This window comes from Paratissierella segnis (genome assembly GCF_014385195.1).
Classification (GTDB): Bacteria; Bacillota; Clostridia; order Tissierellales; family Tissierellaceae; genus Paratissierella; species Paratissierella segnis.
The window spans coordinates 115,343-208,306 of sequence record NZ_JACRTG010000008.1 but is presented as its reverse complement, the minus strand read 5'-3'; the positions used below and the strand labels follow the sequence as shown (position 1 = coordinate 208,306).

Annotated in this window: 84 protein-coding genes, 1 tRNA gene, 1 riboswitch and 1 other annotated feature (1 of these 87 running past the window's edge); of the genes, 11 read left to right on the top strand and 74 right to left on the bottom strand. The window is 34.5% G+C overall.

Going from position 1 to position 92,964, the window contains the following annotated elements:
- Positions 1–166 precede the first annotated feature (166 nt).
- Together H8707_RS03465 and metG are read right to left on the bottom strand one after the other, a co-directional pair.
- Positions 167–937, bottom strand: a complete 771-nt coding sequence (locus H8707_RS03465; RefSeq protein ID WP_262428763.1) for a TatD family hydrolase — start codon at positions 935–937, stop codon at positions 167–169.
- Between the two features lie 10 nt (positions 938–947).
- The gene (gene metG / locus H8707_RS03460; protein WP_262428762.1) at positions 948–2,912 is read right to left on the bottom strand and encodes a methionine--tRNA ligase; all 1,965 of its coding nucleotides are present in this window, start codon (positions 2,910–2,912) and stop codon (positions 948–950) included.
- A 363-nt stretch (positions 2,913–3,275) separates the two neighbouring features.
- Positions 3,276–3,505: a binding site (T-box leader), on the bottom strand.
- 821 nt (positions 3,506–4,326) lie between these two features.
- Between metG and H8707_RS03455 the strand changes: the two genes are divergently transcribed.
- The gene (locus H8707_RS03455; RefSeq protein WP_262428761.1) at positions 4,327–5,352 is read left to right on the top strand and encodes a 3D domain-containing protein; all 1,026 of its coding nucleotides are present in this window, start codon (positions 4,327–4,329) and stop codon (positions 5,350–5,352) included.
- Positions 5,353–5,387: 35 nt separating this feature from the next.
- Here H8707_RS03455 and pulA read toward each other — a convergent pair whose 3' ends face one another.
- The 8 genes from pulA to H8707_RS03415 all read right to left on the bottom strand — a co-directional run bounded on the left by pulA (position 5,388) and on the right by H8707_RS03415 (position 19,449).
- The gene (gene pulA, locus H8707_RS03450) at positions 5,388–7,325 is read right to left on the bottom strand and encodes a type I pullulanase (RefSeq protein WP_262428760.1); all 1,938 of its coding nucleotides are present in this window, start codon (positions 7,323–7,325) and stop codon (positions 5,388–5,390) included.
- Between the two features lie 506 nt (positions 7,326–7,831).
- Positions 7,832–10,255, bottom strand: coding sequence for a glycogen/starch/alpha-glucan phosphorylase (locus H8707_RS03445; protein WP_262428759.1), 2,424 nt, complete (start codon positions 10,253–10,255; stop codon positions 7,832–7,834).
- Between the two features lie 15 nt (positions 10,256–10,270).
- Complete coding sequence (gene glgA / locus H8707_RS03440; protein ID WP_262428758.1) at positions 10,271–11,701, bottom strand: glycogen synthase GlgA; 1,431 nt, start codon at positions 11,699–11,701, stop codon at positions 10,271–10,273.
- A gap of 5 nt (positions 11,702–11,706) precedes the next feature.
- Positions 11,707–12,828, bottom strand: a complete 1,122-nt coding sequence (glgD, locus tag H8707_RS03435; protein WP_262428757.1) for a glucose-1-phosphate adenylyltransferase subunit GlgD — start codon at positions 12,826–12,828, stop codon at positions 11,707–11,709.
- Between the two features lie 13 nt (positions 12,829–12,841).
- Complete coding sequence (locus H8707_RS03430; RefSeq protein ID WP_262428756.1) at positions 12,842–13,978, bottom strand: glucose-1-phosphate adenylyltransferase; 1,137 nt, start codon at positions 13,976–13,978, stop codon at positions 12,842–12,844.
- A complete protein-coding gene (glgB, locus tag H8707_RS03425; RefSeq protein ID WP_262428755.1) occupies positions 13,975–15,849 on the bottom strand; it encodes a 1,4-alpha-glucan branching protein GlgB in 1,875 nt (624 codons plus the stop codon). The genes H8707_RS03430 and glgB overlap by 4 nt, the downstream gene beginning before the upstream one ends.
- Before the next feature lie 335 nt (positions 15,850–16,184).
- Positions 16,185–18,023, bottom strand: a complete 1,839-nt coding sequence (locus H8707_RS03420; RefSeq protein ID WP_262428754.1) for an ATP-binding protein — start codon at positions 18,021–18,023, stop codon at positions 16,185–16,187.
- A 442-nt stretch (positions 18,024–18,465) separates the two neighbouring features.
- Positions 18,466–19,449, bottom strand: a complete 984-nt coding sequence (locus H8707_RS03415) for a DNA double-strand break repair nuclease NurA (protein ID WP_262428753.1) — start codon at positions 19,447–19,449, stop codon at positions 18,466–18,468.
- Between the two features lie 113 nt (positions 19,450–19,562).
- On the opposite strand from H8707_RS03415, the gene H8707_RS15160 reads away from it, so the two are divergent.
- A complete protein-coding gene (locus H8707_RS15160) occupies positions 19,563–19,802 on the top strand; it encodes an AbrB/MazE/SpoVT family DNA-binding domain-containing protein (protein ID WP_316699584.1) in 240 nt (79 codons plus the stop codon).
- A 50-nt stretch (positions 19,803–19,852) separates the two neighbouring features.
- On the opposite strand, the gene rsmI is transcribed toward H8707_RS15160, so the two are convergent.
- The 14 genes from rsmI to H8707_RS03340 form a co-directional block, all read right to left on the bottom strand.
- The gene (rsmI, locus tag H8707_RS03405; protein WP_262428752.1) at positions 19,853–20,671 is read right to left on the bottom strand and encodes a 16S rRNA (cytidine(1402)-2'-O)-methyltransferase; all 819 of its coding nucleotides are present in this window, start codon (positions 20,669–20,671) and stop codon (positions 19,853–19,855) included.
- A gap of 161 nt (positions 20,672–20,832) precedes the next feature.
- A complete protein-coding gene (locus H8707_RS03400; RefSeq protein ID WP_262428751.1) occupies positions 20,833–21,552 on the bottom strand; it encodes a tRNA1(Val) (adenine(37)-N6)-methyltransferase in 720 nt (239 codons plus the stop codon).
- 183 nt (positions 21,553–21,735) lie between these two features.
- Positions 21,736–21,903 (bottom strand): 4Fe-4S binding protein, encoded by a 168-nt coding sequence (locus tag H8707_RS03395; protein ID WP_262428750.1) that lies wholly within the window; start codon positions 21,901–21,903, stop codon positions 21,736–21,738.
- A 79-nt stretch (positions 21,904–21,982) separates the two neighbouring features.
- Positions 21,983–22,873, bottom strand: coding sequence for a PSP1 domain-containing protein (locus H8707_RS03390; RefSeq protein ID WP_262428749.1), 891 nt, complete (start codon positions 22,871–22,873; stop codon positions 21,983–21,985).
- Positions 22,874–22,878: 5 nt separating this feature from the next.
- Positions 22,879–23,853, bottom strand: coding sequence for a DNA polymerase III subunit delta' (gene holB, locus H8707_RS03385; RefSeq protein WP_262428748.1), 975 nt, complete (start codon positions 23,851–23,853; stop codon positions 22,879–22,881).
- A gap of 12 nt (positions 23,854–23,865) precedes the next feature.
- A complete protein-coding gene (locus tag H8707_RS03380) occupies positions 23,866–24,150 on the bottom strand; it encodes a cyclic-di-AMP receptor (RefSeq protein WP_262428747.1) in 285 nt (94 codons plus the stop codon).
- A gap of 88 nt (positions 24,151–24,238) precedes the next feature.
- Positions 24,239–24,565, bottom strand: a complete 327-nt coding sequence (locus H8707_RS03375; protein ID WP_262428746.1) for a cyclic-di-AMP receptor — start codon at positions 24,563–24,565, stop codon at positions 24,239–24,241.
- Positions 24,566–24,582: 17 nt separating this feature from the next.
- Positions 24,583–25,203, bottom strand: a complete 621-nt coding sequence (gene tmk, locus H8707_RS03370) for a dTMP kinase (RefSeq protein WP_262428745.1) — start codon at positions 25,201–25,203, stop codon at positions 24,583–24,585.
- 15 nt (positions 25,204–25,218) lie between these two features.
- Positions 25,219–26,631, bottom strand: coding sequence for an aminotransferase class I/II-fold pyridoxal phosphate-dependent enzyme (locus tag H8707_RS03365; RefSeq protein WP_262428744.1), 1,413 nt, complete (start codon positions 26,629–26,631; stop codon positions 25,219–25,221).
- A gap of 331 nt (positions 26,632–26,962) precedes the next feature.
- Positions 26,963–27,148: a sigma factor G inhibitor Gin gene (locus H8707_RS03360; protein ID WP_262428743.1), complete on the bottom strand. Its 186-nt coding sequence runs from the start codon at positions 27,146–27,148 to the stop codon at positions 26,963–26,965.
- Positions 27,149–27,254: 106 nt separating this feature from the next.
- Positions 27,255–27,893, bottom strand: a complete 639-nt coding sequence (locus H8707_RS03355; protein WP_262428742.1) for a 50S ribosomal protein L25 — start codon at positions 27,891–27,893, stop codon at positions 27,255–27,257.
- Between the two features lie 88 nt (positions 27,894–27,981).
- Complete coding sequence (locus H8707_RS03350) at positions 27,982–28,248, bottom strand: pro-sigmaK processing inhibitor BofA family protein (RefSeq protein WP_262428741.1); 267 nt, start codon at positions 28,246–28,248, stop codon at positions 27,982–27,984.
- Positions 28,249–28,404: 156 nt separating this feature from the next.
- Positions 28,405–29,214 carry a zinc transporter ZupT gene (gene zupT / locus H8707_RS03345; RefSeq protein WP_262428740.1) on the bottom strand — a complete coding sequence of 270 codons (810 nt, stop codon included), beginning with the start codon at positions 29,212–29,214 and terminating at the stop codon, positions 28,405–28,407.
- 53 nt (positions 29,215–29,267) lie between these two features.
- On the bottom strand, positions 29,268–29,954 hold the full coding sequence (locus H8707_RS03340; protein ID WP_262428739.1) for a hypothetical protein: 687 nt from the start codon (positions 29,952–29,954) through the stop codon (positions 29,268–29,270).
- 268 nt (positions 29,955–30,222) lie between these two features.
- On the opposite strand from H8707_RS03340, the gene H8707_RS03335 reads away from it, so the two are divergent.
- Positions 30,223–30,298 (top strand) — tRNA-Val (locus tag H8707_RS03335).
- Positions 30,299–30,333: 35 nt separating this feature from the next.
- Here the strand turns inward: H8707_RS03335 and H8707_RS03330 are convergent.
- Both H8707_RS03330 and H8707_RS03325 read right to left on the bottom strand, forming a co-directional pair.
- A complete protein-coding gene (locus H8707_RS03330; RefSeq protein ID WP_262428738.1) occupies positions 30,334–31,977 on the bottom strand; it encodes a cobalamin B12-binding domain-containing protein in 1,644 nt (547 codons plus the stop codon).
- Positions 31,978–33,111, bottom strand: a complete 1,134-nt coding sequence (locus H8707_RS03325; RefSeq protein ID WP_262428737.1) for an NAD/NADP-dependent octopine/nopaline dehydrogenase family protein — start codon at positions 33,109–33,111, stop codon at positions 31,978–31,980.
- 82 nt (positions 33,112–33,193) lie between these two features.
- Positions 33,194–33,324: riboswitch (cyclic di-AMP (ydaO/yuaA leader) on the bottom strand.
- Between the two features lie 224 nt (positions 33,325–33,548).
- Here H8707_RS03325 and H8707_RS03320 point away from each other — a divergent pair.
- Positions 33,549–36,002, top strand: coding sequence for a tyrosine-protein phosphatase (locus H8707_RS03320; RefSeq protein WP_262428736.1), 2,454 nt, complete (start codon positions 33,549–33,551; stop codon positions 36,000–36,002).
- A gap of 46 nt (positions 36,003–36,048) precedes the next feature.
- On the opposite strand, the gene H8707_RS03315 is transcribed toward H8707_RS03320, so the two are convergent.
- From H8707_RS03315 to H8707_RS03305, 3 genes are all read right to left on the bottom strand, one after another.
- Complete coding sequence (locus H8707_RS03315) at positions 36,049–37,293, bottom strand: aminopeptidase P family protein (RefSeq protein WP_262428735.1); 1,245 nt, start codon at positions 37,291–37,293, stop codon at positions 36,049–36,051.
- Between the two features lie 137 nt (positions 37,294–37,430).
- Positions 37,431–38,819, bottom strand: coding sequence for an MATE family efflux transporter (locus H8707_RS03310; RefSeq protein WP_262428734.1), 1,389 nt, complete (start codon positions 38,817–38,819; stop codon positions 37,431–37,433).
- 144 nt (positions 38,820–38,963) lie between these two features.
- Positions 38,964–40,937 (bottom strand): helix-turn-helix domain-containing protein, encoded by a 1,974-nt coding sequence (locus tag H8707_RS03305; protein ID WP_262428733.1) that lies wholly within the window; start codon positions 40,935–40,937, stop codon positions 38,964–38,966.
- Between the two features lie 426 nt (positions 40,938–41,363).
- Here H8707_RS03305 and H8707_RS03300 point away from each other — a divergent pair, with 426 nt between their 5' ends.
- The 3 genes from H8707_RS03300 to H8707_RS03290 all read left to right on the top strand — a co-directional run bounded on the left by H8707_RS03300 (position 41,364) and on the right by H8707_RS03290 (position 44,040).
- A complete protein-coding gene (locus H8707_RS03300; protein WP_262428732.1) occupies positions 41,364–42,065 on the top strand; it encodes a hydrolase in 702 nt (233 codons plus the stop codon).
- 129 nt (positions 42,066–42,194) lie between these two features.
- Positions 42,195–43,508 carry an aminotransferase class V-fold PLP-dependent enzyme gene (locus H8707_RS03295; protein ID WP_262428731.1) on the top strand — a complete coding sequence of 438 codons (1,314 nt, stop codon included), beginning with the start codon at positions 42,195–42,197 and terminating at the stop codon, positions 43,506–43,508.
- Positions 43,509–43,563: 55 nt separating this feature from the next.
- Complete coding sequence (locus H8707_RS03290; RefSeq protein ID WP_262428730.1) at positions 43,564–44,040, top strand: DsrE/DsrF/DrsH-like family protein; 477 nt, start codon at positions 43,564–43,566, stop codon at positions 44,038–44,040.
- Positions 44,041–44,438: 398 nt separating this feature from the next.
- Here H8707_RS03290 and H8707_RS03285 read toward each other — a convergent pair whose 3' ends face one another.
- Both H8707_RS03285 and H8707_RS03280 read right to left on the bottom strand, forming a co-directional pair.
- Entirely contained in the window at positions 44,439–44,990 is a 552-nt protein-coding gene (locus H8707_RS03285; protein ID WP_262428729.1) for an ABC transporter ATP-binding protein, read from the bottom strand.
- Positions 44,990–45,367 carry a GntR family transcriptional regulator gene (locus tag H8707_RS03280; protein WP_262428728.1) on the bottom strand — a complete coding sequence of 126 codons (378 nt, stop codon included), beginning with the start codon at positions 45,365–45,367 and terminating at the stop codon, positions 44,990–44,992. Before H8707_RS03280 ends, H8707_RS03285 begins: the two co-directional genes overlap by 1 nt.
- 150 nt (positions 45,368–45,517) lie before the next feature.
- Between H8707_RS03280 and H8707_RS03275 the strand changes: the two genes are divergently transcribed.
- A complete protein-coding gene (locus tag H8707_RS03275; RefSeq protein ID WP_262428727.1) occupies positions 45,518–46,540 on the top strand; it encodes a lysylphosphatidylglycerol synthase transmembrane domain-containing protein in 1,023 nt (340 codons plus the stop codon).
- Here the strand turns inward: H8707_RS03275 and H8707_RS03270 are convergent.
- On the bottom strand, positions 46,530–47,264 hold the full coding sequence (locus tag H8707_RS03270) for a biotin--[acetyl-CoA-carboxylase] ligase (RefSeq protein ID WP_262428726.1): 735 nt from the start codon (positions 47,262–47,264) through the stop codon (positions 46,530–46,532). The two genes, H8707_RS03275 and H8707_RS03270, sit on opposite strands and share 11 nt — an antisense overlap.
- A gap of 423 nt (positions 47,265–47,687) precedes the next feature.
- Here H8707_RS03270 and H8707_RS03265 point away from each other — a divergent pair, with 423 nt between their 5' ends.
- On the top strand, positions 47,688–49,472 hold the full coding sequence (locus H8707_RS03265) for a DUF2207 domain-containing protein (protein WP_262428725.1): 1,785 nt from the start codon (positions 47,688–47,690) through the stop codon (positions 49,470–49,472).
- Here the strand turns inward: H8707_RS03265 and H8707_RS03260 are convergent.
- The 10 genes from H8707_RS03260 to citG form a co-directional block, all read right to left on the bottom strand.
- Positions 49,469–50,395 (bottom strand): ATP-binding cassette domain-containing protein, encoded by a 927-nt coding sequence (locus tag H8707_RS03260; RefSeq protein WP_262428724.1) that lies wholly within the window; start codon positions 50,393–50,395, stop codon positions 49,469–49,471. The genes H8707_RS03265 and H8707_RS03260 overlap by 4 nt on opposite strands.
- Before the next feature lie 59 nt (positions 50,396–50,454).
- The gene (locus H8707_RS03255; protein WP_262428723.1) at positions 50,455–50,589 is read right to left on the bottom strand and encodes a hypothetical protein; all 135 of its coding nucleotides are present in this window, start codon (positions 50,587–50,589) and stop codon (positions 50,455–50,457) included.
- A 58-nt stretch (positions 50,590–50,647) separates the two neighbouring features.
- A complete protein-coding gene (gene fni / locus H8707_RS03250) occupies positions 50,648–51,658 on the bottom strand; it encodes a type 2 isopentenyl-diphosphate Delta-isomerase (protein WP_262428722.1) in 1,011 nt (336 codons plus the stop codon).
- Positions 51,659–51,794: 136 nt separating this feature from the next.
- Complete coding sequence (locus H8707_RS03245; protein ID WP_262428721.1) at positions 51,795–52,733, bottom strand: LCP family protein; 939 nt, start codon at positions 52,731–52,733, stop codon at positions 51,795–51,797.
- A 347-nt stretch (positions 52,734–53,080) separates the two neighbouring features.
- Positions 53,081–53,638 carry a DJ-1 family glyoxalase III gene (locus H8707_RS03240; RefSeq protein WP_262428720.1) on the bottom strand — a complete coding sequence of 186 codons (558 nt, stop codon included), beginning with the start codon at positions 53,636–53,638 and terminating at the stop codon, positions 53,081–53,083.
- Positions 53,639–53,653: 15 nt separating this feature from the next.
- The gene (locus H8707_RS03235) at positions 53,654–54,613 is read right to left on the bottom strand and encodes a hypothetical protein (protein ID WP_262428719.1); all 960 of its coding nucleotides are present in this window, start codon (positions 54,611–54,613) and stop codon (positions 53,654–53,656) included.
- A 115-nt stretch (positions 54,614–54,728) separates the two neighbouring features.
- The gene (locus H8707_RS03230; protein ID WP_262428718.1) at positions 54,729–56,351 is read right to left on the bottom strand and encodes a LysM peptidoglycan-binding domain-containing protein; all 1,623 of its coding nucleotides are present in this window, start codon (positions 56,349–56,351) and stop codon (positions 54,729–54,731) included.
- Between the two features lie 55 nt (positions 56,352–56,406).
- Positions 56,407–57,744 (bottom strand): Na+/H+ antiporter NhaC family protein, encoded by a 1,338-nt coding sequence (locus H8707_RS03225; protein ID WP_262428717.1) that lies wholly within the window; start codon positions 57,742–57,744, stop codon positions 56,407–56,409.
- A gap of 82 nt (positions 57,745–57,826) precedes the next feature.
- Positions 57,827–58,342: a citrate lyase holo-[acyl-carrier protein] synthase gene (gene citX, locus H8707_RS03220; protein WP_262428716.1), complete on the bottom strand. Its 516-nt coding sequence runs from the start codon at positions 58,340–58,342 to the stop codon at positions 57,827–57,829.
- Positions 58,339–59,226, bottom strand: a complete 888-nt coding sequence (citG, locus tag H8707_RS03215; RefSeq protein ID WP_262428715.1) for a triphosphoribosyl-dephospho-CoA synthase CitG — start codon at positions 59,224–59,226, stop codon at positions 58,339–58,341. The genes citX and citG overlap by 4 nt, the downstream gene beginning before the upstream one ends.
- Before the next feature lie 287 nt (positions 59,227–59,513).
- On the opposite strand from citG, the gene plsY reads away from it, so the two are divergent.
- Positions 59,514–60,167 (top strand): glycerol-3-phosphate 1-O-acyltransferase PlsY, encoded by a 654-nt coding sequence (gene plsY / locus H8707_RS03210; RefSeq protein WP_316699582.1) that lies wholly within the window; start codon positions 59,514–59,516, stop codon positions 60,165–60,167.
- A gap of 63 nt (positions 60,168–60,230) precedes the next feature.
- Here plsY and atpC read toward each other — a convergent pair whose 3' ends face one another.
- The 31 genes from atpC to H8707_RS03055 form a co-directional block, all read right to left on the bottom strand.
- On the bottom strand, positions 60,231–60,638 hold the full coding sequence (atpC, locus tag H8707_RS03205) for an ATP synthase F1 subunit epsilon (RefSeq protein WP_262428713.1): 408 nt from the start codon (positions 60,636–60,638) through the stop codon (positions 60,231–60,233).
- Between the two features lie 2 nt (positions 60,639–60,640).
- Positions 60,641–62,032, bottom strand: a complete 1,392-nt coding sequence (gene atpD, locus H8707_RS03200; protein ID WP_262428712.1) for a F0F1 ATP synthase subunit beta — start codon at positions 62,030–62,032, stop codon at positions 60,641–60,643.
- A 14-nt stretch (positions 62,033–62,046) separates the two neighbouring features.
- Positions 62,047–62,904, bottom strand: coding sequence for an ATP synthase F1 subunit gamma (gene atpG, locus H8707_RS03195; protein ID WP_262428711.1), 858 nt, complete (start codon positions 62,902–62,904; stop codon positions 62,047–62,049).
- Between the two features lie 17 nt (positions 62,905–62,921).
- Positions 62,922–64,433, bottom strand: coding sequence for a F0F1 ATP synthase subunit alpha (gene atpA / locus H8707_RS03190; protein ID WP_262428710.1), 1,512 nt, complete (start codon positions 64,431–64,433; stop codon positions 62,922–62,924).
- 17 nt (positions 64,434–64,450) lie between these two features.
- On the bottom strand, positions 64,451–64,951 hold the full coding sequence (locus tag H8707_RS03185; protein WP_262428709.1) for a F0F1 ATP synthase subunit delta: 501 nt from the start codon (positions 64,949–64,951) through the stop codon (positions 64,451–64,453).
- Positions 64,939–65,454, bottom strand: a complete 516-nt coding sequence (atpF, locus tag H8707_RS03180; RefSeq protein ID WP_262428708.1) for a F0F1 ATP synthase subunit B — start codon at positions 65,452–65,454, stop codon at positions 64,939–64,941. Before atpF ends, H8707_RS03185 begins: the two co-directional genes overlap by 13 nt.
- Before the next feature lie 54 nt (positions 65,455–65,508).
- Entirely contained in the window at positions 65,509–65,778 is a 270-nt protein-coding gene (gene atpE, locus H8707_RS03175) for an ATP synthase F0 subunit C (protein ID WP_262428707.1), read from the bottom strand.
- A gap of 21 nt (positions 65,779–65,799) precedes the next feature.
- Positions 65,800–66,465 carry a F0F1 ATP synthase subunit A gene (atpB, locus tag H8707_RS03170; RefSeq protein ID WP_262428706.1) on the bottom strand — a complete coding sequence of 222 codons (666 nt, stop codon included), beginning with the start codon at positions 66,463–66,465 and terminating at the stop codon, positions 65,800–65,802.
- Between the two features lie 43 nt (positions 66,466–66,508).
- On the bottom strand, positions 66,509–66,877 hold the full coding sequence (locus tag H8707_RS03165) for an ATP synthase subunit I (protein WP_262428705.1): 369 nt from the start codon (positions 66,875–66,877) through the stop codon (positions 66,509–66,511).
- A 96-nt stretch (positions 66,878–66,973) separates the two neighbouring features.
- The gene (locus H8707_RS03160) at positions 66,974–67,189 is read right to left on the bottom strand and encodes a type II toxin-antitoxin system Phd/YefM family antitoxin (RefSeq protein ID WP_262428704.1); all 216 of its coding nucleotides are present in this window, start codon (positions 67,187–67,189) and stop codon (positions 66,974–66,976) included.
- A 233-nt stretch (positions 67,190–67,422) separates the two neighbouring features.
- Positions 67,423–68,784 carry an APC family permease gene (locus H8707_RS03155; protein WP_262428703.1) on the bottom strand — a complete coding sequence of 454 codons (1,362 nt, stop codon included), beginning with the start codon at positions 68,782–68,784 and terminating at the stop codon, positions 67,423–67,425.
- Between the two features lie 221 nt (positions 68,785–69,005).
- On the bottom strand, positions 69,006–70,238 hold the full coding sequence (locus H8707_RS03150; protein WP_262428702.1) for a glycerate kinase type-2 family protein: 1,233 nt from the start codon (positions 70,236–70,238) through the stop codon (positions 69,006–69,008).
- Between the two features lie 36 nt (positions 70,239–70,274).
- The gene (locus H8707_RS03145) at positions 70,275–71,642 is read right to left on the bottom strand and encodes a GntP family permease (RefSeq protein WP_262428701.1); all 1,368 of its coding nucleotides are present in this window, start codon (positions 71,640–71,642) and stop codon (positions 70,275–70,277) included.
- Positions 71,643–71,752: 110 nt separating this feature from the next.
- Positions 71,753–73,009 (bottom strand): nickel-dependent lactate racemase, encoded by a 1,257-nt coding sequence (larA, locus tag H8707_RS03140; RefSeq protein ID WP_262428700.1) that lies wholly within the window; start codon positions 73,007–73,009, stop codon positions 71,753–71,755.
- Between the two features lie 14 nt (positions 73,010–73,023).
- Positions 73,024–74,043, bottom strand: coding sequence for an inositol 2-dehydrogenase (gene iolG, locus H8707_RS03135; RefSeq protein ID WP_262428699.1), 1,020 nt, complete (start codon positions 74,041–74,043; stop codon positions 73,024–73,026).
- A gap of 27 nt (positions 74,044–74,070) precedes the next feature.
- Positions 74,071–74,967, bottom strand: coding sequence for a myo-inosose-2 dehydratase (gene iolE, locus H8707_RS03130; RefSeq protein WP_262428698.1), 897 nt, complete (start codon positions 74,965–74,967; stop codon positions 74,071–74,073).
- A gap of 15 nt (positions 74,968–74,982) precedes the next feature.
- Positions 74,983–76,845, bottom strand: a complete 1,863-nt coding sequence (gene iolD / locus H8707_RS03125; RefSeq protein WP_262428697.1) for a 3D-(3,5/4)-trihydroxycyclohexane-1,2-dione acylhydrolase (decyclizing) — start codon at positions 76,843–76,845, stop codon at positions 74,983–74,985.
- 35 nt (positions 76,846–76,880) lie between these two features.
- Positions 76,881–77,681 carry a 5-deoxy-glucuronate isomerase gene (locus tag H8707_RS03120; RefSeq protein WP_262428696.1) on the bottom strand — a complete coding sequence of 267 codons (801 nt, stop codon included), beginning with the start codon at positions 77,679–77,681 and terminating at the stop codon, positions 76,881–76,883.
- The gene (locus H8707_RS03115; RefSeq protein ID WP_262428695.1) at positions 77,681–78,655 is read right to left on the bottom strand and encodes a transketolase family protein; all 975 of its coding nucleotides are present in this window, start codon (positions 78,653–78,655) and stop codon (positions 77,681–77,683) included. The genes H8707_RS03120 and H8707_RS03115 overlap by 1 nt, the downstream gene beginning before the upstream one ends.
- Entirely contained in the window at positions 78,655–79,500 is an 846-nt protein-coding gene (locus H8707_RS03110; RefSeq protein WP_262428694.1) for a transketolase, read from the bottom strand. Before H8707_RS03110 ends, H8707_RS03115 begins: the two co-directional genes overlap by 1 nt.
- Positions 79,501–79,536: 36 nt before the next feature.
- Entirely contained in the window at positions 79,537–80,802 is a 1,266-nt protein-coding gene (locus H8707_RS03105; protein WP_262428693.1) for a phosphoglycerate kinase, read from the bottom strand.
- A complete protein-coding gene (locus H8707_RS03100) occupies positions 80,793–81,818 on the bottom strand; it encodes a type II glyceraldehyde-3-phosphate dehydrogenase (protein ID WP_262428692.1) in 1,026 nt (341 codons plus the stop codon). The genes H8707_RS03105 and H8707_RS03100 overlap by 10 nt, the downstream gene beginning before the upstream one ends.
- Positions 81,819–81,883: 65 nt before the next feature.
- Positions 81,884–82,897 carry a Gfo/Idh/MocA family oxidoreductase gene (locus tag H8707_RS03095; RefSeq protein ID WP_262428691.1) on the bottom strand — a complete coding sequence of 338 codons (1,014 nt, stop codon included), beginning with the start codon at positions 82,895–82,897 and terminating at the stop codon, positions 81,884–81,886.
- Positions 82,898–82,914: 17 nt separating this feature from the next.
- Positions 82,915–83,961 (bottom strand): LacI family DNA-binding transcriptional regulator, encoded by a 1,047-nt coding sequence (locus H8707_RS03090; RefSeq protein ID WP_262428690.1) that lies wholly within the window; start codon positions 83,959–83,961, stop codon positions 82,915–82,917.
- 32 nt (positions 83,962–83,993) lie between these two features.
- Positions 83,994–85,004: an ABC transporter permease gene (locus H8707_RS03085; RefSeq protein WP_262428766.1), complete on the bottom strand. Its 1,011-nt coding sequence runs from the start codon at positions 85,002–85,004 to the stop codon at positions 83,994–83,996.
- A 24-nt stretch (positions 85,005–85,028) separates the two neighbouring features.
- Positions 85,029–86,546: a sugar ABC transporter ATP-binding protein gene (locus tag H8707_RS03080; protein WP_262428689.1), complete on the bottom strand. Its 1,518-nt coding sequence runs from the start codon at positions 86,544–86,546 to the stop codon at positions 85,029–85,031.
- 87 nt (positions 86,547–86,633) lie between these two features.
- A complete protein-coding gene (locus H8707_RS03075) occupies positions 86,634–87,593 on the bottom strand; it encodes a sugar ABC transporter substrate-binding protein (RefSeq protein WP_262428688.1) in 960 nt (319 codons plus the stop codon).
- A 211-nt stretch (positions 87,594–87,804) separates the two neighbouring features.
- Entirely contained in the window at positions 87,805–88,992 is a 1,188-nt protein-coding gene (locus H8707_RS03070) for an anaerobic nitric oxide reductase flavorubredoxin (protein ID WP_262428687.1), read from the bottom strand.
- 111 nt (positions 88,993–89,103) lie between these two features.
- On the bottom strand, positions 89,104–89,787 hold the full coding sequence (locus tag H8707_RS03065; RefSeq protein WP_262428686.1) for a Crp/Fnr family transcriptional regulator: 684 nt from the start codon (positions 89,785–89,787) through the stop codon (positions 89,104–89,106).
- Between the two features lie 320 nt (positions 89,788–90,107).
- Complete coding sequence (locus H8707_RS03060) at positions 90,108–91,994, bottom strand: heavy metal translocating P-type ATPase (RefSeq protein WP_262428685.1); 1,887 nt, start codon at positions 91,992–91,994, stop codon at positions 90,108–90,110.
- 23 nt (positions 91,995–92,017) lie between these two features.
- Positions 92,018–92,233 carry a heavy-metal-associated domain-containing protein gene (locus tag H8707_RS03055; protein WP_262428684.1) on the bottom strand — a complete coding sequence of 72 codons (216 nt, stop codon included), beginning with the start codon at positions 92,231–92,233 and terminating at the stop codon, positions 92,018–92,020.
- A 220-nt stretch (positions 92,234–92,453) separates the two neighbouring features.
- On the opposite strand from H8707_RS03055, the gene H8707_RS03050 reads away from it, so the two are divergent.
- Positions 92,454–92,705: a hypothetical protein gene (locus tag H8707_RS03050; protein WP_262428683.1), complete on the top strand. Its 252-nt coding sequence runs from the start codon at positions 92,454–92,456 to the stop codon at positions 92,703–92,705.
- 104 nt (positions 92,706–92,809) lie between these two features.
- Here H8707_RS03050 and H8707_RS03045 read toward each other — a convergent pair whose 3' ends face one another.
- Positions 92,810–92,964 carry the 3' portion of a dihydroorotate dehydrogenase gene (locus tag H8707_RS03045; protein WP_262428682.1) on the bottom strand. 748 nt of this gene lie beyond the right edge of the window, so only the last 155 of its 903 coding nucleotides appear in the window; its start codon lies beyond the right edge, outside the window; its stop codon occupies positions 92,810–92,812.

Here is a 92,964-nt window from a genome sequence, read left to right as displayed (position 1 = left end):
CCTGAGTGCAAACGAAGGATCTCTACTATCTCTTTAATACATACTAACATGGGATTCTTCACTAGCGTTCAGAATGACACAAGCAGGAATTATTCTGCATTCATTGACCCGAATTTACTACTGATGTCATCCTGAGTACAAACGAAGGATCTCTTATAGTGACCGTTTATTCAATATTAAAAAGTGCCTTTGCGTTCCTGCTGGTTGCCTCTGCTAATTGTTCTACCGTTATCTCTCTAAGTTTTGCTATCTCAAGTGCAGTATATTTTACAAACATGGGTTCATTTCTTTTTCCTCTATAAGGTTCCGGTGTGAGATAGGGACAGTCGGTTTCAATCAACAATTTGTCCAATGGAATGGACTTCACCACTTCTTTTACTATTCTGGAATTTTTAAAGGTAACAGGTCCACCTATAGAAATATAAAATCCCAATTTATTAATATATTCTTCCGCCATCTCCACACTGCCCGAGTAACAATGCATTACCCCCCTAAGTCTTACGTCCTGTGCCTCTTGTATGATGTCGAAGGTTTCCTGTGATGCTTCTCTGGAATGAATCACTACCGGTAAATTCACTTCTTTCGCCAATTCCAATTGCTGTTTAAAACATTCCCTTTGGATATCCCTTGGAGAATTATCATAGTAATAATCCAATCCTATTTCCCCAATGGCAACCACTTTTTCATTTTGAGCCAACTCTCTTATTTTTCTAAGTGTATTATCGTTCATCTCATCTGCAGAGTGGGGATGAATCCCCACTGATGCATAAATATTCTCATGCCGTTTTGATAGCTCTACAGAGTTTATACTACTCTCAAGGTCAGCTCCTATATTGACAACTATGTCTATCCCATTGGTCTTTAAATCTCTAATCAACAAATCTCTATCCGCATCAAATCTATTGTCATCTAAATGTGCATGACTATCTATAAACATATTTTCACTCCTAAGATATACTTGCTCCATCCTCAAGTTCTTCTAATGTCGTTAATAGGCTTAAGTTACCGGTGCTGTCTTGAGCGGCTAATATCATACCCTTTGATTCAATTCCCCTCAATTTAACAGGTTTAAGATTATATGCAACTACTACATTTTTGCCTATTAAATCCTCCGGATTGTACCATTTTCTAATCCCTGATACAACAGTACGAGTTTCTTCGCCGATTTTTATTTTAAGCACCAACAATTTATCAGCCTTTGGATGGTTTTCACAATCGATTATTTTACCAAGTTTTAACTGAATTTTTTCAAAATCATCAATAGTTATATATTCTTCCACATTATTAGTATTAGTTTGCTTTTCTTCCTCTTTTTCATCCTTCTTTTTCTTATTTGATCTTTCATCTATCAATTTTTGATTAGCATCATTTAGTTTTACCAATTCCTTGTCTATATCCAATCTAGGGAATATTATTTGCCCTTTTTCTGTCTTTGTTTCCGGTTTTAATAATCCCCAAGTTAAAGCGTCAGCCCATTTGACCTCGTCCTTTAGTCCCAATTGCCTGCGTATTTCAGATGAGGTTTTATCCATAAAAGGTTTAATGAGTATGGAAATGAGTCTCAATGATTCTGACAAATTATATAAAACTGTATTCAATCTCTCTGTATTTCCTTCTCTGGCTAAAATCCAAGGCATAGTTTCATCTACATATTTGTTGGACCTTCTGACAAGTTTCCAAATCTCCTCTATTGCTTGTGAGAAATTCAATTTGTCTACAAATGCTTCTACTTTGTCAGCCACACCGATTGCCAATTCTTTCAATGAATCGTCAATTTCCTCTTCAATTCCGGGTGCAGGTATGATGCCATCATTATATTTTTCTACCATGGATATTGTTCTGCTTACTAAATTTCCTAGGTCATTGGCTAAATCTGAATTTAGTCTTTGCAAAAACTTTTCTCTTGTAAATGTACCGTCTTGACCAAAGGAAAATTCTCTTAATAGAAAATACTTAAAGGCATCTATGCCATAGAGTTCAATAATTGGTTCCGGATATATTATATTGCCTTTTGATTTTGACATTTTGTCATCGTCAAATAGTATCCATCCATGCCCAAATACTTTTTTAGGTAGTTCTATATCCAATGCCATCAATAGTGCAGGCCAAATGATGGTATGAAATCTCACAATTTCTTTTCCAACCAGATGAACATCTGCCGGCCAGTATTTTTCAAAATTACTTTCATCGTCTGTGCCATAGCCAAGAGCTGTTAAATAGCAGGATAAAGCATCAATCCATACATAAACTACATGCTTTTCATCAAATGGAACCTTTATTCCCCAATCAAAGCTGGTTCTCGTTACGCACAAGTCTTCAAGTCCCTCTTTTAGAAAATTGTTGATCATTTCATTTTTTCTTGATTCCGGTTGTATAAAGTCTGGATTGTCCTCATATAGTTTTAAAAGTCTGTCACGATATTTTGATAGTTTGAAAAAATATGCTTCTTCTTCTGCAATATGAGTCGGTCTGCCGCAATCCGGACATTTTCCGTCAACTAATTGGGATTCTGACCAAAAAGCCTCACATGGTGTGCAATAATGTCCTTTATATTTTGATTTGTAGATTTCTCCCTTTTCATATAATTTTGTAAAGATATCTTGGACGCACCTTTCGTGATGGGGGTCGGTGCTTCTTATGAATGCGTCATAGTCAATCTCTAACATTTTCCACAATTCCTTGATGTCTGCTACTATTGAATCTACATATGCTTTAGGAGTAGTATTGTTTTCTTTTGCCTTTTCCTGTATTTTTTGTCCGTGTTCGTCCGTACCTGTGGTAAAGAATACATCATAGCCTAACAGTTTTTTGAATCTTTTTAATGTATCCGCTGCTACTGTTGTATAGGTGTGTCCAATGTGTAGATTGTCACTTGGATAATAAATCGGGGTTGTTAAATAGTATTTCTTCATTTTTTATCATTCCTTTCTTGATCAATTCAAAATTCACAATTTAATTCAATTCATACCCACTCAGTGAAATATCACAAAATCAAGATTTGGGATATTTCTACTGTTGGGCACACGGCAATTCACAATTCACAATTCACAATCGACCCTTGGGTCGTCCTGAGCTGGGCAGTATAAGCACTGCTTTCGAAGGATCTCCGGTTTTAAAGATAGTTAAGAGTGAAGAACTAAGAGTGACGAGTTGCTGGGTCAAGCCTTGGGGTCTTTAACAAGGATTCTTCACTAGCGTTCAGAATGACACGAGCAATGATTATACTGCCTTTATACAATGCAAATACACAATTAAAAGCCCTTCAGTCTCCATATAATAGAGACGAAGGGCTATCCGTGATACCACTCTAATTTAACTAAATCTCTCGATTTAGTCCTCAATAGGTTAACAACCTTACAGTGTAACGACTGCGCCGTTATAGCCTAATAGATTTCAGCTATAAAATTCAGAGACCATCTTCGAAAAGTTTTACCCACCGGTTCTCACCTTCTCCGGCTCTCTTTTGGATAAAGGATTTTTCTACTCTTCCCATCAATATTTTTATATCTATTTAGAATAATCAATTTAATTTATAATATACCAATATATTTGATTAAAGTCAAGATGTCAATGCACAATTCACAACTTAATTCAATTCACAATTCACAATTAAAAAACAGTGAAGAGTGAAGAACAGAAAATTTGTTGTAATAATTTTATGTCCTCTTTAATAGAATTGGATAATATATAGGTTGTTCGATTTATTTGTGAAGTTTTATCCTCTGTAGGTAATAATTTATACTTTATCCAATGATGGGAAATTAATTTCACATTCTGTTTGAGAAAACTGACAGTGGACAAACATTAGAGGAATATTTTAGCAAGAACTTGGAAAGGATAGTAACAATTCACAATGCACAACTTAATTCAATTCACAATTCACAATTCACAGTTCACAACTTAATTCAATTCACAATGCACAATTCACAATTCACAATTAAAAAATAGTGAAGAGTGAAGAGTTGTTGGGGTCAAGCCTTAGGGCCTTTAACAGGGATTCTTCACTGCGTTCAGAATGACTCCTGCAATGATTATACTGCCTTTGGTTGAGGGAGAACTTTTGATACTTTAAAGGAGAAGGGGCTTTAGCAGGCGGATAGGATCATCACCCCTACGAATGACATCCTGCATAGATTTAAAAGAAAAGATTCGACGTATTGACATATGAGAATTGTTTGAATATTGCGTAAATATAAGCAAAAATTTGACAAACATAAATTAATCGTATAGAATACTAAAATAGTCACAAATAGTTACAAAATAGTTACAATTTTATGGTATTTATTGTTAATTATTTTTGTAGCGTAATTTAAGGAGGAACAATTTATGGAAAGTAGCATGATCAAGAAGGCGCGTAAATTCAGAGCCCTTATGATCCTAGCTATATCAGTTACAATATCTTTAGGCGTATTCTCGTACCAGGGAAATGAAGTTACACTAGACTTGGATGGTAAGATTATCGAAAAGGTATCTTATGCTAAGACTGTTGAGGATTTCATTGAATCTGAATCAATACCGATAAGAGATGGAGCATATATTAGTGTTCCATTAGATGCAAAGTTACGGGACAACAAAGAAATTACTATAAAGAATCCTAAACATTATATAATTGATGAAGGAGGAATGTTGGCGGATATAACTTCTACTCATACTAATGTTGGGGATGTACTTAAGGACATAGGTGTAAGATTAGAAGGTGAGGATTATACCTATCCTGAATTATCTTCTGAAGTTCAGCCCAACTCCACAATTGAATTGTATCGAGTGAGGGAAGTTGAAGATGTGGAAGATACTATTATTCCATTTGAAAAACACGTAGAAAAAAATAATAAATTGGATGTTGGCGTTACACAAATTGTCCAAGAAGGTAAAGATGGACTAAAAAGATCATATATTAAAAAGAAGTATATAAATAATGTTCTTACTGCATCTGTTATATTAAAGGATGAAATAATTACCGAGCCTATACCGCAGATAACTCAAAAGGGTTCTAAGGATTTCATCGTTACATCAAGGGGTAATACGAGATATAGAAATGCCATGGTCATGACAGCAACTGCATATGATTTATCCTTTGAGAGTACAGGAAAAAATCAAGGGGATAGGTATTATGGTCTTACTGCTTCTGGTACAAAAGTAAGACCCGGGGTCGTAGCTGTTGACCCAAGAATAATACCCTTAGGAACAAGACTTTATGTTCAATCCCTGGATAAGACTAAAGATTATGGTTTTGCTATAGCAGAAGACACTGGAGGAGCTATAAAGGGCAAAAAAATAGATTTGTTCTTTGAATCCTCTAATGATGTTTATAATTTTGGAAGAAGAAAAGTAAAGGTTTATATATTAAACTAAGTTTTCACTAAAAAGGTTCCCTTTAGGGAATCTTTTTAGATTAACGATTTAAAGTTTGCCGGCGCATGGATTTCATACACTACCGTACACAGGTATGGCACTTCTATTTCATTTTCATATTCATATTCATTTTCATTTTTCATTTCAATATTTTCATCTACCAACCCGTCTACATCAAATATAGGTGTCAGTTTGAGCTCAGTAAATGAATATCCATATTTATCTTTCAAGTGGCTTTTAACGGAAATTATGGAAATATATAAGTTATGCCGATTTGCGTTGTGTATTATCAAAAAGTATTTGCCTTCTTCAATAAAAATAGTGTAGGCTATGATACCGAAATTTTTGGGATGATCTATAAATTTAAGTTTATTTCTTATATCTTCCGCTTTTTCTAATCTAAATTCTCTATAGGATTTTCTCAATCTAATCAAGTCTTTAAAATAATTATAGAAATCCATATTCTTCTCTTTTAATGCCCAATCAATTGCGTTTATACTTAGTGGTGAATTGTATGAATTGTGTATCATGTTTTTACTTCTCAAAAACTCATTGCCTGCATGAATAAGCGGAATACCTTGAGATGTAAACAAAATACTAAATGCCAATTTGCTAAATCTCTTTATGCCCTCATTGTCCAAACTTGGAAATACATTAGCTATTTTATCTGTAATTATTAAATTATCATGTGAATTTATATAATTAATGGATTCACAAGGGTTTTCTGTGAATCCATTATGTACATCATCATAGCATATGGAGCCTGTTATTCCCGTTTCAACCTGCACTTTTAAGTCCTGATTCCCTTGTATAAATCCTTTTTCTTCCCCATCGTTGTCCCCTTTTATGGCATTTCTAAAATCATCATTGAAAAATGCAAAGGGGAGATTCTTTTGTTTTCCTTTAGTAGTCTGTAAATCTTCCGGAAGAGATGTATTGCCTCCTATCCAAGGTTCTCCGTATATGAAAATATGGGGATTTATTTCTTTTAATTGGATGATTGCTTCTTTGATAGTATCTATATCAATGAGCGCCATCAAATCAAATCTAAACCCATCTATCTTATATTCTGAAATCCAATATTTTAAGGAATCAATTATAAATTTTTGAACCATAGGTCTTTCTGTTGCTAATTCATTGCCACAACCGGAACCGTTACTAAACCTGCCATCCTCATAACTTCTATAATAATATCCCGGCATAATAATATTGAGATTGGAATTATAATTTCTATATGTGTGATTATATACTACGTCCATAATCACCTTAAATCCCGATTTATGTAATTCCATAATAAGCATCTTCAATTCTTTTATTCTACATATGGGATTACTTGAATCAGTGGAATAAGAGCCTTCGGGGACATTATAAAGTTCAGGGTCATAACCCCAGCTGTAGTTATCCTCATTTAAAAAAAATTCCTTATCCTCACGGACTGTTATAAAATCAAATATGGGCATTAAATGAATATGGGTTACTCCCAAACCCTTTAGATGATTGAGCATTTTATCTTCAATAAATCCTAAATATTTGCCCCCATGCTTAACTTTGGAGGAAGGATGTACTGTAAAGTCCTTTATATGAACTTCATATATTATAGCATCACAATTTGCATTATTCGAAGGTATAAAGGGTGTATCCCAGCCTTCAGGATTAGTATCTCTTAAATTGATTATTGATGAACGAATTGAATTGATAGAACAAGCTATTGAATAAGGGTCGGTTACTTCCCATTTGCCTTTTATTAAATACGTATAGAAGTAATCCTTTAAATCACCTTCAATGGTTGTCTCGTGGACTCCATCTTCATATTTAATCATCTGATAGGATCTTCTTCTTATGGAACTGGCATCAGGATAGATTAACAGCTCAATTTTTTCTCTTAGGGGAGACCATATTCTAAATGTTGTCTGTTGCGGAGTATATGTGATTCCCAGTTTTTTATTTGTAATTGGAAATTTATCATATTGCAATATAATCACCTCGAAAGACAATTCACAATTCACAATTCACAATTCACAATTGAAAAAATAGTGAAGGACTAAGAACTAAGAGTTAATAATAAAGACCATTAAAGGTGAGTAAAACGAAGGATCTCACTACCTTTTTACTAAATACTAATATGGGATTCTTCACTGGCGTTCAGAATGACGCGAGCATTGATTATACTGTTCTTATAAACCCTAAATTACTGCTGGTGTCATCCTGAGTAAAACGAAGGATCTCACTACCTTTTTACTAAATACTAATATGGGATTCTTCACTGGCGTTCAGAATGACGCGAGCATTGATTATACTGTTCTTATAAACCCTAAATTACTGCTGGTGTCATCCTGAGTAAAACGAAGGATCTCTACTACCTTTTTACTAAATACTAATATGGGATTCTTCACTGGCGTTCAGAATGACACCTTCGGTGTAAAATCGGAGATTCCAGCGGGCGGATAGAGTCATCCTGCCCCTACGAATGACAACCCTTTTACCTATTACCTATTGGTTTAATGTTCCAGATTTCCTCAGCATACTTCTTGATTGTATTATCCGATGAGAAGATGCCCGATTTAGCAATATTTATAAGGGACATTCTGTTCCATCTATGAAAATCTCTATATAAATCATTTATCCTCTCATGGGCTAATCTATAGCTATCGAAGTCTTTTAACACAAAATAGGTATCATTGTATTTAGTCAATAAATCATACAATTCTCCAAAGGTTTCATATCCCGTTATAGAGTCTTTAGATATTAATTTATCCACCACGGATTTTAATTCCTTATCACTATTATATATATCAAGTGCATTGTAGTTTCCATTTTCATAATACTCATATACTTCATGACTTTTTAACCCGAAGATTATGATGTTGTCTTCTCCTACTTCTCCGGATATCTCTACATTGGCTCCGTCCAATGTTGCTAAGGTAATGGCACCATTCATCATAAACTTCATATTGCCTGTGCCTGAAGCTTCCTTGGTAGTTGTGGAAATTTGCTCACTAATATCTGCTGCAGGGAACAGTATTTCTGCATTGGAAATATTGTAATTTTCAATAAATACTACTTTCAATTTATCCTTAATCGTTAAATCACTGTTTATAACATTTGCAACCGAGTTTATTAACCTAATGACTTCCTTTGCAGTATGATATCCGGGAGCTGCCTTTCCTCCAAAGATAAACGTTCTTGGAACTATATCCAGATTTGGATTTTGTTTTAATCTTTCATATAGATACATAATATGAAGTATATTTAAAAGCTGTCTCTTGTACTCATGTATCCTCTTTATATGAATATCAAATATTGAATATGGACTTAACTTTATCCCTTGAGTATCATATACATATTTGACCAATCTCTCCTTGTTATGATGTTTGATATTTGCAAGTTCTTTAAGCACATTGCTGTCATCAGTATATTGTAACAGCCCCTCTAAAGCCAATGGGTTTGAAATGAACTCATCGCCTATTAATTTCTGTATGAAACTGCTTAACTCCGAATTGGCATTAAGGAGCCATCTCCTATGAACTATGCCATTTGTCTTATTGTTAAATTTCTCCGGATACACATTATAAAAATCGTTTAAAACCTTTTCTTTGAGTATATTGGTATGAAGTTCTGCGACTCCATTTACGCTAAATGACCCAGCTATTGCCAAGTTTACCATTCTAACCTGACCATCTGATATTATTGAAAGTTTATCCAGCATTTCTCCCTCTGCAATTCCCTTTTCATTTTTTAGAAAATAGATATATCTATGATTGATTTCCTCTATAATCATCCAAATTCTGGGGAGAATTTCTTTAAATAAATCTATATTCCATCGCTCCATAGCCTCCGATAGTATTGTATGATTGGTAAATCCAAAGGTCTTTGTAGTAATTTCCCAAGCGTCCTCCCATTCCATGTAGTTTTCATCTATAAGCACTCTCATAAGTTCAGGTATAGCCAAAACCGGATGGGTATCGTTTATATGGATGACCCTGTATTTATAAAAGTCAGCTAAGGGCAGGCCTTCATCTTTATATTTCTTAACGAGGTCTTGTATACTGGCTGAAACAAGAAAATATTCCTGTTTAAGCCTCAACTTCTTTCCCTCTATATTGGAATCTTCGGGGTAAAGAAATTGGGTTATAGTCTTAGCCTTGATGATATTCTTAAAGGATGCTTGAAAATTGCCTTTGGCAAATTCTCTGAAGTCTATATCTTCATAGGATTCTGCAGACCATAATCTCAAATAATTTACTGCATTGTTTTTATATCCCAGCATTGGTATATCATAGGGAACTGCCTTTACCCGGTCATAGTCAACATGTGTGAATATAAGTTTGTTCCTGAATCCGGAGATGTCTATACGCCCGCCTATTTGCACTTCATAGCTTTCATCTTCCCGCTTAAACTCCCAAATGTTTGCATTATGCACCCAATCATCCGGCAGTTCCAATTGCTTATTCTCGTAGATTACCTGCTTGAACAGACCTTTCTCATATCTTAAACCATAGCCATGCCCGGGCATTTTCAATGAAGCCAACGAATCTAAAAACGCTACTGCCAGCCTTCCTAATCCTCCATTCCCAAGCCCCGGATCTTCCTCTTCATCCAGAATTTTCTCTAAAGGTCTGTTGAGTTCCGCAAATGCTTCCTTGGCTATATCATATAAGCCAAGATATTGTAAATTTTTCTTTGTAAAGGTTCCTGTCAGAAATTCCATGGAAAGATAAAATACTTGCTTAACATGTTCATCTCTATACAGCTTGTTTCTACCAGAGAAATTCTTCCCTATATTTTCTTTCAAAAGCGTTCCCAAGCCTATATATAATTCCCTATCACTTGCATCCTTTATATCTTTTCCCGATACTTGGTATAATGCTTTTTGCAATTCTTCCAAAAATAATTCTTTTGTCATTTGAGAATTCCACCTCTATTGTTTTATTAGTTTCTCATACATTGCTACATATTGTTCGGAAGATTTCTCCCAATCATTTTTTGAATCCATTGCTTGCTCAATGAGTCCAAGCCATTTTTCACTGTCTTTATACAGATTTAATGCATCCTTTATACAATTCAGCAGTTCATGTGCATTGAAGTTTTTGAAGCTGAATCCATTTCCCTCTCCAGTATATTCATTATATGGAATTACTGTGTCTTTAAGCCCTCCGGTTTCCCTTACTATCGGCAATGTCCCATATCGTAGGGATATTAGCTGGGAAATCCCGCAAGGTTCTGCCATCGACGGCATGATAAATAAATCTGCACCTGCATATATCAAATGAGATTCCTTTATATTGAAATAAATTCTTGAGGCTAATTTTTCCGGATATTTGCTGCGGAAAAATTCAAACATATCCTCATATTCTTTATCTCCCGTACCGAGAATGACAAATTGTATATCTTCTTGCAACAGTTCATCTAATATATGTCTCACCAAATCTATACCCTTCATGGCAACTAAACGGGAAACCATTGCAAGTAATGGAACGTCTCTTACCGGAAGGTTATATAGCTTTTGCATTTCCTGTTTGTTTAGCTTCTTTTTTTCTATTGATTTGTAATTATAATTGCAGGGTATGTTTTTATCCTTTTCGGGGTTGTATATATCATAATCTATTCCATTTACTATCCCAACTAATTTGTGCTCATTTTTTCTTATAATATCATCTAAATTTTCACCAAAGTATTCATATTTAATTTCTTCTGCATATGTTTTTGAGACAGTGGTTAAAACATCAGAATATACAATGCCCGCCTTCATTAAATTGATTTTGTCATAAAATTTAAGGCCGTCATCGTTATAATATTCTCTTGATAAGCCAGCTATTTCTTCTAAAATGGACGGTTCAAATATACCTTGGTATTTTAAATTGTGTATTGTAAATACGGTTTTCATATTTTTATAATATATATCGCCTTTTGCAAAATCTTTTATGTATAACGGCAGAAGTCCTGTATGCCAATCATTGCAATGAACTATATCAGCTTTGAATTTTAATTCTTTAAGAAGCAATGCTGCTGCTTTTGTAAAGAAGATAAATCTTTCTCCGTCATCGTATTCTCCATAAATACCATCTCTTTTAAAATAATATTCATTGTCTATGAAATAATGGATTACTCCTTCATTTTTCATAGATAGAACTCCTGCATATTGTATTCTCCACCCTAAATCAACATAGATTTCTTTTTCTCTTTTCATCTTCGATTTATATTCTTCACTAATGCTTGAATACAGGGGCATTACTACTCTTATATCATGTTTTTTTATCTTTATAGCCTTTGGCAATGAACCGGCTACATCTGCGAGACCACCTGTTTTCGCAAAAGGAGCTACTTCTGCAGCAGCATATAGAATCTTCATAGAGATCAATCCTTTCCAATCTTCTGGTATTTTTCTACAACGTAAGGCATTACACTGCTTCCTATAATTCTCATCCCTTTTCCAATGGAAGCTTGTTTATCTAAAATTGCATTTACTGCAATTGCATTGTCCAATATTTCAGATTTTTGCATTACTATGGAATTTTTTACTATTGCACCTTTTCCTATTTTTACACCTCTAAATATTATAGAATTTTCCACGTTCCCTTCAATTATACAGCCATTTGCTATTAATGAATTTTGCACCTTTGAAGATTCTGTATAGAATGTTGACGGCTCATCTTTTGACTTTGTCAATATATGTCCGCCTTCATAGAATAGTTCATTAAAAATTTCTCTATTAAGCAGATTCAAATTTGCATCATAAAAGGATTTTAAATTATTTATGGTCTCCACGTGACCATCAAATTCAAAGGTATTGATTTTATATTTATATTTGGATTTTAGCATTGCGTCTTTTAAAAATCCGGCGTTGCCTGATTCCATTGACTCCTTAATTATTTTTATAAAAACATCTTTTTTCATAAACCCCATTCCCAGAAAATGATTGAATTCCCTTTCTGTCGCTAAATTCAATCCAATATTTATCAGCTCTCCATCTTTATCGATATGGATTTTGTCACAATTTATCAACATTCCTGAAGGATCTTCTTGTTTTTTGTAAATTAATGTAATATCTGCTCCTGAATTTATGAAATGCTTAAAGGCATCATCCAAATCCACTTTGCCAATAATATTCGGATGATTGATAAATACGTATTCTTCTCTCCTTTGGTCAAAAAATTCCATTGTACTATAAAATTGTACTAAATCACCCGGTGATGTGCTATGACCATCATATATTGGAGGAAAAATAAACAGTCCATTTAACCTTCTGTTTAAATCCCAAGGCTTGCCCTCTCCCAGATGATCCATTGTGGATCTGATCTTTTCACCTGTATAAACTGCTATCGTCCTTATTCCATGATTTACCATATTGGAAATTGTAAAATCTATAAGTCTATACCTCCCACCAAAAGGCAACATATATGATGGGCGGTTTTTGCAAAGTAAACCAAAATTGTTCTCTCCATCACCGACGCTTATTATGCCTAGGCACCTTTCCATCATTTTCCCCCCCTTATTCTACCGGGATCTTCTTATTTGATACCAGATATATATTTCCATCATCTAGTTCTCCGATATTTTGATCCCCATCAACTGTTGTCTTTTCTAATACGACTGCATTATTGATTTCAGCTCCTGATTTTATTGTACAATTTGGAAGTATGACCGAGTTATTGATTACTGCCCCTTTCTCAACTACTATTTCGTTAAATAGGATACTGTTATTGAGTTCTCCTTCTATATAACAGCCTTCATTGACCATAGAATTGTTGACTATTGCTCCTCTTTGTATGTATTGAGGCGGGAGATTTTTATTTCGTGTATATATTCTCCAATCTCTATCATAAAGGTTTAGTGTATTTTTATCATCTAATAAATCCATATTTGCTTCCCAATAGCTCCTAACAGTGCCTACATCCTTCCAATATCCATTAAAACTCCATGCATACATTTTCTTTTTGTCTTCTAACATTTTAGGCAATATATTTTTTCCAAAGTCGTGATCAGACTGATCATCCTTATTGTCTTTTATCAAATACTTTCTAAGTTCAGTCCAATTGAACATATAAATGCCCATAGACGCCATATTGTTTTTTGGCTTTGAAGGTTTTTCTTCAAATTCTACAATTCTTATGTCTTCATCCACATTTATTATCCCAAATCGAGATGCCTCGCCCCATGGAACTTCCAATACTGCAATGGTTACATCTGCTTTCTTCTCCTTGTGATAATCCAGTAGATCATTGTAATTCATCTTGTAAATATGGTCTCCTGATAAAATTAAAACGTATTGCGGATTCAATTCGTCTATAAAGTCGATATTTTCATATATTGCATTTGCAGTGCCCGTATACCACCGTCCGCCATCCTCTGATGTAAATGGCGGAAGTATGCGCAACCCTCCTACATTTCTGTCAAAATCCCAAGACGAACCAATTCCTATGTGTGTATTTAATAAATAAGGCTTATATTGTGTAAGAATTCCAATGTCCGATATCCCTGAGTTTGCAGCATTGCTTAAGGCAAAGTCAATTATCCTATATTTGCCGCCAAAAGGTACAGCGGGTTTTGCTACTTTCCTGGTTAAAGCCTTAAGTCTTGAACCTTGTCCCCCTGCCAACAGCATGGCTACTACTTTGTTTTCAATCATTGGTCATCCCTCCTTAATTTTAGATATAATCCGCCTAACGATGGTAAATCCACTCTTATTGAATACTTCCTTCCGTGCATAGGTTCATTTGTGGATTTATACGATTTTACTCGCTTTATTTTGCCTCCGTATCTTTTATGGTTACTGTTAATGAGCGTTTTGAATGTTCCTTCTTCTGTAACCCCTATGGGGTAGGATTTTCTCTCTATAGGTGTGAAGTTGAATACGGCAATTAACTTGTCTCCGTGAGAATCGATTCTTTCAAATGCTATTATGCTTTCCTGATGATTGGTATGTTCTATCCATTCAAACCCATCGTAGGATGTATCCTCTTCATATAGACAACTCTCCCTTTTATAAAGTTTATTCAATTCCTTTACAAATATTTGCATCTTTTTGTGCATTTCATAATCCAGTAGAAAATAATCAAGTCCCTGCCATTCGTTCCATTCAATAAATTGCCCAAATTCTCCGCCCATAAAGACAAGCTTCTTTCCCGGATGCGCATACATATATAGGTACAATAGCCTTAAGTTCGAGAATTTCTCCTCGTAGCTTCCGGGCATCTTATTAAGCAATGATTTCTTCCCGTGAACCACCTCATCATGGCTCAATGGCAAAACATAATTTTCTGAAAAGGCATATGTAATGGAAAATGTTAACGCCTTCTGACTTCCTTTTCTGAAATAGGGATCTAGCTCCATATATTTCAACATGTCATTCATCCATCCCATATTCCATTTGAAATTGAATCCGAGCCCTCCTTTATCTATTGGCTGAGTGACCAGTGGCCATGCTGTAGACTCCTCCGCAATCATCATTGTATAAGGGTAATTTTTAAAAACTTCCATATTCAATTTCTTAATAAATTCAATTCCGTCTAAATTTTCTCTTCCCCCATATTTGTTTTTTAATTTCTTTCCGCCGAAGTCTAAATATAACATATATGCAACTGCATCAACTCTTAGACCGTCTATATGGTAATAATCATGCCAATATAGTGCATTGGAAATTAAAAAACTTAAAACTTCAGGCTTGGAAAAATCGAAATTTAGCGTTCCCCATTGCTCATTTTCCGCTAATCTTTTATTTTCCGATTCAAAACAGTTTGTACCGTCAAATTTTATTAATCCATAATCGTTCTTGCAAAAATGTACAGGAACCCAATCCAGGATTACACCTATCCCGCTATTGTGACATTTATTTACAAAGTACATAAAATCTTTTGGCGTTCCAAATCGGCTTGTTGGTGCAAAATACCCCGTAATCTGGTATCCCCAAGAGCCATCATGGGGATGTTCCATTATTGGCATTAATTCTATATGGGTGTAATTCATTTCTTTAACATATGAGACGAGTTCATCTGCTAGTTCTCTATAAGAATATGGACTATTGTCCTCTTTCCTTTTCCAAGACATCAAATTGACTTCGTATATGGATACGGGCTTATGATAGCTTTCCGATTTGTTTTTAATCCATTTATTATCAGTCCATTTAAAACCTTTAATATCATAATATTTTGATGCTGTATTTGGCCTTGTTTCAGCATGAAAGGCATAAGGGTCAGACTTTATAAGTTCCTTCTTGTCTTTAGAAATTATCCTATATTTATATGAATCATATTCCTTTATATTGCTGATGCATATATTCCACAGTCCGCTATTTTCAATTTTTTTAAACGGTAAATCGTTTTCCTCCCATGAATTAAAATCTCCCATAAGATAGACTTCCAGAGCATTGGGCGCCCATACTACAAAACGAACTCCATCGTCTATTTTGTGGGCACCTAAAAATTCATAGGATTTATAATATGTTCCCTCATGAAATAAATAAGCATCTAATTGTCCATCTTCTATATAAAAAATCTCCATTTCTATCACACCACCTTGGAAAATTCACAATTCAAAATTCACAATGCAAAACTTAATTCACAGTTCACAATCGACCCTTGGGTCGTCCTGCCGTGTACCCTTTGTAGTCTAAGGGTGAGCTGGGCAGGATTAACTTAACTATCGAAGGATCTCCGATTTATTGATATATTCTAAATGCTATGGGATTCTTCACTGGCGTTCAGAATGACGCAAGCATTGATTATACTGCCCTTATAGACCCAAAATCACTGCTGGTGTCATCTTGCCGTGTACCCTTTGTAGTCTAAGGGTGAGTGTAACGAAGGATCTCTTGTTTCCCTTAATTCAATTCAAAATTATATCTTTTTATATCTATACCCAAAAATGGTTTCTTCCTTCTTTATATAGTTTTTTTCTACCAATTGATTTAATTTTTCTTCTAATCCATCCATTGTAAATGTAATCTTATCCGTTTTTTCTATATCTGCAATTACATGAATGAGTTCTGTATCATTTACAGGCAGTTTCTTCATGATGATGTTTAAGAATTTCTCATCTTCTTCTTTGGACTTTTTCCACAATTCGTCAAATGGGTTTTCAGTATAAGGGCTTGAGGAGCTAGCAGCTCTAATCCTTGCATAGATTGTCCTTCCTACAGAAGCTGATGAAATAAATACATCTCCCGTTCTCAAATACGGAAGCCTTTTGGATTCTTCAAATGTAAGATCTGTTTCTTCCTTTATGGTCTGAATATCAGAAGCTCTTACAGTTCTAAATATAAATTTTGTATTTAATTGAGCTGTTATAGTTTCATCCAATAATGTAGGCCTTTGTGTAGCCAATATGAGAAATACACCATATTTTCTACCTTCTTGTGATATTTCCTTTATTATGGATTTTGATGGGGATTCAAAAGCCTTTGGAGCAAAATTGTGGGCCTCATCCGTTACAATAATAAACGGAGGAAAATATTCAGCCGTTGTCTTTTTATACAATGCATCCTTATAGTCCCTTCTTTTATGATAGAGGTGATTTAAAAGGTAAGTGCTAAATACCTGTAATATTCTTGTACTGCCTTGAATGACTATCAACTTGCCGTTATTTAAGCCTTCTTCAATTTCTCTGATATCCTTGGAAAAAACACCTTCATTCCCAAGTCTTCTCAGTCTCCAGGATATACCCCTTACTGAGCTGTTTGGGCAGTTCTTATCATATATTTCATATAGAGCCTTTCTCTCCTGCCATGCTTTTCTTTCTTCCCCGCTATTTGCAGTATCTATTCTCATCTGAATATTAGCAATTGAGCCTTCTTCCTGTGCCTCTGACAGCATTTGCAATCTATTTGAAAAGCTCATATAGGAGTCCCTTTTCTTAAACAATACATCTACAACGTTTATCATTGCATCAGTTAATTTGCTTGCTGCGTCTAAAAGGTTTTTTAAATCTTGTGCTGATATGTCTTCAAATCGCACGCCCACGTGGACCCCGATTTGAAGGCATTTAAATTTTCCGTCAAAATCAACTGAATCGTCTTTGATATAACCGGCTATATTGCTAAAATCCATTTCATAATGCGGATCCAATACAATAGTCGGGATGTTTTTTAACATCAGCTCTTCCAGCAAAACCCTTAGTCCAAAGGATTTCCCCGAACCCGATCCTCCGAACACGCCTATATGAGGATATTGATGCATTGATTTAATATCCAATATAAATGGTATTTCCCTCTGAGGTTTGAGTTCTCCTTCTTCAAATGTATATAGAATATCCTTCAAATCTTCATCCATATCAGTTGCCATATCATCCGTATTTCTGATAACACCCAATACCAGCCCTTCTTCTTTTCCGGCATTTATCATCAAATCTTTTACTTCGTGAAAACTCGGCAATCTAACATCCGAGCCTGTTTGTACCGGATAGAGGGCTTCATTCAATAATCTTACCTTTGCTATAAAGATGGTATCCTCGTCTACATTATATCCTAATGCTTTGAGGGATTCTAATACGCTGTTGTCGACAAAATCCCCATAAATATTTAGAGGTATATACCTATTATATGTCTTTGCTTCGACAACTTCTCCCAATAAATTTCCCTGGAAATTATCCTTTATGATTAAAAATTCATTTATTCTAAAGTTCCTTTCTTTGGAACCTATAAATACTTCCTGCTGTGTTGTAATGCCTACTACTTTCATAAATAAACACCTCGTTTTCAATTCATCCCCACTCAGTGAAATTTCACAAGGTATAACCTTGGAAATTTCTACTGTCGGGCACACGGCAATGCACAATTTGTTAGGGTCGAGTTTACGGGTCTCTAAAACCGGAGATCCTTCGGTAGTAAAGTTTATACTGCTACACTCAAGATGACATCCTGCGGAAATAATACTGCATTAAACAGTGTTTACTTATAGAACATTTCTGGCTTTAGAGGCAAATTCATTAAGCAACTTTTGGTAACTGCACTTAAAAGGATGCCACAGCAAAATGTTAGTAGAATGATACGACCATATAGATAGACCTATGAGAGAATTATCTAGTCCCTTCATTTTGCAAGACAGGCTTTTATTGTGTAGTCAAAAGTTAGAAGATGAATCTAAAGACTAAATGCGATGTTGTTCACTGTTCACTATATCTTTACGTCCTTTTATCTCTTTCTGAGACGAAGAATCTTTCATAAACTCCTCTGTCCAAATATCTTTCCAGCAATGCTCTCATCATATCATCTGAGATTTTTACTTCTTTATCAACTATATCAAGCCAAAGGGGTACTCCTCTGCTGTTTTCCGGTGTAAGGGTAAACACCAGACGAGCCATTTCTTCTATATATTCCTTTTGGGTATCTATGATATCCATTCCGATAACCGACGGAGCCAACGATGAACGTAAAAATACCGAAGAATATCCTTCTTTTTTCTTTCTGTTTACTTCATCATCTATTAAAATCATCTCTCCATAATCCAATACCCCAAACAGTAACTCCCGATCATAGAAAATATCCTTTATATCCGGATTTTGTTCTTGCATCACATCTCCTATTATAGAAGTCTTTATATCCTTTATCACTCCTATTAGGATTATACCTTCTTCTTCACATCTGGTTTTCAATTCCATCCACATATCATAAGCATATATATTGTATCTTATAAGTCCGCCGTCCATTAAAATTGCGTAAGGTTTATGTTTCGAAACTGCTTCTATTGCCGCCTTAACTTCCAATGTGGCAAGTAAGGTATTTCTTTTATCTTCTATAATTTTTTCATCTTCCAGTGGGTTTTCCCCATTTTCTGGGTATAAAGGACAATATACATCTGAATTAAAAATGGGGTTATCCGTATATACGGTTGATTTCGCCAGTGCTTGATATATTTCAATATAGTGCGGATAGGCACCGCCAACTCTATTGTTGGATCCGTCAACACCTACGATACCGCCTTTCCCCTCATATATTGACAATATATCTTTATCCAGTTTTTCCATTGGAATTATACTTCCAATATATTGCCTTATGAATGCACGAAAATCATTTTTATTTAAATCTAAGTAATGGTTATATTTATATTCTAATGCATCATTTAGATTTGAAATTTTTTCTTTTAACTCATTATTTAAATTATACATTTTATCACCTAATTATTGAAGTATTTGTAACATTTAGACAGTTTAATTGACATTGAATCGCAATATGGTATAATATGTTTGTTATAAATTGGTATAATAAAGGAGGTAATAATTTGAAATCTACAGGCATAGTTAGACAAATTGATGAATTAGGAAGAATAGTTTTGCCAAAGGAACTAAGAAAAAATTTAGAAATTAAGCCAAAAGAACCTCTTGAAATCTTTGTGGACGGAGATATGATTGTTTTAAAGAAATATGTACCGGCTTGTACATTCTGCGGACAAACTGAAGGCATACAACCATTTAAAAATAAATACATCTGTCCAAAGTGTAAAGAAGAATTAAAGTATTAATTTTCACAATAGATATTCTAAAGAACTTCCCCTTTTAGAATATCTATTTTTTATAGCTTTAAACTCTCTTTATACACAATATTTCTCGGAATATCATTTTCTTCCGAGACTATTTTTACTGCTTCTTTCTTCGATAGCCCCAAATTCAAATATTTTTTCAATTCTCCCCCGACATTTATTTCTTTTTTAATCTCTTCTTTATTACCTTCAACTATTATTACAAATTCACCTTTAACACCTTCTGAAAAATATTCCCTTGCATTTTCCAAGTTGCCTCTAAATATTTCCTCATAATGTTTAGTAAGCTCCCTTGCTATTGCTGTTTTTCTATTTCCAAGAATATTTAACATATCATCTAAAGTGTCCTTGATTCTATGAGGAGATTCATAAAATATAATAGTCCTCCTTTCATTTTTGAGCATATCCAACTCTTTTATCCTGTCTTTCTTTTTGGAGCTTAAAAATCCTTCAAAAACAAATTTATCCGTACTGATTCCCGATATTACCAATGCCGTTATAGATGCTGTTGGACCCGGCAATCCAATGACTTCGATTTCTTCTTCTATAGCCAATCTAATTAAATCCTCCCCGGGATCAGATATGCCGGGCATTCCCGCATCTGTAATGAGAGCAATATTTTTGCCTTCTAACAGCATATCTATCAGCTTGGGGCCTTTCTCCCTAATATTATGCTCATGATAACTGGTTAAAGGCTTCTTGATCTCATAATGATTAAGAAGTATAAGGCTATGCCGCGTATCTTCTGCTGCTATCAGATCCACTTCATTCAAAGTTTTTAATGTCCTTATGGTTATATCCTCTAAATTCCCAATGGGCGTTGGACATATATATAGTTTTCCTGTACTCATATTTGACACCTGATTTCAATTCACAATTCACAATTATTTTCAATTCACAACTCACAATGCACAATGCACAATGCTTTAATCTTTTACCTATTACCTATTCCCTATCTTTTAACTGTTGTTCACTGTTCACTGTTACTTATTCACTGCCTCTCTCTTACCTATTATTTATAAATCCTATATATCTCATCTGTATATGTTCCATCTTCATTATACACTATTAAAGGGTCATAGAACTTTAAATCCTTTTTACCATTTTTTAATCCTTCTATTAATATCAAATTTGGCTTTTTCTCTATCTTAGGCTGAACAAATTTTATATATTTTGGTTCTATTTCATATTTTCTCATAGTATACAATATATCCACTAATCTATCCGGCCTATGTACCAGATAAAATTTGCCTAGTGGCTTCAAAAGATAATTTGTTATATTGAGTATATCCTCAAGGGTGCATTTGATTTCATGTCTTGATATGGCAAAATTCTCATCAGAATTTACTATAGCTCCTCCCTCTTTCATATAAGGGGGATTTGATGTTACAACATCAAATGTATGTTTTGGAAAATATTTTTGTAAATCCCTTAAGTCCATATGTAATATTTTAATTTTATTTTCCAATTTATTTAATTCTATGCTCTCCTTAGCCAATTCTGCAACCTGTGTCTGAATCTCTACACCATATATCATATCAATTTTTCCTTTGTCAATTAACCTTAATGGTATAATTCCGGTACCTGTACCCAGATCCATCACAAGTCCTTTAGGTTTAGCAAAGTCAGAAAGAAAGATTGCATCTGTTCCATAGGAAAATTTATCCTTTAATTGTTTTATCTTGTAATTCGTTCCGGGGACTATATCAATATGAATATTTTCTTTAGACAAAATTGTATACCTCATTTCAATAGATATTCACAATTCACAATTCACAATTCACAATTCACAATTCACAACTCACAATTCACAATGCACAGTTCACAATGCACAATTGAAAGAAAAGTGAAGAGAGTTAAGAACTGCTTTCGTGATAAAAAAAGACCCAAAAGGGTCTCCTTTAAATAAGTACTTTTACTCTGGTTGTGGAGCGTCTACAGGACAAACATCTGAGCAAGAGCCACAATCAATACATTTTTCTGGATCTATAACATAAATATCTCCAGGGGATATAGCTTCAGTAGGGCATTCCGGTTCACATGCGCCACATGCAATACATTCATCAGTTATATGATATGCCAATTTTTTCACCTCCAAGATTGTGTTTACGGTATTATTCTAACAGATATTATATCAATTTTAAAGAGGTAATAAAATATAATTATTCCATCTCAAATAATTCATTAATGCCATGCTCTTCATCACTATTTTCAATCGTCCTCTGATATTCCGGATCGATTTCCCCGGTGGTTTCAATCTCATCTACCTGAAATTGCAATATATCTTCTGTACCATCTTTAAGTTTGATACGTACCTTAACCCTTTCAAGCAGAGTATAAGAATTTACCACTGTTCCTCTTCCCGTCGGTGTAATAACTATACTGCCAACTTGGGGAATTTTTGATATCAATTCTTCATAATTTTCATGCTCATATTTTAAGCAACACATGAGCCTTCCGCAAAGGCCGGAAATCTTTGTTGGATTTAGAGATAAGCTTTGTTCCTTGGCCATCTTTATTGATACAGGTTCAAATTCACCTAAGTATTGAGCGCAACACGCAGTTCTACCGCATGGTCCAACACCGCCAACTAATTTTGCTTCATCACGTACTCCAATTTGCCTTAATTCTATCCTAGTTCTAAATAACGCTGCTAAATCCTTTACTAACTCCCTAAAATCCACCCTTCCGTCAGCTGTAAAATAGAAAATAACTCTATTGTTGTCAAAAGTATATTCAACATCAACAAGTTTCATTTTTATTCCATGTTCTTCTACCTTTTGCTGACAGATGATAAGCGCTTCTTTTGCCTTTTTGATATTTTCCCTATGAATTTCAAAATCCTCATCCAGAGCTATTCTAATTACCTTTTTTAGAGGTGCGACTATTTCTTCATCGTTAACCATCTTGGGACCAATAACTACAAGTCCAAACTCCAGACCCCTAGCTGTCTCAACAATTACAAATTCATTGAATTTTACATCCATATCATCCGGGTCAAAATAATAGATTTTACCTGCTTTTTTAAATCTTACTCCTACTACTTTTACCATTTATATTATCCTCCTATATTGAGAAGCATTGTTTCTATAGATAATTGAAAGTTTACATTTCTACTTATATCTTTTTTGGCTTGTTCTACTCTTTCTATTATATCATTAATATTTTGAAAATCCAAAAAGGTTTCCTTTGATAAGATTGGCATTTTATCCTTATTTATGATTAAATTGCTATCACTGACAAATTTATATATCATTAAATCCCTAAACCAGAAAAGAATCAAGTCCAACACTTCATCAATATTTTCTTTGTTGCTATCAAAAAAATCTTTTGAATCAAAAGCTCGCACCTTATTACCTTTTACCAAGTCGTCAACGATATCTATAACTTCATCTCTTTTCAGAAAAAATTCATTTGAAGTTGACAGTTCTATCGATTTTCCTATTGACCCTTTTGTAAATTCAGCAATAAATCTTGCTTCATCTTTAGACTTATCATAATTATTTACTAAATAGTCAACAACTTTTGCAACTTCTATGGGATAAAACTTTATACTCATTGCTCTGGATAATATTGTGGGTAGGAGACTATTTGCATTGGAAGTAATCAATATGATAACTACATACTCCGGCGGCTCTTCCAGAGTCTTTAAGAGTGAGTTCATAGCTTCACGATTCATCTTATGACAATCGTTTATGATAAAAACTTTCCTCTTGGATTCAAAAGGAGCCATGGCAACATCCTTTATCAAAGCTTCAATATCACCTTTTTTGATTAATCCTTTTTTAGGCTCTAATAATCTAAAATCCGGGTGATTTCCTCTATCGAATTTGATACAAGAAGAGCATCTGTTGCATGGCTCCTGTTTTTGTTCTTCACATAAAAGGGTTTTGCCGAAGGCTTCTGCAGTCATCTTTTTCCCTAGGCCTTCTTCTCCTTCAAATAGAAAGCTATGACTTATAGTCCCGTTTTGTACTAATCTTTTTAGGGATTCTATATTTTTTTCATGGCCTATTATTTCCTTATAATCCATCATACCCTCCGGCTAAACTTTTACGTATTTATCGATGTCCATTATAAATAAATTTGCTCCTCCAACAGTTATTTCATTTTCTCCATCTTTGACTTTCTTGCTTATAACCTGTCCTTTTATAAGTTCCACTACCTCATCAACTTGAGTTTCCTCAATGCCGATTAAAAGAGTAGTGCTTCCTGATTTTAAAAATCCTCCGGTTGATGACAGCTTGGTAGCCCTTATCTTTTTTGTCATCAATGCCTTGACTACTTTATTTATATATTCATCTTGAATTATTGCTATAATTAATTTCATAATTTTCACTCCTTATAACAAGATTTCAATAAGATTTTGCAATTGCAAAAACCTCTCGGAAGTTTCAACGAGACTGAATTTCACCTCGTCATATCCTTATATGTTTTTCAACATCCAACACAAATACAGTTGCTCCTCCTACTTTTACTACCAGCGGATATGGAACATAAGTGTCTCCCGGCATTGTAACCGTCATCAATGATGTTGTAATCTCTCTGGTTTTACCATTTTCTTCTATGGTCTTTATAACTTCCTCAACCTGTGCCTCTTCCACGCCTATTAATAGCGTAGTATTACCTGATTTTAAAAATCCTCCAGTTGATGCTAATTTTGTTACTCTGTAGTCTTGTTCTGTCAAATCATCTAGTAAACTGGGAGCGTCTTGATCTTGCACTATTGCTACTATAAGTTTCATAAATATTACGCCTCCTTTTAAAATAGTAAGTTTTCAACTTCTATAATGCTTTGTCTAAGAACTTCATTTATAGATTTATCTGCATCTATAATCTTAATATTTTTCGGGTACTTTTTTAATAATTCCATATAACCCTGATATACTTTCCTGTGAAATTCGGCACCTTCCTGCTCCAGTCTATCCCCGGCTTCTTTAAGCATCTTTCTTTTTAATGTAAGCTCCGGGTCTATGTGAAAAAATAGAATTAAATCCGGGTAGATTCCCCTTAATCCAAAGTCATTGATCATCTTTACCTTTTCAATGCCAAGATCTCTTCCAACTCCTTGGTAAGCAAGACTTGATAATACAAATCTATCACACACTACTGTCTTACCTGATTCTAGGGCAGGCATTATTTTCTCATAAACGTGTTGCCCACGAGCTGCCGCATAGAGTAGGGCTTCTGTTTCCGGTCCCATATTTGTGTTTTTATTGTCTAATACAATATCCCTAATTTTTTCACCTATTACAGTGCCTCCCGGTTCTCTTGATATAATAAAATCTATGCCTTTACGTTCCAGATAATCACCAATTAAATTTAATATAGTGGACTTCCCGGAGCCATCAGGACCTTCTAAGGTAATGAACTTACCCCTCAATAGACAACAACTCCTTTACTCTATTACTACTGTATGGTCTTTATTATACCCCATTAGTCCAACTATTTCCATACCATTTTCTAATAAGAACATGATATGTTCATATATTTCCTTAGTTATTTCTTCACCCGGAACTATTAGTGGGATCCCGGGTGGATATGGAATAATAGGTGTCGCTGAAACTTTGCCTATTGCATTTTTCAATTCTAATTGTACCTTTTTCCCATAATAAGCATCTGCAGGTTTTATAACAATTTTAGGATTTGGCATCTTTATGCTTACTTTGTTTATTTCTTCATAAGGAGAGGTCTTTGCTAAATCTTCGATTGCAGACAACAATTTTTCATAATCTAAATCCTCATTCATTACAGATGTGAGAATCAGTGCATGATAATAATCTGACATTTCAAGTCTAATATTGTACTTAGTCCTCAATATACTTTTAATTTTAGTTCCCTTAATTCCATCTATACTTATTAATATCTTTGTATTGTCCTTATCATATATTGTTGGGTCTTCAGGATCCCCCGTAAATACATTTACCCTATCTATTGCATTTAATCTCTTTATGACTTCATCTATCTTGGCAAGACTCCATGTCAATCTCTTTCTGCCTTCTCCATCCATATATGCCGTAGCTATTTCATTGGATGCCGTAAATAAATAGGAAGGACTGGTAGTAGTATAGAGCTGATATCTATCTCGCAATTTATTTAAATCTATCCTGTCAGACCCGACATGAATCATGGATGTTTGAGTAAAACTAGGCAGTGTTTTGTGTGTACTATGAATTACTATATCGGCACCGGCTTGCAATGCAGGCATTGGCAGTTTGTCAGAAAAAGTCATATGGGGTCCATGGGCTTCATCAACCATTAAAATTCGATTGTGTTTATGAACTATTTCAGCTATCCTCTTTAAATCTGAACAGACACCATAATAATTCGGATAAGTGATTACTACTGCTTTAATTTCTTTGTCCTCACTCAATGCTTTATCTATGTCTTCCGGATACAGTCCTGTCAATACATTATATTTTTCATTGTAATTCGGATATACATAAACCGGATTTAATCTATTTAAAATTAGTCCATTATAAACAGATTTATGACAATTTCTTTGAATGAGTACCTTGTCACCCGGCTTGGTGATTGTTGCCATTGCAATGTATACACTTCCTGTAGAACCATTTACAGCGTAATACGTGGCCTTAGAGCCAAAGACTTTTGCTGCTAATTCTTGAGATTCTTGTATTATGCCTCTTGGTTCTAAGAGATAATCCATTCCCTCAGTTTCTGTCGTATCTATATAGGGTATATATTTCCCCCATTCAATAAGTGTATTTCTGTTTTTATGACCTGGCATATGAAAAGATACACTGTTTTCCTCCATTAAATTCTTTAGTGCATCAAATACGGGTGTCTTCATTTCCTGCCTCCTATTTTTCATATTATCATTTTTTCTTACTTATTATATATCACTGAAAAATATTTATAAACTATTATTTTTAATAATTTAAAATCAATTCACAATTCACAATCGACCCTTGGGTCGTCCTGCCGTGTACCCTTTGTAGTCTAAGGGTGATACGGACAGTATAAGCATTGCTTTCGAAGGATCCCCGCTTTTTAAGATAGTGAAGAGTGAAGAGGGAAAGATGGGTAATAGGGAATAGGTAAAAATTACTGGGGTCAAGCTTTGAGGCCTTTTAAAAGATAAGTAATAAGTAAAAGGTAGTAAGTAATAGATAAACCCTGTATCAATTTACAGGGTTTAGTTCTTTGCTTATATAATAGCTAAGTAGTATTCTTATTAAATTTTTATACTCATCATAGTCTTCATCATCTATAGAGACTGTTTCAAGTTTATTAAAGCACCTTTTGCACATATATATTCCAAAGATTCTATAACCTTCATTCTCATCCCCGCAAACTTTACAATACATAATCCCACCCCTTACCATAATAGCAATATAATTTTGATATCCTTTAATTATATTTTATTCAAGATAAGATATAAAGTGCTTGGCAAGGTGATTAAATTTTTAAATACTATTCTTCATCGTCTTCGGAAGCAGTATCAGCTACTTCAACATCATTTTCCACTTCTTCTTCAGTTTCTGCTTCTTCATCTCGTAGTGATGGTGCTGACAATGAACATACTACCATTTCCAAATCATTTAATATTGTTATATTTTCGTTACCCGCAATATCTAAATCCTTTACAAATTTCGGTGCATTAAATTCCATATTTTCCACATCTATTTCGGCAGCTTGTGGTATATCCTTTGGCAAACATTCAATTTCAACTTGGTCCAATAATTGCATTAATACAGACGGTTGAAGTTTTATATTGTCCCTATTTAATAGGACAATAGGAATATTCATTTTAAGTTTTTCGTCCATTTTTAATTCTTGAAAATCTACATGAAGCACTTTGTCCTTTAAAATATGCTTCTGTACTTCTTTAATAATTACAGGCACAGTCTCTCCTTCCAAATCTAAATCGATAATTGAAGTAGTCCCTGCAATTCTATAGGTTTTTTCAAACGCCATATTATCTACCATTACATGCTTTGTTTCTTTTCCTCTGCTATATATTACTCCAGGAATATAATTTTCTTTTCTTAATTGCTTTATTTTATTTGATCCGATTCCTGTTCTTAAGTCTACTTTCATCTTTATGCTCATCTTTAGGATCCTCCTTTAATCTGTTAATTATAATAATATTACCATAGTGCGAGAGTTTATGCAATCATTAGCAATTCACAACTTTTGGTTACAAAATCATCTGCGCTATGAGCAGCAAAACTACCCCGGGAACACCTAATATACCTACAATAAGTGCATTTAGAGGGTTAATTGCTATTGATAAACTAAAAATTCCCCCAATTAAGTTGAAAAAAAATAGAATTACACCTCCTATAAATCCATTGATTAATAACTTAATCAATAATTTTATAGGTATTACTAAAAGCATACCAACTATATATAATAATACTAGTCCGAGTAAAAACGCTCCTATGGTGTATAAATTAACACCCATAAAAATCCCTCCTTACTTCCTTATTATAATATAGGATTAACCTCTGAATTTATTCCTTTATTTTATCCAATTATTAAATTTAATGTACTTAACACTTTGTTACAGAAGAGCGATTTTACCTCATAAACTATTTTATATTTATCTAAAAAGTCTATACTAATGATGATGCCCCAATAAGGTTAATGATATAGCCATAACTATCATGCCAAGGATAACTCCATAAACCGATAAATGGTGATCCTCATATTCTTGTGACGTTGGTAACAATTCATCTATTGCTACAAAAACCATCGTTCCGGCAACTATGCTAAACAAGATTCCTATTATTAGATCATTAAACCCCTGTGAAAGTACCGCATATCCTAAAATCGCTCCAAGAGGTTGGCACAACCCTACTAACAGTGTATATAAAAACGCCTTTTTTCTGCTTCCTGTGGAATAATAAAGCGGAACGGAAATAGCAACACTAAGTGGAATATTGTGGATTATAACTGCGGCTGCTATGGGCAGTGCTAATGTAATATCTTTTAATCCTGCTGTAAACAATGCTAACCCTTCAGGTATATTGTGAACGGCGATTGCCAAGGCCGATAATACTCCAAGTTTTGATAGATGCTCTCCGTCATTATTGTGTCCTTCATGGCTATGATTGTAATTGTGGTCATGAAACCCACCTGCATATTTATGCACTATTATTTCTAAAATTGCAGTAATAAACATTCCACCAAAAAACCATACAATAGCTATTGAATGACCCCTTTCTCCCATATAATCTTCCAGAAGATGTATTCCCTCCGGAAGCATTTCCATAAATGAAACATAAATCATAATCCCTGCTGCAAAACTCAATGATAACGCCATAAGTCGTTTATGAGTATCATCTATAAAAAAGGATAATAAGCTTCCTAATCCCATGGACATTCCAACGATTAACGTTAGCCCCAGGGATAAAAATAAATTGTTCAAACAAATGCCTCCTTATATAAGCATACAATTCACTGTTCACTATTCACTATTATTTAGTATCTGCTTAATACATTTTTTTCTCTTAACTCTTTATACCCAAGAATGATTATCCATAATAGGGATATTGTCCTTAATATTGTAAATATAAATATTTTATTTTGATCTCCCGGTACTAAAGCAATTGGTTCCAAAAAAAGAATTGAAAAAAATATGCCTACCGGTACTATTTTATATTTTTTGTCATTAAACTTTCTGCCATGTAAGAATGTAACCATAATCAGCAACAATCCCATTAGACCTAAAGGAATAAGCCTTATTATTGCATAGGTCTTAGAGGTATTTAATTCGAACCAATCATTACCCGGCAATAAGCAAATAAATATTCTAATAAAACTTAATATATATATTGTATAGTCTAATCTTTTGTTTCGTTTCTTATGGAATCTAATATTGTATGCATTGTATAAAACTATAAAAAATAGGGTTATGGTAATAGAATACCCTAATCTGCCCCATCCGATTACCTTCAAATTATCTTCTATGCCGGTTGTTAGAATAGCATATAGTCTTGGGATTAGATAAATAGCATCTGCTATTCCTAAGCAATAGGACAAATTCCCAAATACCTTATAATACCAATTTCCAGGGGAATTGGTATGCATATATCTTCCTATAAGAAAAATTATAGTCAAGTAAGATATATATGTAATTGGTACAATAATCCGCTGTACAATTTGCATGATCTATATCCCCTTTCGGTAATACATTAATATTATACACCTTTAGTTTATATTTTATTGGTAAAAAAAGCAACACAACCTTTTTCAATTCACAACCTTTTCAATTCACAATGCACAATCGACCCTTGGGTCGTCCTGTCCTGTACCCTTTGTAGTCTAAGGGTGAGCCGGGCAGGATTAACCTAACTATCGAAGGATCTCCGGTTTTAAGATAGTGAATGAGACTATTGAATTATAAAGATATTTATGGTAATATGTAATCTAACTAGGGCGGTTAGTTCAGATGGTAGAGCGCCACGTTGACATCGTGGAGGTCGTTGGTTCGAGCCCAATATCGCCCACCAATTCAAGTCAAAGGTCACTGGGACGTCCCAGTGACCTATTTATTAACCCTATATTCCGCCATGATCTCCTCTAATCTTTCTTTCTCATAAATAATCCTACCATTTTCTTCATCATATGGATATAAGCTTCCACTTACCATTTTTGTCTTAAGCTCTCCTTTCGCCGCCTTGTTACCCTTTAATTGAGGTGCATCTAATATACCAAGTTTAACAGCCCTTGCCAAAGTATCAGGATCTGATAGCGGATCTTCCGCACCTTCACCAATTGATTTTATCGCCTCAATAACCAATTTGGCCTCTTCAATTAATTGTTCCTTTCTCTCTATGACACCTTTTTGCTGTGTCATATCTATTGAGCCTAAAAATTCATTTTTGATTATTCCCCTTACTATCATACAGGACTCAATAACATCATCAGCTTCTGCAGCATGGTCCGCTTCACAAAATCCTACTACATGATAGATATGAGGTTTAATTTGCATTGCCAAATATGCTGAAGCTGCCAATTGTCCCTTCGCTTGATTCAAGTTTGCCGGGAAGCTGGCAAGCCCTGCTCTTGCTTGACGATAAACTCTGAAATTATCATCAACCAAGCTTTCTACTAACTGTATTTTTGCAAGCATTTTGGCTAAATCCATTTCAGGAGATATAAAAGCCGGTACATTGAACATATATTGAGCTATATAATCCTTTACACCCATTTTCTTAGCATTATATGCTGCAAGATATGCTGCTACAACGCCTATGGTATCATGGGCATCTCTTAAACTCCAATGATGAGGATCATTTACCTCTACCGGAATTGATCTTTCTCCGTGCCAAGCCATTACTTGCTGATTTTCTTCTATTGCTTGTTTTAAAGGTCTTAAACTTCTTTTATCCAATTCGGAATACCAAAACAATGGTACTGCACACCAAGCGTTATCAATATTGTCTTTTAATACTTGAGCAAACTGGATAATATTTCTAGTGCCGCTATAAGATCGCAGCAATGGATAATTCCCTCTTTGAGCCGCATTGTATAATTTTTTAAAGTCTGCCTCACTTCTAAGAGGTACTCCTCCTGCCCCGTCCAATTTGGTATCCATATTTTCTTGGTCGAAGAAAAATTCTTGAGCATTTTGATCGGGAGCTACTGAAATAATATCTAAAACTTTAGAGTCAGCTATTTTCTCTATAGCTTCAACTGTCTTTTCTATGGATGTAAGTCCCAAATGATGTCTCAATACCGGGTATGGATATTTTGATTTTATTCTGGATATTATATCTTTCGGATAGTTTTGATCATCTGTATATTCAATCCCCTTTAGATATGCTATAACTTCATCTATATCCTCACGCCCATCAAATATCTTATCAAATATATTATATTTTGCAGCAACCTCTGCTGTAGGATGTGTCCCCCCAAACAACCATTCTAATTCTTTTAAATATGAATCGCTTTCTATTTCTTCCGCCAATTCCTTCAAAATTTCATTTAACGGTTCCGGTGTTAGTCTGTATGATAAAGCAACTATATCAGGTTTCTTTTCGTATATATTTTTTATAAGCTCTTTTATGCTAAGGCCTATGCCAATGAATTCCGTCTTATAATTTTCCTTTTCGGCCAAATTCAAATAGTTCATAGTGCCTGCCACATGAACGCAATTGCCTAAAGTTCCTCCAATTACTTTTTTCAACTACATCACCTCTTCCAATTCCGACTTTATTACCGACCCGTTTCGTGCTAAATCATGCATATTAGCAATACTAAGCCCGGCTAATCCTAGTTTATCCGCAGTTCTACCCTCTAATCTAAAATCTCTTCCGGTGATAATTTGTGCAATATCTATAATTGAAGATATGGCAGGAGTTCTAAATCCCAGTACACGAGCTATTGATTCCATCGGGACTAAACTACAAGGGACATCTTCATATATATATCTTATTTGAAGTCCTTTCGGTGCTTGAAGACCTTGGTATGCAGAAGTATTTTGTACTCCTTCATAAAGGCTGTCGCCATATGAGCCATAGGTTTCCTCCAACCAATCTAATGCCGAAAGAGTTTGAATCTGAAGCATCCTTCCAATTTTCATCCTTTCCATATCCATCTTTTCCAAAAATTTTCCAATAGATGGGGTGATTCCATCGATATAATATTGGAAAGGAATTCCCCTTTCGATATGTCCGCTGTTTAATAATGTTGGTCCCGGATGAAATATTGCTCCGTAGTTATTTATGCTTGTTTCCAATACATCTTTTGCTTCTATAAATTGAGGATATGCATCATTAATAAGTTTTAGTACGTAATTTGTTTTTATGGCAGGAATTGCTGCTAATGTTACTTCTTTCTTTGTTTGGAAAATGTGGGCGCTGTTTGGAGATGTTGATCTGGCCGCATAAATTAAGGTTTGTGCTTCCGCTACTGTTATATTATTTTTCCCTTTTTTTGATAAAATTTCATATACTTCAAGCGCTCCGCCTGTTCTTCCCGGATTAAGTATTATAATTTGTCCGTCTTGTAAATATGGTGCCATTTCTATGGCTATTGAACGATGTCCCATAGCCGGTATTGTAACCATGATTACATCGACATCTTCTATTGCTTCTTCTATGTTGCTGGTAACCCTATTTAGGGTACCGGATCCTGTTACTTCTCCTGTTAGATGAATTGTAGGATCTTTTTGCAAAGGAATTATCTTTTCTAATGTCCTATTAAATAAATTCACCTTATAACCAATCTTTGACAGATAACCTGCCATAGCAAGTCCACCATTCCCTGCTCCTATAACACAATAGGTCAAATCTCTTCTCATAACATCACCTTTCTTCATAATTATAATAGATATTATGTAAACCATAATGGGGAAAAAAAATACTATGGAGTTTCCATAGTTCTGATTTTCAGTACAAGATAACGCCACCTTAAATTCGCTTACGAGGTTAGCTGTCGGATTAGGACTAAGGTTTGCCCATCCTATTAAAAGGATTCACCCCTGTGATTGGTTCCCCCGCTCTTTTAAAAAAGAATTCAGCGATATATTCACTTTTCGTATAATTAGTGTTAAAATTACCTCTTTTCAATTATATCATGTAATAATAAAACTTGCAATGAAAATTTTTTAAAATAATTTTCCACCGTATCCGGAGAAGTCAATTAAGCTTCTTTAAATAATACGGAATTGATGACAATTGAGGATTTATAGAAATCAACTGCAAAAAATGATATAATTAAAATGTTACATATTAATTAAAAGGAGGAGAAGTAAACATGAAAAGGTCAAGAAGAATCATTTCACTGCTTTTAATGGTTGCAATGTTATTTTCAATATCATTTACAACACTAGCAGAAGATAATTATGCTGAAGTAGTGGGGAATATCGCAGAAATACAGAAATACGGCAATATTACTTTAGATATAAAGCCCGAGTCGCTTTATGATGCAGGTTATGAATTGGGTGATATGCTAAAGGTTACAGCCGGTGATAGCGAACTTGAAATTCCTTTCTGTTCATCTTACAGTGATGTAGATACCGGAAGTCTTGTAGTTCGCGATGATCAAGATGATAATTTGCTTGTTGTTGCTATTAATATGGGTAACTTTGCAACTACTTACAACGTAAAGGTTGGAGATAAAATTACATTCTCACTATTAGAGAAGGAAGGGTATCTGGCTGAATATCTTATTCATCAGTTGACTCGTACCAACGAACGCTCTGACTATGAAACCGATTCTATTTATGCCAATTTCCGCAGTATAACGACTACGGGTATTGAACCGGCGGTTATATATCGAAGCAGCAGCCCTGTTAATAATAATTTAAACCGCGCTCTTTATGCCGATGAATTAACCAAGGCAGTTGGTGTCAATGCAGTATTGAATTTAGCCGATTCAAAAGAAGAAATAGAAGGATATATTGCATCAGATGATTTTAATTCCGATTATTACAAATCTCTTTATGATGCAGGTAAAGTCATATCCTTGAATATGGGTGTTGATATTTCAGGAGAAGATTTTGGTAAAAAATTAGCTGACGGACTTCGTTTTTTAAGTAAAAATGAAGGACCATATCTAATTCACTGCACTGAAGGTAAAGATCGTGCAGGATTTGTAAGTGCATTGTTGGAATCCTTAATGGGAGCAGCATATGATGAAGTAGTTGATGATTATATGACTACTTATGAAAACTATTATAAAATTGAAAAGGGCAGCGAGCAATACAATTCAATAGCTGAAAGCAACATCATCTCATCCCTTACAACTGTTGTAGCAGGATTAGAAAAAGGTGCAGACATATCGGATGTTGATTTAGCAAAGGCTGCAGAAAAATATCTTGAAAAAATAGGTATGAGTAATGAAGAAATAAAAACACTTAAATCAAAACTTTCAGTTGACTCTATCTATAAATCTCCCCATGCTTCCGCAGCAATAACTGAAATTGAAAAATACGGACACGCTTCAACCGACGTTCTGATAGAAGATTTTCATAATCTTGGATTCAAAGAAGGAGACATGGTTACGGCTATATTTGATAATGGATTCGTACTTGAAGCTCCATTCTTGGATAATTATTATGTAGATAATGGAGAGCCATTGGTTCGTGCTTATCCGGGACACACCAATATAGGCATATGTATCAACTATGGTAAGCTAAATGAAATTGCTAAAGTTGATGCTGGTGATAAAGTTACAATTATGCTGACAGGTCCTGAAGAATATATGCTTCAATATGAAGTTCGTAAACTGGAACGCACAAATAACCGTGAAGATTACAATTCTGATGAGGAATTTGCTAACTTCCGCAACATAGCAATAGGCAATATCCCTAAGGAAGTATTATATCGCAGTTCAAGTCCAATAAACAACGAACTTGGACGTGCTTCTTATTCAGATAAACTTATCAAAGAAGCTAAGGTAAATACAGTTGTAAATCTTGCTGATTCTCATGAAAACATAGATGAATATCTAAAGGCAGAGGATTTTGCTTCTCCTTATTATGCAGAACTTTATAAAGGCAATAAGGTATTACCCCTAAGCATGGGAGCTGCATATAAAAGCGATGAATTCAAAGCAAGCTTAATTGAAGGCTTATCATTTATGGCTGACAATTCAGGACCTTATCACTTCCATTGTACAGAAGGCAAGGATAGAGCCGGATACTTCGCAGCCCTTATAGAATCCCTAATGGGAGCAACTAAGGATGAGATAGTCGAAGATTATATGCAAAGCTATATAAATTATTATGGCGTTGAAAAAGGAACCGATAAATATAATTTAATTTCAGAAGATGTAATAGAAATGCTAAAACATATTGCTGATACCGATAAATTAGAGGATGTCAATCTAGAAAAAGCTGCAGAAAACTATTTGCTTGCAGGCGGTATGACAGCAGAGAAGATTTCTCATTTGAAGAATAATCTTTCAAACAAAGTCGTTTTGGCGGAAGAAGAGTCAGTGGAAGAAATTCCGGAAGCAGTTGAAGAAACCACTGATAAAGAAGAGACCGCTATTGAAAATGATAATAACATAGTAGAAGAACCTAAAGAAGAACCTTCAGTCAAAACCTATGTGGTTATTAAGGGCGATTGCTTATGGAATATAGCTCAAAAAGAGCTTGGCAACGGTTCACGTTATATTGAGATTTACAACCTAAATAAAGATAAGATTAAAAATCCTAATATGATTCAAATTGGACAGGAGTTAGTTCTTCCTCCTGCAATGTAATGACAAAAGAGCCACTGGGGCTGTCAGACAGTCCCAATGGCTTTTTTTAATTTTTATTCATATAAGTTTCTATATCTTCAACTGATTTTATAATATCCTTTGATAGATTTTCACATCCGTATTCAGTAATAAGTAAATCGTCTTCGATTCTAATGCCTATTTCCTCTTCCTCAATATAGAGACCGGGTTCATTGGTTATCACCATTCCGGGTTTAAGTTCTACATCAGTCAATCCTACATCATGAGTATCTAACCCTAAATAATGGGAAACACCGTGGAAATAATATCCAGATAATTCATCTTTATCTTCAATTAGACCCAATTCCATGCAACCCTCTGCGAGGACCTCTTTGGCAATCTCGTTTAGTTCTCTATATCTTATCCCCGGCTTCGCGGCTTCTTCAACAGCTTTATTTGCCTTCAGCACAATATTATAAACTTGCTTTTGCCTATTGGTGAATTTCCCATTTACAGGAAATGTACGGCTAATATCCGCATTATAATATTTATATTGTGCTCCTAAATCAAATAGAATAAGTTCTTTATCTTTTGTTCTTCTATTATTTGATGAATAATGTAGTACTGTACCATTTATCCCGCTGCCGGCAATTGTTTCAAATGCTCTATTGTTGATTCCGTTTTTCTTTAATACAAAATCAAAATAAGCTTCGATTTCATATTCCATCATTCCGGGCGTAGTATTATCCATCATATTGTTTATTCCTTCATTGGTTATTTCTATTGCTTTTCTAATCAACTGTATTTCTTCATCGGATTTGATCATTCTCAATTCTGCAATATCATAATAAATATTCTTGATTTTTATATAAGGGTAGTTTTCAACTATCATTTTGGCAAAATCCTGAGATTCGGTTGCACTCGTCCCTATTTCCTGCCTTTCAAGATCCAAATATATATTTTCCACTTTATTTCTATTTAGTATCGAACCAATTACATCCTTAAATTGATCCAAGTACTCTATGGATTCTATTCCGGACTTACGAGCTGCCTCATCCGCAGAAATCGTAGCTCCTACCCATTTAGCCATTACCGGATCCGGTCTTTCAATAAACAGTCCTTCAGATAACTTGCCATTTATTTTGCTCATTAAAAATATAACCTTCTTTTCATCTATGCCGGTAATATAATAGAAATTTCTATTTGGTATAAATGGGTATTGTTCATCGGCAGACTTATACGGAGCATCGCCTGCAAATAACAACAAAACGCTCTCATCCTTCAATTTATCCGCTAATCTATTTCTATTCCTCGTGAAAAACTCTTTATCCATTCAGCACCTCCATATTTTTTACGTTCACCTTACAGTCTGTAAATAATACCATTAATTCACATTATACACTAAACAACTATGAAGTGTAAGACAAAAAAGACCACTGGGAATCAATTAACTCCAATGGCCTTTACTATTTAATTTAATATATACTGACCCTTAGTCTTTTCTATTTCATTCTGTTTTCGAATTGCAATATTTAACTCCATTCCTTCATTTTTAATTAGCATATATGACCCCAAACTCGCTAAGATATCTGAAATCGGATATGATATCCAAACTCCCATTTGACCTAAATTAAATCCCTTAACCAATATTACAGATATGGGGATCATTATTAATAACTGTCTTGAAACAGACAATAAAACCGACGTCTTGGCATTTCCTCTGGCTTGAAAATAATATATTGATACATAATAAACACTTATTACAGGGAATACCGATATCATTATCCTAAATGCCTTTGCAGATTCTTTGATTATTTCCGCATCTTTTACAAATATTTGGATAAACTGAGGTGCGAAAATCATTGAAATCGCCCAAATGATGGTTGAAGTTACAAATGCATATAGATTTGTCTTTTTCATTATGGATTTTAGTCTCTTATAATTCTTTGAGCCGATATTGTAGGCTGCTATAGGCTGCATAGCTGACGCTATCCCACACAAGGTTACAAACAAGAACATATACACCTTGGAAATCACCCCGAGGACGATTATTCCCATGTCGGATCCCTTTAGAAGATTATTTAAAACCGCCATAAGAATCCCGTCTTCAGCTTCAACTATAAATGCTGATACTCCTACCAATACTATGGGCATGATTATCTTTTTGTCCAATTCAAATCTTAAGCTTACATTGAATTCTTTAGTCATTTTCCTATAATTATAATATGCATATATGAATCCAATAAATTGAGACACACTTGTAGCAAGTGCTGCACCTTTTACACCCATATTCATATGCATTACCGTTATATAATCAAGAATTACATTTATTATTGCACCTATTGATGTTGAAATTATGGATATTTTGCTGTTTCCCAGTGCTACCATAATATCCGATATAAATATTGTCAATGATAAAAATACGCTGCCGAATAATATTAGCCCTAAATAGTCCTGAGCAAGAGGCAATATATCCTTACTTGCTCCAAATATTATTAATACTTGTTCTTTACAAAAGTATAAAAAAATCGTTAAAGGTATCATTATACAGTAGGATAATGTAAATCCATTTTCCAATATCCTCTTTGATTTTTTCGTATCTTTTTTTCCGTTGCTCCTGGAAAATGCAGTGGATGTACCTACAGATATAAGTACGCTAAGGGCTACGATTATCCTTTGAATTGGAAATACTACTCCCAATGCTCCAATTCCATTCCCACCTATCACACGACCTACAAAAAACGTATCTACCATATTGTAAAGTTCACTTACCAATAAAGAAAAAACTATCGGCACAGAAAATTTCACTAATAGTTTGCTAATCTTTTCTTCCTCAAATATCTTGCTGTTACTGCTCATAATAAAACCTCCATTAGATTGCCTTATAATGTTATCATTATGGAGGTTTTTTTTCATTCACTTAATTAGCCATATTCAGGGACTGTTTAGGGGATTTTATAAAATTCTCATTTCTCAAATATCTTAAGATAATCCAAAAAAATCTTAAGTTAGTACATTGTTTAATGTAAATAACACCGCTCCGTTTGACTTGACCTTTGTTAAAATATTGAATACCGGAGACTTTTTGCCATAATAAAATGACACATTGGGATGTACATACTCATCCAGCAAAGACCAATGTTCATTGTCTATACGCTCGGGTCTGCCTAAATATATCCACTTATCATAGACGGAACCAAAGCTTGTATTCAGATCATATTTTGTTATCTGAAAGTCTTCTTCCATATTATAAAGGTTAATGGATATTTTCCTAATTTGAGATTTTTCTTGTGTTTTTCTATCATATACCACATCTTCGTCTATTTCTATAGGGTTGAACAAAAGTATCTGATAGCCTATATCTGATTTTGTAATTATATATCCGTCTCCTTTGTCCAGTATTTCATCTCCTAATAATGATAGAAACTTAAAAGCGTAAAAAGATGGTTTGTTGAGATAATTTGAAGTGAATAATCCGCTGCCTCCAAAAAATGTGTCATTATCAAGTACGGTTTCCTTGTTGATTTCGTCTATCATTTTAAATACAACTCTATTCCCCTTATGAATATAATTATATAATATATATGGAACCATATACATTGTGTCATATACAGAACTTATTTCTTCCCTTAGCATATGTGAATCTAAATCATCTATATCCTTATTAAGCCAATCTCCTGCATTTGTATCGTATACATTTGAAAAATTCTCAATAAAGTCATCCAATATATGCCTTTCCACGCCATTTGTTTTAATAATCGGAAATAACTTCATTTCCTTTATAAAATCCAATATATTTTCCACTCTGGTCCAGTTGATAAATCTATGATTCTTCCCTCTGTAAATATCCATATCAGCAGAAAAAAACTTATCTATCAAACAATATCTGAACCCTATTTCCTTTTGGATTTCCTTAAGTATATATCTATTTTCTTCTTCTAATAAAAGGGAGGCATCTCCTAAATCTATCAAATTTGGCCTTTTAAATTCTTCTATAGACTCTTTGTTTAAATCCACATCGAGTTTTATTATCCTATTATCATAATCATATCTTTCATAATCTTCTATATAATATATGATATAGGGTAATGCATCGTTTAACTTGAAATAAGTAATTTTTTTCATGCTTTCAAGTTCTTTATTGCTTAATTTGTTTTTCTTACGGTATTGCATGGGTGTGAGATTGTAGTGAAGTTTGAAATGTTTGTTATAATATCTTACATGGGAAAATCCCACTTCCTCGGATATTTCGCTTATGCTTTTATCTGAATCGAGGAGTAGTTTTGTGGATTCTTCCACCCTTATCTGATTTAGATATTCATTGAATCCAAGTCCAAAAACATCCTTTATCTTATATGATAAGTATTGAGAGCTTAAAAACTCCTGATCTGCAATGGCTTGAAGGCTTACCTTGTTCATATAATTGTTGCTTAAATATTTGACAATTCTATGATATCTCTCAAGTTGATATTCATCATCTTTTAGACTTTCCTCTTCATAAAAAAGATAGTGGAAATTGTTTAACAAATGATACATCAAATTTAAAAGATTTTCCTCAATTGCATCTTCATAGTCGTCTATCTTAGAGATTACTTCATAGAGCAAAATTGATATAAATCTTCTTAGGGCATAATACGTTTCATCTTCTTGTGCTTTATCCTCTGAGGAATCCGTGTAATAAAACGTGTCCCTCGCATCATCATAATACTTTTCAAAAAATCCTGGATCTATGTCCAATATCAGAACTAAATTTGCTTCATCACCGGCGCTTATCCAAAAAACCTCATTGGGGTTGACGATTTCCATATCCTTTTCCTTCAATGTATAGGTTTCCGTTTCCACTCCCAATTTTATATTGCCTTTTAATACAAATAAAATCTCTATGGAATCCTTCCAATGGATTGGGTATTCCATAATATTCGCCAGACGAATGTTGATTGGCAGGTCTTTTAAATATTCTACAAATTCTTTTCTCATAAAATCCCCTTAACCCTTTATATATTCTACTAAAAAGTAAGATAGACCGTATCTACTCTTTTTAGACCCTAAAGCTCGGCCTCAACAACTCTTACCTATTACCTTTTACTTATTACCTATCTTTAAAACCGGAGATCCTTCGGAAGTAATGCTTATACTGCTAAACTCAGGATGACATCAGCAGTAAATTCGGGTATATAAATGCCGTATAATCACTGCAGGAGTCATTCCGGAACGAAGTGAAGAATCTCTGTTAAAGGCCCTAAATCTCGACCCCAACAACTCTTCACTCTTAGTTCTTAGCTCTTCACTTTTCTTTCAATTGTGAATTGTGAATTGTGAACTGTGAATTGTAATTATTATATCCATTATATATTAATATTTAACGTTTGACAAAAGTAATAATGGGTAAACTGTTACTGAAATATGATTTGGAGGTATGGTAATTTGGAAAAAGAAAAATATATCCCTGAAATAAAGTCACAGCTTAGGTCTAGAAGCATAGAAGTTCCACCGGCAATTTACAAAGCAAGCGGAATTAAAGTTTTAGGAACCAGAATTAAATCCCTTTTATTTTCCACAGATGTGGCTATTATAAAAAACACAAATGCAGGCTCAATAATAGCCGTATATCCTTTTACTCCTCAATTGAGCATTACACAGGCAATATTGGAAGTGGCAGCGGTCCCTGTATTTGTTGGAGTGGGAGGCGGACTTACTACTGGACATCGCAGTATTCAAATTGCTCTTCAGGCAGAACTTATGGGAGCTTATGGCGTTGTTGTAAATGCTCCCACTAAAAATGAAGTCATTCGTGAAATGAAGGATAAAATTGATATTCCAATTATAGCTACGGTGGCCTCATTGGATGATGACTATGACGGAAAACTTGAAGCCGGAGTTAGCATCTTGAATATATCCGGAGGTGCAAATACCGCAAATATAGTTAGACAAATTAGAAATCAATATGGCAGGGAGCTTCCAATTATAGCAACAGGCGGACCGAGAGAAGAAACTATTTTGGAAACAATTGAAGCCGGCGCTAACGCGATTACTTATACCCCGCCAACATCAGGTGAAATATTTGCAACTATTATGACTAAATATAGAAATGGCGAACCTTATTAGAGAACCTTCAACGGGTTCTTTTTTTGCTTATTACTCACCAAAACTCTAACGATAAATAATATATACTATAGATTTATTCATTTTTAAATAGGAAATTTTTAAAAATATTATTTTAGTTAGGGTGATTTTATGTTTAAGAATTTGGTATCAGGAGAAAATTATGATGTTACGCTTTCAAATGGCAATTTAGTACATTATATAAATTTTGATAATGCTGCAACAACTCCTCCGTTTCATTCAGTAATAAACTCGTTAGTTGATTTTGCTCCCATATATTCATCAATTCATAGAGGCACAGGTTTTAAATCCACATTATCCTCCAAGTTCTACGATGAGGCAAGAGAACAGGTCCTTGACTTCGTAGGAGGGGATAGGGATTTTCACACCGTAATATTTCTTAAAAATACAACCGAATGCATCAATAAACTTTCATATAGGCTTAAAAATACCTTAAAGGATAAAATTGTTTTAGCTACATACATGGAGCATCATTCAAATATGCTGCCTTGGACACTAAAATACAATACTTCATTTGTTGGTATAGATGATAATGGCAGACTGGATATGAATGATTTAGAAAACAAATTAAAAAGATATAGGGGAAAAGTAGGACTTGTGGCTGTATCCGGCGCTTCAAATGTTACCGGATATATAAATCCGATATATGATATTGCGCGCATAGCCCATAAGCATGGAGCAAAGGTATTGGTTGATGGAGCTCAGCTTATCCCTCACAGAAAATTTGATATGAAGCCTGTAGATTCACCGGAACATATAAATTATGTTGCTTTTTCCGGTCATAAAATGTATGCCCCCTTTGGAACAGGCGCACTAATTGCGCCTAAAGATACATTTAAAGACGGATACTCCGAATTGGTAGGAGGAGGAACGGTCAAATTTGTCTCAACAGATGATGTAATATGGGCTGATGTCCCTGAAAAAGAGGAAGCGGGCACTCCCAATTTAATGGGTGTAGTAGCGCTGACAGAAAGCATAAGAACACTTAAATGTATCGGAATGGAAAGAATCGAGGCATATGAAAGAAATCTTACAGCCTATTTTCTTGATTTATTGAAAAACATACCCAATCTAATAATCTATGATGATTTCCAAACAGAAAATAAAGTCTCAATTATTTCATTCAATATGAATGGTCTGCATCACACTGAATTAGCCTACATTTTAAATAAAGAAGGCGGAATCGCCGTAAGAAATGGCTGCTTTTGCGCCCAACCTTATGTGCAAAGATTGCTTGGCATTTCAAATGAGGATTCTAAAAGATATAGGCACAATGATAGATGTAATTTGCCCGGCATGGTTAGAATAAGCTTCGGGCTTTATAATGATTATAATGAGATTGATTTATTTATATTTCTGATAAATAAAATAAGTGAAAACATAGGATATTATGCGAATATGTATAGAAATTTTCCTTTAGATTAAACTAAACAATAAAGATAATTAAGGATTAAAATGATAATCTTAAGGAGGAAATCTTTTGAACGAAAAAATGAGTATACTTATGTTCAGCGGAGATTATGACAAGGCTTTAGCTGCATTAATTTTAGCCAATACGGCTATGGAAATAAATGTAGATGTAAATATGTTTTTTGCATTTTGGGGACTTTTACTCATTAGAAAACCTAATGATGACCCTAAGGATGACAAAACCATATCGGAAAAGATGTTTGCGAATATGACTCCAAAGGGTATAGAAGATTTACCATTATCTAAGATGAACTTTGCAGGCATAGGTAAGAAAATGTTAGTTGGTATGATGGAAGACAGTGATACACCTACAATTGAGGCGTTTTTAAAGGGCGCATTGAAAAAGGGTGTGAATATGAAAGCATGTAAGCTTTCCTGCGAAGTAATGGGCTTTAGGGAAGGGGATTTTTTACCTGAAGTGGAAATAATTACAGCTGAAGATTATTTAAAAGATGCATTAAAGTCCAATATACAGCTATTTATTTAGTGGGGTGGTGAATTAGCCACTCCAGATTTATTTTGAGTAATTACGTTTTGACACTTCCATTGATACCCAATACAAGATCAATGAAGTTACAAATGATATCAAAGCTAGCATTTTTTTATCCAATAAATTAATATATTATTCCAAGGGTAAGAAATAAGCCCATAAACAAAACATAGCATAACATAAATGTTGATATTATGGTTTCAGATCTTAGTATAGTCATAAAAATTAAGCCGCGCCACCCAAAAAATATATTTATTAGTAGGATGAAGACAATACCTACTCTACATAACAATATGTCTTTCTTAATTAGATGCCACATATATAAACAAAGGCAAGATAGTATTTTCTAAACCAATTATTATTCAAGATGAAAACAAAGCCATATTTTTCTCAACTCATATTACATCTGATTTGGAGCAAATCGCAGAACTATACAAAACATCAAGTATTTCTCGTCTAAAAATAGGATCAAGCCCTGATGTAGGTTCATCCATTATAATCAAATCGGGGTTATGACTTAAAGCTATTGCAAGGGAGAACTTCATCTTCATACCCTTTGACAATGTTTTTATCTTATATTCCGGTCCCAAATCGAAATCCTTTAGATAATCATAAAATAACTTATCGTCCCATTTACTATAGAAGGGTGCAATAACATTTTTCATTTCTTCAATGGTAAATGTCTCATAAAAGTGAGATTCATCATATACAAAACCGATTCTATCCTTAACTTCCTTTTCGTATTTTAAATGGTCCTTCCCAAAAATTTTAATTTCCCCGGAGTCCTTTTTCAATAAATTCATTATTAACTTTATGGTAGTGCTTTTACCTGAGCCATTCGGCCCAATGAATCCCATGATATATCCAGGCTCCAGCTTAAATGATACATTGTCTAATTTAAATTTTTCATAAACAAATTCTTTAGATAGATTGTTTATTTCTAGCATTATATTACCTCCTCAAATAAGATCTTGAGCATGTCATTTATTTCTTCATAAGTAAATCCCATAAGCCTGCTATCCTCAACTACTTCCAATAGTTTCTCTTCAATAATTTTTAACTTTTTCTCCTTCATAAGTTCTTTATTTTGCACCGCCACATATGAGCCTTTACCTGGTACTGTTTCTATAAATCCTTCTTTCTCCAATTCATCATAGGCTCTTTTTGTTGTAATAACCGATATTTGTAAGTCTCTAGCTAATCCTCGTATTGAAGGTAATAGTTCTCCCTCCTTCAAATCACCTTTTAGAATATTAGTTCTTATTTGACTCATCACTTGATTATAAATAGGCTCATTGGATGAGTTAGAAATCAAAATCCTCATAATACACCTCCTACTGATTATACCGTTATTATCTATTATATACAGTATATGTACAGTGTGTACAGTTGTCAAGGGATTTTTTTCTCTTTTAATAACTCAGCTAAAGTAGTATAATTTAATAATCATCAAATAGAAACGAGGTAAATATCCATGAAAAAAATATTAAATTATATTATTTTATTTGGACTTTTCGGGCTAACCCTTTGGCTTATTCTTAATGAAGGCTTTATTGGAAATTTGCCGACATTAATTAAAAACACAGATAAACTATACCTATTGATGGCCTTTTTATGCTTGATTATTTATTGGTTATGTGAGGCCTATATTGTATTTAGAATGAAAAGAACATTAAATATTAAGGGCAGTTATTTAAAATCCCTAAACGTAACTATGATCGGTCAGTATTATAGTGCGATTACGCCATTTTCAACTGGCGGTCAACCTCTTCAAGTCTATTCCTTAGTAAAAGAGGGAGTACCGATTGGTAAAGCTACATCCATATTTGCCAATAAATTTTTAATTTTTCAAGTAGTAGTTATATCCTATTCTTTATTTATGCTTATATTTAAATTTAAGTTTTTAATCGACAAAATCAGCTTAGGAATTCCTTTTATCATCATAGGCTTTTTGTTGAATTTATTAGTATTATTTGTTATATTCGGCTTCTTTCTCAACGAAAAATTGGTTAAAAGGAATTTGGGAAAGTTGTTAAACTTTGGACACCGCATTAAAATAGTTAAGGATATAGATAAAACCGAAGAAAGGGCATATAGAAGTTTAAATGATTATAAAAACAGCATTGAAGAAATGAGGAGAAACAAGAAATCAACTATTGAATTAGTAATAATATCTATTATTCAATTGACTTTCAGCCTCGGCATTACTTATTTTGTATATCGGGCAGTGGGACTTAACGATGCCGGTTTTATGGATATATTGGCTCTGCAATCATTGCATTACATGGCTGTATCTTTTATGCCTACCCCGGGAACAGCAGGAGCTGCTGAAGGCGGATTTTATATGATATTCAACGCTGTATTCCCCAAGGATATTATGAACTTTGCACTGCTTATTTGGAGATTTATAGACTATTATCTAAGGTTGATTATTTCAGGTATAATAACTTTAATTGATTTTATAAATAGAAAATTTAAAAAAGAAATTAAAGCCTAATTGAAACTTCCCCTGAGTTAATAGCTTCTAGACAATCACCAAATTCTACTACCAGTTCTCCGGATTCATTGATATCCAATGCCTTTCCCACTCGAATTTCATTTCCGCTTATTACTTTAATATCTTTACCTAATAGTGAAGAATTTTCCTTGCATATATGCAAAACATGAGATATATTGCCCCCGTCTTTAAAGGGGGCATATAATCTATCAAAATTATCCAATATCAGCTCTGACAAATTCCCCTTATCTATTGTTCTTCCCAAATATATCTTTAAAGATGTGACCATGCCCTTTAATTCCTCCGGTATTTCATATTCCTCTAAGTTTACATTGACTCCAATGCCCATTATCACATAATTTACCTTATTCGTATCACCACTTATCTCTGTAAGTATGCCGCATATTTTTTTATTACCTACCAATATATCATTTGGCCATTTTATTTTTGACTCTACGCCCATTTCCCTTAAAGCTAAATATACGCTAGCTGCTCCTATAGATGTAATACTCGGAACCTTCATTATATCAGCTTTAGGTTTCAATATAATGGACATATATATTCCCTTCCCATTTTTAGAAAGCCAACTTCTTCCAAGTCTGCCTTTCCCCATCCTTTGCTCCTCGGCTATTATTACAGTACCCTCTTCTTCTGTTGGCGCCAATTGTTTAGCCTTAATATTGGTTGAATCAATTGTAGTATAATGGTATGTTTTTCTTTTCAATTGGGTTGCTCCTTTTTTCTTTTGAATTTATTTTAACATAAAAACAACTCAAAAACATAATTTGGGTATATAATATATAATAACAATTTACAGTTCACAATTCACAGTTCACAATTGAAAGAAAAGTGAAGAGCTAAGAACTAAGAGTGAAGAGTTGTTGAGGTCGAGCTTTAGGGCCTTTAACAGAGATTCTTCACTTCGTTCCAGAATGACTCCTGCAGTGATTATACGGCATTTATATACCCGAATTTACTGCTGATGTCATCCTGAGTTTAGCAGTATAAGTACTGCTTTCGAAGGATCTCCGGTTTTAAAGATAGTGAAGAGTGAATAACAGAAAAGATAGGTAATAAGTAATGAGTAATGGATAATAGGTAAGAATTGTCAGGTCGAGCTTTAGGGTTTTTAAATGGAGGTGATTTTTTGAAAAAATTTATTGCATTATCCTTGACGTTTATAATTTGTATGATTCCCTTTTCGTCTTTCGCAGAGAATAGTTTACAGATATCCAATTGGATTGTTGATTCAAACTTAAAGGAAAATGGAAATTTGCAGATTTCAGAGGATATAACATTTAACTTCAAAGATGAGTTTAACGGTGTTTATAGATTTATTAATTATGACAAAATACAGGATGTTGCCAACCTAAAGGTTTATGGAATCGTTGATGGCGAGGAAATTGAATTTAATTTTGATGAAAATGCTGAAAATGGAGATACAAATGTCTATAATTATGAGGAAAGTGAAAACGGACTAAATATCAAAATCTTTTCTCCGTCTAATGATGAGCAAAAAACTTTTAGATTGAAATATGATTTTGTAAATGCAGCTGTTGTGCATAAAGATACAGGAGAATTGTACTATAAATTTATAGGTAATGAAAATGAAACTGATGTAGATCACTTTTCAGCAACAATATTGCTGCCTCAATTTGATAAAAATAGAATCAGGATATTTGGGCATGGTCCTTTGAATGGAAATATCAATTTTACAGATGATAACAAGATTAGATTAGAAGTTGATGATGTTTCTTCAAACACATTCGTAGAGGCTAGGGTGTTGTATCCACCGGAGTATGTACCTTTTAGCAATATAGCAGGAAACAATACTTTAGATGGTATACTTCAGGAAGAAAAGGAATTTGCTGAAGAAATAGCAGAAAAAGAATCAAGAAAACAAAATGTCAATAAAGTACTTAATTCAGTCTCTGCAATATTTTTAGTTATTGGTTTGGCTGTCATAGGCTTTGTACTTAAGAAATTTAAAAGAGACCCTGAAATCTACAATAATATGGCGAGCCTTTATCCAAAAGATCTATCCCCTGCTGAATTGAATTTGTTTATGAATTCGGCTATAAATTCTAGAGGTATGCTAGCTACAATATTTGACCTATCCAGAAGAGGTTATCTAACAATTGATGTAATCGAAAACCCAGCAGCTAAGAAAAGGTATCGGAAAGAGGATTACCTATTTATCGATACGGGAAAACGAGATTCGGAATTGTTGTCTCATGAGTCCTTTTTATTAGATTGGTTCATTAATGAAATAGGCGATGGTAATCAAGTCTCTACAAATGATATTGATAAATATCGTTCTAAAAGATCAAACATTTACAGTAAGAAATATAATTCATGGATGACCCTCGTTAAAAAAGAGTTGGATAATAAAGGATACAATGATCCAATTAGTAGTAAATTTGGGTTCATCTTATTATTATTAAGCTTTGTATTTCTCATAATAGGTATTGTTTCTGTAGTATATAAAGCCCTTTATGGAATAGGAAGCATACTTATAGGTGTCTTCTTCTTAGTATATGGATTTATTCTGATATCCAGAAAATCAGACGAAGGGTATATCCAACATGGGTTGTGGAAAGATTTTAAAAAGGAAGTTGAGTCCCTAGGAAAAATTGATATCGGAATCCCTAAAGATAAAAATATGATAAATGCTATGGCCCTTGGCGTGAATATGGAAGATCTTGATAATTATAGAGTAAATGTAGATGATGATTATTATCCAATGTATTGGGGATTATGGTATTTCACCCGAGGTAAAAAAGGCGGTTCTACTTTTGAAGATAATTTCAATGCAAGCTTTTATGGAGACACAGGTTCTTCAACCGGAACAAGCACTAACTTTGGCGGCGGCGGGGGCTTTTCCGGTGGTGGAGGCGGTGGCTCAGGCGGTGGAGGCGCAGGAGGATTTTAAGGCGGACAAAATTCGCCTAGCTGCAGCGTAGCGCATATGCTGCGCTGTAGAGATATAGGCGACTCAATATCCATTCCATTTATTAATATTCTTCCTTTTTGCGGCTTGTATAATCTACATAATAATTTTATTAAGGTGGTCTTACCTGCCCCATTCTTCCCAACAATTGCTAATGTTTCCCCGGGATATATATGAAAACTTACATTTTTCAATATATCCTCTTCAGCAGTTGGATATCGGAAGGTAACATCTTCAAAGGTTAGAGAAACAGGTTTAATTAAAGATTGGCTAAACTTTTCTCCCTCTTTTCCTATTTCAGCAATATTTAGAAATTCATAATAGGGATCTAAATTAACACTTAATGTAATCAAATCTGTATATCCTTGAATCAAACTATTAAATGACCTTCCTAATTGATTGCTGGCACCATAAAGCATTGTAAATGTACCAACCGTTATTTTGGCTGTCAATAGGCTAAAGCCCAGTATTATAAATGTTAGGGTTAATTGGATTTGTACAATAGATTGCGCAAACCCATTCCAAATACCATTCTTAGTAAAATATTCATGATTTATATGGAGTATTTTATCCATAGTATCTTCTGCCTTTTTTAGAAAAAATTTATCTCCTCTATATATTCTTAAATCCTTTGCAAAGCGAAAATCTGTTGAAACTGAAACTAAATACCTATAAGCTCTGTTTTCAGGAATTCCCCTCTTTGCATTATCTATATCCAAATCTCTAATCTTATTAAAACACGGAATTGTAGCTATATTACATAATAGGACAACTATTATCAATCTCCAATCATTTTTTACCAATATAGTTATTACCATAATAATAGTAATCAAAGAAGCTGTCATGTTTGAAATAGTCTCTGTAAAGGACATTATATCATGAGTTCCTTGTTTTCCTCTTTCCAATAAATCTAGATTGGACTTCTTCTCAATGTCTTGTAATCCTATTTTAGCGGCTTTAATCCCTAACTTTTTAACTGAGTCATACCTGTATCCATCTGATTAATTGCAGAAAGAATCGTATAAATAATCATTATGGGTATCATCAGTACATCATATTGTTTAATCTTTTTAAATAAAAATCCAATAGTTTTTAGCATAAAAAATCCCCCTCTCACAACAGTATAACATAGTGATAAAGGGGATTCTATCCTTGTTTTATATTAAATCCTTTAATTTCCCAGTGACCTTATAATTGGTCTTTTTTAATTCTTCAATATCTCTCTTGCCTAATAACAACATTATCATTCTCATCTTATATATTATATCCTCTAAATATGCCTTTGCGTTTGTATAGCCGCCATGAACAAGATATGATAGCAGTTCTCCGCTAATACCGGATATATTAGCACCCAATACTATAGATTTTGCTACATCCATACCACTTCTTATTCCACCGCTGGATATAATGTTTAAATCATTGGGCAATTGTCTTAAATTAATCAATGCTACCGCAGTGGGTATTCCCCAAGAATAAAGCTCAGTTAAATCTATTGCAGGATTTCGCAGATTTTCTATTTCCATAAAATTTGTGCCACCATAGCCTGCAACGTCAATATTTCTAACACCTATATCATATAATGTCTTGGCAACATCTTTGGATATGCCAAATCCCACTTCTTTTATGATTATTGGCTTATCAATATTGTCCAATATGCTTTTTATATTGTCTGAAACTCCAACGAAATTCCTGTCTCCTTCTTCCATTGCGAGTTCCTGAGCAGGATTCAAGTGAATTTGAAGCGCGTCGGAATCAATCAATTCTATAGCATTTCTTGCATCATCTACGCTTGCTTGTCCATTTAAATTGCTTATAACTATTCCATCATCACCAATTATCTCTTTTACTATTTTAAATGATTCCCGACTATCTTCTTCCTCTAATGCGATTGTTTGAGAGCCTACTGCCATTGGAATATTAAATTCTTTTGCCAAAGTAGCCAAATCTCTATTTATTTCTTGGGAAAAGTCGGCTCCACCCGTCATTGCGTTGATTAAAATAGGATAATCGATTGTTTTCCCTAAAAAGAGTGTTCTTGTATCAATATCATCAAAACTCAAATTAGGTAATGCATTGTGCTCTAAATAAACATCGCCCAGCAAGTTATCTCCTTTAAAAGATGTCATTAAATAATTTTCAATATGTTCTCTTTTTCTTGCCCTTCTCATTATTACACCTCTTCTAATGTTTTAAGCATCCACGAAACTACTTTCAGTTATCTCAAACACCGTTTCAACGAGGTTATCTCGTTATTATTAAGGTATACTAATATAATACTTTATTTTTAATACAATGTAAAGAATCCTAATTTAGGTAGTTTTCAAACATCTCATTTACTAAAATATCTATTTTCTCCCTGTCATATATATAGTAACTTATATCGCCAATATACTTCCCTTCACCGGGCACAGTCTCTGTTACCATTTTTTCCGTATCTATTTTGTTTGCTGATGCTGCAGCTTTAAGCATTGTCCCCAATGGAATATTGGTTTCAACATTAGTGAAGTATGCTTCTATTAAGCCAGGCAATTTAAGCAGATTTTTGGGTTTTAAGGTTTGCTTTACAAGCTCCTTCATAAAATATTGCTGAGCTTTAATTCTGCCGACATCCCCGTCCTTATAGCCTACGGTATAAGAGTTGTTGTGTCTCCACCTTAAGAAATCATGCGCATTTTTTCCATCTAATGTTTGAACACCCTTCTTAATATTTATATCAAGCGGTGGCTTAGCTGTTGGATCCTTATATTTCATATCAAATGGTACATCTATTGTAACTCCGCCAATCTTCTCTACGACTTCCTGAACAATATTATAATCAATTTTTACATAATAATCTATATCCAACCCTAAGAAATCATTTACTGTTTCTAATGTCAAATCAGCTCCCCCATAAGCATGTGCCGCATTTATCTTATCTTGTTTGCCATTAACATATACCCTTGTATCTCTTGGTATCGATAAAATATTTATTTCACCGGTTTCAAAATTTACCTTTGTAAGCATCATTGTATCCGTACGTGTTCCCTTTGATTTCTTTACACTTTGTGCATCTACACCTAATAATAAAAACAATATCTCATCTTTAACCTTTGGATTAATATCGCTAGTTTCATTGTTTAAATCATTTGGATCATCTGTGACAGCTGATGCAGGCCTGTTAAAAACCGAGCTTAATACCGTCGAATATAATAATGTAAAGCATACTAAGGATGCTAAAAAGGCAACGATAAACTTTTTTTTCATAACTACACCTCTTCTTTTTATGCCAAGGGGTAACGAAAGAATAACCCCTGCTTTTACGTACTTATTAAATAATACTATAAAAAAGATAGAATTACAATTAAAAATCAACTTTTTTAGTTTACAATATGGATACAAGACAATTCACAATTCACAATTCACAATCTACCCTTGGGTCGTCCTGCCGTGTACCCTTTGTAGTCTAAGGGTAAGACGGACAGTATAAGCACTGCTTTCGAAGGATCTCCGGTTTTAAAGATAGTGAATAGGTAAGAACTAAGAGTTGTTAGGGGCGAGCTATGGACATAAAAAAAGAGGGTAAAGCCCCCTTTTTACTCTATCTCTTTATTTTAAACTAAATCCAACAATATAGATTTTTTAAGCTCTTCTGCTTTTTCTTTACCTTGTAAATACTCTGATATTCTAATGGCAAAATATACTGCAATAGCCGGACCCCTGGCCGTAATTATATTACCATCTTGCACTACAATATCTTCCTTATATTTCCCATCTTGCAAATCTTTTTCAAATCCGGGATAGGAGGTTACGTACTTTCCTTTTATAATCCCTGCTCTTGCAAGTACTATAGGACCTGCACATATAGCTGCTACCAGTCGTTTTTTCTCGTTGAATTCTTTAACCAATTTGATTACTCTGTCATCATCCCTTAGATTTGTAGCCCCGGGTAATCCTCCCGGTATGATCACTCCGTTATAGTTATCATAATCTAAAATTTCATCGATTTGTTTATTTGCTATTATCTTTATGCCGTGGGCTCCTTCAACGATCAAATTCTCAGTCAGAGCCACCATATCTACTTCAACACCCATTCTCCTTAGATAATCAACAGGTGTTAAAGCCTCTACCTCTTCAAAACCTTCAGCCAATAATACAATTACCTTGGTCATAATAATCCCTCCCTCTTATTTAAACTCTTTCAACATCTCAACTGCTTCAGCTATAAATTTATCGGCTTCTTTAAATACATTTTCATCTATTACGCCTTTATTTTCTTTAATTACTTCAATATATTTATATACGATAGTAGGTGTTATATATCCATCTACCTTTGATAGCTTATCATAGCTGTCCATCACATCATCAAATATTAATTTTGTATTATTTCCGTCATATATAGCTGTATTGTCTAAGCCTTTCATATATGCTGATAGTTTCTGTTCATATTGATCAAGTATTTCTTCTTGTCTGGGACCATCGATAAATTTGTTTAAGAAATTTTCGGTTTTCAATATCCTATCTGCAAGTGAATCAAAAGGGATTCTAATTGACCCATCTACAAATGGAATATCATCCGAGTCAAATGCCTTAAGCGATAGATAATCTCTCCACTCTTCAGAAACAAAACCGTTATATTCGCTGAATTTTGCATAATCTATAATTGGATAAAAAGCACCTTCCAAATTTACAAGTTTTAGTTTGCTATTATATATTTTTGTTATCTCTGTTTTTAACTTTTTATTCTTTATCTCTCCAATTTTATCTTCGGGAAAATTAATTTGTGTACCTGCAATCTCCATCAATTCATTTTTCTTATCAGTAGCAAGTATTCTATCAAAAACATCATCAAGATTTATTTCCAAAGTCTTTTCCAATGTATCTATCATATCGTTGGCATTTAGCTCGTCCACTTTTCCTATATTTTGATTCACATATGCTACTATATCTTCTAAATCTTCATGCTTTTCCACGATATTATCGAATTCTTTAATAATTTTTTCCTTTTCGTCTTCATCAACTTCGACTATTCCTTTATTAGCCTGTGTAGGATCAGATTCCTGTGCAGGTGCCTTTTTCTTACAACCTGATAAGATCCCTGTCAGTACCATTGCCAGTATAGTTAAGAATATTAATCTTTTTTTCATTTGTTTCCCTTCTTTCACATTATATTCTTTTATACCCTAATTTTATCATACTAATTAAATAAAGTATTTACAATACAATTACAAAAAATAAGCCCCCAAAAGGAGGCTTATTATATTAACATTTTGGTTTTGGTATACAAAGCATTTGACCTACTCTTAGATTGTTAGGATCAACCCCTGGATTTGCAGCCATTAAATCAGCCAAGCTTACATTAAACATATTGGCTATTGAATATAGTGTATCTCCTGCTCTAACAACATAATACATTCCATCACATTCCGGAGGCATAGCTTTAGGTATACAAATTACCTGACCTATTTTTAGATTACATGGATCCAATCCCATATTTATTGACATTATCGCTTCTACCGTTGTATTGAATCTTTTGGCTAATTCGTATAATGTGTCCCCTGCTCTTACTGTATACTCAAAGCTTCCTGACGGGCACCTTGTTGGCGGTGGGGTTACTTCCGGTATACAGATTATTTGACCTACTCTTAGATTGTTTGGATCTATCCCGGGATTTACTGCCATTATTGCTTGCGCTGTTGTATTGAATCTATTTGCTAATCCAAATAGCGTGTCTCCTGCTCTTATTGTATACTCAAAGGTTCCCATCGGACATCTCATTGGCGGTGGGGTTACTTCCGGTATACAAATTATTTGACCTACTCTTAGATTGTTTGGATCTATTCCGGGATTTACTGCCATTATTGCCTGCACTGTTGTGTTAAATCTATTTGCTAATCCAAATAATGTGTCTCCTGCTCTTATTGTATACTCAAAGGTTCCCATCGGACATCTAGTTGGCGGTGGGGTTACTTCCGGTATACAGATTACTTGACCTACTCTTAGATTACTCGGATCTATCCCGGGATTTACTGCCATTATTGCTTGCACTGTTGTATTGAATCTCATGGCTAATTCAAATAATGTGTCTCCTGCTCTTATTGTATACTCAAAGGTTCCCATCGGACATCTCATTGGCGGTGGAGTTACTTCCGGTATACAGATTACTTGACCTACTCTTAGATTACTCGGATCTATTCCGGGATTTACTGCCATTATTGCCTGCACTGTTGTATTGAATCTATTCGCCAATTCAAATAGCGTGTCTCCTGCTCTTATTGTATACTCAAAGGTTCCTGACGGGCACCTTGTTGGCGGCGGGGTTACTTCCGGTATACAGATTACTTGACCTACTCTTAGATTGTTTGGATCTATCCCGGGATTTACTGCCATTATTGCCTGTACTGTTGTATTGAACCTATTTGCCAATTCAAATAATGTGTCACCTGCTTTTATTGTATACTCAAAGGTTCCTGACGGGCACCTTGTTGGCGGTGGAGTTGAACTTGGTATACAAATCACTTGACCAATTTGCAAATTCATTGGATCTATTCCGGGATTTAACCTCATAATTGCTTCTACTGTTGTATTATACCTAATTGCTAATAGGTATAATGTATCCCCTGATTTGATTGTATAAGCAAACGACCCTGATGGGCATCTTGTTGGCGGTGGAGGAGGAGTTGGAGTAGTTGAACCAGGTATACATATTTTCTGACCTATCTGCAGATTGTTTGGATTGATACCCGGATTCAATTTCTTAATTGCTTCTACCGTTGTATTATATCTTTTAGCCAATAAATACAATGTGTCCCCTGATTTGATTGTGTAGGAAAAACTGCCCGAAGGACAATTACAATTACCTGATAATTCATTATAGTCGTACATTAATAACCACCTTTCTTTCATTATTCTATGCACTATATACTATGCAAAAAAGTGGTTAAGAGTTACTACAACTAAATCCTAATTTAATATGTAATTTAATATAATTATATATGAAAGGTATAAATAAATAGAATGAATAAGGCACTATTGATGCCGGATGCACATCCAAAGCATTGGCAGGGATCAGACATGCAATATTCCAAGGTATTATTGCTGCAAAAAGTACTGCAGTATTGGCTAAATCTATGGCCAGTTCATAATGCTCAATTTTGTTATCCTCATATACTTTTTTCATGATTTCACTGGTCATAACAATCGCAATAGATTGATTTCCGCCAAAACAAGCGCTTATAAACGCTGTAATCCCTGTTGCCATAAAAATTTTAGCTCTTGTATGGACATTTCTAAATAAATTCCCAATTCTATTAAATAAATCCATCCCTTCAAATAATCCTGCCATTGAGCATGATACAAATACTACAAAACATGCTTTTAGCATTGATATCAATCCGCCGCCCTTTATAATATTTGCTAAAGGATTGTCAGGCTCCATTCTAAATCCAAATATCAGTGTTTTTATTATATCAACAAAAGATGCCCCTTGAACTATTAGAGCCATAATTACCCCGGTAATAATACTTATTACCATGGACTTCTTTACATTAATTTGAAATATGCTTAGAATTAGCATTACTATTGCAGGCAACAGCACTATGTAGTTGACAGTAAAATTATCTTTAATTTCCGTTAATATATTGCTATCTACATTATTTAATGGGTTTGATAAGGATAATATAAGATATATAAGTGAAACTATTAAAAACGGTATATATGTAGTCCTTCTAAAGCCTTTTAGCATAGGATAAAATTCCACTCCGGTTTGATTTGCTACAAGCGCAGCACTGGAAGACATTGGCGATGTTCTATCTCCAAAATAACAACCTGAAAGTATCGCTCCCGCTATAAGATTCAAATTAATATCTCCGCCTCTTGCCATTATCATAAGTACAATCCCTATTGTACTTGCAACACCCATAGATGTTCCAAGAATATAACCAACCATAGATGTTGCCAAAAATGCGAATAGTATAAAAAAACTCGGATTTAAAATTTTCATACAGTAATATACTATTGAAGGAATTGTCCCTGCAATTAGCCACGAAGCAGTGACAAGTCCTATAAGCATAAAAACCTTAAGCACAACAAAAGCCTTTTTCCCTCCTGTTAATGCAGTTTGTCCAATTTCTTTGAACGATTTTCCCAACTTTAGGGATATAGCTGCAAATATTAAAAAACTTAATGATATACCGTATCCAATATACAGCCCTTTTATTGCAACAAAAATCAGTATAATAAATGATAATATAAACCCAAATAAGATTAACATTTGCATTCATCTTCTTCCTTTTTATAATTCTAATTGCTTAATTTATTATCTATGTTTATTGGTACCTTTGCTTTATCTCATACACATTTTAATCTTCTATGGTTGAGACTATTTCCTCCACCTTTTTTATTAAATCCTCATATGAATGTGTTCTGTTTATCATACAATTCCTTGCATCTTCATTACAAATCAAACATTTTCTGCTACTTAAGCCCAATTTCGATCTGCCTATTTGATTGTGTCCTTTGTCAAACACATCAATATCAAAGATACGTCCAAGCCTGTGATTATCTTCTATATCTACCATTAATCCCTTTAAGCTATTAGCATCTATATCCACTATTGCGTAAAACTCAGGCCCTGTATTTTTATGTAATTCTTCAGAAAAAACCATATTAACTCCATGTTTCCCCAATGTACTTCTTATCGCTTCTATACCTTCTTTGTGTACTTTTCTATATAATATGCTATCTTTAATTTCACCGGGAGTATTTAAAGTAAAAGATATTAAACTATATGGATATTTCTTTAAAAGCTCCTCCTGCCTATTTGCCCTATCCTCTCTGGATTTTAGAATCTCTAATAATATCTTTTCATTAATCATCTTACACCTCTTAAATCATTCCCATATTGAAGCATATGCAGCATAATTGTAATTGCAAGTAAGTCGGCAGCTCCCCCCGGACTTATACCCCGCTTAATAAAATCTTTATCCATTTCTCGTACATAGTTTTGCCCTTCATAAGTCAGATAACCTCCCAATCCAATAGCATGCTTAGCTTTTTCTTTAACATATATTAAGGTATCTATATCATGTCTTCCTAATATATTGCTGTCTTCGGTATTTACCATTAAACTCAATAAAACCTGTACCAATATATCATTTATATGATATTTGTTTTCATTAATTAGAGATATAAATAAAGGCAATGAATGCTCTAATACAGTTTCAAATCCGGATTCTGCTTCCCCTCTTATTCCCTGTATGCCATATTTTTTATACAATATTTCTCCGTAAGTTAATTTGCTTTTATTTTCTATATTCGATAATTCATTAGTAAGCCCCTTGGCGACTTCTCTCATTAACCTTGATACTTTACAAGAATTAATATATATGCTGTTTGTTTTTTTATATATAACACCTGATACAGCAGATATAAGACCTAAGGAGAAAATCAATCCCTTATGGGTGTTTACTCCTTTTGTTGCCTCAAACATTTTCTTTTCTGCAACTATACCTATTGGTCTTAAGCTATTTAATAAATTGGAATAATCATCTTCATTATACTCATATCCGACCTTTGCACATTCACAAAAATATGTATTAATGGATAGGCTGCTATCTATGAAGGTAAATATATCCATATCATTGTGGGCGCCTGAATTAGACCTATCAACCAACCCGGGTTTAGGCGTTGCTGCTAATTCATACAGCATTGATTTCGTAGCAAGACTATTTATATAGGTAAAAAATTCATGATTATTCATGCTATATTCCCTCCTTAATACATAAGATCCTTATTATAGCGTCTTTATTGTCTTGTAAAAACTCTATCATAATATCTATTATAGCAATGTTTTCATAACCAAGTATACATACCATATTATTATTTATCAACCCCTATTTAATCGGACATAATCACATGCCTATTTGTTAAATAATATTTATTGATTTCTATAGGCTTTTTTGATAATATAAAGCTAACTTATATGAGGGGGAATAGATATGACTATATTGCAAATGAGGTGTTTTCAGGCTGCAGAAAAATTAGAAAATGAATATGTTATTTATGTATAAATTTATAATAGTTATACTAATTGGCTATCTAATAGGCTGTCTACAATGGTCCTATATCTTGAGCAAAATTATTAAAAAAGTCGATATAAGAACTCTTGGAGGCGGAAATGCCGGTGCATCAAATACAGTAGAAGTCTTTGGCTGGAAAATGGGTGTAACGGTAGGGCTTTTGGATATAATCAAAGCTGTGATTTCTCTGCTTCTAATAAGGTATTTATTCAAGATATCATTTTTAGAGAATAATATGTTGAATTTATATCTAAATGGCACAGGAGTCATCCTTGGTCATAACTATCCCTTTTTTATGAAATTCAAAGGTGGTAAGGGAACCGCCTCTACTTTAGGTATGTTATTTGGTATAGATTACAGAATTGGAATTATTGGTTTTTTAATAATATTAACAGTTACCTTGTTAACTGATTACATTGCATTAGGAACTATGTCCTTAGTTGCATTCTTTATATTGGCTACTATTTATCTAAATTTCGGCACTGCTTGTACTTTAATTACTGTTTTTATAGCTTTACAAAGCTTTTATAAACATTTACCTAATATAAAAAAAATAATAAGTAATCAGGAAAGTAGAGTAAGAGATGCTCTAAAGAAGAAATCAAAATCTAAATATATATAAAAAAAACGAATACATATCCAAAAATGATAATGGATATTTACTCGTTTTTTTATATATTTTCTATTAATCCTTCTTATGGTATTGTGCTACTTCAATGCGATTTAGTGCTCGTCTTAAGAACAATTCAGCTTGAACTACATCCACGCCGCGATCTCTTCTCAAAGCTTCTTCAGCTCTTCTCTTATCTTCCATAGCACCTTCTATATCTATTTCATAAGGCCATTCTGCACCCTTGGTGACGATAGTTGTGGAATTCTCGTCAACACTTATATAACCGTCTTCTATTGCAGCTACTAGAACCGTATCTTCCTTAAATATTCTGATCTTCCCTATTTTTAGCGGAGTTATCAAAGGCGCTCTTCCTTTAAGCACTGCAAGCTCTCCATCAATTCCCTTTACCACAACCATATCAATATCATCAGAAAAAAACTGTCTTTTAGGGGTTACTATATCAAGATGGAATAAACTCATATTTATCCCTCCAAATTGCTTGTATCTTTAAGAACATCATCAATGCTTCCTTTCATAAAGAAAGCCGTTTCTGAAACATCGTCATGTTTGCCTTCAAGAATTTCTTTAAATCCTCTTACTGTCTCTTGAATCGGAACGTATTTGCCTTCGATTCCTGTGAACTCTTCAGCAACATGAAATGGCTGAGATAAAAACCTCTGTATCTTTCTAGCCCTGTTAACAACAAGCTTATCCTCATCAGAGAGCTCATCCATTCCAAGAATGGCTATAATATCCTGCAAGTCCTTATACTTTTGAAGTATTTCCTGTACTCCACGTGCTACTTGATAATGTTCTTCTCCTACTATTTTAGGATCAAGCATCCTCGAAGTTGAATCCAGTGGATCTACCGCAGGATATATGCCTAATTCAGATATGCTTCTTGATAGTACAGTAGTCGCATCCAAGTGTGCAAATGTAGTGGCAGGCGCAGGGTCAGTCAAGTCATCTGCAGGCACATATACTGCTTGAACCGATGTAATTGAACCCTTCTTGGTTGAAGTGATTCTTTCCTGAAGCTGCCCCATTTCGGTTGCAAGAGTCGGTTGATACCCTACTGCACTTGGCATTCTGCCAAGAAGCGCTGACACTTCCGAACCAGCTTGAGTAAATCTGAATATATTATCTATAAATAAAAGTACATCCTGTTCCTCTTCATCCCTAAAATATTCTGCCATCGTAAGTCCCGACAAAGCAACTCGCATACGTGCTCCGGGTGGTTCATTCATCTGACCAAACACTAATGCAGTCTTGTCGATAACCCCTGACTGAATCATTTCATGATAGAGGTCATTACCCTCTCTGGAACGCTCCCCAACTCCTGCAAATACAGAGAGCCCGCCATGCTCCCTTGCTATGTTGTTTATAAGTTCTTGAATAAGAACCGTCTTTCCTACCCCTGCTCCGCCAAATAAACCAACCTTACCACCCTTTGCGTATGGAGCTATCAAATCAACTACCTTAATACCCGTTTCAAGTATTTCATTTGCGGTATCTTGTTCTTCAAAGGATGGAGCATCTTTGTGTATGGATTCCATTTTGTCGGTAATTACCTGTTCTTTCCCATCGATGGTTTCGCCTAATACGTTAAAGACTCTACCTAGGGTTTCTCTGCCTACAGGTATTTTTATAGGATGACCTGTATCCTTTGCTTCCATTCCTCTAACTAAACCGTCTGTAATTCCCATTGAAACGCATCGTACTATATCATCGCCCATATGTTGAGCTACCTCTACGATAATTTTCTCGTCATTTGCATATATTTCAATAGCATTTAAAAGCTCCGGCATTTCATCTTCATCAAATTCTATATCGACTATAGGTCCGATTATCTGGACTACTTTTCCTTTTCCCATAAGCACCTTCCTTTCTATTCTTTGAGAACCTCCGCACTTGTAATGATTTCATTTAATTCTGTAGTGATAGCTGACTGCCTTGCATGATTGTAGCTTACCTTCAATTCCTCAATAATTTCCTTTGCATTATCTGTGGCTACTTCCATTGCAATTCTTCTCGCAGCTTGTTCACTGCAGGATGCTTCAATTAAAGCACCATAAATGTAACTATTTACATACTTAGGTATCAAATAATCAAAAACTTCTTCAGGAGATGGTTCAAAGTCTATTACCTTGTTTTTTCTATCTTCTTCCTCCCAGAAACTTACATATGGAAGTAATTGTCTTATTTCCGGTTCATGAGTCAGATTGTTGACAAACCTTGTAAAAGCAACTTTTATTTCATCAACCTCATAATCTTTATATAGATTAAATGCCAATTCTCCAATTTTTTCAGCATCAGAATAAAGAGGGTCTTCGGTGATTCCGGTAAATTTCTTTATAATTTTATATTCACTATTTCTGAAATAATCTATTGACTTAGTCCCAATTAATATTAAAAAAACATCTTTTTCTCTACCTTTAGCTTCATCTTCCACAAGCTTTACAATGTTGTTGTTATAACCTCCTGCCAGTCCTCTATCATCTGAAATGACAATATATAATGATTTGTTTATTTCTTTATCCATTAATAGAGGATGACGATCTCCAACTATATTGAATGTTTGCTGTATATTTTTTAAAACAGTATAGTAGTAGGGACGAGTCCTTATTAATCGTTCCTTGGCTTTAGTAAGTTTCGCAGAAGAAACCAGCTCCATAGCTTTGGTTATCTGCATAATACTGCCTATGCTTTTTATTCTCCTCTTTATATCACGTGTTGATTGTGCCATCTTTTCACCGCCCGGTTTTAAGAAAAGCTAAATAATTTTTTAAATTCATTTATAGCTAATATTATATTTTCTTCTATTTCTTCAGTTAAATCCTTTGTTTCTCTAATATTTGTTAATATATGAGGGAAATTCCCCTCAACAAATTTAATAAATTCTTCTGTAAATTCTATTACCATTGATACAGGAACATCTAAAAGATATTGATTGATAACTGCATAAAAAATAATAACCTGTTTTTCAACATTCATAGGTGAATATTGAGGCTGTTTCAATATCTCCATCATTCTTTCTCCTTGATCAAGTTGAACTCTGGTATCCTTATCCAATTCAGAACCAAATTGGGCAAACGCCGCCAGCTCTCTATATTGAGCAAGTTCAAGTTTTAATCTTCCGGATACCTTTTTCATAGCATTTATCTGAGCTGAGCTTCCAACCCTAGATACGGAAAGTCCCGTATTTATAGCAGGTCTCTGCCCTACAAAGAAAAGATCCGTCTCAAGAAAAATCTGTCCGTCTGTTATTGAGATAACATTGGTAGGAATATATGCCGATATGTCCCCATCAAGGGTTTCAACTATTGGCAACGCCGTAATTGAACCTCCGCCATGTATATCATCCAATTTTGCTGCTCTTTCCAGTAATCTTGAATGTAAATAAAAGACATCTCCGGGAAATGCTTCTCTACCCGGTGCTCTTCTGAGAAGCAATGACATGGTTCTATATGCAACAGCATGTTTAGATAAGTCATCATATACAATCAAAACATCCTTACCTTCATACATAAATTCCTCTGCAATAGTCACTCCTGCGTAAGGCGCGATATATTGAAGCGGTGCCAATTCACTTGCAGTGGATGAAACTACTATAGTATAATCCATTGCGCCGTTTTGCTTAAACACCTCAACGATTTGAGCAACTGTTGACCTCTTCTGCCCAATAGCTACATAAATGCAAATAACATCCTGATCCTTTTGGTTTAGAATCGTATCTATCGCTAATGCAGTTTTTCCGGTCTGCCTATCTCCTATTATCAATTCCCTTTGACCTCTTCCTATGGGAAACATGGAGTCAATGGCTTTTATACCGGTTTGAAGCGGCTCACTAACCGATTTTCTATCATTAATTCCCGGAGCTATATTTTCAATCGGTTTAAATTTCGTAGCATTTAAGCTGCCCTTATCGTCAATAGGCTGACCAAGAGAATTAACCACCCTTCCGATAAGCTCCTCTCCCACGGGAACTTCAACTATTTTCCCGGTTCTTTTTACTGTATCTCCTTCTTTTATGTCCCTATCATTTCCTAACAGCACACAGCTAACGCTGTCTATTTCCAGATTTAAAGCCATTCCATAAATTTCTTTAGGAAACTCTATAAGCTCTCCCGACATACATGCATCCAGGCCTTGGATTTGTGCAATACCATCACCTACCTGAACAACAGTACCCGTATCTACATAATTTAAATTCTTTTCATATTTACTTATTTGTTTCTTTATTAATAAACTTATATCTAATGGTTCTAAAGACATCTTATAACCTCAACTTCCTATATTGATACTTCTTTTAAGGTTTTACCAATGGATTTTAGTTCATTTCTTAATGTTGCATCCACTATTTTATCTCCGACCTTTAAAAGAACTCCTCCTATAATAGACGTATCCACTTCATTTATGAGTATGATTTCCTTGTTAAGTTTTTCACATAAGGTGTCGTTAAGCTTCTCCCGCGCCTTAATATCCATAGGTATTGCTGTTACAGCTGTAACAGTCTGTACATCAGTATGTTGAAGAAATATTTTTTTCAATAATTTTAACATTGGTTCTGACACATTATCTTTAAAAGTATTGTTAATTAAATTCCTTTTCTCATTTACTTTAATATCCGGATTCATTATCAAATCCACAAATTCAGTTTCCTTATTGAGAATCTTCTTTACTAAATCCAGTTGCTTTTGGGAATCAGGTATTCTATAAAGATCCAGCCAAAAATCAGTTAAAGAAAAATCATTTGCTGCCGCATTATTCATTTTTTTATTTAATTTAGCCATTCTGATGTCCCTACCTCATCAATAAATTTGTCAATTAGGAAATTTTGTTTATCTATACTTATTTGTTCTTCCATTATCTTAGAAGCTATCATAACAGCAATGTCAACGGATTGATTTTTTATTTCCTCTAAACTATCCTTCTTTCGCCTTTCTGCTTCCCTTTCAGCCTTAAGAACAATTTCTTCGGCTTGTTCTCTCGCTTCCGATAGTATATTTCCCTTCATTTCTTCACTGAATTTTCTGGAATTTTCAATTATATCCTGAGCTTGTCGCTGTGCACTATTAATTTGTGCCTCCTGCTCTTCTTTTTGGATTTCAGCCTGTTTTTTTAGTTCTTTAGCATCATGGATTTCTGATTGAATTAAGTTTCTTCTTTCCTGTAAATACATATTCACAGGCGTATACAAAAACTTTTTAAATAATATATATAAAATAATTAAAGTAATAGCAGTAATAATCATACTTTGCAAATCAGGTATAACCATCACCTTATAATCACCCAAAATAACACCTCCCATACCGTAGAACATATCCATTTATATTCCACGATTCTAATTCTATAAACCACCTAATAGAGGCTGTACAAATAGCAGTATAATAGCAATTATCAAACCATATATAGCATTGGTTTCTGTTATAGCCTGACCTAAAATCATAGTTCTGGTTATTTCACCGGAAGCTTCAGGCTGTCTGCCTACTGCTTCGCATGCTTTTCCTGCTGCAATACCTTGACCCAGAGCACCTCCAAGACCTGCTAACATGGCAATACTTGCAGCTATTGCTGAACATCCCAATACAAAAGCTTCACTTGATATACCTTGTAACATTTAAATTCCTCCTTTCAATTGTTATTCTGTTGCTCCATCTATAAAAATCATTGCTAATATAACAAAGATATAGGACTGCAGTATTCCTGAAAATAAATCAAAATATAAATGAAGCGGTGCAGTTACCAATGGCGAAAAATATCCTAAAGCTCCATGAAGCAATGCCATAATTAAAGAACCAGTCATTATATTCCCAAAGAGACGAAAAGACATGGATATAGGATTCGCTATTTCGGAAATAATATTTATGGGAGCTATTAAGGCAACAGGTTTTGTAAAACTTTTTAAATATCCCTTTAAACCGCCTGAGCTTTTAATTTTGGTTCCCTGAACTATAAAAAATACAAAAAGAGCTAAAGTAAGCGCAACGCTATAATCCGACGTAGGGGCATCAAGTCCAAATATACCAAGTATATTTGCAAAGGCTATAAAACTGATCAAAGCTGCCATAAGCGGTGCGTATTGCATTTTATTCTCTCCCATGTTGCTTTTAACCATGTTGTTAATAAATTCCACAAATATCTCTATTACATTTAAAAAATTTGAGGGAGCTTTATCTACCCTAGCCTTCTTTATTTTTTTATTTACAACTATAGCTAGTATTGATAATACTGCAACAACTAAGATAGCATTCATCACCGTTTCCGGTATTATTATTGATCCTCCTCCACTAAATGTTAAAGCCATTTTTACAACTCCTTGCCTATAAATTTATAATATTTTATTGTAATCACAAAAAGTCCTTATCAATAATAGTTAAAATATAAATTGCAATTTTAACCATGTTTAATCCAAAAAAGGTTGCAAATATATTTAGATAGTCTGCTAGAGCGGAAATTAGTAGAACTATAAAGTATATTAAATACCTAAAAAAATAATTGGAATGGGCACGACGTTTTGCCTTTGACGGTTCCATCATAATTAGCTTATTAGCGGAATCATTGATCAAATAGAAAGATAATATATTTATCAAAACACCAAATATATATCCTAAAATAATCGATTTGGGATTTTCGAAAAGTAAAACCATGAATCCCACAATAAACAGACTTAATGCAATTACAACTTTTGATACCTTAAATAGAAGGTCCTTATTCATAAAAGTCACTTCCTACCTCTAGACTTAAACAAGAAAGAAACTGCAAGCAGTTTCTTTCAGAACTACTACAACTAATTTCAACCTCGTTATTTAAGCCTATTTCTTATTTTTATCTAGAAGACTTTCCCCTTTCATCAATCTATGATAAAGTTCTATTTCAAACATCTTCTTTTCATAAGATTCCATACTCATAACAACCATATCTCCATAACCATTTTTGGTTAAAAAAATAGGTTCATGTGTCTCATGTATCACTTTTGAGATCTCAGCAAAGTGATTTCTCAAATCTGAAATTGGACGTATTAGTGGCATCTATAATGCACCTCCATTATACAACTGCATTATGAACTTAATATGAACAAAATTATCATTTAAATCATATTTTCATAACATTTATGTTATCATAATTATGATATATGGTCAATAAAAAAATAATAAAGAGCGAAGAACTAAGAACTAAGAGTGAAGAGTTGATTTATAATTATTCATAAAAAAAGTATAACCGGATAGATTTTTATCTGTTATACTTTTTGATATTTATATTATTATTTAACATTTCTATTAAAAAATGAACCGATTCCCATTATTATGGCAAAGATTATGAGATAATACATTACCGCCTTGCCATGAGCGAAAATTGCTGCTACAACCATAAACAAGCAGCCTATTATGGACAATACCGGCATAATAAATCTTCTAAAGGTACTTAAGTCCTTTTCTTTTCTCATCATCATTATAAAGATAGGAATGTAAAGAGCATAAAGGGTAATTATAGGTAACTCGGATGAATCGAAGCAAAACCGTCCAAACCATGGATCTGTAAGATTAGCTCCATAAAAATATAATAACCACATAGCACTAATTAATACTCCAAATACAGCCGAATTTGTCGGCATATTAGTGGCTCTATCTATCTGCTTAAATGTTTCCGGTATAGGTCCATTTCCACGAATAGCAAGAGAATACATTCCCCGTGTGCAGCCAAGCATTAAACCATTTAATGTTCCTATACATGATAATATAACAAATACGAAGATTAATGTACCCCCAAGATTCCCAAATATATTTTTAAAAGCCAACATAACTCCGGTTTCTCCGCTTTCTATCAGAACTTCTGTACTAACAACACCTGTTAAACCTATATAATAAAAAATATATACCAAAACCACTATTAGTGAACCAATAACCAAAGCCTTTGGAAGGTTTTTCTTGGAATCCTTTAACTCTGCATTAATAGATGTTGCAATAATCCAACCTTCATATGCAAATGCAACAGCAACAACCGAAGCAAAAATGCCGCCGCCTTTAGTTACGCTTGTGTCAACTAAATTAGTAAAATTGCTTACAGTCATTCCATTCATTAGACCGACAATCAATCCAATAACCGCCATCAATACTAATGGTATGAGCTTTATTATAGTAGATGATACCTGAAATTTCCCGGAAAGTACCGGAGAAAGCGCATTTAGAGCATAACTTCCAACTAAATAAAAACATGCAATGGTCATAGCAGATCCGCCGGTTATGTCCCATCCAAGAAGTACGCATGTATAACGGGCAGATACCCAAGCAAGCACTGATGTCAATGCAGGAATATATATTGTTGTCATAAACCACCCTACATAATAGGCATATCTGCTGCCAACAATTACTTCAGCATAATCAACTACCCCATTTACCTTTTCGTACCTCGACGCCATAATTGCAAAAGTATAAGAGCATATAATCATAATAAGTCCAACAATAATCCAAGCAGCAATACCGATTACAACATTTCCGCCTGTAGCTTTTAGCACTGCCTCCGCTTTAAAAAACACACCGCTTCCAATAACTATTCCTACAACCATTGATATAGCTGTTATGAGTCCATACTTTTTTTCCAGCTGATTATCTAACTGTTTATCCATTTATTTTCACCTCCTTTTGCACCATTTATAATTGTAAGATAATTACTCATTATATCATATAAATTGAGAACTTTAAAATTAATTAAATCAATTATCCGCAAGGAAGATCTTTGCAAATTATTAAAATCTATGATAATTTACTAAAAATATATAAAAATAGGGCTATACATAAGCATTTTTTAAATACTATAATAAAGCCCTATTTTTTAATATTTATATTATTATCTTTTGATTAATAAAACCGAGAAATCATTAACATTTGTACCGGTTGGTCCTGTAATTATAAGTCCATCACAAGCCTTAAGTCCATGATAAGCGTCATTATTTTCCAATACCTTATATATATCTATTCCACTATCCAATAAAATCTTATAGGTGTGATTGTCCACATACCCACCTGCTGCATCTGTCGGTCCGTCGGTTCCATCAGATCCTATTGAAAATATAGCCACATCATCGAGCCCTGCAATCCCAATTGCAGAACAAAGAGCTAATTCCTGATTTCGCCCTCCTTTGCCATTGCCTTTAAGATGAACGATCGTTTCTCCCCCTAAAATAAATGCAAGGGATTTTTTAGTATCATTGTAGTACTGTGCTATGGAAGCTAAGAAGCTGCCTGCTTCACGTGCTTCACAACTTAAACTGTTTGTAAGTATTATTGGTTCATAACCTAAATCAATACAAGCCCTTTCAGCCGCATAGCACAGCTGACTGACGCTACCTGTAATTTTGGTTTTGACATTGTTTAATTTATCCGGAGTCTTCATCAAAAGCAAATCTTTAATCTCCTCCGATATTTTAATGCCATATCGCGCAATGATTTCTAATGCCTGTTCTCCGGTTGAACTATCAGGATACGCAGGGCCTGAAGCAATCATATCAAGAGGGTCACCAATTATATCGGAAAGGACTACAGATATTATTTGAGCTGGTTCACACAGTTTTGCAAATTTCCCACCTTTAACAGCCGATAATCTCTTACGTATGGTATTCATCTCCACTATATTTGCTCCGCAAGCGAGCAATTGCTTCGTTATATCCTCTAGCATATCCGGTGCAATAAGCGGTTTTTCAAATAGCGCAGACCCTCCGCCTGAGATCAATAAAAGTACCTTATCATTTTCAGAAAGATCTGATACAAGATTTATCACTTGCTCGGTGGCTAAGAAAGAATTTTTATCGGGTATAGGATGACCTGCTTCATATATGTGAATATTTGGTAAGTTCCCTTTTGAGTGATTATATTTTGTAATTACAATGCCTTCATTGATCTTGTCACCGAGAATATCATAAGCTGCATGTGCCATAGACCAAGCAGCCTTCCCAATAGAAACAAGTATTAGCCTATCACAGGAAAAATCCTCACCATCAAGCGCTTTCTTTATGGCTGTATTGGGAAGAGCAGCTGTTATGGCGGCTTCAATTATCCTCTGAGCATCATATCTAAGATTCAATATATCTCTTCCTCTCTTAAATAAAATATTTTTACGTTATCTTACAATAAAATATACAATATACGCATTGATTATGGATGCTATGCCCACTATCAATGTACCCAGTGTTTGAGTTCTATATCCGTCTTCCACATCCATCTCGCCGAAATTAGTTACTACCCAGAAGTAACTATCGTTTGCATGAGATACCGTCATGGCACCTGCTCCAATCGCTATAACGCTCAAAGCTGCTAATGTAGGATTTCCCAGACCAATACTTGTGAGCATCGGAGCTATAATTCCTGCGGTTGTGGTCATAGCAACTGTTGATGAGCCTTGTGCAGTCTTCAAAATTGCCGATAATAAGAATGGGAACATCAATCCAAAACTTGCTAAGAATGTTGAATTGTCCTTTATAAAATCGACCATTGATGATGATGCGATTACATTGCCAAGTACACCTCCTGCTGCCGTAATAAATAAAATCGGTCCTGATACTTTAAGTATTTCTTCCGTTATCTTGTAGAATTCACCCATCATATTTTGATTTGCAAGTATAATAAGTCCAAAAACAACTCCCACACCAATGGCAATAATCGGAGTTCCCAAGAATGTTATGAACGCTATAGATTTTCCTGCCATTGCAAGAGCCGATGAAAATCCCATAAGGAATATGGGTATTACTATTGGAGCGAAGGAAATAAGCGCTCCCGGTAATTTACCAAAACTTGCAACCAATTCATCATATGTCTGAACCAATTCACCGTTGTCGATATCCGCTTCATCATGGGCTTTAACCCTTTTACCTATATAAATAGCAAATAAATACCCTGCTATTAATGGTAGAATGGAACATACTGCCCCCATAATCATTACTAGCAATAAGTTTGTATCTTGACCTAAGCCTTCGAACAAAGTATTTGCTGCCGCAATAGGTCCCGGAGTAGGCGGAATAAAGCAATGGGATATATAAAGTCCCATAGAAAGCGCCACCGTACAAGCTACGGAAGATTTTCCGGTTCTCTTTACCAACGCTTTACGAATAGGATTCAAGATAACAAACCCACTATCACAAAATACCGGAATGGAAACAATCCAACCCATAATAAGCATAGCAAGCTCCGGATTTTTCTTACCCACCAGTTTTACTACACAGTCTGCCATCTTAATCGCAGCTCCTGTTTTTTCTAATAATGTACCTATAAGCGCACCAAAAATAATAACAATTCCAATGCTTTTGAACGTGTTGCTAAATCCAGCTCCAATTACCCCCGGGATATCCTCTAGAGGTATACCTGCCACTACTGCAAAAAGCAGCGAGATAGTCATAATGGAGATAAAAGGATGTATCTTCCATTTTGAAATTGCAACTATCATTAGTATGACTGAAATTATGAATGAAATAATAAGAGAAATGCCTGACATATTTTCCCCCTCCTTTAATTTTGAGGTGATATTCCCTCAATTAAATATATGATGCTCTATTTAAAAATATTAGCAATGCAATACGCAATGCTTTTGCTGTATTTTTTTAATTAAAGCTCCTTGTCATAAACCGGAAGAGTAGATCCTCCAATTGGCATTAGGATAATCTTAGCATTTAACCCTTTTTCTATAAGTGCCTGTTCTAATGCATCTTGTATATTGTTAAAAGGTTTCATAAAGATTGTTTTTATAAATTCTGCTTCAAGTTCCGATACTAAAAATATTTTAGCTTTTTCAAGGGTTAATGCTATAGCTGCAGCTTTGTGACCCCCAAGGACAAAATTTTCTCCAATCTTTTTTATCAATTCTTTGGATGTTTTTGCTCCAGTCATCCAACTTTCAAATACAGCCTCTCCCAGACCTTCTTTACACGAAGCAACAAGGATTATTATTCCTCCATCTTTCACAGCATGTTTAGCATTGTCCAGTGCCTTTTGAGCTTGATAAAGGTTTAAATCCTTTGGATAACCACCTTGAGATACTATTACAATATCAGCCTTCTCTTTTATAGGTATCTTATAAAGCTCATCAAGAAACCTACAGCCTTCCCTATGGGCATCTATAAAATGACCTGCCACTGCTTTGACTATTTTTTTGTTTTCATCTAATACAACGTTAACTATAAAATCTATTGATATAACTTCTCCTATGGATTCCAGGTCTAATCTAACAGGATTAGTATCAATATTTCCGGCTACTGCTCCATCATCAATCATTATACTATGATTAGCTTGTATTGCATGCCTCGTTGATACTCCAGGCATTATGGCCTTAACGCCACCGCTATATCCTGCAAAGTAGTGATATTCGATATTACCCAAGCATATTCGTTTATCTGCTGTTGCCACTGGCGTAAAAATATCAATTGGAGTGCCGTTTTTCGTATTTCCAAGATGAATATAATCATCCTGATTGCTATCCATACATTTTATAGTATTAAAAATTTCTTCTCCTACTATATACCTTTTTTCTTCATCTGTATGCGATCTATGAGCACCAAGGGCAAACACTATTGTAATATCTTCTTTGGAACATCCTGCTTTTAGTATTTCATCTATTACATAAGGTAAAACTATACGGCTAGGCATAGGCCTTGTAATGTCGCTCGTTACAATGACAATCTTTTCCCCCGGTTTAACTATTCCAGAAAGCTTTGGAGAATTAATAGGATTATCCAACGCTCTTTTAATTTCCATCTCCCCTGTAGAATGAACTTCAACCTCATTAGGTCTTAATTCTCCTAATATATTTCCTTCATTAACATTAAATTCAATTCTTGTCTTTCCAAAGCCCATACTATATATCATCTTACCACCCTAATCTATACAGTTATTTCGTCAAGTCTAATTGGTTTATTTTCTTCATATGACTTTTTCGCCGCCATACCAATCAATACGGGTTTCAATCCATCAATTCCTGTTACCGGTGTTTCCGTATCATTAATAATCGAATCAAAGAATTCCCTCATTTCCTCTATGAATGAATCTTTATATCTTTCTAAAAAGAAATACTTGGGATTATCTGATAATATTCCATCTACCGTATGCAGAACGGCTGTAGTTTCAGTATCATTGCTAACAGTAACAGCACCTAAAGAACCAAATACCTCAACCCTTTGATCATATCCGTATGCTGCGCTTCTGCTATTGTCAATTACTCCGATAGCACCGTTCTTAAACTTTAAACTAATAATAGCAGTATCTACATCTCCAACCTCACCTATTTGAGGATCAACTAATACTGCTGCATTTGTATAGACTTCTTCTACTTCACTATCTGATAAATATCTTACCATATCAAAATCATGAATTGTCATATCTATAAACATTCCCCCAGACACCTTCACATAATCAATCGGAGGTGCTTGAGGATCTCTTGAAGTTACTTTAATTATATGCGGTTCACCAATTTTCCCAGACTTAACTAATTCATGTACCTTTTTAAAATTATGATCAAAACGTCTGTTGAATCCAATCTGAAATTTTACTCCTGCTTTATTAACGACATTTAATGCCTCTTTTATTTTATTTACATCAAAATCTATCGGCTTTTCGCAAAATATATGTTTCCCTCTATTAGCTGCTTCTATTGTTATCCTTGCATGAGTATTCGTAGATGAACATATCAAAACCGCTTCTATCTCTTCATCATTTAATATATCATGGTAATCTTCATATATATTTTGAATTCCTATACTCCTAGCCCAATCTTCGATTTTATCAGCAAATATATCCGCAATAGCCTTTATCTCTATATCCTTGAAGTTATTTACTATATTCTCTGAGTGAAGTTTTCCAATTCTTCCCGCTCCTATTATCCCTATTTTAAGCTTTTTGCCCATATAGTTCATTCCTCCTCTTAAGGAAATTTACAAATTAGTCATCACTTTTATATAATTTCTTGCCTTAATAGCATATTCCAATGGATTTGCCAAATCAGGATCCTGCTCTGCTTCCACAATAAACCAGCCTTCATAATTATTTTCATCAAGTATCTTAAACAATGGTTCAAATTCAATACACCCATCTCCGGGCACAGTAAATACTCCGTTCTTAACACCTTGAAGAAAACTCAAATCTTCATTCCTAATCATGTGCAGTATATTCTCTCTTATATCCTTCAAATGAACATGCTTAATTCTATGAATATACTTTTTTAATATATATTCCGGATCTTCTCCTGAATAAACTAAATGCCCTGTATCAAATAATAGATATACCAAATCCGGACTAGTCATATCCATTAACCGTTCTATTTCCATAGCTGTTTGAACACCTGTCCCCATATGGTGATGATAAACTATCTTCATATTTTTTTCTGCGGCTAGTTTCCCTAAGTTTTCGAGCCCTTCTGCAAGCAATTTCCACTCATCATCAGTAAAATATGGCTTACCCTTAAATATGGGCACATCAATTTTGCCTTGTATGCTTTTACTCTGCTCGGAAACTACTATAACCTTTGCTCCCATTTCGAAAAGAAAATCCCTATGATTTATAAATTCTTTTGCAACTTCTTCAAATGGTCTTGACACTACAAAAGAACTAAACCATGCACTTGCTATCTGTATGTTCCTTAATCCCAATGCTTTCTTTAACACTTGGGTATCCTTTGGATACTTGTTTCCGACTTCACTTCCCGTAAAACCAGCAAGTGCCATCTCGCTTATACATTGCTCAAAGGTATTCTCCTCTCCGAGTTTAGGCATATCATCATTTGTCCATGCTATTGGGGCAATTCCTAATTTAACTTTATTGCTATCAAACATATATTGACCCCCTAATTAGAACTTTTTAGCCTTAGAAAGCTCCTCTTCCATTTTCCTATAGGCAGAATTAACGCTTATATAATTCGATACTTCAGGCACACCAACTCTCCACCAAGATTCATAGCCGTCTGTCATGCTCTTAGGCAAAACCTTTATATCGATTAGAGTTGATTTGCTCTCATTCTTTGCTGCTATCAAAGCCTCTTTTAATTCATCTGAATTTGTTGCTCTGAATGTCTTGACTCCATATCCCTCTGCAGATTTGGCAAAATCAATAGGAATATAATCTCCGTCAAGTCTATCTGTTTCCGGATTTCTATATCTAAATTCAGTATTGAAGGATGGAATTCCCTGATCCACTTGAAGGTTATTTATACATCCGTACCCATTATTATCAAATAGGAGCACATTGATTTTCCTTCCCTCCTGAATACTCGTTATGAGCTCAGAATGCAGCATTAAATAGCTTCCATCTCCCACCATTGTATATACTTCCTTTGCAGGTTCCGCAATCTTTACTCCCAGAGATGCACAAATTTCATAGCCCATACATGAAAATCCATATTCCATATGATAGTTTTTATAGCCTTTGGTTCTCCACACTCTTTGCATATCCCCCGGTAAGCTACCTGCAGAGCCGACAACAATGACATTTTCATCTATGAATTCATTGATAATGCCCAGTGCTCTCGTCTGTGAGAAGCCATTTACAGAATCTATATTATATAATCTGTCTACTTCCTTATTCCAATCCTCCTTAAGATCATATATCCAATTTTCATAGGATGATTTGTATTCATATTCAGTCAATAATAATTTAAGTGCTTTTAAACCTTTTCGAGCATCCGCTACTATAGCAGTTGAATTCATCTTATATGCGTCAAAGCTGTTTACATTTATGCTTACTATTTCTACATCTTCATTCTGGAATGCCCACTTAGAACTTGTAGTGAAATCACCTAGCCTCGTGCCGACTGCTATAATTACATCAGCATCTCTTGCAGCTAAATTGGCAGCTTTTGTGCCCGTAACGCCAATTCCGCCTAAGTTATATGAATTATTCCAATCAATAATTCCTTTTCCGGCTTGAGTTTCACCAATTGGAATATTAAATTTCTCTGCAAAGCTTAATAATTCTTCTCCGGCTTCAGAATAAGTTACTCCTCCACCACAGATTAACAATGGTTTTTTCTTACTTCTTATTATTTCTGCTGCCCGAATTATCTCATCCTTTGAAGGAGTTCTCCTTGCTATATGATGTACTCTTTTCTTAAAAAATTCTATAGGATAGTCATATGCTTCTGCTTCCGCGTCTTGAGACAAACAGATGGTTACTGTTCCTGTCTCAGCCGGGTCAGTCAATACTCTCATGGCATTTATCATAGAACTTATTAGCTGTTCAGGTCGAACAATTCTATCCCAATATTTAGATACGGCTTTAAATGCATCATTGGCAGTTATGTTTAAATTATATGGCTGTTCTATTTGCTGTAATACCGGATCGGGCTGTCTGCAGGCAAAAGTATCTCCTGGAAATAAAAGTAGGGGTATTCTGTTGGCTGTAGCGGTTCCGGCAGCTGTTACCATATTTAATGCACCAGGTCCTATGGAAGATGTGCATGGAATGATTTTTCTTCTGTTTTTTTGTTTTGCATATCCAATTGCCGCATGTGCCATGCCCTGTTCATTTCGCCCTTGATATATCTTTATATCCCCCTTATAGGATTCAAGAGCTTCACCAAATCCCACAACTATTCCGTGCCCAAAGATCGTAAATATTCCCTCAATGAATTTATTTTCAACCCCATCAAATTCTACATACTGATTATCTAAAAATTTCATCAGTGCCTGTCCCACCGTAAGTCTAATGGTTTTCACTTATATCACCTCTGGCTTATTTATTAACTTAGGATTTATTTATCCGGCCAAATCTTAGCATCTTCCTTTATAACCCAGAGATGTTCAGGTTCAAAAGTAGGTGCTATATATGGATTACCATCAATATGCCTTATAACCCAAATATAGTACATGGCATATCCCGGTGCTGTAGCTTGAGGATGAGATAGCTCATCAACAATCTTTACCGTATCATTGTGCTTTACCATCACTACATCTTCGCCAAGTTGGCAGAATCCATATCCATGTTTAGGATTAAATCTATAATGGTATACTTCAGGTTGCGGATGATGATGTGGAGGATAGCTAGACCATTTACCTGGATAATCAATTACTTCCCCAACTACAAAATTTGAATAATCAGCATTTGAATAGTCAAACACCGTTCTTACTATTCGGGTTGAAGTTTCCTTCATTGTTCCTTTTCCCCTGTGCTCATCAACACATTCTTTTTGGGTATACAGTTTTGATTCAAATATAGTATCATTAAAAGTTTTACTGACTGAAAATTCCGTGTCATCTTTTAATGCTGTAATCTTCACCTTTGTATTTTTAGGTAGGTGTAAAGTCCAAGGACTTTCATCAAAACAAGAATTCCTATTAATTACTACCGATTTATCTTCCCATTCTAATTTTGCTTCTCCTTCAATAAGAAGATATACCCTTTCTTTGGATTCCATATCTATCTCTACTTGTTCCTTTTTCATTTTCAATATCCCAAAATCCATCATGGTGTTTTTGACTTTTTCATCTATTGTGGTAATTGGATTATATCCATATATAAACTCTTGGGATTGTCTGATTCTATACATTTGCATCACCTTCTCTCCTTCCTTTTCAAAACCACCTCAACCTTTTTTACGATCTCTTCTTTTGTTAGGTTAAATCTCCCTCTCAAGTAACTTTCAGGACCTACCTCACCAAATAAATCATTGACACCGACTCTCTCCATTGGTATAGGATAATTTTCTACTATTACTTCTGCAACTGCTGATCCCAATCCATTAATTATATTGTGATTTTCGCAGGTTACTATAGCTTTTGTTTCCCTTGCTGCTTTTATTATTGCTTCTTTGTCTATTGGCTTTATAGTAAACATATTTAATACTCTTGCAAATATGCCTTTTTTATTTAATTCCTCAGCAGCTTTAAGTGCTTCATCTACCATTATTCCCGTGGCGATAATGGTTACATCATCTCCATCCAACAACTTCACTGCCTTCCCTATTTCAAAAGTTGAACCTTCTTCATATATCTTTATAGCATTTTTCCTTAATAATCTTATATAAAAGACACCAAAAGGTGCTGCAATTTGCTTTATTAAATCTGTTAACATAGTTGTATCTACCGGTTCCAGTATAGTAATATCCGGAATATTTCTCATCAATCCAATATCTTCAAATGGCATATGAGTCCCCCCATTGAATGCAGCTGTCACTCCAGGATCACTACCTGTAATTCTCACATTATTTTTTGCATATCCGCAGGAAAGAAAAATCTGGTCGAAACACCTTCTGGAAGCAAATGGACCGAATGTGTGCGCATATGGAATTTTCCCCGTTGCAGATAACCCCGCTGCCACTCCTATCATATTTGCCTCCTGAACCCCAACATTAAATGTTCTTTCGGGATATTTCTTTGAAAATGGAACCATTCCCATTGAACTCATAAGATCAGCGTCAAGAACTACGATATTTTCATTTTCGGAAGCTAAATCCATAAGGGCTTCACAATATGCGACTCTCATTTCCTTATCTTCTTCAATTCTATTTTTAGTAGGAATTGCGGTCATCAGATCATCACCTCTTCTAACTGTTTTTTAAGCTCTTCTATAGCTTCTTCCATCTGTTCCTTACTTACCGTTACATGGTGATTTGATGCTGCAGTTTCACAATACTTCCAGCCTTTACCTTTTATTGTGTCTAATACTATTACGGAAGGTTTCCCTTTGATTCGTTTAGCTTCTTCGATGGCATTATATATGGATTCGACGTTATGTCCATCTATATCCTGTGCATGCCACCCAAAGCTAGTAAATTTCCCAGATATACTAAAGGGTTTGTTTATATCTACTAAAAATCCATCCAGCTGTTTTTTATTATAGTCTACAAAAGCAATTAGATTGTCCAACCCTGCATGGGCCGCATAGGATGCTGCTTCCCATATTTGACCTTCTTGAAGTTCTCCATCCCCTAAGATGAGATAGGTATAATTGTTCCTTCTATCCAATTTATGGCCTAAAGCTACCCCCACAGCCAAGGATGAACCTTGCCCTAATGAACCTGTAGTCATATCTACGCCTACAGTCAAATTCTTATCACAATGGCTAGGTAATCTTGTTCCCGGTTTATTTAAAGTCATTAAAACTTCTAACGGAAAATATCCTTTTAAAGCTAATGCTGCATATATAGCTGGTCCAGCATGACCTTTTGAGCTTATTAGCCAATCCCTATCTTCCGATTTTGGATTTTTAGGATCTACCTTCATTACATCCCCATATAAAACTGCTAATGTATCAGCTATAGAAAACGAACCGCCAACGTGTCCAAATCCCAAATTCCCAAATGCTTTCATTGATTCAATTCTAATATTTATAGCAAATTTCTTTAATTCTTTTATTTTTTCTTCGTTTAACATGCTGCACCCCCCTATCCTATTAGTCTTAAGTCATATTTAAAAATAAGCATAGCTGTATGACTTTTTCATTGATTCTATAAGAGGCATTTTTACTCCGGATAAAAATCTTACCATTGCTCCTCCGGCAGTACATACATAGTTGATTTTTTCTAAGTCAATAAACCTCGAAGCTGCACTTACTGTATCCCCTCCACCAATAACGGAATATCCTTTACTCTCGGCAATCGTATTCCAAATGGATTTAGTTCCATTTTCAAACAATTTGTTTTCGTATACACCAGCTGGTCCATTAACAAATATAGTTCCTGCGTCTAATATATATTTTTTATATATCTCTATTGTTTTGACGCCAATGTCCATGCATATTTCATTAATTGGTAGAGTATCTATATTTACTTCTTGTCTATTTCCATCCTTTTCATAGGCTAAATCGATTGGAACGATTATTTTTTCTGGAAAGTTCTTTAGATATTCTTTTGCTGGTTCAATAAATGCATCTAATTTTCTATCCTTAATAAACCTTTCATTTCCTTCCCCTAAATTATATCCTTTAGCCAGAAGCATTATATGTCCTGTAATACCACTCGTAAGAATAATATCTGCTGAACCATTTTCAAGAACTTGTTTCATCATTCCAAAGGCATCTGAAATTTTTAACCCGCCTAAAACAAATACATTTGGTCTAGTAGGCGAAGTCATAACCTTTATTAATGCTTCTATCTCATCCATCATAAGAATCCCTCCGGCAGAAGGCTTTATTTCCTGAAAAGCAACCATTGAAGGCGAATTTCTGTGCGCTGCCGCAAAAGCATCATTTATATATATGTCAATTAAAGGTGCAAGATTTCTTACCAAATAAGTGTTTAGCATCTCAGATGCTTCTAGCTTTACAACATCCTCAAAGGATGAAACCTCCTCACATAAATATCTTAAATTACCTAATATGATAATTTCTCCAGGGTTTAATTTTTTAATTTCTTCTTGTGCTGCAGGTCCACATACATCATCAATGTATTTAACTTCCCTGCCAAGTTTTTTAGATAATATTTCTGCATGTTCACTTAGTGGTATAAGATTATGATAATCCAGTGTATCTCCCTGATGTGCTATTATTGCAACTTTAGCACCCTTTTCAATCAGATAATTTATAGTTGGGAGGCTTTTATTGATTCTATTTTCATTAACTATTTTTTTAGTTTCTGGGTCTAAAGGTGAATTTATATCTACCCTTAATAATACGACCTTGTTTTCATAGTCAAATTCCTTTATGGATCTTATACCTATGTCTAACATTACATCCATTTCCCCATTCCTAAATATTTGTTTGTTAAGCTTACAGCTTCGTTTCCGTCTACTTGCATTTTTAATGCTGCTCTTATTGCATCAATGCTTTCTGGAATAACAACAGCTTCCTGCGGTATATTGATAGCAAACATTATGTCTGTCCCGGATTTAACAATTGTTTCATCAAAAACTGCAGTTTCATACATATCTCCTCTTGGGTTTCCTAAATCTCTAGCATATCTAAATAATGCTGCATTTCCTTGGAAACCATCTGCAATTTTTACCACTCTTATTCTTGGATGTGCTTTAAATACTTCTAATAGTTGTTCTTTGTTTATGTCTTCTTTAAGGGAAGCTACTACTGTAATTATATGTCCATGGGTGACAGGGGTATGAACTAAAATCCCTGTTGCTTGAACATGTGGCATAATTGTCATTAAATCTACAGCTTGATGACTTGGTGCCGGATCTACCTTTAGAGCATTTGTTAATCCTCTATGATAATCACCTGGGTCGGCTACACGTCTTATAATAGTAATTGCTATTTTTTCCACTCCAAATGCTTTGTCTAAGCAATCAACAGTTCTTATTAAACCAGTTGTATTACAGGAAGTCAGTTTTAAGAAATCCTTTCCAACACCCTTATCATAGTTTGCATAACCATGGAAGAATACATCAGCAACCTCATTTTTTTCTCCACCTTGGAATATAGCTTTTTTGTTATATTTCTTATATAGTTCTTTATTTTTAGCTCCTACCCCTGCCCTTGTTGCATCTAGTATAACATCACATTTTTGAACTAAGTCTTCCAATGTACCTGACAAAGGAATATCTAGCTCATCAAATAATTCCTTATTTTCAAATGAGGCCATATAAAGGTTATATGGCATTCCCTTTTCTTTTAAAGCTCTTATAGCAAGAGTCGGTTTTGAATTACCAGCTACTCCCACCAACTCCATATCCTCTTGTAAGATTACACCATCTGCCAACCTTTGTCCTATAACTCCATAACCAACAACTCCAACCTTAATCATAAAAATTCCTCCTTCATAAATAATTCAAGTTTTGAAATTCATTTACCACTATTCACGCTTAAACCTCATAACATTACAATTTGTTTGGTAGCAAACGATTTCCTGCATGCATAACCGATTTCCGTTGCTTTCAATCCGTCAAATGCTCCCACAGGCGTTTTTCTATCCTCCAATACACAATCAACAAATTCTTGGAGTTCATTTAAATATGCATCTTCAAATCTTTCAAGAAATCCCTCATGGCATTCCCTTACTGCACCATTTTCATTAAATATCGTTACAAGATTTTTTTCGGGAATTGTACCTATTCTTAGAGTTCCTTTAGTTCCAATTATCTCCGTTTCGATATGATATCCATGAATACTCGTCCGTCCGGCAAAGAAAGATGCAATTGTTCCGTTGTTAAACTGAATCATGGCAGCTCCATTGTCAATATCGTCATATTTCTCAAATTCAGGATATATATAATTATCCCCTACAGCAAATACTGTTTTTGCTTCTGAATTTGAAAACCATCTGCTCAAATCCAAATCATGTATCATCATATCTAAAAACAGTCCACCGCTTTTCTCAGAAAAAGCAATGGCACCGTCTATAGCACTAATAGGATCTATGCTGTAACATCTTATATAAATAGGTTTGCCTATTTCTCCATTGTCCAATTTCTTTTTTGCATATACATAAGATGGGTCAAACCTTCTCATAAATCCTAACATGAATTTTTTGTCCTTATGTTTATTTATTATATCCGCAATGTAAATAACCTCTTCTCTGGTAATTCCCAACGGCTTTTCAGAAAAAACGTGAAGCCCGGCATTGAGTGCCAATTCAATTTGTTTACTATGCTCGGTTGATGAAGATGCAATGAAAGCGGCCTCTAATTCTTTGTTATTTAGCATTTCTTTGAAATTTGTATAGCCAAATGGAATTCCCCAATTTTTTTGAGCTTCTTCCACTTCATCTTCTTTAATGCTGCATACTGCAAGAAGTTCTGCATTGGGTACTCTGAAGGCAATATTTTCAGCATGTTTTTTCCCAAGTCGCCCAAGTCCTACAATCCCCATTTTTAACTTTCTCATGGTCAACCTCCGGATCATTATTCAATTTTCTTTGTAGATTCCCGTATAATGAGCTTGGTACTGAGACTAATATTTACTTTCTTATTGCTTTTTACACCATTGATTAATTCCAATAATCTATTACACGTCAGAATTGCAATTTCTTCTCTTGGCTGATGTATCGTTGTCAAATTCGGTTTGAAATCCATAACCATTTCTATATCGTCATACCCCACTATAGAATAGTCATCGGGAATTTTCTTGCCAAATTCCTTTAGCCCCTCCATCACACCAATTGCCATTAAATCCGTCTGTGAAAACATTCCTGTAATATTGTTTTTCTCTATAAAATCCATATTTTCTTTTATCATCTTATATCCGGAGCCAATATCTCTATAACCTCTAAATATAAAATCTTCATTTATCTCAATATTATTATCAATCAAAGCTGCTCTGTAACCTTCTGTTCTTTGCCTGAACTCCATGGAGTCCCCGTATGATGTTAAACATATGATATTTCTATGCCCAAGATCAATTAAATGTTTCGTAGCATCATATCCACCTCCAAAATGATTAGTGTAAATGGCATCAACCGTCTCCACATCACAAAAGCTGGGATAATGATGAAGAAATACATAGGGCATCTTTGAAATCTCAATAAAATTCATTATCTTTTGATCTACATCGGTTATGTTTGGATGGATAATAAGAAGACCATCAATTTTCTTACTCTGTATCAGTCTTTTTATATTGCTCTCACCTGTATATCTATTTCTCGGAAAAGCAACTATATTATCTAGTTCTTCTTTTTCTAAGAAATCTCTAATCTGATTCAACAAGGAGCTGTAGTATAAACTTACTCCAAACTTTCCAAACCGCTCCGGGTAAATTATTCCTACTGTTCCCGTCTTACTAGTGCTTAAACTTCTTGCATTAGCATTAAACTCAAATCCCATAGTGTCGGCTAAATCCTTTATTCTTTCCCTTGTTGTTTCGGCTACTAGCGGACTGTCATTAAGACTTCTGGATACTGTAGCCTTGCTTACTCCCGCTACCTTTGCTATATCTTTTATAGTTACCGTCATTCTATCACCATCGCTTCTAATATAATGTTTAATTATTTCTTTTGCCTATTTTTTCTCATATCAATAATTACAGCTACGACTATAATTACGCCTTCTGTCACTTGTTGCCAATATGCAGGAACCCCAAGCAAGGTAAGCCCATTTCTTAACACTCCAAGTATGAGAGCTCCTATAACAGCTCCTCTTATCGTTCCAATGCCGCCTGAATGGCTAGTCCCACCAATCGTTGTCGCTGCAATAGCTGTAAGCTCATATCCACTTGCAGCACCTGGGTGAGCACTACCTGTACGTCCTGCGAATACCACTGCAGCAAGGCCTGCTAATAATCCACAATAAGCATAAATCATTATTAGATTTTTCTTAACATCAATTCCCGATACCTCCGCTGCATCTATATTGCCACCTATGGCATATATGTTCTTTCCAAACCTTGTATGGTTGAGCATTATGTAGGTTATCCCTATCATAATAGCATATATCACAACCGGAACGGGTATTACACTAAATATTTTTCCCCCTATATTGGTAAAACTTTTAGTCAAATTGCTTATTGGTTTTCCTTGTGTATAGATTAGGGCAAACCCTCTTGCAGCTGTTTGCATACCTAAAGTTGCTATAAAAGCCGGTATACCTGTTTTGGCTATTAATAATCCATTTACAGCTCCACATATCAACCCTACTAAAAGTGCTACTGCTATGGGAACAAATATCGGTAACACGGGTAGATTCGGAAAGTATTTTGCAGTTGCATCTGCTGCTTGACCAACGCTTGCTGCCAAAACTGCTGATAAGGCAAGAACAGATCCTGCTGAAAGGTCGATACCTTTTGATATTATTACTATAGTTAATCCCAATGACATAATTCCAAATATTGAAACTTGAGTAAGAACGTTGAATATATTTTTAGGTCTCAAAAAAGCTGGTTCAAGTATGCTAATTACAACAATCATAAGTAAGAGTACCAACACAATACCATATTTCTTTAATAATTGTGCTAAATTGCTTCCTCTATTTTCAGAAAGGCTTGCGCTTTCATTATTCATTGTCAATTTAATCTTCCCCCTAACTTAATTAACCCTTTCCTTATAGGTATCTGTTGCATATTCCATTATTAATTCCTGAGTTATGTTTTCATTATTGTCCAATATGCTTGTTATCTTTCCTTCATGAACTACAATTATGCGATCACTCATTCCTATTATCTCCGGCAATTCCGATGAAACCATAACTATACATTTACCCTGACTGGCTAGCATGCTAATGAGTTTATGAATTTCCGATTTAGCACCGACATCTATTCCTCTTGTCGGTTCATCAAGGAACAATATATCCGGTTCAGTCAATAGCCATTTTGCAACTAATACTTTTTGTTGATTACCACCGGATAAATTTTCAATCTTATGTTTTGGACTGGGAGTCTTGATACTAATTGTATCAATAAATTTATTACAGTCCTCTTTTAAGTTTTTGTAGTCAATTAATTTAGATTTCTTTACATATTTCAATATATTAGCTAGAGTAAGGTTGAATTCTACATCAAGCATGGGAAAAATTCCTGTCTGCCTTCTATCTTCAGTTAAAAATGCCATCTTCTTATCGATTGCATCAATAGGGCTTTTAATTTCTACTTTCTCGCCATTAATAAATATTTCACCTGAATCAAAATTTCTTATCCCAAAAATACTTTCAATAATTTCAGTTCTTCCCGAGCCTACCAAACCTGCTATGCCTAAAATTTCCCCTTTCCGTACATTAAATGAAATATCCTGAAAATATCTGCTATGACTTAGATTTTTCACTTCAAGATATACATCTTTAATGTCGCATGGTGTTTTTGGGAACATATCATCAATATTTCTTCCAACCATCATCTTAATCAATTTATCTTTACTTAGCTTGTTTGTATCCTCTGTGCCTATGTATTCACCATCTCTTAATACTGAAACTTTATCGGTGATTGCATAAATCTCGTCTATTTTGTGGGAAATGTATATTATACTTCTTCCCTCTGATTTTAATTTTTTCATTATTTTAAAAAGCCCTTCTACTTCTTTAGATGGAAGTGCAGAAGTCGGTTCATCCATGATTATCAGCTTAGCGTCATATGATATTGCTTTTGCAATTTCAATAAGCTGTAACTTTGCAACAGTAAGATTAGCTGCTATGTTCATGGGATCTTCGTCTAACTCGATCTCTTCAAGGAGTTTTTTAGTCGACTCATACATTTTTTTATGGTCGACTAATCCAAATTTAGTTAAGGGTTCTCTTCCACTCCATATATTCTCCATTATCGGTCGATACAAAATAGGGCTTATTTCCTGATGAATCATCGAAATTCCTATTTTCAAGGCCTCAGCTACATTATAATTCTTAATTAATTTGCCATCAAAATATATCTCACCAGATGTCGGAGGGTAAATTCCCAGTAGACACTTCATTAAAGTAGATTTTCCAGCACCGTTTTCTCCAACCAGTGCATGGATTTCACCATAACCTACATTGAGATCTACACCTTTCAAAGCCATAACACCGGGAAATCTCTTTTTAATATCTTTCATTTGAAGCAAATATTCGTTATTTTCCATATTAACCCACTCTCCATGTAATCCCATATATTACAAATTTATCTAGTAGTCACTTTAACTAAAGTGACTACTAGATTTATAGCTTAATTACTTATATTCATCTAAATTGTCAGTAGTTATAAGCTTAAACGGTACCCAATTAATGCTATCCTGAGATTCTCCTTTTAAAGCCTTGTGTGCAGCCTCAAGAGCTCCTTTCCCTTGACCAACTGCGTCTTGAAGCACGGTAGCTGTTAATCCTCCTTCTTCTATGGAAGCAAGTGCATCAGGTATTGCATCTACTCCTACTATTATTATGTCATCACGCCCTGCATCTCGAGAAGCTTTTAATGCTCCTAATGCCATTTCATCGTTATTTGAAAGAATTGCATTTAGATCATTTCCATATGCCGTTAGCCAGTTTTCTGTTATCGTTAAACCTTGATCTCGTTGCCAGTTTCCTGATTCTTTAGCCAAAACTTTAATATCCGGATATTTCTCTTCGATTATAGATTCATTGCCTTCCGTACGTTTTACTGCTCCCTCATTACTAAGAATACCCACTAATATCGCTACATTTCCTTTGCCGCCAAGCTCCTCACCAACAAACTCCATTTGAAGCTGACCCGCAATTATTTCCTGGGATCCAACATAGTAAACGTTTTCAGGAACTGTATCTTCACCAAATGGATTTCTGTTTACATATACTAATGGTATGTTTTCCTTTTTTGCTGCTTCTGTAATAGGATCCATTGCACTGGTATCTACTGGTACTACTACTAGAGCATCAACTCCTTGTTCAATAAAAGCATTGATTTGGTCCTGCTGTTTGATAACATCTTCTTGTGCATCTTGGACATCAATGGACAATTCCGGGTTGTCATTAACATAAGCCTTAGCTGCATCCACTATGTATGTTTGAAATGTGTCATTGAAGTTGTTACAGCTGTAGCCAATTTTGAAACTCTTTCCTCCATTTGAAGTTGAAGTGGTATTTTTAGAACATCCAGTAAAAACAACTGTCAGTAATGCTAATACAAGTACTATACTTATATACCTCTTTTTCATTTGGCTGCCCCCTTATATTTTTTAGGATATTTAATCTCCATTAAATATATAATATCATCTATAAAGATAAATTGCAACCGTTTTCATTTTTTAATAATATTATTATGTATAGTTAATATACAATGGTATAATTAGATATATTATTATAATCTTATTGCAACCGAATACATTTATTTAAAAAACAAAAGCAAGGGATATGACCCCTCGCCTATTATAACTTTTCTGCAAAGCTCTTTCCAAATTCAAAGCACTCTTTCAATGCATCTTCATCCGGATTCCATAGTACCTTAATTCCATCTTTCACTATCTCAAATTTTGCATCCTTAAGCTTTTGTTCTATAATATCTACGCTTTCACCTGACCAACCATAGGAGCCGAATGCAGCTGCTTTTTTGTCTTTAAGCCCTAATCCCCTAAGCATTTCGAGAAGACCGCCTGTTGCATTCATTATCCCCTTGTTTACTGTTGACGACCCAAACAGAAATGCTTTAGATCTGAACAATTCTGTGATTATATCGTTTTTATCAGTATGGGCTGCATTATATAATTTGACCGTAGCATTATGGTCTGCAGATTTTATTCCTTCCGCTATTGCCTCTGCCATTCTTCTGGTGCCATTCCACATCGTATCATATACTAATGTAATTTGATCCTCTTGATAAGCATCTGCCCATTTTAAATATTTCTCAACTATTTGTACAGGATTATCTCTCCATATTACACCATGAGATGTTGCTATCATATTTAATGGTAATTTGAGTTTGAGTATTTCTTCAATCTTCCTAGTTACTAATGTACTAAATGGGGTAAGTATATTTGCATAGTATTTTATAGCTTCTTCAAACAGTTCACATTGATCTACTAAATCATTGTACATCAATTCTGACGCTAAGTGCTGACCGAAGGCGTCGTTGCTAAACAATATATTTTCTCCGCTCATATAGGTCATCATGCTATCAGGCCAATGCAACATTCTGGCTTCTACAAATGTAAGTGTAGACTTTCCAATATCCAGTGTATCCCCTGTCTTTACCTCTACAAAATTCCAATCTTCATGGTAATGCCCTTGAAGTATTTTTTTACCATTGGATGTACAGTAAACCGGAGTTCCCGGGATTTCCTTCAATAGTAAAGGCAGTGCACCGCTATGGTCAACTTCACTATGTTGGGCTATTATATAGTCAATTTCATTTAGGTCTATTTCTTTTTTTAGATTTGCTATGAATTCTTGACCAAAGGGTTGCCACACGGTATCTACCAGAACTGTTTTTTCATCTTTAATCAGATAAGAATTGTATGAAGAGCCTCTATCCGTTGAATACTCATCTCCATGGAAATGTCTCAACTCCCAGTCAATTTTCCCAACCCAAGTTACTTTATCCGTAATTTTAAAACTCATAAATATACCCCCTAAAGTTCAATATTTTATATTAATCATTCTTATTATTCTAAATATAAAGTTATATCCAGAATGAAAAATACTGCTCTCTGAAATCTTGCTAAATAACGATTAATAAAAATCGGATAAACCCTCTCTATCCAACAATATTATCCTTCTATGCCCTACAAGCTTAATTAGCCCTATTTCCTGAAAATATGACAGCTTGCGACTCAACGTCTCCTGACTCATCCCAATATAGGATGCTAAATCCTTCTTGCTCATCTTTAGTACTACTTCGTTATTATCATTTGACATCTTTAAGAGTGTATTTGCCAATCTTTTTTCTACAGAATTAAGGCTGATATCTTCAACTAAGTTCTCAACCTTTTCCAGCCTACTGCTTAATTCTTCCATTACCTTAAAGGCTACCCCCGGAAACTTTAACATCAGCGATTTGAGCTGAGCTCCATCAATCATGCACATGGTGGTCTTTTCCAATGTCTCTCCAAAATCGGTCATTGGCGTGGGACTAAATAGAGATAATTCTCCCAGAAAATCCCCTTGCCCTAGAATTCTGATAACTTGTTCTTTACCGCTATCATTGAGTCTTGCAATCTTTACTTTTCCACTGTGAATTACATAAAGTCTGTCTAGTTTTTCTCCGGCTCTATAAATCATTTCGCCCTTTTCTAGAATCTTTTGGCTTGTAATAGCCGCTACTTCCAGCATTTCTTCCTGTGTTAAGTTGCTGAATATGGGAACCAATTCTATACAGTTCCTCTCATTCCCTTTCATGCAATTACTTTGCCCCATAACCTCACCTCTTAAAAATTCCTCAAAGCCATAAATATTCTATAAATGAACTGACCCAGAAAGTGTCATCTTTTACCTCTTACCTCTTACCTCTTACCTCTTACCTTTTACTTTTTACCTATCTTTAAAACCGGAGATCCTTCGAAGGCAGTGCTTATACTGCTAAACTCAGGATGACATCAGCAGTAAATTCGGGTATATAAATGCCGTATAATCACTGCAGGAGTCATTCTGGAACGAAGTGAAGAATCTCTGTTAAAGGCCCTAAAGCTCGACCTCAACAACTCTTCACTCTTAGTTCTTAGCTCTTCACTTTTCTTTCAATTGTGCATTGTGAACTGTGATTTGTGATTTGTTTTTCCTATCTTTTCTCCATATGAAATAAGTCTTACTGCGTTGATTATAACAATGAGTACGCTAAGTTCATGAACCAACATACCAAAGGATAGATTTACGGTCTTAACTAATACTCCCATCAACAATAAAGCTGCAACTAATATTGCAAAATAGATATTTTGTTTCATATTTCTGACAGTAGCTCTGCTTAAGCCTATTGCATGGGATAATTTTCTAATAGACCCTGACATCAATACCACATCCGCTGTTTCCATGGCTACATCTGTACCCATTCCACCTATTGCTATTCCTAAATCAGCTGATGCCAGCGCAGGCGCATCATTTACTCCGTCTCCCACCATTGCAGTTGTTCCATATTTGTCTTGAAGTTCACCAAGGAGTCTTACCTTATCTTCCGGTAACAGTTCAGCAAAGTATTCGTCTATACCCAGTTCTTCCGATATTGCCTTTGCTGCCCTCTTGTTATCGCCTGTCAACATAACTATTCTTTTGACTCCAAGAGATTTTAAATTCGTTATTAGTTTTTTGGCATCTTCTCTAATGGTATCGGCTATGGAGATTATACCCAAAACATTCTCGGTGTTACCAACTATAACTGATGTTTGACCTTTATCTTCTTCTTTTTTTAAATATTCTTCCCAAGCTTTTATATCTACTCCATTTGCTGAAAATAGTTTCCTATTGCCTATTAGATAGGTCTTTCCTTCTATTACAGCCTTTAATCCTTGACCTGTGATAATCTCCGCTTCTTCCGGTACGGCATCTATTTCCCCTATTTCTTTCTCTGCTTTGTGAATTATTGCTCTGCCCAATGGATGTTCCGAGTAGGATTCACCTATAGCTGCAAGCCTTAAAAGTTCTTTCTCTGTTATGTCATTTGTCCCAATGTGGGTAATAGATGGTTTTCCTACTGTTAAGGTTCCGGTTTTATCAAAGGCAAGAACCTTAATCGTACCCAATTTTTCCATGATTTCTCCGCCTTTGATTAGTACTCCGTGCTTTGCTCCATTACCAATTCCCGCTACTATTGACACTGGGGTGGATATGACCAATGCTCCGGGGCAAGCTATCACTAAAAGAGTTAAAGCCAATACTATATCTTTGGTTATCAAATATAAAACTATTGCTAATATTATTATTCCGGGAGTATAATATCTGGAGAATTTCTCTAGAAATTTTTGGGTGTTTGCCTTTTTGTCTTGAGCTTCTTCTACCATTTGGAGTATTCTTGCAAAAGTAGTATCTTCCCCTACTTTATCAGCCTTTATAATTAGATACCCTGATTCTATGATTGTACCTGAAAAAACAGAAGTTTCTAAATTTTTATTTACAGGAATGGATTCTCCTGTAATTGCTGCTTGATTTACATAAGCATTGCCTTCCATAACTGTTCCATCTACTGATATCTTTTCACCGGGTTTAACTATTACTAAATCATCTTTCAATACTTCATCAGGATTTATTTCTATTTCCATCCCATCTCTTATTACTCTGGCTGTATCAGGTGCTAAGTCTAGGAGCTCTTTTATAGATGATCGAGTTTTTTCTATAGTTCTTGACTCCAGATAATCACCTAACATAAAAAGAAATGTCACTGCTGCGCCTTCCCAAAACTCACCGATAAACATGGCCCCCGTTACTGCAATTGTAACAAGTACATCTATGCCAACTATTTTGTATTTAATTGCCTCGTAAGCATTTTTAAAGATGGGGGCACCGGCTATTAGCGTAGATAAAATCATTACAATTTTAGTTATCGGAACATATCCGAGAATTTCTTTTAATATAAAGGAAGTCCCCACCAATATACCGGATATTAAAACTCTATGTCCTTTTGTCATTTTAAGCATCACTAACCCCCCTCTTTTAAAAATTATTTTTCTGATAATACATCAAAGCCTAGCTTGTTGATTTTCCCTTTAATTGTTTCAGATTCTATTTTTGTTTCATCAAATGTGACCTTCACCTTTGAACTGTTGAATAAGACTTCTGATTCCTTTACTCCGTCGGTCTTTTTTAACATTCCTTGAATCTTTGCTGAACAACTTGGGCAAGTCAATGTTTCCAGTTGATATATTTTTGTAATCATTTTAATTCCTCCTATATTTATTTTCTTAATCTTAGTATAGGGAATATTGGATTAATATACATTGACCTAGGTCAAAATTTAAAAATTTTATTATGTGAATTGTAACTGAGAAGAAACAAGCTCTTTGAACCCTTCATTGTTAATCATAGGGTTGTATGATAAGATAATAACAGATAATATGCATTGAGAATGATGCGGTATTTTAAAGGAGTTGATACGTATGGAAAAGAATATCAGAATATCATTTTGTATTTTGGGAAGTTTTATATTGGCATTTTTAAATCATGGCATATTTGAACGCTCAAGACTTGGATTGTTTCCTGGCGGATATGGTTCTCATGTTTTAGGTGTAATTATAGTGAATTTAGCTAATATTGTATCACTAGTTGGTTTTTTATTGATTATTGTATTTTCGGTGATATTGATTATAAATAATATAGATTTTAGTAAAATACATGATAAGAAAGATTAAAGTAAAATACATAAAAAAGCTCTTTCCGGTTTTATTTTTACCGAAAAGAGTTTTTTATTAAATTTTCGCTTCCAGCCTTTAGTTCTTCGTATAATTCTTTTTATTTATAATATTCCAATAATATCTTCTACTGATTCTAAATTTTGAGACTCTAAATATTTCTCAAGACCATCTATAATGTTCAATGCAATCTTAGGATTTGTAAATGTTGCAGTTCCTACTTGGATAACTCTGGCTCCGGCCATTAAAAATTCAACAG

Coding starts and splice junctions, on each gene's coding strand:
- H8707_RS03465 (WP_262428763.1), bottom strand. CDS start 937: ATGTTTATAGATAGTCATGCACATTTAGATGACAATAGATTTGATGCG.
- metG (WP_262428762.1), bottom strand. CDS start 2,912: ATGAAGAAATACTATTTAACAACCCCGATTTATTATCCAAGTGACAAT.
- H8707_RS03455 (WP_262428761.1), top strand. CDS start 4,327: ATGGAAAGTAGCATGATCAAGAAGGCGCGTAAATTCAGAGCCCTTATG.
- H8707_RS03445 (WP_262428759.1), bottom strand. CDS start 10,255: ATGACAAAAGAATTATTTTTGGAAGAATTGCAAAAAGCATTATACCAA.
- glgA (WP_262428758.1), bottom strand. CDS start 11,701: ATGAAGATTCTATATGCTGCTGCAGAAGTAGCTCCTTTTGCGAAAACA.
- glgD (WP_262428757.1), bottom strand. CDS start 12,828: ATGGAAAGGTGCCTAGGCATAATAAGCGTCGGTGATGGAGAGAACAAT.
- H8707_RS03430 (WP_262428756.1), bottom strand. CDS start 13,978: ATGATTGAAAACAAAGTAGTAGCCATGCTGTTGGCAGGGGGACAAGGT.
- glgB (WP_262428755.1), bottom strand. CDS start 15,849: ATGGAGATTTTTTATATAGAAGATGGACAATTAGATGCTTATTTATTT.
- H8707_RS03420 (WP_262428754.1), bottom strand. CDS start 18,023: ATGAAAGTAGTAGGCATTACAACACAGCAGGAAGTATTTATAGGTTCC.
- H8707_RS03415 (WP_262428753.1), bottom strand. CDS start 19,449: ATGTATAATTTAAATAATGAGTTAAAAGAAAAAATTTCAAATCTAAAT.
- rsmI (WP_262428752.1), bottom strand. CDS start 20,671: ATGAGTACAGGAAAACTATATATATGTCCAACGCCCATTGGGAATTTA.
- H8707_RS03390 (WP_262428749.1), bottom strand. CDS start 22,873: ATGGTAAAAGTAGTAGGAGTAAGATTTAAAAAAGCAGGTAAAATCTAT.
- holB (WP_262428748.1), bottom strand. CDS start 23,853: ATGGATTATAAGGAAATAATAGGCCATGAAAAAAATATAGAATCCCTA.
- H8707_RS03380 (WP_262428747.1), bottom strand. CDS start 24,150: ATGAAATTAATTATAGCAATAATTCAAGATGAATATATAAATAAAGTA.
- H8707_RS03375 (WP_262428746.1), bottom strand. CDS start 24,565: ATGAAACTTATAGTAGCAATAGTGCAAGATCAAGACGCTCCCAGTTTA.
- H8707_RS03365 (WP_262428744.1), bottom strand. CDS start 26,631: ATGAAGACACCCGTATTTGATGCACTAAAGAATTTAATGGAGGAAAAC.
- H8707_RS03360 (WP_262428743.1), bottom strand. CDS start 27,148: ATGTATTGTAAAGTTTGCGGGGATGAGAATGAAGGTTATAGAATCTTT.
- H8707_RS03355 (WP_262428742.1), bottom strand. CDS start 27,893: ATGAGCATAAAGATGAAAGTAGACTTAAGAACAGGAATCGGATCAAAT.
- H8707_RS03350 (WP_262428741.1), bottom strand. CDS start 28,248: ATGGGTGTTAATTTATACACCATAGGAGCGTTTTTACTCGGACTAGTA.
- H8707_RS03340 (WP_262428739.1), bottom strand. CDS start 29,954: ATGCAAATTGTACAGCGGATTATTGTACCAATTACATATATATCTTAC.
- H8707_RS03325 (WP_262428737.1), bottom strand. CDS start 33,111: ATGAAGAAAGGTGATGTTATGAGAAGAGATTTGACCTATTGTGTTATA.
- H8707_RS03320 (WP_262428736.1), top strand. CDS start 33,549: ATGAAAAGGTCAAGAAGAATCATTTCACTGCTTTTAATGGTTGCAATG.
- H8707_RS03315 (WP_262428735.1), bottom strand. CDS start 37,293: ATGGATAAAGAGTTTTTCACGAGGAATAGAAATAGATTAGCGGATAAA.
- H8707_RS03310 (WP_262428734.1), bottom strand. CDS start 38,819: ATGAGCAGTAACAGCAAGATATTTGAGGAAGAAAAGATTAGCAAACTA.
- H8707_RS03305 (WP_262428733.1), bottom strand. CDS start 40,937: ATGAGAAAAGAATTTGTAGAATATTTAAAAGACCTGCCAATCAACATT.
- H8707_RS03300 (WP_262428732.1), top strand. CDS start 41,364: ATGATTTGGAGGTATGGTAATTTGGAAAAAGAAAAATATATCCCTGAA.
- H8707_RS03295 (WP_262428731.1), top strand. CDS start 42,195: ATGTTTAAGAATTTGGTATCAGGAGAAAATTATGATGTTACGCTTTCA.
- H8707_RS03285 (WP_262428729.1), bottom strand. CDS start 44,990: ATGCTAGAAATAAACAATCTATCTAAAGAATTTGTTTATGAAAAATTT.
- H8707_RS03280 (WP_262428728.1), bottom strand. CDS start 45,367: ATGAGGATTTTGATTTCTAACTCATCCAATGAGCCTATTTATAATCAA.
- H8707_RS03275 (WP_262428727.1), top strand. CDS start 45,518: ATGAAAAAAATATTAAATTATATTATTTTATTTGGACTTTTCGGGCTA.
- H8707_RS03255 (WP_262428723.1), bottom strand. CDS start 50,589: ATGCTAAAAACTATTGGATTTTTATTTAAAAAGATTAAACAATATGAT.
- fni (WP_262428722.1), bottom strand. CDS start 51,658: ATGAGAAGGGCAAGAAAAAGAGAACATATTGAAAATTATTTAATGACA.
- H8707_RS03245 (WP_262428721.1), bottom strand. CDS start 52,733: ATGAAAAAAAAGTTTATCGTTGCCTTTTTAGCATCCTTAGTATGCTTT.
- H8707_RS03240 (WP_262428720.1), bottom strand. CDS start 53,638: ATGACCAAGGTAATTGTATTATTGGCTGAAGGTTTTGAAGAGGTAGAG.
- H8707_RS03235 (WP_262428719.1), bottom strand. CDS start 54,613: ATGAAAAAAAGATTAATATTCTTAACTATACTGGCAATGGTACTGACA.
- H8707_RS03230 (WP_262428718.1), bottom strand. CDS start 56,351: ATGTACGACTATAATGAATTATCAGGTAATTGTAATTGTCCTTCGGGC.
- H8707_RS03225 (WP_262428717.1), bottom strand. CDS start 57,744: ATGCAAATGTTAATCTTATTTGGGTTTATATTATCATTTATTATACTG.
- citX (WP_262428716.1), bottom strand. CDS start 58,342: ATGATTAATGAAAAGATATTATTAGAGATTCTAAAATCCAGAGAGGAT.
- citG (WP_262428715.1), bottom strand. CDS start 59,226: ATGAATAATCATGAATTTTTTACCTATATAAATAGTCTTGCTACGAAA.
- plsY (WP_316699582.1), top strand. CDS start 59,514: ATGAATATGTTATTTATGTATAAATTTATAATAGTTATACTAATTGGC.
- atpC (WP_262428713.1), bottom strand. CDS start 60,638: ATGAGTTTATTCCATCTTGATATAGTAACCCCTAAAAGACAGTTTTTT.
- atpD (WP_262428712.1), bottom strand. CDS start 62,032: ATGGGAAAAGGAAAAGTAGTCCAGATAATCGGACCTATAGTCGATATA.
- atpG (WP_262428711.1), bottom strand. CDS start 62,904: ATGGCACAATCAACACGTGATATAAAGAGGAGAATAAAAAGCATAGGC.
- atpA (WP_262428710.1), bottom strand. CDS start 64,433: ATGTCTTTAGAACCATTAGATATAAGTTTATTAATAAAGAAACAAATA.
- H8707_RS03185 (WP_262428709.1), bottom strand. CDS start 64,951: ATGGCTAAATTAAATAAAAAAATGAATAATGCGGCAGCAAATGATTTT.
- atpE (WP_262428707.1), bottom strand. CDS start 65,778: ATGTTACAAGGTATATCAAGTGAAGCTTTTGTATTGGGATGTTCAGCA.
- atpB (WP_262428706.1), bottom strand. CDS start 66,465: ATGGCTTTAACATTTAGTGGAGGAGGATCAATAATAATACCGGAAACG.
- H8707_RS03165 (WP_262428705.1), bottom strand. CDS start 66,877: ATGAATAAGGACCTTCTATTTAAGGTATCAAAAGTTGTAATTGCATTA.
- H8707_RS03160 (WP_262428704.1), bottom strand. CDS start 67,189: ATGCCACTAATACGTCCAATTTCAGATTTGAGAAATCACTTTGCTGAG.
- H8707_RS03155 (WP_262428703.1), bottom strand. CDS start 68,784: ATGGATAAACAGTTAGATAATCAGCTGGAAAAAAAGTATGGACTCATA.
- H8707_RS03145 (WP_262428701.1), bottom strand. CDS start 71,642: ATGTCAGGCATTTCTCTTATTATTTCATTCATAATTTCAGTCATACTA.
- larA (WP_262428700.1), bottom strand. CDS start 73,009: ATGATATATAGTATGGGCTTTGGAAAGACAAGAATTGAATTTAATGTT.
- iolG (WP_262428699.1), bottom strand. CDS start 74,043: ATGGGCAAAAAGCTTAAAATAGGGATAATAGGAGCGGGAAGAATTGGA.
- iolE (WP_262428698.1), bottom strand. CDS start 74,967: ATGTTTGATAGCAATAAAGTTAAATTAGGAATTGCCCCAATAGCATGG.
- H8707_RS03120 (WP_262428696.1), bottom strand. CDS start 77,681: ATGCAAATGTATAGAATCAGACAATCCCAAGAGTTTATATATGGATAT.
- H8707_RS03115 (WP_262428695.1), bottom strand. CDS start 78,655: ATGACCGCAATTCCTACTAAAAATAGAATTGAAGAAGATAAGGAAATG.
- H8707_RS03110 (WP_262428694.1), bottom strand. CDS start 79,500: ATGTTAAACGAAGAAAAAATAAAAGAATTAAAGAAATTTGCTATAAAT.
- H8707_RS03105 (WP_262428693.1), bottom strand. CDS start 80,802: ATGGATGTAATGTTAGACATAGGTATAAGATCCATAAAGGAATTTGAC.
- H8707_RS03100 (WP_262428692.1), bottom strand. CDS start 81,818: ATGATTAAGGTTGGAGTTGTTGGTTATGGAGTTATAGGACAAAGGTTG.
- H8707_RS03095 (WP_262428691.1), bottom strand. CDS start 82,897: ATGAGAAAGTTAAAAATGGGGATTGTAGGACTTGGGCGACTTGGGAAA.
- H8707_RS03090 (WP_262428690.1), bottom strand. CDS start 83,961: ATGACGGTAACTATAAAAGATATAGCAAAGGTAGCGGGAGTAAGCAAG.
- H8707_RS03085 (WP_262428766.1), bottom strand. CDS start 85,004: ATGAATAATGAAAGCGCAAGCCTTTCTGAAAATAGAGGAAGCAATTTA.
- H8707_RS03080 (WP_262428689.1), bottom strand. CDS start 86,546: ATGGAAAATAACGAATATTTGCTTCAAATGAAAGATATTAAAAAGAGA.
- H8707_RS03075 (WP_262428688.1), bottom strand. CDS start 87,593: ATGAAAAAGAGGTATATAAGTATAGTACTTGTATTAGCATTACTGACA.
- H8707_RS03070 (WP_262428687.1), bottom strand. CDS start 88,992: ATGAGTTTTAAAATTACGGATAAAGTAACTTGGGTTGGGAAAATTGAC.
- H8707_RS03065 (WP_262428686.1), bottom strand. CDS start 89,787: ATGGGGCAAAGTAATTGCATGAAAGGGAATGAGAGGAACTGTATAGAA.
- H8707_RS03060 (WP_262428685.1), bottom strand. CDS start 91,994: ATGCTTAAAATGACAAAAGGACATAGAGTTTTAATATCCGGTATATTG.
- H8707_RS03055 (WP_262428684.1), bottom strand. CDS start 92,233: ATGATTACAAAAATATATCAACTGGAAACATTGACTTGCCCAAGTTGT.
- H8707_RS03050 (WP_262428683.1), top strand. CDS start 92,454: ATGGAAAAGAATATCAGAATATCATTTTGTATTTTGGGAAGTTTTATA.